General features: G+C 42.1%; 115 protein-coding genes, 1 pseudogene and 1 other annotated feature. Of the genes and pseudogenes, 71 read left to right on the top strand and 45 right to left on the bottom strand.

All coding sequences use genetic code 11. From position 1 onward, the window contains the following. Positions 1–150 precede the first annotated feature (150 nt). The 3 genes from JOD21_RS12410 to JOD21_RS12400 form a co-directional block, all read right to left on the bottom strand. Positions 151–1,551, bottom strand: coding sequence for a cryptochrome/photolyase family protein (locus tag JOD21_RS12410; RefSeq protein ID WP_204729916.1), 1,401 nt, complete (start codon positions 1,549–1,551; stop codon positions 151–153). 15 nt (positions 1,552–1,566) lie between these two features. Beyond that, complete coding sequence (locus JOD21_RS12405) at positions 1,567–2,136, bottom strand: TetR/AcrR family transcriptional regulator (RefSeq protein WP_204729915.1); 570 nt, start codon at positions 2,134–2,136, stop codon at positions 1,567–1,569. Between the two features lie 244 nt (positions 2,137–2,380). Then, positions 2,381–2,530 carry a hypothetical protein gene (locus JOD21_RS12400; RefSeq protein ID WP_173425079.1) on the bottom strand — a complete coding sequence of 50 codons (150 nt, stop codon included), beginning with the start codon at positions 2,528–2,530 and terminating at the stop codon, positions 2,381–2,383. Positions 2,531–3,232: 702 nt separating this feature from the next. Between JOD21_RS12400 and JOD21_RS12395 the strand changes: the two genes are divergently transcribed. Both JOD21_RS12395 and JOD21_RS12390 read left to right on the top strand, forming a co-directional pair. After that, on the top strand, positions 3,233–4,990 hold the full coding sequence (locus tag JOD21_RS12395) for an ABC transporter ATP-binding protein (protein ID WP_204729914.1): 1,758 nt from the start codon (positions 3,233–3,235) through the stop codon (positions 4,988–4,990). After that, positions 4,987–6,990: an ABC transporter ATP-binding protein gene (locus JOD21_RS12390; RefSeq protein WP_204729913.1), complete on the top strand. Its 2,004-nt coding sequence runs from the start codon at positions 4,987–4,989 to the stop codon at positions 6,988–6,990. The genes JOD21_RS12395 and JOD21_RS12390 overlap by 4 nt, the downstream gene beginning before the upstream one ends. Positions 6,991–7,189: 199 nt before the next feature. On the opposite strand, the gene JOD21_RS12385 is transcribed toward JOD21_RS12390, so the two are convergent. Beyond that, a complete protein-coding gene (locus JOD21_RS12385; protein ID WP_204729912.1) occupies positions 7,190–7,807 on the bottom strand; it encodes an NAD(P)-dependent oxidoreductase in 618 nt (205 codons plus the stop codon). A gap of 354 nt (positions 7,808–8,161) precedes the next feature. Here JOD21_RS12385 and fumC point away from each other — a divergent pair, with 354 nt between their 5' ends. Further along, a complete protein-coding gene (gene fumC, locus JOD21_RS12380) occupies positions 8,162–9,550 on the top strand; it encodes a class II fumarate hydratase (RefSeq protein WP_204729911.1) in 1,389 nt (462 codons plus the stop codon). Positions 9,551–9,617: 67 nt separating this feature from the next. Here the strand turns inward: fumC and JOD21_RS12375 are convergent, their stop codons facing one another. The 4 genes from JOD21_RS12375 to JOD21_RS12360 form a co-directional block, all read right to left on the bottom strand. Further along, complete coding sequence (locus tag JOD21_RS12375; RefSeq protein ID WP_204729910.1) at positions 9,618–10,715, bottom strand: ABC transporter ATP-binding protein; 1,098 nt, start codon at positions 10,713–10,715, stop codon at positions 9,618–9,620. A 109-nt stretch (positions 10,716–10,824) separates the two neighbouring features. After that, positions 10,825–11,742, bottom strand: a complete 918-nt coding sequence (locus JOD21_RS12370) for a helix-turn-helix domain-containing protein (protein WP_204729909.1) — start codon at positions 11,740–11,742, stop codon at positions 10,825–10,827. A gap of 97 nt (positions 11,743–11,839) precedes the next feature. Then, a complete protein-coding gene (locus JOD21_RS12365) occupies positions 11,840–12,019 on the bottom strand; it encodes a hypothetical protein (protein ID WP_204729908.1) in 180 nt (59 codons plus the stop codon). 54 nt (positions 12,020–12,073) lie between these two features. After that, a complete protein-coding gene (locus tag JOD21_RS12360; protein ID WP_041122100.1) occupies positions 12,074–12,280 on the bottom strand; it encodes a DUF5342 family protein in 207 nt (68 codons plus the stop codon). 129 nt (positions 12,281–12,409) lie between these two features. Between JOD21_RS12360 and JOD21_RS12355 the strand changes: the two genes are divergently transcribed. Continuing rightward, on the top strand, positions 12,410–13,549 hold the full coding sequence (locus tag JOD21_RS12355; protein ID WP_204729907.1) for a DUF445 domain-containing protein: 1,140 nt from the start codon (positions 12,410–12,412) through the stop codon (positions 13,547–13,549). A gap of 71 nt (positions 13,550–13,620) precedes the next feature. Continuing rightward, positions 13,621–13,986 (top strand): YlbF/YmcA family competence regulator, encoded by a 366-nt coding sequence (locus tag JOD21_RS12350; protein WP_204729906.1) that lies wholly within the window; start codon positions 13,621–13,623, stop codon positions 13,984–13,986. A gap of 36 nt (positions 13,987–14,022) precedes the next feature. On the opposite strand, the gene JOD21_RS19655 is transcribed toward JOD21_RS12350, so the two are convergent. Together JOD21_RS19655 and JOD21_RS19650 are read right to left on the bottom strand one after the other, a co-directional pair. Next, positions 14,023–14,511, bottom strand: a complete 489-nt coding sequence (locus JOD21_RS19655; protein WP_452176705.1) for a methyl-accepting chemotaxis protein — start codon at positions 14,509–14,511, stop codon at positions 14,023–14,025. Positions 14,512–14,778: 267 nt separating this feature from the next. Continuing rightward, positions 14,779–15,198 (bottom strand): annotated as a pseudogene (locus JOD21_RS19650) (protoglobin domain-containing protein); the annotation flags it as partial. Between the two features lie 393 nt (positions 15,199–15,591). Between JOD21_RS19650 and JOD21_RS12340 the strand changes: the two are divergent. After that, positions 15,592–16,380: an enoyl-CoA hydratase gene (locus JOD21_RS12340; RefSeq protein WP_338032902.1), complete on the top strand. Its 789-nt coding sequence runs from the start codon at positions 15,592–15,594 to the stop codon at positions 16,378–16,380. A gap of 30 nt (positions 16,381–16,410) precedes the next feature. Here JOD21_RS12340 and JOD21_RS12335 read toward each other — a convergent pair whose 3' ends face one another. After that, complete coding sequence (locus JOD21_RS12335) at positions 16,411–16,596, bottom strand: YhzD family protein (RefSeq protein ID WP_204729904.1); 186 nt, start codon at positions 16,594–16,596, stop codon at positions 16,411–16,413. A gap of 141 nt (positions 16,597–16,737) precedes the next feature. Here JOD21_RS12335 and JOD21_RS12330 point away from each other — a divergent pair, with 141 nt between their 5' ends. The 4 genes from JOD21_RS12330 to JOD21_RS12315 all read left to right on the top strand — a co-directional run bounded on the left by JOD21_RS12330 (position 16,738) and on the right by JOD21_RS12315 (position 20,212). Then, positions 16,738–17,634, top strand: a complete 897-nt coding sequence (locus JOD21_RS12330; protein WP_204729903.1) for an ABC transporter ATP-binding protein — start codon at positions 16,738–16,740, stop codon at positions 17,632–17,634. Then, positions 17,627–18,898 (top strand): ABC transporter permease, encoded by a 1,272-nt coding sequence (locus JOD21_RS12325; RefSeq protein WP_204729902.1) that lies wholly within the window; start codon positions 17,627–17,629, stop codon positions 18,896–18,898. Before JOD21_RS12330 ends, JOD21_RS12325 begins: the two co-directional genes overlap by 8 nt. A 123-nt stretch (positions 18,899–19,021) precedes the next feature. Then, positions 19,022–19,975: a 3'-5' exoribonuclease YhaM gene (gene yhaM, locus JOD21_RS12320; RefSeq protein WP_041122106.1), complete on the top strand. Its 954-nt coding sequence runs from the start codon at positions 19,022–19,024 to the stop codon at positions 19,973–19,975. A 54-nt stretch (positions 19,976–20,029) separates the two neighbouring features. Continuing rightward, complete coding sequence (locus tag JOD21_RS12315; protein ID WP_204729901.1) at positions 20,030–20,212, top strand: sporulation YhaL family protein; 183 nt, start codon at positions 20,030–20,032, stop codon at positions 20,210–20,212. A gap of 38 nt (positions 20,213–20,250) precedes the next feature. On the opposite strand, the gene JOD21_RS12310 is transcribed toward JOD21_RS12315, so the two are convergent. After that, the gene (locus JOD21_RS12310) at positions 20,251–21,174 is read right to left on the bottom strand and encodes a peptidylprolyl isomerase (RefSeq protein ID WP_204729900.1); all 924 of its coding nucleotides are present in this window, start codon (positions 21,172–21,174) and stop codon (positions 20,251–20,253) included. A gap of 176 nt (positions 21,175–21,350) precedes the next feature. On the opposite strand from JOD21_RS12310, the gene JOD21_RS12305 reads away from it, so the two are divergent. Together JOD21_RS12305 and JOD21_RS12300 are read left to right on the top strand one after the other, a co-directional pair. Then, the gene (locus JOD21_RS12305; protein ID WP_041122109.1) at positions 21,351–21,434 is read left to right on the top strand and encodes a YjcZ family sporulation protein; all 84 of its coding nucleotides are present in this window, start codon (positions 21,351–21,353) and stop codon (positions 21,432–21,434) included. Positions 21,435–21,461: 27 nt separating this feature from the next. Further along, entirely contained in the window at positions 21,462–21,560 is a 99-nt protein-coding gene (locus tag JOD21_RS12300) for a YjcZ family sporulation protein (RefSeq protein WP_041122110.1), read from the top strand. A 354-nt stretch (positions 21,561–21,914) separates the two neighbouring features. Here the strand turns inward: JOD21_RS12300 and JOD21_RS12295 are convergent, their stop codons facing one another. From JOD21_RS12295 to JOD21_RS12280, 4 genes are all read right to left on the bottom strand, one after another. Continuing rightward, positions 21,915–22,103, bottom strand: a complete 189-nt coding sequence (locus JOD21_RS12295; RefSeq protein ID WP_041122111.1) for a hypothetical protein — start codon at positions 22,101–22,103, stop codon at positions 21,915–21,917. A gap of 91 nt (positions 22,104–22,194) precedes the next feature. Next, complete coding sequence (locus JOD21_RS12290) at positions 22,195–22,755, bottom strand: DUF3267 domain-containing protein (RefSeq protein WP_204729899.1); 561 nt, start codon at positions 22,753–22,755, stop codon at positions 22,195–22,197. 178 nt (positions 22,756–22,933) lie between these two features. Continuing rightward, positions 22,934–23,521, bottom strand: coding sequence for an HTH-type transcriptional regulator Hpr (locus JOD21_RS12285; protein WP_041122113.1), 588 nt, complete (start codon positions 23,519–23,521; stop codon positions 22,934–22,936). Between the two features lie 180 nt (positions 23,522–23,701). After that, on the bottom strand, positions 23,702–24,082 hold the full coding sequence (locus JOD21_RS12280) for a YtxH domain-containing protein (protein ID WP_041122114.1): 381 nt from the start codon (positions 24,080–24,082) through the stop codon (positions 23,702–23,704). Here JOD21_RS12280 and yhzF point away from each other — a divergent pair. Beyond that, positions 24,015–24,359: a membrane protein YhzF gene (gene yhzF, locus JOD21_RS19645; protein WP_476733797.1), complete on the top strand. Its 345-nt coding sequence runs from the start codon at positions 24,015–24,017 to the stop codon at positions 24,357–24,359. The genes JOD21_RS12280 and yhzF overlap by 68 nt on opposite strands. A gap of 81 nt (positions 24,360–24,440) precedes the next feature. Here the strand turns inward: yhzF and JOD21_RS12275 are convergent, their stop codons facing one another. Together JOD21_RS12275 and JOD21_RS12270 are read right to left on the bottom strand one after the other, a co-directional pair. Then, entirely contained in the window at positions 24,441–24,959 is a 519-nt protein-coding gene (locus JOD21_RS12275; RefSeq protein WP_041122116.1) for a tryptophan transporter, read from the bottom strand. A 101-nt stretch (positions 24,960–25,060) separates the two neighbouring features. Beyond that, the gene (locus JOD21_RS12270) at positions 25,061–25,483 is read right to left on the bottom strand and encodes an HIT family protein (protein ID WP_204729898.1); all 423 of its coding nucleotides are present in this window, start codon (positions 25,481–25,483) and stop codon (positions 25,061–25,063) included. Between the two features lie 102 nt (positions 25,484–25,585). On the opposite strand from JOD21_RS12270, the gene JOD21_RS12265 reads away from it, so the two are divergent. Continuing rightward, complete coding sequence (locus JOD21_RS12265; protein WP_204729897.1) at positions 25,586–26,335, top strand: ABC transporter ATP-binding protein; 750 nt, start codon at positions 25,586–25,588, stop codon at positions 26,333–26,335. Continuing rightward, on the top strand, positions 26,319–27,542 hold the full coding sequence (locus tag JOD21_RS12260) for an ABC transporter permease (RefSeq protein WP_204729896.1): 1,224 nt from the start codon (positions 26,319–26,321) through the stop codon (positions 27,540–27,542). Before JOD21_RS12265 ends, JOD21_RS12260 begins: the two co-directional genes overlap by 17 nt. A gap of 54 nt (positions 27,543–27,596) precedes the next feature. Here the strand turns inward: JOD21_RS12260 and JOD21_RS12255 are convergent, their stop codons facing one another. After that, complete coding sequence (locus JOD21_RS12255; protein ID WP_204729895.1) at positions 27,597–28,769, bottom strand: amidohydrolase; 1,173 nt, start codon at positions 28,767–28,769, stop codon at positions 27,597–27,599. 130 nt (positions 28,770–28,899) lie between these two features. On the opposite strand from JOD21_RS12255, the gene JOD21_RS12250 reads away from it, so the two are divergent. From JOD21_RS12250 to JOD21_RS12235, 4 genes are all read left to right on the top strand, one after another. Next, entirely contained in the window at positions 28,900–29,499 is a 600-nt protein-coding gene (locus JOD21_RS12250) for a phosphatase PAP2 family protein (RefSeq protein ID WP_041122121.1), read from the top strand. 92 nt (positions 29,500–29,591) lie between these two features. Then, a complete protein-coding gene (gene liaF, locus JOD21_RS12245) occupies positions 29,592–30,386 on the top strand; it encodes a cell wall-active antibiotics response protein LiaF (RefSeq protein ID WP_204729894.1) in 795 nt (264 codons plus the stop codon). Positions 30,387–30,395: 9 nt separating this feature from the next. Next, a complete protein-coding gene (locus tag JOD21_RS12240; protein WP_204729893.1) occupies positions 30,396–31,439 on the top strand; it encodes a sensor histidine kinase in 1,044 nt (347 codons plus the stop codon). 1 nt (position 31,440) lies between these two features. Beyond that, the gene (locus tag JOD21_RS12235; RefSeq protein ID WP_275579598.1) at positions 31,441–32,082 is read left to right on the top strand and encodes a response regulator; all 642 of its coding nucleotides are present in this window, start codon (positions 31,441–31,443) and stop codon (positions 32,080–32,082) included. A 28-nt stretch (positions 32,083–32,110) separates the two neighbouring features. Here the strand turns inward: JOD21_RS12235 and JOD21_RS12230 are convergent, their stop codons facing one another. Next, positions 32,111–32,623, bottom strand: coding sequence for an antibiotic biosynthesis monooxygenase family protein (locus tag JOD21_RS12230; protein WP_204729921.1), 513 nt, complete (start codon positions 32,621–32,623; stop codon positions 32,111–32,113). 259 nt (positions 32,624–32,882) lie between these two features. On the opposite strand from JOD21_RS12230, the gene hemE reads away from it, so the two are divergent. From hemE to hemY, 3 genes are all read left to right on the top strand, one after another. After that, complete coding sequence (gene hemE / locus JOD21_RS12225; RefSeq protein ID WP_204729892.1) at positions 32,883–33,914, top strand: uroporphyrinogen decarboxylase; 1,032 nt, start codon at positions 32,883–32,885, stop codon at positions 33,912–33,914. A gap of 90 nt (positions 33,915–34,004) precedes the next feature. Further along, on the top strand, positions 34,005–34,934 hold the full coding sequence (hemH, locus tag JOD21_RS12220; protein ID WP_204729891.1) for a ferrochelatase: 930 nt from the start codon (positions 34,005–34,007) through the stop codon (positions 34,932–34,934). A gap of 264 nt (positions 34,935–35,198) precedes the next feature. Continuing rightward, positions 35,199–36,605 carry a protoporphyrinogen oxidase gene (hemY, locus tag JOD21_RS12215; protein ID WP_204729890.1) on the top strand — a complete coding sequence of 469 codons (1,407 nt, stop codon included), beginning with the start codon at positions 35,199–35,201 and terminating at the stop codon, positions 36,603–36,605. A 24-nt stretch (positions 36,606–36,629) separates the two neighbouring features. On the opposite strand, the gene yhfH is transcribed toward hemY, so the two are convergent. Continuing rightward, the gene (gene yhfH / locus JOD21_RS12210; protein WP_084218653.1) at positions 36,630–36,758 is read right to left on the bottom strand and encodes a protein YhfH; all 129 of its coding nucleotides are present in this window, start codon (positions 36,756–36,758) and stop codon (positions 36,630–36,632) included. 175 nt (positions 36,759–36,933) lie between these two features. Here yhfH and JOD21_RS12205 point away from each other — a divergent pair, with 175 nt between their 5' ends. The 3 genes from JOD21_RS12205 to JOD21_RS12195 all read left to right on the top strand — a co-directional run bounded on the left by JOD21_RS12205 (position 36,934) and on the right by JOD21_RS12195 (position 40,419). Beyond that, a complete protein-coding gene (locus JOD21_RS12205) occupies positions 36,934–37,698 on the top strand; it encodes an MBL fold metallo-hydrolase (RefSeq protein WP_204729889.1) in 765 nt (254 codons plus the stop codon). Further along, positions 37,682–38,674: a lipoate--protein ligase gene (locus JOD21_RS12200; RefSeq protein WP_204729888.1), complete on the top strand. Its 993-nt coding sequence runs from the start codon at positions 37,682–37,684 to the stop codon at positions 38,672–38,674. The genes JOD21_RS12205 and JOD21_RS12200 overlap by 17 nt, the downstream gene beginning before the upstream one ends. A 191-nt stretch (positions 38,675–38,865) precedes the next feature. Then, positions 38,866–40,419, top strand: a complete 1,554-nt coding sequence (locus JOD21_RS12195; RefSeq protein ID WP_239581569.1) for a fatty acid--CoA ligase family protein — start codon at positions 38,866–38,868, stop codon at positions 40,417–40,419. Between the two features lie 317 nt (positions 40,420–40,736). On the opposite strand, the gene JOD21_RS12190 is transcribed toward JOD21_RS12195, so the two are convergent. From JOD21_RS12190 to JOD21_RS19490, 3 genes are read right to left on the bottom strand one after another with little or no spacing between them, the layout of a single operon-like run. Continuing rightward, positions 40,737–40,988: a hypothetical protein gene (locus JOD21_RS12190; protein ID WP_204729886.1), complete on the bottom strand. Its 252-nt coding sequence runs from the start codon at positions 40,986–40,988 to the stop codon at positions 40,737–40,739. 5 nt (positions 40,989–40,993) lie between these two features. Then, entirely contained in the window at positions 40,994–41,755 is a 762-nt protein-coding gene (locus JOD21_RS19495) for an AarF/ABC1/UbiB kinase family protein (RefSeq protein ID WP_204729885.1), read from the bottom strand. Then, positions 41,694–42,620, bottom strand: coding sequence for an ABC1 kinase family protein (locus JOD21_RS19490; RefSeq protein ID WP_204729884.1), 927 nt, complete (start codon positions 42,618–42,620; stop codon positions 41,694–41,696). Before JOD21_RS19490 ends, JOD21_RS19495 begins: the two co-directional genes overlap by 62 nt. Before the next feature lie 148 nt (positions 42,621–42,768). Here JOD21_RS19490 and JOD21_RS12175 point away from each other — a divergent pair, with 148 nt between their 5' ends. After that, entirely contained in the window at positions 42,769–43,545 is a 777-nt protein-coding gene (locus JOD21_RS12175) for an enoyl-CoA hydratase-related protein (RefSeq protein ID WP_204729883.1), read from the top strand. Positions 43,546–43,603: 58 nt separating this feature from the next. On the opposite strand, the gene JOD21_RS12170 is transcribed toward JOD21_RS12175, so the two are convergent. Then, a complete protein-coding gene (locus tag JOD21_RS12170) occupies positions 43,604–44,170 on the bottom strand; it encodes a helix-turn-helix domain-containing protein (protein WP_380269165.1) in 567 nt (188 codons plus the stop codon). Between the two features lie 103 nt (positions 44,171–44,273). Between JOD21_RS12170 and JOD21_RS12165 the strand changes: the two genes are divergently transcribed. The 4 genes from JOD21_RS12165 to JOD21_RS12150 all read left to right on the top strand — a co-directional run bounded on the left by JOD21_RS12165 (position 44,274) and on the right by JOD21_RS12150 (position 46,576). Beyond that, positions 44,274–44,993 (top strand): AzlC family ABC transporter permease, encoded by a 720-nt coding sequence (locus tag JOD21_RS12165; protein ID WP_204729881.1) that lies wholly within the window; start codon positions 44,274–44,276, stop codon positions 44,991–44,993. Beyond that, positions 44,990–45,295: an AzlD domain-containing protein gene (locus JOD21_RS12160; RefSeq protein WP_041122134.1), complete on the top strand. Its 306-nt coding sequence runs from the start codon at positions 44,990–44,992 to the stop codon at positions 45,293–45,295. Before JOD21_RS12165 ends, JOD21_RS12160 begins: the two co-directional genes overlap by 4 nt. Positions 45,296–45,365: 70 nt before the next feature. Further along, positions 45,366–46,184 (top strand): YihY/virulence factor BrkB family protein, encoded by an 819-nt coding sequence (locus tag JOD21_RS12155; protein WP_052474031.1) that lies wholly within the window; start codon positions 45,366–45,368, stop codon positions 46,182–46,184. Then, positions 46,184–46,576 (top strand): thiol-disulfide oxidoreductase DCC family protein, encoded by a 393-nt coding sequence (locus tag JOD21_RS12150; protein WP_041122135.1) that lies wholly within the window; start codon positions 46,184–46,186, stop codon positions 46,574–46,576. Before JOD21_RS12155 ends, JOD21_RS12150 begins: the two co-directional genes overlap by 1 nt. Here JOD21_RS12150 and JOD21_RS12145 read toward each other — a convergent pair. The 3 genes from JOD21_RS12145 to JOD21_RS12135 form a co-directional block, all read right to left on the bottom strand. After that, positions 46,573–47,073, bottom strand: a complete 501-nt coding sequence (locus JOD21_RS12145; protein WP_204729880.1) for a hypothetical protein — start codon at positions 47,071–47,073, stop codon at positions 46,573–46,575. The two genes, JOD21_RS12150 and JOD21_RS12145, sit on opposite strands and share 4 nt — an antisense overlap. Positions 47,074–47,147: 74 nt before the next feature. Continuing rightward, positions 47,148–47,522, bottom strand: a complete 375-nt coding sequence (locus JOD21_RS12140) for a hypothetical protein (protein WP_204729879.1) — start codon at positions 47,520–47,522, stop codon at positions 47,148–47,150. Positions 47,523–47,672: 150 nt separating this feature from the next. Continuing rightward, on the bottom strand, positions 47,673–47,912 hold the full coding sequence (locus JOD21_RS12135; protein WP_039808385.1) for an IDEAL domain-containing protein: 240 nt from the start codon (positions 47,910–47,912) through the stop codon (positions 47,673–47,675). A gap of 208 nt (positions 47,913–48,120) precedes the next feature. On the opposite strand from JOD21_RS12135, the gene JOD21_RS12130 reads away from it, so the two are divergent. After that, the gene (locus JOD21_RS12130; protein ID WP_204729878.1) at positions 48,121–48,762 is read left to right on the top strand and encodes a competence protein ComK; all 642 of its coding nucleotides are present in this window, start codon (positions 48,121–48,123) and stop codon (positions 48,760–48,762) included. Here JOD21_RS12130 and JOD21_RS12125 read toward each other — a convergent pair. Then, positions 48,702–49,097: a YhjD family protein gene (locus JOD21_RS12125; protein WP_204729877.1), complete on the bottom strand. Its 396-nt coding sequence runs from the start codon at positions 49,095–49,097 to the stop codon at positions 48,702–48,704. The genes JOD21_RS12130 and JOD21_RS12125 overlap by 61 nt on opposite strands. A 162-nt stretch (positions 49,098–49,259) precedes the next feature. Between JOD21_RS12125 and JOD21_RS12120 the strand changes: the two genes are divergently transcribed. The 11 genes from JOD21_RS12120 to JOD21_RS12070 all read left to right on the top strand — a co-directional run bounded on the left by JOD21_RS12120 (position 49,260) and on the right by JOD21_RS12070 (position 67,022). Next, a complete protein-coding gene (locus tag JOD21_RS12120) occupies positions 49,260–51,242 on the top strand; it encodes a S9 family peptidase (protein ID WP_204729876.1) in 1,983 nt (660 codons plus the stop codon). Between the two features lie 358 nt (positions 51,243–51,600). Further along, positions 51,601–52,305, top strand: coding sequence for a TVP38/TMEM64 family protein (locus tag JOD21_RS12115; RefSeq protein ID WP_204729875.1), 705 nt, complete (start codon positions 51,601–51,603; stop codon positions 52,303–52,305). Further along, entirely contained in the window at positions 52,260–52,811 is a 552-nt protein-coding gene (gene lepB, locus JOD21_RS12110) for a signal peptidase I (protein WP_204729874.1), read from the top strand. The genes JOD21_RS12115 and lepB overlap by 46 nt, the downstream gene beginning before the upstream one ends. A gap of 235 nt (positions 52,812–53,046) precedes the next feature. Next, positions 53,047–56,493, top strand: coding sequence for a helicase-exonuclease AddAB subunit AddB (addB, locus tag JOD21_RS12105; protein WP_204729873.1), 3,447 nt, complete (start codon positions 53,047–53,049; stop codon positions 56,491–56,493). Beyond that, a complete protein-coding gene (gene addA, locus JOD21_RS12100; RefSeq protein WP_204729872.1) occupies positions 56,490–60,155 on the top strand; it encodes a helicase-exonuclease AddAB subunit AddA in 3,666 nt (1,221 codons plus the stop codon). The genes addB and addA overlap by 4 nt, the downstream gene beginning before the upstream one ends. 33 nt (positions 60,156–60,188) lie before the next feature. Continuing rightward, positions 60,189–61,349: a DUF418 domain-containing protein gene (locus tag JOD21_RS12095; RefSeq protein WP_204729871.1), complete on the top strand. Its 1,161-nt coding sequence runs from the start codon at positions 60,189–60,191 to the stop codon at positions 61,347–61,349. Between the two features lie 67 nt (positions 61,350–61,416). Further along, on the top strand, positions 61,417–62,325 hold the full coding sequence (locus JOD21_RS12090; RefSeq protein ID WP_204729870.1) for a fumarylacetoacetate hydrolase family protein: 909 nt from the start codon (positions 61,417–61,419) through the stop codon (positions 62,323–62,325). 376 nt (positions 62,326–62,701) lie between these two features. After that, positions 62,702–63,073 (top strand): YisL family protein, encoded by a 372-nt coding sequence (locus JOD21_RS12085; RefSeq protein ID WP_041122147.1) that lies wholly within the window; start codon positions 62,702–62,704, stop codon positions 63,071–63,073. A 157-nt stretch (positions 63,074–63,230) separates the two neighbouring features. Further along, positions 63,231–64,739, top strand: a complete 1,509-nt coding sequence (locus JOD21_RS12080; protein WP_204729869.1) for a phytoene desaturase family protein — start codon at positions 63,231–63,233, stop codon at positions 64,737–64,739. Then, complete coding sequence (locus tag JOD21_RS12075; RefSeq protein ID WP_204729868.1) at positions 64,736–66,214, top strand: phytoene desaturase family protein; 1,479 nt, start codon at positions 64,736–64,738, stop codon at positions 66,212–66,214. Before JOD21_RS12080 ends, JOD21_RS12075 begins: the two co-directional genes overlap by 4 nt. Beyond that, the gene (locus JOD21_RS12070; protein ID WP_204729867.1) at positions 66,192–67,022 is read left to right on the top strand and encodes a phytoene/squalene synthase family protein; all 831 of its coding nucleotides are present in this window, start codon (positions 66,192–66,194) and stop codon (positions 67,020–67,022) included. The genes JOD21_RS12075 and JOD21_RS12070 overlap by 23 nt, the downstream gene beginning before the upstream one ends. Before the next feature lie 50 nt (positions 67,023–67,072). On the opposite strand, the gene JOD21_RS12065 is transcribed toward JOD21_RS12070, so the two are convergent. From JOD21_RS12065 to JOD21_RS12050, 4 genes are all read right to left on the bottom strand, one after another. Further along, the gene (locus tag JOD21_RS12065; protein WP_204729866.1) at positions 67,073–68,455 is read right to left on the bottom strand and encodes an ammonium transporter; all 1,383 of its coding nucleotides are present in this window, start codon (positions 68,453–68,455) and stop codon (positions 67,073–67,075) included. Between the two features lie 22 nt (positions 68,456–68,477). Next, positions 68,478–68,819 (bottom strand): P-II family nitrogen regulator, encoded by a 342-nt coding sequence (locus tag JOD21_RS12060; protein ID WP_041122152.1) that lies wholly within the window; start codon positions 68,817–68,819, stop codon positions 68,478–68,480. A 200-nt stretch (positions 68,820–69,019) separates the two neighbouring features. After that, positions 69,020–70,360, bottom strand: coding sequence for an MATE family efflux transporter (locus JOD21_RS12055; RefSeq protein WP_204729865.1), 1,341 nt, complete (start codon positions 70,358–70,360; stop codon positions 69,020–69,022). A gap of 71 nt (positions 70,361–70,431) precedes the next feature. Next, positions 70,432–72,180: a glycoside hydrolase family 13 protein gene (locus tag JOD21_RS12050; RefSeq protein ID WP_204729864.1), complete on the bottom strand. Its 1,749-nt coding sequence runs from the start codon at positions 72,178–72,180 to the stop codon at positions 70,432–70,434. Positions 72,181–72,444: 264 nt separating this feature from the next. Here JOD21_RS12050 and JOD21_RS12045 point away from each other — a divergent pair, with 264 nt between their 5' ends. The 5 genes from JOD21_RS12045 (at position 72,445) to JOD21_RS12025 (ending at position 78,683) form a co-directional block, all read left to right on the top strand. Next, positions 72,445–73,722 carry a sugar ABC transporter substrate-binding protein gene (locus JOD21_RS12045; RefSeq protein ID WP_204729863.1) on the top strand — a complete coding sequence of 426 codons (1,278 nt, stop codon included), beginning with the start codon at positions 72,445–72,447 and terminating at the stop codon, positions 73,720–73,722. A gap of 97 nt (positions 73,723–73,819) precedes the next feature. After that, positions 73,820–75,130, top strand: a complete 1,311-nt coding sequence (locus tag JOD21_RS12040) for a carbohydrate ABC transporter permease (protein ID WP_204729862.1) — start codon at positions 73,820–73,822, stop codon at positions 75,128–75,130. Then, positions 75,130–75,972, top strand: coding sequence for a sugar ABC transporter permease (locus JOD21_RS12035; protein WP_204729861.1), 843 nt, complete (start codon positions 75,130–75,132; stop codon positions 75,970–75,972). Before JOD21_RS12040 ends, JOD21_RS12035 begins: the two co-directional genes overlap by 1 nt. An 80-nt stretch (positions 75,973–76,052) precedes the next feature. Then, positions 76,053–77,597 carry an alpha-amylase family glycosyl hydrolase gene (locus JOD21_RS12030; RefSeq protein WP_204729860.1) on the top strand — a complete coding sequence of 515 codons (1,545 nt, stop codon included), beginning with the start codon at positions 76,053–76,055 and terminating at the stop codon, positions 77,595–77,597. A 54-nt stretch (positions 77,598–77,651) separates the two neighbouring features. Further along, positions 77,652–78,683 carry a LacI family DNA-binding transcriptional regulator gene (locus tag JOD21_RS12025; RefSeq protein WP_204729859.1) on the top strand — a complete coding sequence of 344 codons (1,032 nt, stop codon included), beginning with the start codon at positions 77,652–77,654 and terminating at the stop codon, positions 78,681–78,683. A 25-nt stretch (positions 78,684–78,708) separates the two neighbouring features. Here JOD21_RS12025 and JOD21_RS12020 read toward each other — a convergent pair whose 3' ends face one another. Beyond that, positions 78,709–80,049, bottom strand: coding sequence for a CoA-disulfide reductase (locus JOD21_RS12020; protein WP_204729858.1), 1,341 nt, complete (start codon positions 80,047–80,049; stop codon positions 78,709–78,711). A 16-nt stretch (positions 80,050–80,065) separates the two neighbouring features. Continuing rightward, entirely contained in the window at positions 80,066–80,929 is an 864-nt protein-coding gene (locus JOD21_RS12015; protein WP_204729857.1) for a DegV family protein, read from the bottom strand. 187 nt (positions 80,930–81,116) lie between these two features. Between JOD21_RS12015 and JOD21_RS12010 the strand changes: the two genes are divergently transcribed. Next, on the top strand, positions 81,117–81,959 hold the full coding sequence (locus JOD21_RS12010; protein WP_204729920.1) for a YitT family protein: 843 nt from the start codon (positions 81,117–81,119) through the stop codon (positions 81,957–81,959). A 526-nt stretch (positions 81,960–82,485) separates the two neighbouring features. Here the strand turns inward: JOD21_RS12010 and JOD21_RS12005 are convergent. Further along, positions 82,486–83,298: a Cof-type HAD-IIB family hydrolase gene (locus JOD21_RS12005; RefSeq protein WP_204729856.1), complete on the bottom strand. Its 813-nt coding sequence runs from the start codon at positions 83,296–83,298 to the stop codon at positions 82,486–82,488. Positions 83,299–83,429: 131 nt separating this feature from the next. Between JOD21_RS12005 and yjfP the strand changes: the two genes are divergently transcribed. Next, on the top strand, positions 83,430–84,194 hold the full coding sequence (gene yjfP / locus JOD21_RS12000; RefSeq protein ID WP_204729855.1) for an esterase: 765 nt from the start codon (positions 83,430–83,432) through the stop codon (positions 84,192–84,194). A gap of 60 nt (positions 84,195–84,254) precedes the next feature. Continuing rightward, a complete protein-coding gene (locus tag JOD21_RS11995) occupies positions 84,255–84,563 on the top strand; it encodes a metal-sulfur cluster assembly factor (protein WP_041122163.1) in 309 nt (102 codons plus the stop codon). Between the two features lie 365 nt (positions 84,564–84,928). On the opposite strand, the gene JOD21_RS11990 is transcribed toward JOD21_RS11995, so the two are convergent. Further along, entirely contained in the window at positions 84,929–85,759 is an 831-nt protein-coding gene (locus JOD21_RS11990; protein ID WP_204729854.1) for an undecaprenyl-diphosphate phosphatase, read from the bottom strand. 141 nt (positions 85,760–85,900) lie between these two features. Here JOD21_RS11990 and clpB point away from each other — a divergent pair, with 141 nt between their 5' ends. Further along, complete coding sequence (gene clpB / locus JOD21_RS11985) at positions 85,901–88,477, top strand: ATP-dependent chaperone ClpB (protein WP_204729853.1); 2,577 nt, start codon at positions 85,901–85,903, stop codon at positions 88,475–88,477. Between the two features lie 36 nt (positions 88,478–88,513). Here clpB and JOD21_RS11980 read toward each other — a convergent pair whose 3' ends face one another. Continuing rightward, on the bottom strand, positions 88,514–88,708 hold the full coding sequence (locus tag JOD21_RS11980) for a YjzD family protein (protein WP_380269153.1): 195 nt from the start codon (positions 88,706–88,708) through the stop codon (positions 88,514–88,516). 132 nt (positions 88,709–88,840) lie between these two features. Between JOD21_RS11980 and JOD21_RS11975 the strand changes: the two genes are divergently transcribed. The 9 genes from JOD21_RS11975 to JOD21_RS19640 all read left to right on the top strand — a co-directional run bounded on the left by JOD21_RS11975 (position 88,841) and on the right by JOD21_RS19640 (position 97,969). Beyond that, positions 88,841–89,023: a ComZ family protein gene (locus tag JOD21_RS11975; RefSeq protein WP_041122167.1), complete on the top strand. Its 183-nt coding sequence runs from the start codon at positions 88,841–88,843 to the stop codon at positions 89,021–89,023. Positions 89,024–89,273: 250 nt separating this feature from the next. Further along, positions 89,274–90,209, top strand: a complete 936-nt coding sequence (locus tag JOD21_RS11970; RefSeq protein ID WP_204729852.1) for a beta-ketoacyl-ACP synthase III — start codon at positions 89,274–89,276, stop codon at positions 90,207–90,209. Positions 90,210–90,339: 130 nt separating this feature from the next. After that, positions 90,340–91,575: a beta-ketoacyl-ACP synthase II gene (gene fabF, locus JOD21_RS11965; RefSeq protein ID WP_204729851.1), complete on the top strand. Its 1,236-nt coding sequence runs from the start codon at positions 90,340–90,342 to the stop codon at positions 91,573–91,575. Positions 91,576–91,915: 340 nt separating this feature from the next. After that, on the top strand, positions 91,916–92,944 hold the full coding sequence (locus JOD21_RS11960; RefSeq protein WP_204729850.1) for an ABC transporter ATP-binding protein: 1,029 nt from the start codon (positions 91,916–91,918) through the stop codon (positions 92,942–92,944). Positions 92,945–92,946: 2 nt separating this feature from the next. After that, positions 92,947–93,954: an ABC transporter ATP-binding protein gene (locus JOD21_RS11955; RefSeq protein ID WP_204729919.1), complete on the top strand. Its 1,008-nt coding sequence runs from the start codon at positions 92,947–92,949 to the stop codon at positions 93,952–93,954. A 27-nt stretch (positions 93,955–93,981) separates the two neighbouring features. After that, a complete protein-coding gene (opp4A, locus tag JOD21_RS11950; protein WP_204729849.1) occupies positions 93,982–95,736 on the top strand; it encodes an oligopeptide ABC transporter substrate-binding protein in 1,755 nt (584 codons plus the stop codon). Positions 95,737–95,770: 34 nt separating this feature from the next. After that, positions 95,771–96,736 carry an oligopeptide ABC transporter permease gene (gene opp4B / locus JOD21_RS11945; RefSeq protein ID WP_204729848.1) on the top strand — a complete coding sequence of 322 codons (966 nt, stop codon included), beginning with the start codon at positions 95,771–95,773 and terminating at the stop codon, positions 96,734–96,736. A gap of 18 nt (positions 96,737–96,754) precedes the next feature. Continuing rightward, positions 96,755–97,660: an oligopeptide ABC transporter permease gene (opp4C, locus tag JOD21_RS11940; protein WP_204729847.1), complete on the top strand. Its 906-nt coding sequence runs from the start codon at positions 96,755–96,757 to the stop codon at positions 97,658–97,660. 87 nt (positions 97,661–97,747) lie between these two features. Beyond that, on the top strand, positions 97,748–97,969 hold the full coding sequence (locus JOD21_RS19640; protein ID WP_476733796.1) for a YuzI family membrane protein: 222 nt from the start codon (positions 97,748–97,750) through the stop codon (positions 97,967–97,969). 25 nt (positions 97,970–97,994) lie between these two features. Here JOD21_RS19640 and trpS read toward each other — a convergent pair whose 3' ends face one another. Continuing rightward, the gene (gene trpS / locus JOD21_RS11935; RefSeq protein WP_204729846.1) at positions 97,995–98,990 is read right to left on the bottom strand and encodes a tryptophan--tRNA ligase; all 996 of its coding nucleotides are present in this window, start codon (positions 98,988–98,990) and stop codon (positions 97,995–97,997) included. A gap of 62 nt (positions 98,991–99,052) precedes the next feature. Beyond that, positions 99,053–99,258 (bottom strand) — a binding site (T-box leader). A 210-nt stretch (positions 99,259–99,468) separates the two neighbouring features. Between trpS and JOD21_RS11930 the strand changes: the two genes are divergently transcribed. From JOD21_RS11930 to pepF, 6 genes are all read left to right on the top strand, one after another. Then, a complete protein-coding gene (locus tag JOD21_RS11930; protein WP_239581572.1) occupies positions 99,469–100,653 on the top strand; it encodes a putative glycoside hydrolase in 1,185 nt (394 codons plus the stop codon). 165 nt (positions 100,654–100,818) lie between these two features. Further along, complete coding sequence (locus JOD21_RS11925) at positions 100,819–101,391, top strand: GNAT family N-acetyltransferase (RefSeq protein WP_204729845.1); 573 nt, start codon at positions 100,819–100,821, stop codon at positions 101,389–101,391. 271 nt (positions 101,392–101,662) lie between these two features. Next, positions 101,663–102,058 (top strand): transcriptional regulator SpxA, encoded by a 396-nt coding sequence (gene spxA / locus JOD21_RS11920; protein WP_039808451.1) that lies wholly within the window; start codon positions 101,663–101,665, stop codon positions 102,056–102,058. A gap of 311 nt (positions 102,059–102,369) precedes the next feature. Then, positions 102,370–103,026 (top strand): adaptor protein MecA, encoded by a 657-nt coding sequence (gene mecA / locus JOD21_RS11915; protein ID WP_204729844.1) that lies wholly within the window; start codon positions 102,370–102,372, stop codon positions 103,024–103,026. Positions 103,027–103,092: 66 nt separating this feature from the next. Then, entirely contained in the window at positions 103,093–104,286 is a 1,194-nt protein-coding gene (locus tag JOD21_RS11910; RefSeq protein ID WP_204729843.1) for a competence protein CoiA, read from the top strand. 62 nt (positions 104,287–104,348) lie between these two features. Beyond that, positions 104,349–106,166 (top strand): oligoendopeptidase F, encoded by a 1,818-nt coding sequence (pepF, locus tag JOD21_RS11905; protein ID WP_204729842.1) that lies wholly within the window; start codon positions 104,349–104,351, stop codon positions 106,164–106,166. A gap of 47 nt (positions 106,167–106,213) precedes the next feature. Here the strand turns inward: pepF and JOD21_RS11900 are convergent, their stop codons facing one another. From JOD21_RS11900 to JOD21_RS11880, 5 genes are all read right to left on the bottom strand, one after another. After that, entirely contained in the window at positions 106,214–106,387 is a 174-nt protein-coding gene (locus tag JOD21_RS11900) for a hypothetical protein (protein ID WP_204729841.1), read from the bottom strand. Positions 106,388–106,599: 212 nt separating this feature from the next. Continuing rightward, positions 106,600–107,460: a ClpXP adapter SpxH family protein gene (locus JOD21_RS11895; RefSeq protein ID WP_204729840.1), complete on the bottom strand. Its 861-nt coding sequence runs from the start codon at positions 107,458–107,460 to the stop codon at positions 106,600–106,602. After that, a complete protein-coding gene (locus JOD21_RS11890) occupies positions 107,457–107,855 on the bottom strand; it encodes a globin domain-containing protein (RefSeq protein ID WP_204729839.1) in 399 nt (132 codons plus the stop codon). The genes JOD21_RS11895 and JOD21_RS11890 overlap by 4 nt, the downstream gene beginning before the upstream one ends. A 122-nt stretch (positions 107,856–107,977) precedes the next feature. Beyond that, complete coding sequence (locus JOD21_RS19485; RefSeq protein WP_204729838.1) at positions 107,978–108,610, bottom strand: lytic transglycosylase domain-containing protein; 633 nt, start codon at positions 108,608–108,610, stop codon at positions 107,978–107,980. Next, on the bottom strand, positions 108,607–109,200 hold the full coding sequence (locus JOD21_RS11880; protein WP_204729837.1) for a CYTH domain-containing protein: 594 nt from the start codon (positions 109,198–109,200) through the stop codon (positions 108,607–108,609). Before JOD21_RS11880 ends, JOD21_RS19485 begins: the two co-directional genes overlap by 4 nt. Before the next feature lie 152 nt (positions 109,201–109,352). On the opposite strand from JOD21_RS11880, the gene yjbM reads away from it, so the two are divergent. The 3 genes from yjbM to JOD21_RS11865 are packed head-to-tail and all read left to right on the top strand — an operon-like array spanning position 109,353 to position 111,719. Then, the gene (gene yjbM / locus JOD21_RS11875; RefSeq protein WP_380269144.1) at positions 109,353–110,012 is read left to right on the top strand and encodes a GTP diphosphokinase; all 660 of its coding nucleotides are present in this window, start codon (positions 109,353–109,355) and stop codon (positions 110,010–110,012) included. An 11-nt stretch (positions 110,013–110,023) separates the two neighbouring features. Beyond that, entirely contained in the window at positions 110,024–110,818 is a 795-nt protein-coding gene (locus JOD21_RS11870) for an NAD kinase (RefSeq protein WP_039808459.1), read from the top strand. Next, the gene (locus tag JOD21_RS11865) at positions 110,796–111,719 is read left to right on the top strand and encodes an RluA family pseudouridine synthase (RefSeq protein ID WP_239581567.1); all 924 of its coding nucleotides are present in this window, start codon (positions 110,796–110,798) and stop codon (positions 111,717–111,719) included. Before JOD21_RS11870 ends, JOD21_RS11865 begins: the two co-directional genes overlap by 23 nt. Positions 111,720–111,722: 3 nt before the next feature. Here JOD21_RS11865 and prpE read toward each other — a convergent pair whose 3' ends face one another. Further along, positions 111,723–112,466, bottom strand: a complete 744-nt coding sequence (gene prpE, locus JOD21_RS11860; RefSeq protein ID WP_204729835.1) for a bis(5'-nucleosyl)-tetraphosphatase PrpE — start codon at positions 112,464–112,466, stop codon at positions 111,723–111,725. 172 nt (positions 112,467–112,638) lie between these two features. Here prpE and mgtE point away from each other — a divergent pair, with 172 nt between their 5' ends. Together mgtE and fabI are read left to right on the top strand one after the other, a co-directional pair. Then, positions 112,639–114,012 (top strand): magnesium transporter, encoded by a 1,374-nt coding sequence (gene mgtE, locus JOD21_RS11855; RefSeq protein ID WP_204729834.1) that lies wholly within the window; start codon positions 112,639–112,641, stop codon positions 114,010–114,012. Between the two features lie 141 nt (positions 114,013–114,153). Next, on the top strand, positions 114,154–114,927 hold the full coding sequence (gene fabI / locus JOD21_RS11850; protein ID WP_204729833.1) for an enoyl-ACP reductase FabI: 774 nt from the start codon (positions 114,154–114,156) through the stop codon (positions 114,925–114,927). The last annotated feature ends 116 nt before the right edge of the window (positions 114,928–115,043 follow it).

The following is a 115,043-nucleotide window of genomic DNA, read 5'->3' as shown; positions in this document are numbered from 1 at the left end:
AACGATTAAACGGCCTCAGCCCTATAGAATATAGAGCGAAAGCCGCTTAAATCACTTTTATTATTTCCACTGTCTACTTGACGGGGGGCAGTTCATAATGTCCCGGACGGTTTTTTTGTAAAAAAAGCTTTTTTTGTGTCCTTTTTAAAGTTATTTCTTCTTCACTTTATCGTAATGATCAAGTGCCCGTTTTCGTGCAGTTTTGTGGTCAACAACTGGTTCAGGGTAGTCCCTGCCGATCTGAACGTTCGCTTTCTCAAGAACATCATCAGGAGCAGAGGAAGGGTCATGAATATATTTTGCAGGCAGTTTTCTCAGTTCAGGTACCCACTGACTAATATATTCACCATCAGGGTCGAATTTCTCAGATTGTGTAGTCGGGTTAAAAATCCTGAAGAAAGGTGAAGCGTCAGCGCCGGAACCGGCTACCCACTGCCAGCCCATCACGTTATTGGCGACGTCAGCATCGACAAGCGTATCATCAAACCAGTCAGCGCCTTCTCTCCAATGGATCAGCAAATCCTTTGTCAGAAAAGATCCTACTATCATTCTGACGCGATTGTGCATATAACCTGTGCTCCACAGCTCTCTCATCCCTGCATCCACAATTGGAAAGCCGGTCTTTCCATCTTTCCAGGCATTCAGCTGATCTTTTTCATTCATCCATTTAAAGGACTTAAACTGCTCGTTCATCGGGTCTGTTTCCGTTTCAGGAAAATGTGTAATCAGTGAATATGCGAAATCCCGCCAGACAAGCTGCCTGATAAACGGTTCTCCGGCTGCTTCAGCTGATTTTTTTATTGAATGATAGACACTTCTGACAGATAAAAGACCAAGCGCAAAATAGGGGGAAAGAGCAGAACTCGCTTCTTCTGCAGGAAAATCACGTTTGCCCTTGTAGACCTTAAGCTTCTTATCCAAAAAGGCATTGAAACGTCTGACAGCCGCTTCCTCTGAAGGTGTCCAGCGCTTTTCCATACCTGATGTCCAGTTAACCTTGGGCAGCAGGTTAAGATCTTCTAAAGATAAGGAATCCCGTTTGTTGAATGAAGCAGGATCAATTTTCTTAACAGCTGGGAGCGCCTGAGGAATGTCGTGTTTTTGCATGGCCTTATAAAAGGGTGTAAAAACTTTATACGGATCTCCGTTATTTTTCTTCACGTCCCATGGTGGAAGCAACAATCTTCCTTCATAGGTATTCACGTTAATTCCATTATTGTGAAGTGATTCCCCGATTTCACGGTCCCTGTTAAAAACAGCAGGCTCATATTGCCTGTTCCAGTGAATGGACTCAGCTTCATATTTTTCCGCAATTTCAGGCAGGATCACTGAAGGTTTTCCGCTTAAAATAAGAAGTTTACTGCCTGCAGATTCAAGCCTTTTTTGAAATGATTCAAGCGCATGGTGAAGAAACCACTTTTGAGCGGAACCGATTTTATCATCTTTGTCATAAATATAGACCGGCAATACTTTGCCGGTCTCTGCAGCGTGATAAAGTGCCGGGTTGTCGTGGAGTCTCAGATCTTTTCTAATCCATACAATTGCAGTCATCGTAACGCTCCTTTATCAGGGAGTGATCCCGTTTTCAATCATATCAAAGAGCATTTCTGCCCATTCTTCCTTAGGTATTCCCTCTGTATTCTGGATTAAAACGGATTGGAAAAACACGCCGGCAATCAGTGTAGAAGGAAGATTATTTCTGATTGAACCTTCTTTTTTTGCTTTTTCTATCAGCATCATCAGCAGCTGAAACAGTCTGCCTGATTGTGCATCAAGTTTTTCTAATTGCTCTTTTACAATAGAAGAAGAGCTTTTATCAAGTGAAGGTCTCATCTTAATCATGTCATACACCTGGGAATATTCCATGAATAAATAAAGCAGATCCTTTAGCGTTAAAAACGCATCAGTCTGCTGACTGAGCTGATCGATTTTTTTCATGACCTGATCCATCAGCATCGTCATATAATCTGCTATGAGCTCGTCTTTATTTTTGTAGTATTCATAAATTGTGCTTCTGGCAACTTCAAGCCGTTCGGAAAGTGCTTTGAAGTGAAAACCTTCATACCCTTTTTCTAAAAGGAGGCTTTCAGTTGCTTCCATCAATTCAGGAATATTCATTTTTCTTTGTCGCGCCATATGCACTCATCCTTTTAATGATCGTCCTGTACTCAGTATATCTGAAAGCAGGGGGAATGTGGGAAATGAAGCGGTTGTATAGCAATCAATAAAAAAAGACCGGACAAATTTGTCTCAGTCTTTGTAACCGGCTTACTCCGCTGCAGGCGGTTAGCCTAGCCGTGCTGGAGTCTCCGTCTGCAGCTCAGTTCACCTTAGAATGTAATCAAAAGCTGATCATTCTTTTAAGTTTGTGACATGCTACTTAAAACATCGGAAGGATATAATTAATTAGGAACCATAAGATACCGATAAAAATAATGATGTAAGCAGCGTATTTAATAAATGTTGCACCGACAAGACCTCTGTCGGTTTTTTGTTCTTTTTGTACTTCAACTCTGCGTTCGTCTGCCATATTAATAACCTCCTGATTATCCAATCAGATTAATTAAGAAGAAAATAACAACGATTGCACCAATGATCATTAAAATTGTACGTAACATGATAACGCCTCCTAATCATTATATGAATTTATTGCTGATCCCTGCAGTAAGCTCCACTGCGGGTCAACAGATATTACTTTGCATTTATTAGTAAGATACCCATAGGGGGAGAGTGCAAACCAAGTTTATGGTTTTTGCAAATAAAAAATTTTCTAAATGTGCTGCTGAACAAACTTTCAATGATTTCTGAAAAATATATTGACATCGGGTAAGTGGTAGTTTATTCTAATGATGTTCAAATAATGGACAAAAATTCGTACAGAAAGGAGCTGTGTGTCATGATCATCATCAAAGGTAAATCACATTCTGCAAAACTGAATATCACGCAGCGGACTTTTTTCTGACGATCTGAATTTTTCCATGTCTGATAAAGGTGCTGTCTGCGTATGCAGTCAGCGCCTTTTTTGAAGCATACCGTGCTTTTACAGGGCCGGTATGCTTTTTTGTTGCCAATTTTTAGTTGATTACAGCTCTGCTGTTTTTCATAAAAATAATTTTTCAGGAGGACTGATGAAGATGAAAGGGTTCTACACAGAAGTTTTAAAGGCAGGTTTCGGGGCGGCTCTGGATAGTGGGTAGCCTGAACCAAAACGGACTAAAGGAGGTTATCACGGATGTTTGATATTTTTATAAAGCTCGGATGGTTTTTTAAAGAACACTGGAAACGTTATACAGTCGCAATTGGTCTTTTATTAATTGCTAATCTGTTTGAGGTTGTGCCTCCATTTCTTGTAGGAATGGCCATTGATGATATTTTTATGGGTGAATTAACAGAGAATATGCTGATTCAATATTTATTGATTTTAGCTGGTATAGGTGTGATTACTTATATCATCAATTATGTCTGGCAGTATCTGCTGTTTGGCGGAGCACATCAGATTGAACGACGCCTGAGATCGATGTTTATGGGGAAGCTTCTTCAGATGACGCCTGGCTTTTATGAAAGAAACCGCACAGGTGATCTGATGGCCCGTGCAACGAATGACCTGAAAGCAGTCTCTGTTACCGCTGGATTCGGTGTGCTGACGCTGATTGATTCAACGGCGTATATGCTCACTATTTTGCTTACAATGGGCTTTTTAATTTCATGGGAGCTGACGCTTGCTGCGGTTTTACCGTTGCCGGTGCTGGCAATTGTGATGAAAATTCTTGGTAAGAGAATTCATGAAAGGTATATGACAGCGCAGGATGCATTCGGTGATTTGAATGACCGCGTACTTGAATCAATTGCGGGTGTCCGCGTGATCAGGGCGTATGTGCAGGAGAGACGGGATGAACAGTTATTTTATGAGAATACTGAGGATGTTTATCAGAAAAATATCCGCGTATCATTTATTGACTCACTGTTTAACCCGCTGACAAAAATCCTGACAGGGATCAGTTATATGATAGGTCTCGGGTACGGGGCGTACCTGGTATTTAACCAGGCCATTACATTAGGTCAGCTTGTTTCATTTAACGTTTACCTTGGAATGCTGATCTGGCCGATGTTTGCGATCGGGGAATTAATAAATATTATGCAGCGCGGAAATGCTTCAATGGATCGTGTGAATGAAACATTAAGCAGCACGCCTGATGTGGCAGAGCCCGCCTATGCAGCTGCTGTGTCATCTATGAAGGAAATTAAGTTTACAGACACTGAGTTCCAATATCCCTCTTCTAATGTGAAAAACCTGAGCAAGTTGAATGTAAAGCTGCAGCAGGGTGAAACGCTTGGTATCGTGGGAAGAACAGGAAGCGGGAAGACAACAATCGTCAGACAGCTGCTGAAGGAATATCCTGCAGGTGAAGGCGAAGTGTCAGTCAGTGAAACAGGTATACGTGATCTGTCAAAAGAACAGCTGCTTAGCTGGATTGGTTATGTACCGCAACAGCACGTGCTGTTTTCAAAATCAGTCCGTGACAACATCTTGTTCGGTGCAGAAGATGCTTCAGAAGATGAACTGATGAAAGCCATTAAGATGGCTCATTTTGAAAAGGATCTCCAGATGCTGCCTGAGGGCCTTGAGACAATGGTGGGTGAAAAAGGTGTCGCTTTATCCGGCGGTCAAAAGCAGCGGATTTCAATCGCACGTGCGTTGATTAAAGATCCTTCACTGCTTATTCTTGATGATTCACTGTCAGCAGTTGATGCGAAAACAGAAGCGGCGATTCTTGAAAATATTAAGAATGAAAGAAATGGAAAGACAACAATTATTACAACCCACAGGTTATCGGCAGTAGAACATGCTGACTGGATTATTGTGATGGATAAAGGTGAAATGATTGAAGAAGGTGTTCATGCAGACCTTCTGAAGAAAAAAGGCTGGTATTTCGAGCAGTATGAACGCCAGCAGGTTGAAGAGTCACTGTTAGAGGAGGTGCAGTCATGAGTGTAGGAAAACGCCTCTTTCAATATGGCCTGATGTATAAAAAGACGATTATCATCGCGCTTGTGATGCTGACAATTTCAGTAGCAGCAGAGCTCGCAGGCCCGTTTATTGCAAAGAAGATGATTGATGATCATATTTTGGGTATTGAAGAGACCTGGGTAGAAACAGCCAACACGGAAGATGCTGTTTCATATAATGGAACCTTTTATAAAAGGGAAGCTTATCTGAATGAAGGTGAGCAGGCTGGCAGTGTGGCTCACATTTACCAGATTGGACTGGATTTTTATTTTGTAAGCGGGGCTGTTGAAGCAGAAGGGGAGCGCAGTTATGAAAACGGTCAGCTCTCATTCGGTTCCGGCGGCACGTATCCCGCTGAGGAATTAACCCGTGCTGAAGTCTTTGATTTTTATACACCTGAGATCCCGAGAATTCTTGGACTTGTTGCATTGTATTTCGGATTGACGGTTGTGGCTGCGATCTTCCATTTTGGACAGGAATTTCAGCTTCAGCGGTCAGCCAACAGAATCATTCAGAAAATGCGCACGCAGGTGTTCAGTCATATTCAGCGGTTGCCGATCAACTATTTTGATGATCTGCCGGCCGGGAAAGTAGTAGCAAGAATTACAAATGACACAGAAGCAATCAGGGAACTGTATGTCCAGGTACTCGGTCAGTTCTTTCACAGCGGTGTCTATATTGCAGGTATCTATATTGCGCTGTTTATTCTGGACCCAAACCTTGCTGCGATCTGTCTTGTGCTGCTGCCTATTCTGTATGTATGGATGCTGCTCTACAGAAAGTATGCATCTGTCTACAATCAGACAGTCAGATCAAAGGTCAGTGAAATTAATGCTTCTATCAATGAAGCCATACAGGGAATGAGTATTATTCAGGCATTCAGAAGAGAAAGCCGTATTCAGGAGGAATTTGAGGAGAAAAATACAACTCATTTTCAATTCCAGAATAAATTGCTGAATCTGAATGCACTGATGTCACATAACCTGGTGAACATTTTGCGGAACCTGACATTTGTCGCTTTCATCTGGTATTTCGGCGGTGCATCACTAACAGCTGAATCAGTCGTGACAGTCGGAGTGCTGTATGCATTTGTTGATTATCTGACAAGACTGTTCCAGCCGGTTACAGGCATTGTTAATCAGCTTGCAAATCTTGAACTTGCACTTGTAGCAGGAAAAAGAGTGTTTGAACTGATGGATGAAGACGGGGAAGAAGTCAGAGATGAAAGAATTGAGCGTATAAAAGGACACGTAGTATTTCATGATGTGTCATTTGCGTATAAAAATGAAGACTACGTATTAAAAAATCTGTCATTTGAAGCGAAGCCGGGTCAGACAATCGGGCTGGTCGGACATACAGGATCAGGGAAATCATCGATTATGAATCTGCTGTTCCGCTTCTATGACTGTCAAAAAGGGGAGATTCTCATTGATGGACAGAACATCAAGGAATTACCTCGGCAAACCATTCGCGATCACATGGGGATTGTACTCCAGGATCCGTATCTCTTTACAGGTACAATTGCATCCAATGTCAGCCTCAATGATCCTCGAATTTCAAGAGAGAAAATAGAGGATGCACTGAGAGCTGTCGGAGCCGATCAGGTACTGACCGGACTAAAGGATGGTATTGATGAACCTGTGATTGAAAAAGGAAGTACGTTATCGTCTGGACAAAGACAGCTGATCTCTTTTGCAAGAGCACTTGCCTTTGATCCCGCGGTACTTGTACTTGATGAAGCAACATCAAGTGTGGACACTGAAACAGAATCTGTCATTCAGCAGGCAATGGATACGCTGAAAACAGGCAGGACGACATTTATTATCGCTCATCGTCTGTCAACGATCAGGAATGCTGATCAGATTCTCGTTCTAGACAGAGGTCAAATCGCAGAACGCGGCACACATGACGAGCTGATGGCCGCTCGGGGTAAGTATTATCAAATGTATGAACTGCAGCAGGGGAAGCAGCAGGTGGGGTAATGCTTGCTACTGCTGTTCAAAAAAAGCCTGAGACACTTTTATAGAGTGTTTCAGGCTTTTTAAATCGTTCCGCTGCGCTTCAGGCGGATGCTGGACGGAGGTTGCTGAGCCTCCCACGAAAAAGGCTTGAGCGTTCGTCCGCGGAAAGCGTCCCCCCCTGGAGCGGAAATCAACAGCCCTCTTTAACAGAGCCTTAATCTTAATAAGTAATCCCAACCCGCTCCCGCACATGCTCACCATTTAATAGAAGTGAATAAGCAAAATCACCCGTATCATACATCGATATACTCGACGGATCATCCGGCAGCGTGTTTACTTCAGTACGGTAGATTCCAACTCGCTCACCGTCAGGCAGATAAGTCGGACAGACGATCGTCCAGTCAAGGTCTGCTTCCTTCAGCATCAGGTAGGCTCTGCAGTGATCTTCAGCAGCTGTACTTAAGCGTCTGTTGGATTCAGATGAATGGAAGCGGAATTTACCAGGCTCTCTTTTTGAATCAAGTATACCTGCAGTTCCAATGGTAATAATACGTCTGATCCCATGCTTTCTCATCGCAGGGAGAATGTGAATCATGGATTTAGTCAGTGCATCATTTTTATCTGTTCCAAGTGCACTGATTACCGCATCGGCACCTGCGATCGTCTGTTCCACTTCACTTTTAAAGGATGCGTCGCCCTGTATGTAAGTGAGATTTGGATCATTGCTTATAAGTGTCTGGTCTCTGACCAGTGCGTGAATATGGTGGCCATCCTGTAAAGCACGTTCAAGAATCACGCTGCCAACTCTTCCGGTAGCCCCGAATAATGCGATCTTCATCCTTAAAAACCCCCTCTTACTTTCATTATATTAGTTATATAAAGCCTAATGGTGTTTTAGCACAGCTGGTGATTGCAGCGGAAGGGGGACGACTCCAGCAGGAGCAGTGTGACAGGTGAGACCCCGCAGAAGCGTAGCTTCGAGGAGGTCCGATTGAATCGGAGCCAAAAAAAGGCTCATGCGGAAAGCGTTCCCCCTGAAGCGGAAATCAACAGCCAACATTAACAAAGCTATTAAATTAAGTGTAGCTCATCTGGAGACTTTCGCAAAGTTAAATGAATAAGGTGATCTAAGTGAGTAATATTAATGGAAATGTTACAATATTCATACAATCACTTGAAAGGGGATATGAATATGGATTTTCGTACAGAAAGAGATACATTAGGAGAAGTGCAGGTACCGGCAGATAAGTATTGGGGTGCACAAACACAGCGCAGTAAAGAAAACTTTCCAATCGGAATTGAAAAGATGCCACTTGAAGTAACGTATGGCTTTGCTGAACTGAAAAAAGCAGCAGCTGTTGCGAACTATGACCTTGAAAAACTTTCATTACATAAAAAAAATGCAATCGTTAAGGCATGTGATGAGATATTGAATGGGGATCTTGATGATCATTTCCCGCTTTCAGTGTGGCAGACAGGAAGCGGCACGCAATCCAATATGAATGTAAATGAAGTCGTTGCTTACAGAGCGAATCAGCTTTTAAGCGATGAGGGGTCAGATGAAAAAGTTCATCCAAATGATGATGTGAATATGTCTCAAAGTTCAAATGATACCTTCCCGACTGCAATGCATATTGCTGCTTACCGTGCGATCTGCAGTAAGTTGATCCCTGCCCTGAACAATTTTACAGATACACTCTATCAGAAGGAAAAAGAATTTTATGAAGTGATCAAAATTGGCAGAACACACCTTCAGGATGCTACGCCTCTAACACTTGGTCAGGAGATTAGCGGGTGGCGTGCAATGCTTGAACGTTCAAACACCATGGTTCAGGAAGCGAATAAACATATTCTGTCACTTGCGATTGGCGGTACGGCTGTAGGAACCGGTATTAATGCACACGAAGAATTTGGTGAGCGTGTAGCAAAACAGCTTGTACTCCAGACAGGTTTTCCGTTTTATTCATCCGATAACAAGTTCCATGCGTTGACAAGTCATGATGAGATCGTCTATCTGCATGGTGCGCTTAAAGGGTTGTCAGCTGATCTGATGAAGATTGCCAATGATATCAGATGGCTCTCAAGCGGCCCGAGAAGCGGAATTGGTGAAATTACGATTCCTGCGAACGAACCGGGAAGCTCTATTATGCCTGGTAAGGTTAATCCGACACAGAGTGAAGCGCTGACAATGATTACAACGCAGGTGATGGGCAATGATGCAACGATCGGTTTTGCAGCCAGTCAGGGTAACTTTGAACTGAATGTCTTTAAGCCGGTGATTATTTATAACTTCCTGCAATCTGTTCAGCTTCTTGCTGACGGAATGAATACATTTAATGATAAATGTGCAGTGGGGATTGAAGCGAACCTTGATGTGATTGAAAAGCATGTGAAGAATTCGCTTATGCTTGTAACAGCGCTGAATCCTCATATCGGCTATGAAAAAGCAGCTGAAATTGCCAAGCTTGCTTTTAAAGATGAATCAACATTAAAAGAAGCAGCAGTGAAAACAGGATATCTGACAGAAGAACAATACGATGAATGGATCCAGCCGATCAATATGGTGAATATTGACCGCTGATTGCTAGAAAAGGCCCGCTCGGCGAATGAGCGGGCCTTTTACTATATGGTTAAAGGGGGTAACCAACTTATTTAATGCGCTGCTCAGTTTCCACGTCAAAGAAGTGGCACTTGTTCAGGTTGAATGCAAGCTCAACTTTCTGTCCTGCTTTAATATCTGAACGTGAATCAACGCGGGCAACAAAATCCTGATCACCAAGCTTAGAATAAAGCATCAGCTCGGCACCTGTAAGTTCAGAAACTTCAATATCAGCAAGGAATTTAGATCCTGCAGCTGATTCGATGAATACAGGCTCATCGTGAATATCTTCAGGGCGTACACCCAGGATAATTTCTTTACCAACATAATTCTGGTTGCGTAATACTTTCATTTTTCCTTCAGGTACCTGAAGCGTCTGGCCTTTTACTTCAAAGCCTGCATCAGTCAGTTTACCGCTGAAGAAGTTCATTGCAGGAGAACCAATGAATCCGCCAACAAAGACGTTTTCAGGGTTGTCATACACTTCTTTAGGAGAACCAACCTGTTGAATGACCCCATCTTTCATAACAACGATACGTGTTGCCATTGTCATTGCTTCAGTCTGATCGTGTGTTACATAGATTGTAGTTGTCTGAAGACGCTGGTGAAGTTTTGCGATTTCAGCACGCATCTGAACACGCAGTTTTGCATCAAGATTTGAAAGCGGCTCATCCATTAAGAATACTTTTGCGTCACGTACAATCGCACGGCCAAGTGCAACACGCTGGCGCTGACCACCTGAAAGTGCTTTTGGTTTACGGTCAAGAAGTGCTTCAAGGCCAAGAATATTGGCTGCATTCTTTACACGCTTGTCAATTTCAGCTTTATCAAATTTACGGAGCTTTAGTCCGAAAGCCATATTATCATATACGCTCATGTGCGGATATAGAGCGTAGTTCTGGAATACCATCGCGATATCACGGTCTTTAGGTGCTTTATCATTTACGCGCTCTTCGTCAATGTAGAAGTCGCCTTTTGATATTTCTTCAAGCCCTGCTACCATTCTTAGCGTAGTTGATTTACCACAGCCTGATGGACCAACGAATACGATAAATTCTTTATCCTGAATGTGAAGGTTGAAGTCAGATACTGCTGTTACGTCTTTATCATAAACTTTGTAGATATTCTGCATTTTTAATTCTGCCATGCTGATTCCTCCAGTGTGTACATGCTGTACGTTTGATGTAAGCCTATTGTATCTTTCTATGTAAGCCTTTCCAATAGGCACGTTGCACAAAAAGAAGACTGATCATTCGTCACAATGACCAGTCCTCTTTTTCACTTATCCGCTGATTCCACTCAAGACACGCAAAGTAGGCGATTAATCCACCGTTAAATGTTTTAATATCAATGCCTGCTTTTTCACTGAATTTATCAAGTCTGTACTGAAGGCTGTTACGGTGCATATATAAAAGCTTTGCTGTACTGCTGACATTTGACAGGTTTTCAACAAAACGCTGAATGATCTTCGGCAGATCACGTTCAGTATCAAACAGCTCAAAAATCGCAGCAAACAGCGTATCTTTTTCAAATGTTGAAAATCGGTTCATCAGATTTACCGGCAACACGTCAAACAGTGAAAGAACGGTCCGCCTTGATTCAAACGGAATATGATGGTCAAACCAGGTCCGTTCCATTTCAAGCATTGTTTTAGTCATCTCACCCGTACTGTGAAAAGATCCTGCAAAAAATGTGATCTTCATCTCCAGGTCATTCTCAATTGCCTGTGAAGCGGAAGCAAGTTCATCAAGTGACAGCGTATCTTCAGAGTGAGGCTCTATTACAAAACCGCTGTATTCATCGGTATGTGCGATCACTGCCTGGTCTGAAAAGACAAAATGAAGTGCCTGTTCTCCATCAGTTTGAAAAGGGGAATCACTGATATACTGTACCATTCTGAAGATCTTGCCCTCATCATAAGGACATTTTGCCCCATCTTCTGTCATAAATCTTATCCATTCACCTGCAGGCCCTGCAGGTGGAGGGGAAGAAGGGGTTAATATAATAGATATTAAATCTTTTTCCCTGTCAGACAAAGCTGATTTTGAAAAACCGACTAACTGGTCTGTTTTTGTATCACGGAACCATATGTAATAAGGATGCTCTGCCTGCGGGAGCTGATCAGGAAGTCTGGCTTCAGGAAATGATTGAAGAATTGAATCGATTGCTGTCATAAGATCACCCTGCTTTAATCGTAGAATGAATTTAAAGTATCACGATTTGTTTCTTTTCACAACAAAGCGGCCGGGAAACCGGCCGCTTTGCCGCCTGCTAGTCAGCAGGCGGGGATTCAGGTTCTAACTCTCTTGCTTCTTCGATGTTTGTCCTTAGACCATAGCGGAACACACTGCCGCCCGCCATTCCTTCATTAATAAAACGGTCCACATCCATTGCACACTCATCCCGGCCTTCATAAGAAGTATCCGGAAGGAAAGACAAACGACGCTTCATCGAAAGCACCCCCTGATTCATAATATATGTGAATCAGGCATAAGATATACGGTGTCAGTCACCGTATACGTGAAAAAGCATCAGATCGTGAATCTGCTGAATCACTTTATCCTGATCTTTTTCAGGTGCATCAGACAGCCACTCAATTTTGCCGTTTTTATGATAGATGCCTTTCACCTGTTCTCCCATATATGTAAATGAAAAACTCCACCCCGGTAAATCCTTAGCATATAATTTCTGATACTGAAAATGCTGAATCATGCGCTACCTCCACTATAAAATGTTTCACTCAGTATATCATGAAGAAATTGAGTATGGCATGTCTCATTCTGACGATCCGTACAGTCTTCTGATATACTGAATAGGATCAGTATAGTGGAAGGTGAGATTATGGAGATTGCATTATTATTACTTGTTATGATGACAGTTGGAGCAGTGATCGGGGGATTTACGAATTCCCTTGCAATTAAGATGCTCTTCAGACCATATAAAGCAGTATACATCGGTAAATGGAGAGTTCCTTTTACACCGGGCCTGATCCCGAAAAGGCGTGATGAACTTGCCCGCCAGCTCGGGTTAATGGTCGTGAATCACCTGCTGACTGCAGAAAGTCTGAAAGCGAAATTTCTGAACACAGAAAAAGAAAAAGCGCTGACAGCGTGGCTGCAGAAAGAGGGTAAAAAAGTATTTGAAATTGACGATTCAGTAGAAACAGTGCTGAACCGTTTTGATCTAGAATCACCTGTACCGTATCTTGAGCATACGATGGACAATTGGATTGAAGATCAATACGACCAGCTGAAGGAAAAATACATGTTTCTTACGCTTCGCGAAACCCTTCCTGAACAGTGGCAGCAGAGACTGGACCAGAAAGTAACATCTGTCAGTACGTATATCCTTGAAAAAGGGGAGGACTACTTTTCATCTGATGAAGGAAAAGAAAAAGTCCAGACGATGATTGATGATTTCCTCAAAACAAGAGGAACACTTGGCAGCATGGTTCAGATGGTTATGGGTAATACATCACTCGCTGATAAGGTGCAACCTGAAATCATTAAATTTTTGAAACATCCAGGCACACATGATATACTCGAACAGGTTTTGCACAAAGAGTGGGAAAAAGTGAAGGATTGGCAGTGGGAACGGGCATTCTCGATTGTCACTGACCGTGATCTCATTATCCGGCTTAAAGGAATATTAAAAGAACGTATGAACCTGAATGAATGGATGAACAAACCATTCGGCAGTGTCATTCAGCCGCTTGAAAACAGGCTGATTGAAGATTTGATTCCAAAAGCCTCATCAAAAGCAAAAGATATTCTCATTGAACGCATCGAAGATATTCTATCGAAGATGAGACTGCAGGAAATTGTCAGGGAGCAGGTAGACTCTTTTGAGGTTTCACGCCTTGAAGAACTTGTGCTTGGCATTTCGAAAAGGGAATTCAAAATGATCACCTATCTTGGTGCGCTGCTTGGTGGATTAATTGGAATTGTTCAAGGGGTTTTTGTGTTATTAACCGGCCTTTGAGTCAGTTGATGTTTATGACTGATATAAGAGGGCAAACATGGAAGAGTGATATTTTTAAGGAGGTTTTACGATTGTCAGTAAATCTGTTTGATCAGGCAAATGAATTAGAGAGTGCAATTCGTCAAAGCGAGGAATTCACTAATTTAAAAGAAATGTATGACGCTGTGAACAGCGATGAGTCAGCGAAAGGGATCTTTGAGAACTTCCGCAACATTCAGCTTTCTCTTCAGCAAAAGCAAATGAATGGCGAAGAAATTTCCCAGGAAGAAATCGAGCAGGCTCAAAAAACAGCTCAGCTTGTACAGCAGCACGAATTAATCGCAAAGCTGATGGAAGCTGAACAGCGTATGAGCATGACAGTTCAGGAACTGAACAAAGTGATCATGAAGCCGCTTGAAGAGCTTTACGGATCAATGGAAAATAATAACGAGCAATAATAAATAAGCCGCTCAGGGAAACCTGAGCGGTTATTTTTATGCTTTCTCTTCAAGAGATGCAGCAGCTTCAGCTACACCGGCAGCTTTTTCCGAAATTTCATTCAGTGTAATCACAAGACCGCTAACATCTGAATCAATTTGTGAGTTCTGGCTCTTCAGCTCTTTCATTGAAGACATAATTCCTTCAAACGATTCACTTGTTGAAATGATGCTGTCCCGTTCAAACTTAAATAGTTCTTTCAGTTCAAAGATCGAGCCTTCAATTGTTTTTGTTTTAACATTTGTATCTTTCAGTAAATCATACACCTGTGAAACAGATTCCTTCGTATTTTCTGCAAGCTTTCTTACCTCATCTGCTACGACGGCGAAGCCCTTACCATGCTCACCTGCACGTGCAGCTTCAATAGACGCATTCAGTGCAAGAAGATTCGTCTGATCAGCAATCGACGTTACCATATTGGCTACTTCAGAGATCTGGCTGTTCAGGTTATTCAGTTCCTTAATATTTTGCTCGGTCGACGCCATTTTATTTGAAATCTGTTCGCTTTCTTTCTTTGTTTTATCGAGACGGGATTGTTCTTCACCTGTTTTATTTTCAAGCTCAGTTGCGACATGAGAACCGTTTTGCGCACGGTTTGATAATTGCTCCAGCGCTTTTTTCATCTGGCTGACGTTTTCACTCGTTGAACTGCTGTTATCTGAAAGAGCAGCAGCACTTGTTCTCAGCGTATCAAGCAAATCTTCAAGCTGATTTTGTTCAGCCATCAGCTTTGCCTGGAACTGATTCTCATAAGCTTCAAGGACAATCTGCATTTCAAGGTTCAGAATTTTAGAGACCGCACGCATGAGATTGAATTTATCTTTTTCGTTAAATGAAGTCTTTTCAACCATGTCCATAAATGAATTCAAAAGGTCCTGAAAAGCAGCAATATACCACTTAGGATCAAGTCCGATATGAAGGTGTACTTCTGCAATACGGTTCCTTTTCTGAATAAACTGCTGATCAATTTTACCGCTGAACATCTCCTGAATATGTACAGTTAACGTTTTTTTCAGTCTTTCAATAGAGCTGTGCTCATTAATAATCGATAAAAGTTGCGGCTCGTGGCCAATGGTTTTATAAAAGTGAGAAACAACCATCTCTATATCTTTAGTGACATAAGGCTGGAAAGCCATTAAAACCTGTAAATCATATTTAGAAAGCGAGATCATACTCAACTGTTTAGGTGTAGTAATTTCTTTTGGCAGGTCGATTTTCACCTGGCTTTTAAACTCTTCAGCAACTGCTGATAAATCTGACTTCTTTTCACGCGTTTTTGCAAACATCATCATCAATAAATCTCCCTTCAGATACTCTCTTTAAATAATATCGTACCGATTTGTTCAAAAATGAATCGTTTTAAAAAATAATTTAATAAAATTGCAGGATATTATACATCAATTATACTATAAAAATGATTTTATTAGGTATTTTTTCATAAATATTTTCTTTTGCTTATGTAATAGTAGGGAATTCAAATCATTTTGGAGATTTTAAAGGATATTTCAGGATGTATAGGGAATAAGTGAATGAAGATTCATTTTTAAGGGGATGGAGTGATGATGATGGAAAAGCAATTCGACACACTGAAGGTAGAGATATCCGGTAATGCAGCATGGGTTACATTTAACAGGCCTGAAAGTCTAAATGCATTAAATCTTCAAATGATGACAGAACTGCAGGAAGTACTGAATGAATTGAAAAGAGATGCGGATCTTCAGGTGCTTGTGCTAAAAGGGGAAGGCAAAGGCTTCTGTTCCGGCGGAGACATTAAAGCGATGCTTAAAATGAATGGAGAGGAAGATTTCCAGCATTTTATGAAAGTGATTAATGACCTGTCTATTACACTCTATACGATGCCAAAGATTACAGTGAGTGCGATACACGGAGCAGCGGCAGGACTTGGTCTGAGTCTTGCATTGGCTACGGATGTTGTCATTGCAGAAGAACAGAGCAAGCTCGCGATGAACTTTATCGGGATCGGTCTTGTACCGGATGGGGGCGGACACTTTTTCATGCAGGAAAGGCTTGGATCTCAAAAAGCACTGCATACAATCTGGCGCGGTGAGATTATGAATGGACAAGAAGCTTATTCACTTGGTCTGATCGATAAAGTAACTGCAGAAGGACGTGTGTCAGAGGACACTGAAGCTTTCGTTAATATGATTAACAGCAGTCCGGTTAAAGCGATGATGGAATCGAAATCGATTTTAAGAGCGAGCAGAAGAAGCCAGCTTGAACAAACGCTTGAGCTTGAGAAAGATGCCCAGTGGAGAATGAGACAGACAGAGGACCATATTGAAGGCATTCAGGCTTTTACTGAGAAAAGAAAGCCGGTATTTAAAGGGCAGTAAAAAAAGACGGGGTTTCCCGTCTTTTTTCTATTAAGTATGAAATACAACGAGTTTGCCTCTTGGTGAGACTACACGGTGTGTGTGGTCAATCATTCCTTCTTCTTCCAGGCGTTTTTCCCCGATTGTTTTCGCCTCTTTGTCATTTTCAGCTTCGAATGAGTCTTCAAAAAGCAATTCCCCTTTTTTATCGAATGCCGTGATTTTGTAGATATCCACTCTCATCATCTCCTTTTTGTCCGTAACTTTATTATGTCACAGCGCGATTGTTACGTGAAGTATAGAATTTCTGAAAAAATTTGAACCTTTTTTCCTTGTGTTCCGTATAAAATAGAAAGGAAGGTAAAAGGAGGAAACGACATGTTGAAGATCGATAATGTCACAAAAAGGTTTGGCAGTCATACAGCTGTTGACAATCTGTCACTGACTATTCCAAAAGGTGAAATGTTTGGTTTTCTCGGGGCAAATGGAGCAGGTAAGACAACTACCTTCCGTATGATTCTGGGGTTAATTGATCTGACAGAAGGAAACATCAGCTGGAATGATGAACCGATTGGCTATGACACCAGCAGTCTGATCGGCTATCTTCCGGAAGAGCGCGGGCTTTATCCTAAAATGAAGGTAAAAGAGCAAATTGTCTACCTCGCAAGGCTCAGAGGAATGGATAAGAAGGAAGCTGAAAAAGAATTAATTGAATGGCTACGGAAATTCAATGTGCCTGAATATGAAAATAAGCGGGTGGAAGAACTTTCAAAAGGGAATCAGCAAAAAATTCAGTTTATCGCATCCGTCATACATAAACCACAGCTTCTCATTCTTGATGAGCCATTCAGCGGTCTCGATCCGGTGAATGTAGAATTATTGAAAAAAGCAGTGTATGAACTGAAAGAGCAGGGAACCACAATCGTTTTTTCAAGTCACAGAATGGAACACGTTGAAGAATTGTGTGAAAGCTTGTGTATTATTCATAAAGGCTCACCAATTGTTCAGGGAAGACTGAATGAAATTAAAAGAGATTTTGGCAAAAAGAATCTGATGATCAAAGCAGATTTTGAATTGAAGGAACTCGAGATGCTGCCTGGAGTCATTAAGATGAAGAAATTAATCGGCGGAGCGATTCTTCAGATTGAAAATGAAAACGTCTCTCAGGACATCCTGGACTTCCTTAAGCCAAAAGGATTTATACGCCAGTTTTCACTTGAAGAACCGTCTCTCAATGACATCTTTATTGAAAAGGCAGGTGCTTCTTATGAGTAGATTTGGATTAATTCTTGCAAAATCATACATGAACAAGATTAAGTCAAAATCATTTTTAATTACTACACTTATCTTTACGCTCGTTATTATCGGAGCAACTAACTTTCAATCGATTACTTCACTATTCGAAGGATCAGGAGATGGTGATGAGGAGAAGTGGCAGGTTGTTGTTTATGAGGAAGATACAGAGATAGCAGGCAGTCTCTCAGATCAGGTTGCAATATTAAATTCCTCTATTGAAGTAAGCGGTGGAGAAGCTGGCAGGGTGGATCTCGAAGAACAACTTGAAAACGGAGAGTTTGACGCACTTCTTTCGATCAGTATGACTGAAGCGGGAAGAATTGATGCTGAATACTTATCAGCCTCTCTTACAGCAAACTCTTATTCAGTGGATTTACAGGCGGCCCTTCAGACGATTCAATCAAATATGGCAGCAAATCGCCTGTCTCTCAGTGCAGATGAACTGGCGACTTTGAATATGCCTGTTGCCTTTTCACAGGCTGCATACGTCGATTCCGCTAAGTCAGCAGAGGAACTTGATCAGGCGAGAGGATTAGTCTATGTGCTGATATTTGTCATCTATATGTCTGTGTTAATATACTCAATGATGATTGCAACTGAAGTGGCAACTGAAAAATCATCAAGAGTGATGGAGATCCTGATATCAAGTGTACCTCCAATTCAGCAGATCTTTGCGAAGATACTAGGAATCGGTCTGGTTGGACTTACCCAGATCTTTATCTGGGCGATTGTTGGAATCCTCTCAGTTAACTTGAGCAGCGATACACTTGAAGGTGGCATTTATTCTTTATTTGATTTCTCTTCAGGTTCTATCAGTACAATTGTATATGGAATTGTATTCTTTTTACTTGGCTATTTTCTTTATGCTACACTTGCAGCTTTCCTTGGGTCTTTAGTCAGCAGGTCAGAGGATCTTCAACAGGTCCTGATGCCGGTGAATATTCTGATTGTAGGAGGGGCGATGCTTGCGTTCTTTGGACTGGCAGAACCTGAATCCGGCTATATCACTGTCACATCCTATATTCCATTTTTTACGCCGCTTGTGATGTTTACAAGGGTTGGGATGCTGAATATTCCTTTTTGGGAGCCTGCGATTGCCATATCACTAACGGTTCTGACGATTTTAGTGTTAGGATGGTTTGGAGCAAAGGTTTACCGGGGAGGCGTACTGATGTATGGAAACTCCTCATCTTTAAAAGATATCAAACAGGCAGTACAACTTTCAAAAAAAGAAAAATCATAAAAATCAGAGATAGCCGGTGCTTCTGCCGGTTATTTCTATTTATGAATGCTGAATATCTGATATAATAAAAGAACAGGTGTTCTTATTGGGACGATCATTGAGAATGTAAAGGAGAGATTGCTGATGAATGGTATTACTTATATGAATCCGGGAGATCCGGTTGATCAGTATTTATTGATCAAACAGATGACAAAAGGGGTCACGACTGCAGGGAAACCATTTCTGACACTGATTTTTCAGGATAGAAGCGGCGATATTGAGGCAAAGCTCTGGGATGCCGGAGAAGAGGAGGAACGGAAGTATCAGCCTCAGACGATCGTGAAAGTAGCTGGAGAGATCCATAATTACCGGGGAAAGAATCAGCTGAGACTGAGACAGATCAGGCCTGCATCCGCTCAGGATAATGTAAAGATGGGAGACTTCCTGGAAACAGCCCCTTTATCTATTGAGGAGATGAGTGAAGAACTGACGCAATACATTTTCGAAATGAAAAATCCGGTGATTCAAAGAATTACGCGTCACTTGCTTAAAAAGTATCAAAAACCATTTCTTGAGTATCCTGCAGCAACGAAAAATCATCATGAATTCGTGTCTGGTCTGGCCTTTCATGTGGTCTCAATGCTGAGGCTTGCAAAGTTTCTGACTGAGCAGTATCCATCATTGAATAAAGACTTATTATATGCAGGTATCATCCTGCATGATATGGGGAAAGTGAAAGAGCTGTCAGGTGCGGTGTCTGCTACTTATACGCTTGAAGGAAACCTGCTCGGACATATTTCAATCATGGTCAATGAAATTGCTGAAGCAGCAAAAGAGCTAGAGATCGAAGCGGAAGAAGTACTGCTGTTGCAGCATATGATTCTTTCACATCACGGGAAAGCAGAGTGGGGCTCTCCGAAACCGCCAATGCTGATGGAAGCTGAAATTCTTCATTATATTGATAATATCGATGCTAAAATGGTGATGATGGACAGAGTCATCAGCCGTACGACTTCAGGCGAATACACAGAACGGGTATTTGCACTCGAAAACAGGTCATTTTACCGTCCGCATATGTATGATCAGGACAAGGCATAAGCTTGTACCCGCCTGCATAGGATAGCCTAAGAATATGAAGCAGGAGGCGAATCCATGTTTCCAATCTGGGTTGACCTGGTAATTGGTGGAGCAGTACTCAGTCTGGTGATGTTTGTCAGAACATCGTATGTCGACCGAAAGCAGGAAAAAGATTTTATTGAAGAGCATGGGAAAACGTATATTCAGCGGATGGCAAGAGAAAAGAAAAAACGCTTATCATCTGAACTGAAGGATTAAAAAAAGCGGGAGGCATATGCCTTCCGCTTTTTAAACATTTATGATTCTGTATCTTCGCCTTCTTCTTCAGCAGGCTCTTCAGCAGGTGTTTCCGGCTGAGAAAGGAAAGCATCAAAAGTTGCAGCAAGATCTTCATCTTTAATATCAATATCTGCTTCTCTCATCATATCCTGAATCATTGAGCTTGCCTGAGTACGGTCTGCTTTAGCCAGTTTCAGGTCATGCTCAATTTCATCCTTCATCTCTTCAAAGCTGTCAACTTCAGCTTCGCGTGTTTCAAGCACCTCAATGATATGCCAGCCAAAGCTTGTTTCAACAGGCTCACTGATTACATTAGGCTCAAGGCTGAAAGCAGCTTCTTCAAATGCCGGATCCATGTCACCGGCGCTGAAAAATCCGAGTTCTCCACCAGTTTCCTGTGCAGCAGGTTCAGTTGACATTTCTTTTGCAAGTTCAGTAAAATCAGCGCCATCTTCTAGCTGTTGTTTTACTTCAAGAGCAGTTTCTTCATCCTGTACAAGAATGTGACGTGCATTTACTTCTTTTTGCATTTGTTCATATTTCTGCTGAACCTCTTCTTCAGTTACTTCCACGTCTTCAATTAATGCTTTTTCCTGAAGTTTGTTCAGTCTCAGTGTGTCACGGAAAGTATCTTCTGTATAACCCTGCTGCTGAAGGAACATATCAAACTGTTCCTGACCGCCGTATTGTTCTTTCATTGATTCAATTTCAGCGTCAACTTCTTCTTCTGACACTTCGTACTTGTCCTCAAGAATCTGTTCAAGTACCATCACCTGAAGCGCCTGTTCGCCAACAGTTGACTTCATTTCTTCGTAAAGTTGTTCTTTGGTGATCTCCCCTGCATTCGAAGAAACCACTACTTCGCTTGCTTCTTCATCACTGCATGCTGCCAGCGCAGTTACACTGAGTGTAAGAGAAGCCGCTGCGATCCACTTTTTCATATCATTCATCTCCTAACGTTCTCTAAGCTGTAAAAATCTCCAAAGCATACTATAACATACTTCCCAAACTCATTGTATTGTTTTCACAATCATTCCATTTTTATTAAAGATAAGCGTTGAGCCCATCCATTATGAGACTGCAATGAATAACATACTTAAGAAAGGAGGGAGTCTTTATGTCATGCGGAAAAGGCGGAGGATTTGCGTTAATCGTAGTCCTGTTCATCCTCCTGATCATTGTCGGGGCAGCCTGGTTATAAAATCTGAAAAGGAAGGGGGCAACACATATGTCTCACGGACATGATAAAGGCTACTACAACGGAGGCTTCGCACTACTCGTCGTACTATTCATCCTCCTCATCATCATCGGAAGCGCCTGGTTCTAAGAAAAGCGTAGGTGAGCGTTTAGGGGCGTATGTGCTGGACTGAAGCGGATTAAGATAAAGGAAACACGATGAACGTAGTGAATCGATGTTGACTTATCTTAAGGAGCTGAGGGAAGCACACTAGCCCCTGCGAGCCGTAGCTGGACAATGAGAAATGTGGAAGCAGGCGTTCAGCCCCGACAGGCATAAGATGCGGAGCGGAAAACAGGTGACCTTTCCCGTTTACCGATTCGCGACTTATGACCCGAGGAGCTAGCGCCCGTAGCTGGACAAAAAAGAGGGACCATCCCTCTTTTTTGTCATGAAAAAAAGATGCCAAAACGGCACCTTCAGTCGGCTTACATATTTTAGTCGTTACGTATACAAAATCTCCACGTAGGAAGACAGAAGTAAAATCAGAATCAGGATATTAATTGTGCGGAAAACCTTTGGCTGCCGCTCATTCGGGATTTCCTTCTGCACACAAAGTCTATTAGTCATTCGATTAATGGCGTAAATAATAAAAACTGTAAATGCGATAAATAGTCCAATTACGGAAACCATGTTCCCCCTCCTCATCTCTAAGTAATAGAATAACAAAAAACAGACACAATGAACAGAGTGAGCTGTTCATTGTGTCTGAATGAATACCCGTTTAAATGCTGGGATACTGGGTTTCCTTAACTGGAACCAGGATTTCATAGCCATCATCATCTTCTTCAATAAATGCACCTTTAGGTGATTTAAACAATGAGCGGGCATAAATGAAATCAACGAGACAGATCCCTGTATGGTAAGCAATTAAAATTGTAAAATAATGTGCATACCCCTGAAAAAGCGATGCCCCGTATAGCAGCATTCCATTTAAAAACAGGAATGGCGAAACCAGTGCCAGAATAAAAAAGAATTTTGGAATCGGCTTATTAACTCTGACTGACATAATCGGCACACAGAAAAATTGAAATCTTGTTTTCAGACGAATTAAGCTGTAAAAGCCTGCCAGTGGCAGTGTGTGCAAGACCTTATGAAGCGGATATATTAATAGAAATCCGATAGCAAACCATAAAAAATGCTGATCATACATTGGTTGGTCGGAAAGTAATTGTATCGTTACATGTAAAAAAGAAAATACAGCAAGAACTATAATCGCAGATAGAAAGAAGATGCGATAGAATCCGTATTGTTTCTTTACATTGATAGATTTCCAGCAATGCAATATGATCGCCTCCGTTCATGACGATTTTTAATTAAAAACTAACATGAGAGATACTTTACTCCGATCTGATGAAAGTTGCAATAGGTAATGAAGAAATTTTACAATTAAAATAAATGACAAAAATCCTGCAGTAAAAAGGACGTATATCCTTTTTACTGCAGGATTTTTAATAGTAGGTTTATGGAGACGCAATTTGCTTGACTGGATTGGCAGTTCTGCTCTTTTTAACCTGTCCATCAACCTCTGAAAATTCATTTTCTATGTTGTGAAAAGAAGTTTCAAAGATTTTCATAAAGTCGTCACCGTAAATATTTTTTACAATGGCCATTACATCCATCATTTCGGGGAACTTTCCGTATATTTCACGGAGAGGAGATGCACCCTGAAAAACTGAATGTGTTTCAGGAGAGTAATTCTCCATCAGTTCAAGTAAAAGCTCGTCACCTTTCTCAGTCAGTTTGATATACGTATTACGCTTATCATTTTCCCGTTTCGAGAATTCAAGAAAGCCGCGTTCTTCAAGCTTCTTAGAAAAGTTAAATGCAGTTGACACGTGCATAACGCCGAATTTGGCGACATCGGAAATGGAAGCGCCTTTCAGGTGGTAAGCAATCCATAGGATATGATGCTCGTTAATATTAAGGTCATAAGGCTTAATCCAGTTCTGCCAGTCTTTTTCAATTGCTTTCCACAGAGCTTTGCTCAGCTGGGCCATTCGCTGGCTGAATATCATCGCCTCTTTCATAGAATATAATTTCTCATCCATGTGTCACACCTACTTTCTTAAAAGATTTTAGAGTAATAGGAATATTAGTTCAGTTTCAAACATTATAGCAATAAAGTAAAAAGAAAAAAAGACAAGAATAGATTAAATTTTCGCACAAATGGTATTTATTTTATAGAATTCCGTTTTCAGAATATAAAAAAACAGCCGCGCGGGCTGTTTTTAAGATGATGTTTGAGGTTCTTTGCTGTCCTGGTTAATTGTTTTCTCGAGTTCTTCCATTGTGGACTGGATTGCAGCAAGCTCTTCCTGCAGGTTGTTAATGGCAGGATCTGCTTCTCGTTTCCATGCCTGAATGGATTCTTTCAGTTCAGCTGCTACTACACGCAGCGAATCTTTACTTTCTTTTGAAGCGTCTGCAATAGATTCTTTTACAATTTGCAGATTCATTTGTAATTCAAGCATATGTTCACGCCAGTTGTCTTTCGTGTTTTTAATTGTTCCTCTGAGCTCTTCACCTGACTGAGGAGCTGACATGAGTGATGTTGCTGCACCGGCAACTAATCCGATTGCCAGTCCAAGTGAAAATTGTTTGAAATTCATCCCAACCACATCCCTTTTTGTTTTTATATTCTTATTGTATATAGTAATTCATAAACTGTCCAAAGTATTCCCGGACAGGAGGCTTCAATTAATGAAGACTGTAGTCGTAGTGCTAGTAGTATGTACTGTGTTATCGCTGCTCTTATTTGTGAAATGCCTACTCGACCTGATGTCTAAAGCGATTTACCCCCCGGTCAGGATTAAACGGAAACGGGTTATGTTCACCGGAATTGCTTCATTACTATTACTTATTTTAACCTATTTGATTTGGATATAAACCTGATTCTGCGCTTCCTTCAAGGATTCTGTATCAAATAAAAAACCGCCCCCTGATTATATAGGGGACGGTGCAGGGAGTTCAGGCAGCAGATTCGACCAGATTTGATCTTTTCATGATTGCCTGTGCTACAGGATACATCACAGCCATTAATAAACCATTGACTACAATTGCCGGAACTACTGCAGAAAGTGCAAGTGCCATAATTGGACCAGGAAGTCCAACAAGCAGGGCGGCAGATCCAAGGAAGATTGTTCCTGAGATCAGTGTACCGACAGCTGCCAGTACTGCCGCGCCTGCAGGTTTGCGTGCAAGTTTTCCTGCAAGAAGAATGATTCCGTAAAATGCAAATGCTGTAATAGGCTTATCGATCACATTCGGCAGGAATCCCCCTGGGAATGTTGTTGTTAGACCGGATAAAATACCTGTTGCAAGGCCGATCACTAACACGTTTTTAACGCCCGGGAATAACAGAATACCCAGAAACATCATCAGTAATGACATATCGGGCTTCATTGTCAGGGCCCCGGGAATTAAAAGGTGTAATGCTGTACCCATCCCTGCAAATAGTGCGAGTGCTACAAGTGTTCTTGTGTTCATAACTCATCTCTCCTAAGCTAAACTGATTTTTTTCCTGACATGTCCTCGTGACTGCCAGCGAAAATTAGCATAATTATAACATGCCTGAATCGTATTTCCTACTAATTAATTTTTGCAGCAATCTCTGCTGCCATCTCACTGCGCTCGTCATTTGAATAGTCATCCGTATGTACTTCCCATACAGGTTTAAAGCCATCTTCTTCACCGTGGCGCGGAAGAATATGAAGGTGATAGTGAAAAACACTCTGTCCTGCAAATTCGCCATTATTATTAAGAAGATTTACACCTTTCAGGTCATATGTCTCTTTCATAGCGTTTGCGATCTTAGGGACAACTGAAAACAGGTTTGCAGCAATCTCCGGTGTCAGTTCATGAAGGTCTTTTATATGCGTCTTTGGAATGACCAGTGTATGACCTTTAGTTACCTGACTGATATCGAGAAATGCATACACATGCTCATCCTCATATACCTTTGCTGACGGGATCTCTCCGTCAATAATCTTACAGAAAATACAGTCACTCATGATCCTCATCCTTTCTCATGTTAAATTAAGTTTATTCTACCATAATGAGTCGTGTTGTATGCTACAATGCTGTCATCAGATAAGAGGAAAGGGAGTACGGTTATGTCATTACTTGAAATTAATCAGTTAACAGGAGGCTATACGAGGCGTCCTGTGTTAAAAGACATCAGTCTGGCGATGGAGCCCGGCAAAATCGTCGGGCTGATCGGGTTAAATGGAGCTGGTAAAAGTACCACGATCAAACATATCATCGGACTGATGGAGCCTCATAAGGGAACAGTGTCGATTAACAAGCTGCAGCTGAAGCAGAACCCGGATGAATACAGAAAGCAGTTTTCCTATATTCCTGAGGCACCGATTCTGTATGATGAGCTGACACTTGAAGAACATTTAAGACTGACAGCAATGGCTTACGGAATTAAAGAACAGGAATATGAGGCGCGTGTTCCTGATCTGTTAAAGAAGTTCCGTATGGAAGGAAAGATGAAATGGTTTCCCGCACACTTTTCTAAAGGAATGAAACAGAAAGTGATGATCATGTGTGCATTTTTGATTAATCCCAGCCTTTATATTATTGATGAACCTTTTGTGGGGCTTGATCCGCTCGCGATCCAGTCGCTTCTTGATCTGATGGAAGAGATGAAGTCTGACGGGGCAGGTATTTTAATGTCTACACATATTTTGGCTACTGCTGAACGTTATTGTGATTCCTTTATTATTTTGCATGAAGGGCAGATTCGTGCGCAGGGATCTCTTGAAACACTAAGAAATGAATTCAGCATGCCTGGAGCAACGCTTGACGATATCTATATTCAACTGACAAAGGAAGAGTCACATGAAGCAAGTAAATGATTTGTGGGTATCAAGACTGTCAGATTATCAAAAAGAACTTCAGAAATATATGCGCTATATTTTCAATGGACATCTGATGTTTGTGCTGATTTTTGCTGTGGGTGGAGGCGGCTATGTCTACAGCAACTGGATTCAGACACTGGATGAAACCTTTCCGTCCGCTATTTTAATTGCAGCTGTAATTGGGATAGCGCTGACAATGAGCCCTGTGTATACATATTTACAGGAGCCGGACAAAGTGTATTTGACACCTCTTGAAGGTCAGATGAAGCGCTATTTTATCAATGCGCTTGTTTCAAGCTTTTTCTTTCAGTCCTACGTGATCCTGCTGCTTCTGGCTGCCGCAATGCCGTTATATGTACAGACCACAGGTGCGCAGTTTACCGATTTTTTCTGGTTCTTAGCGATCGTACTTGCGGTTAAAATATGGAATCTGATCATGAGATGGACAGTGTTACGTTATCAGGAGCCGGCAAACCATTATATGGACCTCGGGATCAGACTCGTATTAAATATCGTATTTTTATGGACAGTTTTTGCTGACACGCAGCTATGGCTTCCAATCGCTGTCGGACTCCTCATGGCAGGTTATATGGCTGCATTCAGACAACTGACAAAAGAGAAATCATTAAAGTGGGAACTGTTGATTGACCTTGAAAATGCAAGGCTGCACCGCTTTTACCGCTTTGCAAATCTGTTTACAGATGTGCCTCACCTCAAAGGCCAGGCAAAGCGCAGAAAATGGATGGATCCTTTCCTGAAGACGCCTGATCTGAATCCTGTGCATACATACAGTTATCTGTATACAAGAACGTTCCTGCGTTCAGACGAATATTTCGGGTTGTGGGTCAGACTGACGATTATCGCTGGTGTGATTATCAGCGGTGCTGATAATCTCTGGCTGAAAGTGATCACAGCAGTCCTGTTTTTATATCTGACAGGTTTTCAGCTGATTCCTCTTCTGAAAAAGCATGAGCTTAAAATCTGGCCGGATCTGTATCCGGTGAACCCCGGTTTGCGTCACGATTCATTTAAGAAATTACTGATGAAGATTCTGGTTGTTCAGGCTGTTGTGTTTGCTTTGATCAGCCTGGTTCAGCTTGATTTTTACGGGGCAGCAATGATTGCTGCTGTATCTATTGTGTTTGTCATTGTTTTCAGTTCAATGTACGTTCCTGCACAGATCAAAAAGCATCATATAAAATAAAAAAAGAGCTGTCCCTGTGTGTGAAATCAGGATGACAGCTCTTTTTTCGTGTTATTACTGTTTGTGATACTCGATCGCGGCTTTGCCGAGTGTTTTTGCAGCGATCAGCATTGCTTTTTCATTAAAATCGAATTTTGGATGATGGTGCGGGTAAGGTACATCGACTCCTTCAGGTTTAGCACCTGTGAAGAAGAATGTACCCGGACGGTGTTCTAGATAATAGGCAAAGTCTTCCCCACCCATTTGCATCTCGCTTTCCTGTGCAGTCACACCCGGGATGCTGTTTGCTATATCTACAATATAGTCTGTTTCTTTTTCATGATTTACAACCGCAGGATATCCTCTGAAGTAGTTGTAATCATATGTGCAGTCTGTTGCGATCGCAGTTCCTTCTGTGATTCTGCCAATCTCTTTTTCAACAAGGTCACGTACTGCAGGCTCAAACGTTCTGGCTGTTCCAATCAGCTTTGCAGAATCAGCGATTACATTGAATGCATTTTCTGCTACAAATGAGCCGACTGAGACAACTGCAGATTCAACAGGGTTCACGCGTCTTGAAGCAATTTGCTGAAGGGATGTAACAAGCTGGGCACCTGCAACAACCGCATCTTTTGTTTTATGTGGCTGGGCACCATGTCCACCTGCACCCTGAATCTTAATTTCAAAACGGTCTGCAGCTGCCATGATCGGCCCGGTGCGGTATTCCACTTTATCCAGGTCAGCTGTGACCCATAGGTGCGTGCCAAAGACAACATCAACGCCATCAAGACAGCCGTCTTTAATCATACTGATTGCCCCGCCCGGCGCATATTCTTCAGCGTGCTGATGAATCATGACATATGTTCCATGCAATTCATCTTTTAAAAGGTGTAGTGCTTTTGCAAGATGAAGTAATGCAGCGGTATGGCCATCGTGTCCGCAGGCATGCATTTTATCTGCGATTAGTGATTTGTATGGTACATCTTTTTCGTCCTGGATTGGAAGGGCATCAAAGTCTGCCCGCAGTGCAACTGTTTTACCGGGATGAGCCCCTTTGATGACAGCTGTTACACCATTTCCGCCAACACCGGTTTTTACTTCAACGCCAAGGTCTTTGTAAAAAGCCTCAATAAGTGCAGGCGTTTCTTTTTCTTCAAATGAAAGCTCAGGATGCTGGTGAAGGTGACGGCGAAGTGAAACCATATCGTCAAAATAAGAATCTAATAGCGAAAAAAGTTTTTCAGTCATATGTATGCTCCTTTCATAGTTAAAAGCATTTGCCAATGAGTCAGTATAGCACGGGAAACGAATTTTTTCACTCTTTTGACGATTTGATTCTTGCTATATAATGTAAGTAGGCAGGGAGGAGGGAATGAGCATGAAAAAATGGTTTTATCCACTGGCAGCTGTCACTTTTGCAGCGGCAGTTTTACTGGTGATTAACTTAGATAATGGTCTGGGTGATATCGATCAATTCGGCTCAGAATTTTTTAGTGGACTGGACTTCTTACTGTTTTTCAGCTTCTTGGGTGGAGAGTGGTTTTTAGCACTGATCAGTATTGGTGCAGTGCTTTACTTATGGTTCAGACGGAATCATTATCTTGGGATGATGATCGTTTTACTTGCTGTCGGGGGAGGCAATTATATAAACAGGTTAATTAAAAGCCTTACTGAGCGGCCGCGGCCGGATCAGCTGTTAGGAGAAAGCTACAGTTTTCCAAGCGGCCATGCCATGGTCAGTATGATCGCAGCCATTGTGATCATTTACCTCATTACTGAAAGGTCTGGAGATGCAGCCGGCCAGGCATTAATGTTTGCTGTCGGCATTTTAATCTCTATCCTTGCAGGTCTCAGCAGAATGCCTGAACAAGCACATTATTTCACAGATGTCATCGGAGGATGGCTGCTCGGCTATACCTACGCAATTGTCTGCCTGCTCGTCTACGAGTACCTCATGAAACGACGCGCCTCCGTCTGAAGACGGAGGCAGCGTCCTGCCCATGATGCTTATCAACAAACTGCAGACACCTTACAATGAAGAAAAGTGTCTGAAGAAAGGCAGGGGACAGAATGGATGGAACAAATAAAAAACAGTGGGGATGTGCGAGTTTTCTTCTTGTATTCGGCTTACTGCTGTTACTGATTAACCTGGGCATTCTGCAGTTCAACGGTGGGCTGGTTACAAGCCTGATCATTCCTGTGCTGTTCCTGACGATAGGAATCGTTAATCTGATCAAGTTTATAACAAGACGGAAAGGCATATTCCTTGGATTGATCTTCACTGTATACGGCGGTCTGCTGACTGTATCCTATTTGTCAGAAGAAATGTCCTTTGGCTATAACGGGATCTGGAAGCTGTGGCCATTACTGCTGGTGGCATTTGCATTGTCAATGCTGTCGAAGAAGAGTTCAATTGAAGTGCGCTATGGAAATAACAGATTCGGTGGTGATCATGCTTCTTTTAAAACTGCAGCTGAATCTATTACAAGAACAAGTATGAAGCATGCAATGAGTATCGGTAATGAAGCGTTCACATCGGAGAACTGGGCACTTGAGAATATGAAGCTGAATAAATCAGTCGGCAATTATGTATTTGATTTGAAGAAAGCCTATATATCCGAGGGAGAGACGCTTTTGGATGTGACAGTCAGAATCGGCAATATTAAAATGCTTGTACCGGAAGAACTCAGCGTAGACATTACTTCTAAGGTTGCGGTTGGGGAAAATACTATGTTTGAAAGACGTACAGAAGGAACAAATGAGCGTCCTCTGGCGTATCAGTCAGCTGATTTTAATGAGGCGCCAAAAAGAGTGAAGATCATTCTTGATGTGAATGTCGGATCTGTACGGATCGACAGGATCTGAGGAGGGCGTATGATTAAAGTAGCGAGTTTGAATCACTGGTTTATCCTTCAATATATCAGGTTTACGTTATATGGCGCCATTTTACTTTTCACTGTATTGCAGCTCTATATTTTTTTATCTGAAGAACCGGTTCTGGATACTGCTGCATCACTGGTCGTTGTTGCTGTCACAGCTATCATTTTTTTGATGATGTCACTCTATACCGGGATCCGGTCAGGTACGATCATGCGCCAGCGTCTTGATGAGATGAACGCCTTTGTGGCGAGGCTTTCATCAGGAAAAACTGGAGAGGTGCTTCATATCAAAGATGCGGATGATCTCTCAGTTCTCGAAAGATCATTAAATGAACTCTCCGTTAATATGAGTGAGCAGGCAAGGTCTCTTCAGCGAATTTCAAGTGAACGCTTAACACTTGAGAAGCAGGCTCAACAGGCTGCTGTCATCGAGGAGCGTCAGAGGCTGGCAAGGGATCTGCATGATTCAGTCAGTCAGCAGCTTTTTGCCATGACGATGATGTCTTCGGCTTCAGTGAGAATGCTCGACACAGATCACAGCCAGGCGAAGCAGCTGATTCACCAGGCAGCAGAGATCGCTGAAAAAGCGCAGGGGGAAATGAGAGCGCTCCTGCTGCATTTGAGACCGGTAGACCTTAAGGGTGAGTCACTCTCCACAGGGCTTGAAAAGCTTGCGAACGAACTTGAACAAAAAACGCCGATTACATTTTCAATGAACCTTCAGCATATGAATAAGATTCCGGAAAGTTCGGATGAGCATTTATTCAGAGTCGTTCAGGAAGCTGTATCAAATATTCTCAGACATGCGAACGCTACAGTGATTACGATCAGATCTGAGCTGAAAGGGACGTTTTTTCAGCTTTTTATTGGAGATAATGGAACAGGGTTTGATGTCAATGAGAAGAAGTGGACCTCATACGGCCTGCAGACAATGAAAGAGCGCTGTGAAGAAATTGGCGGACAGTTTGAGCTGCGATCAAAAGAGGGTGAAGGTACATATATTACAATCAGGTTTGCTATAACGGAAGGGGGCGAGTAGGTTGGAGAAAGTAAAAGTGATGATAGTGGATGATCATGAAATGGTCAGACTCGGTATTAAATCCTACCTGCTGACAGAGACGGATATTGAATTTCTTGGTGAGGCGACGAACGGAAAAGAAGCTGCCGTACTCGCTGAAAAGACGAATCCTGATGTCATTTTGATGGATCTGCTGATGGAGGGAGGAACAGGAATCGAAGCGACTGAAAAAATTCTCTCATTTCTTCCTGATACAAAAATCATTATTCTAACCAGTTATTATGATGATGAGCAGGTCTTTCCTGCGCTTGAAGCAGGCGCACACAGTTATATCTTAAAAACGTCTTCAGCACCGCAGATCCTAGATGCTATATATAAGGCAGCGAGGGGAGAATCTGTGATTGAGCCGCAGGTTGCAAATAAATTAATGACACGCTTCAGAAGTAAGGAAAGGGTCCTTCATGAGGATTTGACTGAGCGGGAAATGGACGTATTGAAATGTCTGGGCGACGGGTTGACGAATCAGGAAATTGCAGAGGAATTATACATAGGCATTAAAACGGTTAAGACGCATGTCAGTAATGTGTTAAGTAAGCTTGAACTCAGTGACAGAACGCAGGCTGCGATTTATGCGAACCGGAAAGGGTTGCTGAGAAATAAATAAAAAAATCGGTGGAAGCCCACCGATTTTTTTACTGTTCTGTCTGTCCGACGTATTTTGTAACGAATGATGCTCTTGGGAACATGGTTTTCTGATGGTCGATGCCTTCAGGTGTGCCGCGCTTTTCGTGTGCTTTATTATAGGACTGTGAGTTTTGCCAGTCCTTAAAGGAAGCTTCATCTTCCCACTGAGTCAGAACAACATAAATGTCTGAATCCAATGGTCTCAGGACGCGGATTGCAATAAATCCAGGCTCTTCTTCAATCATTCCGGCACGGTTTTTGAAGCGGTGCTCAAATAACGGTCTGCCTTCATCAGAAACAGGGATATTATTGAATACGAAAAAGCCGTTTTCAGTCAGCTGTCCCGACTCACTAAAAGCCTCGTATTTTCTCGGCTCGTTAAAGAGCGTTTCACCCTCAGTTTCATGGACTAAAAGAGCTGTATCGTCTCCTAATAGCTGAATCAGAGTTTCATCAGGATTTTCCTCCTGGAATTTATGTAAAAATTCCGGTGTTCCAAACGTCATATAAATCTTTTTCATCATCATTCATCCTCCTTCATTTTTATCTTCCGTAAAAAAGGAAGCCACTGATTTATTTATACCCTTTTTTACTCACCTAAACCAAAGGAAATGCTTTTCTATCAATGTAAAAGAGGAGATTTTATGACATTTGACAGTGTCTTGTGTACACTGAAATAGAAAAGGTCTATAGTTAAAAACGGATATAATGACCGAAAAAAGAAGTAGTCTTTTAGAGAAGTTGCATTCAGTATATTTTGAAAGGTGGATCCCACTCATTATGAGTTCATTTAACGATACATTTTTACGCGCAGCAAGAGGGCAGGAAGTGTCACACACACCTGTCTGGTATATGAGGCAGGCGGGCCGTTCCCAGCCTGAGTACCGCGCTATAAAAGAAAAATACTCGCTATTCGAAATAACACATCAGCCTGAGCTGTGTGCGTATGTAACCAGGCTCCCGGTTGAGAATTATGGTGTAGATGCGGCAGTTTTATACAAAGATATTATGACACCGCTTCCTGCAATAGGAGTAGATGTTGAAATTAAATCAGGTATCGGTCCTGTAATTGATAATCCAATCCGCTCAGCAGCTGACATTGAAAAGCTTGGCATGATCGAGCCGGAAGAGGATGTTCCTTATGTGCTTGAGACCATAAAATTACTGACAACTGAACAGCTGAATGTGCCGCTGATCGGTTTTGGCGGTGCCCCGTTTACACTTGCAAGTTACATGATCGAAGGCGGGCCTTCAAAAAATTATCATAAAACAAAAGCATTTATGTACCAGGAACCAGCAGCATGGCATGCATTAATGGACAAGCTTGCAGAGATGACCATCCGTTATACAACGGCTCAGGTTCATGCAGGCGCAGGTACCATTCAGCTGTTTGATTCGTGGGTAGGTACATTAAATGTACAGGATTACCGCATATTTATTAAGCCGCATATGGAGAAGATCTTTGCTGCACTGAAAGAATTAAATATTCCTCTGATTATGCATGGGGTAGGTGCTGCACATCTTGCTAAAGACTGGAATGACCTTCCGCTTGATGTAGTCGGTCTTGACTGGAGACTGTCGATTGAAGAAGCACGTGAAAAAGGTGTAAACAAAACCGTTCAGGGGAACCTCGATCCTTCACTGCTGTTATGCGATTGGGATATTATCGAGAAAAATGTAAAGCCGATTCTTGATGCAGGAATGAAGCACCCGGGGCATATTTTCAATCTCGGACACGGTGTATTTCCTGAAGTACAGCCAGAGACACTGAAAAAGCTGACAGCATTTGTACAGGAATATACTGCCCGTTAACACATTAATAAAGCAGAAAAATGGAAGCTTAGTAAACAGTTTGCTACAACAATAGAGAAGCATAAATCTAGCTAATGAGGTGGAATTGAAATGTCAAAGAAAAAAATGGGTCTACTTGTCATGGCATATGGAACACCATATTCAGAAGATGATCTGGAACGTTACTATACACATATCCGTCGCGGCAGAAAACCTTCGGAAGAATTGCTTGAAGATTTGAGAGACCGCTATCGCGCAATCGGCGGTATTTCTCCGCTTGCACGAATCACAGAAGAGCAGGCAAATGCACTGACTGCAAGACTGAATGAAGTGCAGGACGAGATTGAATTTGTCATGTATCTTGGCTTAAAACATATTGAACCGTTCGTTGAAGATGCAGTAGATGAAATGAAAAAAGACGGTATTGAAGAGGCAGTGTCGATTGTACTTGCGCCTCACTTCTCATCTTACAGCGTGAAATCATATAACAAACGGGCAAAAGACCGCGCAGATGAAATCGGCGGACCTTCAATCGTATCTATTGAAAGCTGGTATGATGAGCCGAAATTTATTCAGTACTGGTCTGAGAAAGTGCAGGCTACATTTAGCAGCATGACAGATGAGCAACGTGAAAAAGCGGTTCTGATCGTATCTGCTCACAGTCTGCCTGAAAAAATTCTTGCAGGTGGCGACCCTTATCCGGACCAGCTGAAAGAAACAGCTGATATGATCGCAGAGCAGGCAGGCGTTAAAAATTACGAAATCGGCTGGCAGAGTGAAGGGAATACGCCTGATCCATGGATCGGCCCTGACGTTCAGGATCTGACAAAAGATCTGCATGAACAGCACGGCTATACTGCATTTGTCTACACACCGGTTGGATTCGTATCTGATCATTTAGAAGTCCTTTATGACAATGATTACGAGTGCAAAGTTGTAACAGACGAAATCGGAGCAGATTACTTCCGTCCGGAAATGCCAAACACACAGCCATTATTCATCGATGCAATGACAGATAAAGTTTTGAAGACATTAGGATAATTAGTTTTTCTATCAATATAGCTTAAGAAAGTTAGCCTATGTTCTAGCACAGCTGATGATTGGAGCTGCAGGTGGCGACTCCAGCAGGAGAAGCCGGACAGGCGAGATCCCGCAGTGCGAAGCACGAGGAGGCTTGATTGAACCGGAGCCAAAAACCGGCTCATGCGGAAAAGCGTCCCCCTGCAGCGTAAATCATCAGCCAACTTACCGCATGATCTAACAGACAACAAGTGAAAATCCAGTTTACAGAAAGTGATGATTACTGTGACACAGTCAAAGCGCAAAATCGTGATCGTAGGCGGCGGGATAACAGGCCTGGCCGCTGCATATCGGGCACAGGAAAAAATAAATACTGAGCAGCTGGACGCAGAAATTACAATCGTAGAAGCGAATCACAGGCTTGGCGGGAAAATTCAAACTGTCGTACAGGACGGCTTTGTGATCGAACGGGGCCCCGACTCTTTTCTTGAACGCAAAAAGAGTATGGGGCGTCTGATCACAGATGTCGGAATGGCTGACAAGCTTGTACCTAATGCGACAGGTCAGGCTTTTATCCTCGTTAATGATAAATTGCATCCCATGCCTGGCGGCGCAATCATGGGGATCCCGACACAAATCAGACCGTTTATGCTAACAGATCTGATCTCACTCACTGGCAAGCTGAGAGCGGCAGGGGACTTTGTGCTGCCAAAATCTAACCGTCAGGATGATCAATCGCTGGGTACTTTCTTCAGAAGAAGACTTGGAAACGAAGTCGTTGAAAATCTGATTGAACCACTGTTATCAGGAATTTATGCAGGTGATATCGATCAGATCAGCCTTCAATCTACGTTTCCACAGTACGGTAAGCTTGAACAGGAACACCGCAGTCTGATTGCAGGAATGAAAAAAACATCTCCGGCAGCTAACAGAAAGCCTGGTGAAAAAAAGAAAAGTATGTTCTTAACGCTATCTACGGGACTGGAGTCACTCGTTGAAACACTGGAAACCAGACTGTCTGATTGTGACATTTTAAAAGGTACCCGAGTAGAATCAATCAGCCGTGGTGACCGCTACCAGCTGTCATTAAACAGCGGAGCCGTCATCGAAGCAGACAGTGTGATTTTTACTGTGCCTCATTTTACAGCAGGATCTGTCTTTTCAGATTCCGGTCTGCTTGAACAGATTGAACATATTCCCGCAACTTCAGTTGCAACGGTTGCAATGGCATTTGATCAAGAAGAGGTAGAGAATATTCTTGATGGAACAGGCTTTGTGGTATCAAGAAACAGTGATTATACGATTACTGCGTGTACATGGACTGATAGAAAATGGCCTCATACAACGCCTGAAGGAAAAGTACTGCTCAGATGTTACGTGGGTAGAGCGGGCGATGAAACTGTCGTTGATCTTTCAGATGACCAGATCGAGAAAATTGTGCTCGATGATCTGAATAAAATCATTAAAGTGAAAAGTAAGCCTGACTTTACAATCGTCACACGCTGGAAGAAAGCAATGCCGCAGTATACAGTCGGCCACAGAGAAAGAATGGCTGCTGTCAGAACGGAGCTTGAAAAAAACTATCCGGGTGTTTATCTGGCCGGTGCTTCTTACGATGGGATCGGCCTGCCTGACTGTATTGATCAGGGAGAAGCCGCTGCATATAAAGCACTGAACTATATTACCCAATAAAAAAAGCGCCCATGGGCGCTTTTTTTATTGAGTTCCTGCACACTTGCTGCATACAGTTGTGTAAGCTTCAGCCTGTTCTTCCATTTGTTCTCCGCAGGATGCACATTTCTTAGGTGGCAGGTTTCTGAAAAATTCCATTACGTTTTCTAGCATGTTCATCAGCCTCTCTTTTATGTTTTGTTATAGTACTAATTAGTTGTTAAATGTATTGTATTATAACAGAGCGTGTAAAGTCAAGGAATATTCTGAAAAAAAGAAGATAAGTGTAAAGATTGATTTTTTCAAGTATAGTAAAAGGTATAGAATGCTTAATACAGGAGGCTTTGTCATGCAAATCACAGTAGTCGGGTTTTGGGGCGGTTATCCGAATAAAGGAGAAGCCAGCACAGGTTACCTGATCGAAGAGGACAATTTTAAGCTGTTACTTGATTGCGGCAGTGGTGTACTAGCACAGCTTCAAAAATATATTGCGCCAGAAGAACTTGACGCCATGCTCATTACTCATTATCATGCTGACCATACTGCAGATATCGGTGTACTGCATCATGCACTGCTGATTCAGCATTTCCTGCAGAACAAAGATTTTCATGTGACAGCCTATGGTCATCGTGAAGACCAGCAGGGATTTGATTCACTTCATTATAAAGACCTTGTGAAAAGTGAAGCTTATCATCCGGATCAGACCTTACAGGCGGGTCCATTTTCTATTACATTCTTAAAAACGGTGCACCCGGTACCGTGTTATGCTGTCCGTATTGAAAGTAAATCAGGTTCAATGGTCTTCACTGCAGATTCAGCTTATCAGGAGGAGTTTATCCCGTTTGCCAAAAATGCTGATCTGCTCATTGCAGAGTCCAATTTCTACAAAGGAATGGATGCATCATCTGCAGGACATATGACAAGTACTGAAGCCGCTGAGATTGCTGAGAGAGCAGGTGTACGTACACTTGTGTTAAGTCATTTGCCGCATTTTGGGGAGTTGGAGCAGCTTCTTAAAGAAGCAAAAGAAGTCTATCAGGGTGAGACAATGCTCGCATCATCCGGACTGACCATTACATATCAGGGAGGAAAATCAGATGTTATTTATCGATAATAAAGGTATTACAGATCCAAAAATCAATCTTGCCATTGAGGAGTATGCACTAAAAAACCTTAACGTAGAAGAGGAGTCTTATCTTCTTTTTTATATCAATAAGCCATCTATCATTATTGGTAAAAACCAGAATACGATAGAAGAGATCAACACTGATTATGTTGAAAAAAATAATATTCAGGTCGTACGCCGTCTTTCAGGCGGTGGTGCAGTCTATCATGACCTTGGTAACCTTAACTTCAGCTTTATTACAAAGGACGATGGGGAGAGCTTTCATAACTTCCAGAAGTTTACTGAGCCGGTAGTAGATGCATTGAAACAAATTGGTGTGCCGGCAGAGCTGAAAGGCAGAAACGATCTTTTAGTCGGGGAAAGAAAAATTTCCGGAAACGCACAGTTTTCCACGAAAGGAAGAATGTTCAGCCACGGCACGCTGATGTTTGATTCTGAAATTGATAATGTGGTTTCTTCATTAAAAGTAAGAAAAGATAAGATTGAATCCAAAGGAATTAAGTCAATCAGAAGCCGCGTGGCAAATATTTCTGAGTTCCTTGAAGAGAAAGTAACGATTGAAGAATTCAAGCAGCTGATTCTGCGACACATTTTCGGAAGTGAAGAAGAAATTAAAGAGTATGTGCTGACTGAAGAAGATTGGAAGAAGATCCATGAACTGTCTGAAGAACGTTACCAGCAATGGGAGTGGAACTTCGGGAAATCACCAAAATTCAATCTTCAGCATTCACACCGCTTTCCGGCAGGCAGCATCGACGTGCGTCTTGATGTTGAAAAAGGCAGCATTGAAAACTGCAAGATCTATGGTGACTTTTTCGGTGTAGGTGATGTCAGTGATGTTGAACAGAAGCTGATCGGTACACGCTATGAGCGTGCAGAGATTGAAAAAGCGATTGAAGATGTTGATCTGAAACACTACTTCGGTAATGTAGATCGCGAAGAGTTTATTGATTTGCTGTATTAAGGGTTCCTAAGACTGAGACGATTTGTCTCAGTCTTATATTTATATTCAGGTAAATGAAAGCGTTATCTTGATAACGATCCAACTCTCCGTTATAATTAGTGTGAATATTCGCTTCTTTATGAACATTAATGAATGACTGTTCATTCACACAGAAGGCGGACATATAACCAAATACAAAGGGGATGGATTGGTTGAATTTATCAGATCGTTTGCAGGAAACTGCCGGACAGCACGCCGGTAAGACTGCCTATCATTTTATGGGCCAGTCAGCTACATATGCTGAACTGAATGGTGCCGTGAACAAAATGGCTAACTACTTTGACAGTATCGGGATTAAAAAAGGAGATCATGTCGGACTGCTGCTTGGGAACTCACCGCATTTTGTGATTGCCATGTACGCTGCACTCAGAACGGGCGCAACAGTGATCCCGATCAATCCGATCTATACGCCGGATGAGATTGCCTACATTATTCGTGATGGCGATGTCAAGGCAATCGTAGCGCTTGATCTGTTACTGCCTCTCATTGAAAAAGCGCATGCAGCATTACCTTCAGTTAACCATTATGTGGTATGTGAAACTGAAGAGGGGACTGCTGAAAAGCTCGCAGCACTTCCGGAAGAAGTAAAGGGGAAAGTGACAGCTTTTACTCAGGCAATTAGTGAGCAGCAGCCTATGTATCAGGGGCCGGAACTTCATGAAGATGATACAGCTATTATCCTTTATACATCAGGAACGACAGGCAAGCCAAAGGGTGCGATGCTTAGCCATAAAAATGTATATTCAAATGCAAAGGATACAGCGGAGTATCTGAATATTACTGGTGAAGACCGTGTTGTTACAACACTGCCGATGTTCCATGTATTTGCATTAACCGTTGTACTTAATGCACCGCTGATTAACGGTGGGACGATGCTGATCGTACCTAGATTCAGTCCGAAAGATGTTTTTGACGTTGTTGAGAAATACAAAGCAACTGTATTTGCAGGGGTTCCGACAATGTATAATTTCCTGCTTCAATATCCTGAAGCAGACAGCTCAAGCTTTGAAAGTGTGCGTCTATGTATTTCAGGAGGGGCTTCTATGCCCGTTGCACTGCTTGAAAACTTTGAAAACAAATTTAATGTGAAAGTTTCAGAGGGGTATGGACTCTCAGAAGCATCACCTGTAACATGCTTCAATCCATTGGACCGTGAACGAAAAGCAGGATCAATCGGAACTTCCATTACGAATGTTGAAAACAAAATCGTGAACGAGCTTGGCGATGAACTTCCTGCAGGTGAAGTTGGGGAACTGATCGTAAGAGGTCCTAACGTGATGAAGGGTTATTATAAAATGCCAGAAGAAACGTCAGCAGCCATTCGTGACGGCTGGCTGTATACCGGGGACCTGGCAAAACAGGATGAAGAAGGATACTTCTATATTGTAGACCGCAAAAAAGATATGGTGATCGTCGGCGGATATAATGTATATCCTCGTGAGGTGGAAGAAGTGCTTTATACACATGAGTCTGTTGTTGAAGCAGCTGTAGTAGGCGTGCCGGATCCAAACTTCGGTGAAGCCGTTCATGCTTATGTCGTCCTGAAAGATGAATCTGTTTCAAAAGAAGATCTTCAAGGCTTCTGCTCACAGAAACTAGCAAAATATAAAGTACCGACAGTGATCGAATTCATCGAAGAATTGCCGAAGAACACAACAGGTAAGATTCTGAGACGTGCACTGCGCGATCAGGTAAAACAGTCATAGTTTATATGAGTGAGAGGAGACAGGAGAGCCTGTCTCTTTTTTAATGGGAGGAAAACCTGCGCGTTAGAATAAATGGAAAGGTGATTGAATAAACTTGAATGGTGATTGAATAATCTAAAAGATGAATGAATTCCTGCACTGGAAAATAGCGCAGAATGAATAAATCCAAAAGGTGATAGAATTATCCGGATTGCTGAACGAAATACTCAAAAGGTGATGCAATAATGCCACTACGTCAGCCGCCCGACCATCCACGGCCCAATCACTGCAATAAAAAACACTCCATCCATCCGGACGGAGTGTTTCAGTATATAGCTTTACATATTCGGTTTCTTATACCCTGAAAAGAATCTCAATAGCAGATTAAACGGGAATAAGATAGGGTAGCCTGCTACATCAGCTTTTCTTAAAAATTCAATAAATGAGAGCTTTACCTGGCGCTGCTGCTGTATTTTTTCTTTATTTCCACGGACAGTTACCCTGTAACCATCCTCAAGTCCTTCAAGCTTTGCTTCAAAAGGTCCTTTTGATCCTTTACGCTCGCGTTCCACTTTCGGTTCTTCTATCATCTCATTCACTCCTCATAATCAGTCTGAATTTTTTTAGATAAAGCTCTGATTAGCAGCAGTCCAAAAAGCGTAAGGAATCCCGCTCCTCCTGCGATGATCCACTCTTCAAGAAAGACAGCTCCGTGAAGGGCAGTTAAGGGAATCAATGTAAAATATACTGTCTCCCGGCGTCTTCCTGATAAATCATTCATCCGGCTTTCTTTTTTCCGGTATGATTCCATCGACCTTCTGTAACGCTTCGGCTCCTCAAGTGCATCGAGGATTTTAGAAGGTGCGGAAAGGTAAGGCTGAATTGTCCGCAGCACCGTCTGCCAGGTATTGCTTTCACCACCGCGGTCAGCTGCCCATCTGACAATTGTCGGACGGGCCATTTCAATAAAGTCCGCTTCAGGATAAATCGTATAAATGACGCCTGTAAAAGTTGACAGTGCCCGGCCGAAAAATGCGAATTCAGTCGGAAGCTGAATCGGCTGTGTTCTGACAATGTCCTGGACATCTTCCAAAACCTTCTCCATCATCAGACTCTCGCCATCCTGCCAGTCACCGCTTTTATAGACAGCGACGACTCTTTCAACAATTTCCTGCAGAAGATCACGATCTGCAGCAGGAAGCAGAAATTTCATATCTTCAAGTGCCCCTACGACTTCACTGTAACGCTCAAAGATAACACCTTCTACTGCCCGCTGAACAGCTTCAGCATCGTTTTTACTTATAACGCCTACCATACCGAAGTCGATCAGCACAATTGTGCCATCGGATTTGATCAAGATATTGCCGCCATGGGGGGTCTGCGTGGAACATTCCTTCATTTAAAAGCTGATCCACAAAAAGTAGCAGCAGTCTTTCTGCAAGATCTTCACGATTAAGACTGTGCTTATCAAGGAAGGAAAGGTCAGTGATTTTAGACCCTTCAATCCATTCCATCACAAGTACGCGGCGTGTTGTATATTCCTCATAATACCTCGGAACAATGACACCTTCAGTATCCTTAAAGCGTTCCCCGAATGCAACGCCGTTTTGAAGCTCTTTTTTAAAGTTAAGCTCATCACCGATGACAGAAACCATTTCATCATATAGCGCATCGAGGTCAGCCTGTTTGCCGAAATTCGTAAACTTCTTAGCAAGCCAGATCACAATTTTCAACGCTTTAAAGTCTGTCCTGATAATAAAGTCGATCCCTGGACGCTGGACCTTAATGGCAACTGAATCACCATTATGAAGCCAGGCGTGATAGACGTCACCAATAGAAGCAGAGGCAACAGGCTTTTCTGAGATTTTATGAACCATGCTGCCGTAATCTGTATTCCATTCACTTTCAATGACTTCTTTTGCTTTTTCCCAGGGAACCGGGGGTACTCTGTCCGTTAAGCCCTCAAGCTCTAAGATGAAGGATCGCGGCATAATATCGGCCCGGGTAGATAAAAATTGTCCAACTTTTATCATTAAACCCTCAAGTTTTAATGAAGTCTGTTTATATTCCCTGGCCTGTTTACCTGCAAGGTCAGACCATTTCTTTTCAACAGAAGGGTCCCACCTGCCACGGTATCTGCGGTTGAAAAAATAGACCTGTAGAAAAAACTTCACGGCCATCGTTACAATCTTATAAATGCGGTATCCAGCTATTTTTTTCATCACAAACACCTTCTTCCCTGCCTGCAATCAGCTAATTACAGTTTACCACGCGGAACGTTTCTTAAACGGATATGAATGTGCATGAAACGGCAGTGAATGCTACAATAAGTGAATGAAAGGGCTTACATATATTAAGGAGGAAACAGTCATGGAGACGATTCAATTAGAACAGAAAGAGGGACTTGCAATCATTACGCTCAACCGGCCGGAGTCAATGAATGCTTTCAATTATCAAATGTTATCAGAGCTTGGTCAGACTGCAGAAGCGCTGCGGATTAATCCGGATGTAAGAGTTGTGATTATACGGGGAGCGGGAGACAGGGCATTCAGTGTCGGTGCAGATCTGAAAGAAAGAAAAACCCTTACTGAACAGCAGGTGAAACGAAACATATATAAAATCGGGGAAGTGTTCAGTACCATTGAAGCACTTCCGCAGCCGGTTATTGCTGAGATCAACGGCCATGCCTTTGGAGGCGGAATGGAGCTTGCTTTAGCATGTGATTTCAGGCTGGCAGACAGGGAAGCTAAAATGGGGCTGACAGAAACAAGTCTGGCCATTATTCCAGGGGCAGGAGGCACACAGAGGCTTCCGAGAGTGATTGGTGAAGCGAAAGCGATGGAATTGATTCTGACAGCGAAGAGGTTTACTGGAGAAGAAGCCCTGAGTTACGGTCTGCTGACAAAAGCAGTTGAAAAAGAAGCGTTACATGAAGAAGTGCTTTCATTGGCTAATGCGATGCTTGCAAACGGACCGATTGCACTGCAGCAGGCAAAGTATGCCATTAAGGCCGGGATGAATGCTGATCTTCAGACAGGATTGAAGATTGAAAGAAAAGCTTATGAAATCACGATCCCGACAGAAGACAGAGTAGAAGCACTGATTGCTTTTTCTGAAAAAAGGAAGCCGGAGTTTAAAGGGAAATAAATGCATGAATAGGAAAAGCTCATTGTCCCCGGGACAATGAGCTTTTCCTATGAAGCAGTCAGCCTTCAGTATAATGAATCACCATCTGGCAAACTGTGCGGATTTCACCTTTATTATGATAATCGTGAGGCTGATCGGCCTTGAATCGGATTGAATCACCGCTTTTTAGCGTATAATCAGTCCCTGACACGGTGATCATGAGCTCTCCTTCAATGACTGTCATATACTCTTCAACACCGCTGCCATGACTATCACTGTTGTAGTGGCATCCAGGATCCAGTTCTATTCTGTAGCCTTCCCATTGCCTGACAGGGTCAAATGTAAAAATAGGATACACGCGATATTTGCCGTTATCCTCTTCAAGCATCTCGACCGTTTCAGCACGGATCACGGTAACATCACTGACTGGAGAGGCAAGCAGTGATGAGAACGAAATTTTTAACCCATTGGCAATTTTCCAGATCGTTCCGACCGATGGGTTTGCATCACCACGTTCGATTTGACCGAGCATCGCTTTACTTACCCCAGTCAATTGTGCAAGCCTGTCGAGAGACAAGTCTCTGTTTTTTCTAAGCAGCTTCAGGTTACCGCCGAGCTGTTTTTTTATTTCATCCAAAAAGTTCACCTCTTCAGGTTGTTTATTATATTATACGAATGTACAATATAGTAAAACTATCTCGTTGCATCTATTGTAAATGATATATATAGAAAGAGGAAGGGGTTTATTTATGCAAATGGCTGCAGTCAGCGAACAGAAATCAGGTTTCAAAGCAGGAATTAAGGCAGGTATAAGCATTGCAGTCGGATATCTGCCCGTTGCACTTACATTTGGCCTGCTTGCTAAAACAACAGGGTTAACACTATTTGAATCAGTGCTGATGAGCCTGCTGGTTTTTGCAGGAGCGGCACAATACATCTCACTCTCTCTTATTGCAGCAGGAGCAGGGGCTGCGGTCATCATTTTTAATACATTCATTGTAAATATCCGCCACTTTCTCATGTCTGCTTCTTTAAATGAAAAAATGGAGCCTGAAACACGGGCGAAAAAATCCCTGTATGCGTTTGGACTCACGGATGAAACTTTTACGGTTATTGCCACCAGGGAAGGGAAAACGACTACAGGATTTGCGCTTGGGGTTATGCTGATTGCTTATGGAAGCTGGGTTGTGAATACAGGTATCGGACATATCATTGGTGCCAGTCTGCCTGAATTCCTTCAGCAGGCGATGTCAATTGCACTTTATGCCATGTTTGTTGGTCTTCTCGTTCCTTCACTCAAAAAAGAAATGAAAGTAGCTTATCTGGCGGGGCTTGCTGCTGTGTTAAACAGTATGTTTACCTTAACAGGCCTGCTTGATACAGGATGGGCAATTGCTGCATCCACGCTGATTTCAGCGATGGCAGTAGAGGTGTTAACAGGATTGAGGAAGGGGGCAGCGTTGAAATGAATATGGTGCTGATTATTATTGGTATGGCAATTGTGACTTATATTCCAAGGGTATTGCCCCTGACTGTACTTGAAGGAAAGGAGCTTCCGCCATTTTTTCAGGGTGTTCTGAAAAATATTCCTTATGCAGTACTCGGCGCACTGATCTTCCCGGGAATATTGTTCATTCAGCCGGATGATATCTGGTTTGGAATTGCAGGCGCGGCGGCTGCTTTTATACTTGCTTTTCTCGGAGCGGATGTGATGATCGTGGTACTTGGAGCCATCGCATTCTTATCTGTCTACATGCTGATGGGCGGCTGACGGATTACTTTTTCTTAATTGAGGGAAAACAGGTATAACGCACACCTTAACGTTTCCGGAGGAGAAAGATATGTTCATAGAGAGAATGAAATATGCGGGCAGCCGTTTTTTTAAAGAAGGGTACTATGATCATGCAGCACAGACAGCCTATTATTTCATGCTGTCGCTGTTTCCATTTTTAATCATGGTCGTTTCAAGTACGAGTTTTTTACCTTTTACTTCATCTGATCTGATTACAGTGATCAGACCCTATGCACCACCTGAGACATACGGTTTGATTGAAACCAATCTGACCGCTATTCTTGATTCCGGACAGGGAACAGTGATTTCAATCAGTTTTCTGTCTACGATCTGGCTTGCTTCTATGGCGATACAGTCGCTGGTGCGTTCACTGACAGACATTTATAAAATTAATAGACGCGAGAGTTATATTAAAGGGCTGTTCAACGACTTTTTTCTGACAATCGGATTTGCATTGATTCTGCCGCTGACCATATTGATTCCACTGCTTGAAAATATTGTTCAGCGTATTGCAGAGGAAACTTTTCTATTTGAAGCAAACTGGCTTGTGATCTGGACACCGCTTCGCTGGGGGATCAGTACAGTCATTTTATTTGTGTTCTTCTGGGTACTGTACAGACATTTGCCAAAGCATGGCTTAAGCTGGAAGGATGTACTTCCGGGTGCTATATTTGCGGTAATTGCATGGCAGTTGATTTCTGAAGGCTTTTCATTATTTGTCGGCTACGGTAATTACAGCCAGCTGTACGGTCAGCTCGCTTCTGTTGTTGTCATGATGATCTGGTTTTACCTGACAGCTGCAGTGCTGCTGTTTGGCGCATTATTGAACGTATTTGAAAATGAAGGGAAAGAAAGGGGAAGTGAATAATGCCTGCTGTTGTCTTATTTGATGGAGACTGTAATGTATGTGACTGGAGCGTTCAATTTATCATGAAACATGACCGCGCCGGTTACTTTCACTTTGCGTCTCTGCAGGGGGAAATCGGACAAAAAATGAGAAAGACATTCGATGTACCACCGATGGTTGATTCAGTTTTGCTGATTGAGGATGACAAGCTCCATATGAAATCCGATGCTGCACTCAGAATCTGCCGCTCGCTTGATGGTCCGGTAAAATTGCTTTCACTGCTGCTGATTGTGCCGCGCCCGGTCCGTAACCTTGCATATGACGCTTTTGCAAGAAACAGATTTCACTGGTTTGGAAAAAAGCAGGCGTGTAAGCTGCCGACGCCTGAAGAAAGACGCAGACTGCTTGATTAGTCTGCGTCTTTTTTGTATGTGCCATCAATGATTTTATAATCTCTGGATTTTTTGTAAGGGACCTTATGGATCTTGCAGAATTGTTCCAGCTGCCAGAAAAGATACTTAGGATGGAAATTAAAAAGTCTGATTGGAAGCCCGTTCGCTGTTTTGATCAGCGCAAGCTTTGCAGCCCAGTTCGCACGTTTGAATTTTATTTCTTTAATGTCAGATGGAGAGATGTTTCTTTTGTAAATACGCCATTTCATAAAAAACGTATTGAAAGTCAGTTTCCCACCAGTGATGCAAAACGTGAAATGGATGAATAATGTGAGGAGACAGTACAATAGTGTCGCGGTAAAAAAGTAGCGGAACGGTGAAAGGGTCATCCACGACCAAATGAATGGGCTCAATGAGATAGCCACTGAAAATAATATAAAGGAACGTGGAGTAGTAGCCTGATAGATCATGGATCCATTTAGTGTTTCTTTCACTTTCGGTATTTCTATATTCTGCATAGCATCCTCCCAAAATCAAAGATACTTCCATTTTAACACAACTGGAAACTGATGGAATAAAAAAAGAAGGCATCTCAGCCTTCATTTTTATCATTCTGTATAGGTGTGTAATTTTTAGTGCGGAACTGATCTTTTAATAACTGGATGCTAAGAATCAGACAAAGCATACCCATCAGCCAGATAAGTCCTGCAACACCAAGCAGAAAATGGATCTGATCAGATACACTTTCAACAGTAGGATCGTTAAAACCGCCTCCAAGGCCCATCCAGAATACAATATAAGCAATGACCGTCAGGCCAAGGTGGGCAGCCAGCCATAGAAATGCAGTTTTCATACGCGGAGCGCGTCGGATTGAATAAAGTATAAAGATAATTGCGGCAATCATGGCTGCAACGAATCCCCATTCAATGATCAGTAAAAATGTACTATTTAATTCTTCAGTCAGCATGGGCGGGCTCCTTATCATGAATTGTTATAGATAGTTCTATTATTCATGATTACAGCTCGAAATGCCACTGTGGAGGGGTTACGATTTTATGAAATGATGAAAAGTTGAACCCCCTGCATATTTGTTGCCTGTTTGCAGGGGGCTCAAGTACTACACACCGTGTGTGTCCTCTAATGTATTTAATTCTGCTGAATACTTCATAAAAGCGTCTTGATCTTTGTTGTCTAACGCTTCATTAATAGCTGTTACAAGCTGTTCTTTGCGATGACGGACCAGAATTTCATTCAGGACCATATCCACGTAAATCTCCATCATCGTCATTTCACTGGATTGTTTCTGAGGGACGGTTGACTCATTCATGAATTCTGCGAACGATTTGTTGTTTTCCATCTTCATCACCTCTGCTACTTTTTTTCATTATAGAGAATATTCGTGAGAATATCAACAGAAAGTTTTAAATTTTTAGACAATATTACTTTTGATACCGAAAGGCTGCTGTATTAGCGCTATTCCAAGGACATATTTGAAAAAAATTATGTATACAACTGGATAATCATTAGGATATGATTGTCCCATAATAAGAAAAAGGAGTGATAATATGGAATTTACAACAGCGATGTCAACTTACACAATTAATACAAATACAATGCTTTTAGAGCCCTTGTTAGAAGGAGGCCGGTTAAGGGGAACCATTATTTACGAAAAAGACAGGCGGCCATTTCAAATTGAATCAAAGCCAATGGAAATTATGGAGCATTCCTGCTTATACTACTTTTCATCCTACGAAGGACGCAAAACCTCATCGAGATTCCTCACCAGCTTCAGTCATAAGCCTCCAATCGTAATTGATCCTATATCAAATATTTATTTTTTCTCCACCCATTCAGACTCTAACAAACGGAACTACTGGATTGCGCTGCACCATGTTGTCAGTATGGAAAAAAACGACGACCTCAGTAATGAAACAACGATCACGCTCTCAGGCGATCTGACACTTACACTGCCAATCTCCAGAAGAGCAACACATCTGCAGTATCTGAAAGCTTCAGTCTTATCTCTGAAACTGCATCAGAATATTAACGGTATACGTGAAAAATCCGAGGATACTTATAAAACAAAACTGCAGCACAAACGCTTTGGGTTTGCAGAGTATCTCGAAAGGATTGAAAATGCAGACCCTCAGGACCGTATCAAGCCTGATGACGGCGGAGACATCGACTTTAACCGGCCGATCAGATAATACCTTAAAAGGTTCTCGACGTGATTTCTGAGCCGCGGATTGAAATAGTTGTGCTGCTCCTCATAGCCTTTATAGACAAACAGATATAGTGTAAAAGCTTCATCAGATTTCAGTTTGACGACCTTCATGCCGTGATCTTTCATATACTTCTTCACAACAGCGAGTTCCCGCTGGACGGCAATCATGGTTTCTTCAATCAGTTCAATATAAGGTCTCGGGAGTTTTACACCACTCTTTTCAATCACAATCTGATCACGTTCAAGAACCTTCAGCACCATCGGCAGATAAAAAGCATTCTCAAGACGGTCCCGATCCTCAGGCGGAATCTTTGTCATTGAAATCTCCTCCTCTAAAACGAACGTGTGTTCTATATTATTGTACACAGATTTTCAAAAGTTACAACTGAATTATATTTGCATTATTCACAAATTAATCTGATAATAGAACAAGCGGTTTATCTCGATAACCGAAATATTTGATACACCGGAGGAGATTTCATGACACAAAAGCGCCATCTGACAGCAGAAGATCTGTATAAAATCGAATCACTGACCGACCCACGCTGGTCCCCGGACGGAGAGAACGTGCTATTCGTCAAAACCCATATCAGTGAAGAACATACATATGCATCAAACCTGTTTTTATACAATCAGGAAAGTGAAGAATTACAGCAGTGGACATATGGAGATCATAGAGTATCTTCCCCGAGGTGGTCACCGGACGGCAAAAAGGTTGCGTTTGTGTCCAACCGTTCAGGAAAAAATCAGATCTATGTGCTGCCTGTAAAAGGCGGGGAAGCGAAGCAGGTAACAGATACAGAAAACGGAGCAGGTAACCCGGTCTGGTCACCGTGCAGCGGCAAGCTTGCTTTTCATGCCTCTCTTGAGCCGGCTGATTCACTTACAGAAAAGAATGAAGACAAGAAAGAAGAAAAAGAAAAGCTGAAGCCTTTTGTGACAGATACTATGAAATACAAAGCAGATGGGGCAGGTCTGCTTGATGATAAAAAACAGCAGATTGCAATCATTGATCTGAAAACGGAGGAACTGAATCAACTGACAAAAGGTGACGACAGCTACTCACTGCTTGCGTGGTCACCTGATGGCAGTCAGCTTGCTTTTACAACAGATGCGGATGCGGAGGATAAGGATTTTTCATTTAACAATGAACTGTATCTCTACACTCTTGGAGACGGGAGCAAAGAGCATATTCAAACTGCTGAAGGGTATGTCGGATTTGCCGCATGGTCACCAAAAGGCGATCAGCTTGCCTTTACAGCTTCAGGCAGAACATATGAAAATGCGACACACAGTGAACTCTGGATCAGGAACCAGACATCAGGTGCTGCAGAATGCCTGACTGAAGGCATCGATGCGCCGGTCGGGGATTATGCCATTGGTGATATTCAGCAGGGTGCCGGTGTTCAGGGAGCTGTATGGGCTGATAATCAGAGCCTATACTTCGTCATCACTGACCAGGGAAATGTAAACCTGTATTATGCTTCAACTGAAGGTGAGGTGTACCCGGCATATGAAGGGAACCATCACGTGTATGGTTTTGATGTTCACGGAGACGCCCAAAAAGTTGCAGCTGCGATCAGTACAACTGAAAACCCGGGAGATCTGCACATTATTCATGTGCCAACAGGTAAAGCAGAGCAGGTAACACATGTGAACAGCCGTCTGCTTGAAGAAGTTGAAATCGTTGCACCTGAACCTGTCTCATATGAAAGCACGGACGGCTATACTGTGCACGGCTGGTTTATGAAGCCTGCCGGATATACAGAAGGTGAAAAAGTGCCAATGATCTTAAATATCCATGGTGGACCTCATGCTATGTATGCCAATACTTTCTTCCATGAAATGCAGCTGCTTGCAGCAGAGGGATATGCAGTTCTTTATACAAACCCGCGCGGCAGCCACGGCTACGGACAGGAATTTGTGAATGCTGTAAGAGGCGATTATGGCGGCGGAGACTACCGAGACCTGATGGCAGCAGTAGATGGGGCGCTTGAGCAGTTTGACTTCATCGACCGTGACCGTCTTGGTGTGACCGGCGGCAGCTACGGCGGATTCATGACCAACTGGATCACAGGACATACAGACCGCTTTAAAGCAGCCGTCACACAGCGCTGCATCAGTAACTGGATCAGCTTCTACGGTGTCAGTGATATCGGTTACTACTTCAGTGAATGGCAGATTCAGGCGGACCTAGGTGATATTGATACGCTATGGAAGCATTCACCGCTTGCTTATGCTGACCAGATTAAAACGCCGCTGTTAATCCTGCACAGTGAAAATGACTACCGTTGTCCGATCGAACAGGCAGAGCAGCTCTATATCGCCCTCAAGCGAAAAGAGAAAACGACACGCTTTGTCAGATTCCCGGAATCCGATCACAACCTGTCAAGAACAGGAAAACCTGAACTCAGACTCGAAAGACTGAACCACCTGACAGGCTGGATGAATGAATATATCTAAGTAAAGAACAGTTGATACTATATAGTAGCATGGTCAGATATTTTTATAAGATTTATGATTGGAATCTTAGTGCAGCGAAGCGTAAGGCGGTGACTCCGGAGCGATAAGTGGGACAGCTGAGACCCCGCAGGCGAAGCCGAGGAGGCTCAGCGACCACCGCTCGGAAAGCATCCGCCTGAAGCGTAGCGAAACGATTCAAAAGCCTGGGACAAAAGTGTCTCAGGTTTTTAATTTTCTATCGCCATAGTTTGTTCAAAGTGAATTCAGGGAAAAATGTAGCCATCATAGGCGGTATTTTCCGGATTATGCTATACTGATAAAAAATAGCCGCCAGTCTATAGATCAGAGGAGCGTTTGAATGACGTTGGAAACTCTAGAAGCATGGTTTACACTTGAAAATCTTCGCGAATTAATAGCAGAGTACCGTGCATTCGGACCACTGCTCGGATTCCTGTTGCCGGTTTTTGAAGCTTTTCTGCCTTTTCTGCCGCTCGTCGCTTTCGTTGTAGCGAATGCGAATGCTTATGGTGTTCTTTTTGGCATACTGCTTTCATGGGCGGGGGCTTCAATAGGTGCGCTGATGGTCTTCTGGCTGATCAGACGCTTTGGACATTTGCGACTGTTTTATTTTCTGAGTAATCAAAAACAGGTCAGAAGGCTGACAACATGGGTGGAGCGCCACGGATTCGGTCCGCTGTTTCTGCTGCTGTGTTTCCCATTTACACCATCAGCCCTAGTCAACGTTGTAGCAGGGCTGTCACGAATCAGCGTCATACAATATATGCTTGCTGTAGTAACGGGTAAACTTGTGATGATCTCAACGATCTCATTTATCGGTGCGGATATCGTCTCACTTATCCGGGAGCCTGTAAAAACAGCCATCGTACTTGGGGTAATCGTTGTACTGTGGATTGTTGGTAAGAGAGTGGAAAAAATGATTAATAAAAAAATGGAACGTGACATATTGATGCACGAGCGTCATAGAAAGTCTGCCGGGAATGAAAGGTTGGAGAATAGATGGAATCGTGGAAAAAAGAAGGCTTCGAATGGCTCAAAGCATTAGCAGTAGGCGTTGTGATCGTACTGGTAGTCCGCATTTTCCTTTTTTCTAATTATGTAGTGGAAGGTGTATCGATGCAGCCGACACTGCAGGATGGAAATAAGCTTGTGATTAACAAAATCGGCTATCAGATTGGAGACTTTGACCGGTTTGATGTCATCGTCTTTCATGCAAACGAATCAGAAGACTACGTGAAAAGAGTCATCGGCCTTCCGGGTGATGAAGTCGCTTATGAAGACGACAAGCTTTATATCAACGGAGAGTATTATGAAGAACCTTATCTTGAGGAATTTAAAGAAGAGGGTAAGCGTCTGACAGGTGACTTTACGCTTGAAGAGCTCACTGGAGAAACAGAAGTTCCTGAAGGGCAACTGTTTGTACTTGGAGACAACCGCGAGCAAAGCCTCGATAGCCGGATTTTCGGCTTTATTGACCAGGACTCAGTTGTTGGTAAAGTCAACCTGAGATACTGGCCGTTAGATGAACTTGATATCAGGTTTTATGAATAAAAGATCACAAACTAGAGTTTGATACAATATTGAGCTGACCCTCGGAGAACAGGGCGGAGACTCCCACCCAGGGGAGAAAAGCGCAGTCCCGTTCGGAGAGGGGCTGCGGTTACAAAATCCTTAATAAGTTAAAGAGCTGTCCACCAGGATGGCTCTTTTCATTTCCCCGTCACTTTCCATTGATAGAGAATTGTAAGATAATAGCTATATGCAGATGACAAAGGAGGCTGAAGTAATGCCGCTTATCATTAAAACAGGACGTTCAGGGACTGGGAAAACAGATGATATCATGCAGGAAATTACTGCTAAAGTAAAAAATAATCCGTCAGGTGATCCCATTCTGTTAATCGTGCCGGAACAGATGACCTTTCAGTCGGAATATCGCCTTGCCCTTGAAACCGGCGGAATGGTACGGGTGCAGGTGCTGAGCTTTACACGACTTGCCTGGAGAATTCTTCAGGAAACAGGAGGCGCCACGCGCATACATATTAATCATACAGGTGCGAGTATGCTAGTCAGAAAACTGATCAGTGAACAAAAAGATCAGATGGTGATGTTTGGCCGGGCAGCAGGCAAGCATGGGTTTGTCAGTCACGTAGAAAAAATGCTCACAGAGTTCAGAAGATATTGTGTGAACCCTGAAGACCTGCTTGAAAAAACAGCAGAAATCAGCGGTACAGCGCCAAAAGCTCTGGTTGATAAACTAAAAGACATTGAACGGATCTATTCAGGGTTTGATGAGCGCTTGAAAGATAAATACATAGATTCAGAAGATTACCTGAGACTGCTGGCTGAAAAGATAAGTGACTCAGATCTGATCAGTCAGGCAGACATTTATCTCGACGGTTTTCACAGCTTTACCCCTCAGGAATATCTCGTCATTGAAAAGCTGCTGAAGTCTGCAAAACAGGTCACCGCTGCAGTGACGGCAGATCTGTCTTCAACGGACCCTTTACTTTTCCGTCAGACTTCAGATACTGTCAGCCAGCTGAAAGACATCTCTGCAGATACTGGTGAAAAGGCAGAAGTCATCACATATGGAGAAAATAAAAAATATAAAGGCAGAGGTTTGTCATTTTTAGAGCGTTCGTTTGAAACTTACGGAGCAGTATACAGTGAACCGGCTGATCTGACTGTGATTGAAGCAGCGGGTAGAAGAGCAGAAGCTGAAGCAATCGCACGGGAGATCAGAAAGCTGGCCAGAAATGAAGGATACCGCTATAAAGACATTGCCGTACTGAGCAGGAACGGGGAAGCGTATCATGAAATCATTGAGCCGGTTTTCAAAGATTACGACATTCCATATTTTATAGATAAGAAGAGAACCATGCTTAATCACCCGTTGATTGAATTTATCCGGTCATCACTTGAAGTAGTGACGAAAAACTGGCGTTATGAGGCAGTTTTCAGAGCGGTTAAAACGGAACTGTTTTTCCCTGCAGAATCGGACCATGAACTGCTCAGATCGAAAATGGACAGGCTTGAAAATTATGTGCTCGCACAGGGAATTCATAGTTATCGCTGGCAACACGAGTTTTATTACAAACAATTCAAAGGGCTCGATTTTGTTCATCAGCCTCAGAATGAAGAAGAAAAAATGATTCAGGATGATCTGAATGAATCACGCCTCATGATTACAGCACCAATGAACAACTTTGAAGAGAGGCTGAAAAAAGCAGATACTGTTCATGCATATTGTGAAGCTGTATTTCTGCTCCTTGAAGAGCTTGATATTCCGATGAAGCTCGAACAGATCTCACATGCAGCTGAAGAAAAAGGTGATGTGGAGGCTGCAAGAGAGCATGATCAGGCTTGGGACGCAGTAGTGGAACTGCTCGATCAGTTTGTTGAAATTACAGGTGAAGACCGTATGCCACTGCAGGAGTTCAGTGAAATTCTTGATGCCGGTATGGAGACGCTGGAGTTCTCTCTTGTTCCTCCTGCCATTGACCAGGTGATTATTGCAGACCTGGAACTTTCAAGGCTTCCGGCAGTCTGTGCGTCATTTGTGATCGGGGTCAATGATGGTGTCATGCCGGCCCGTATGCAGGATGACGGTATTTTAGCCGAAGACGACAGAATCTTTATGGAGCGTGCGGGACTAAAGCTTGCACCAGGGTCGCGCGAAAAGCTTCAGGATGAGGATTTTATCGCTTATAGAGCATTTACCTCGCCTTCAGAAAAACTTTATATTTCTTACCCTCTGGCAGATGAAGAAGGTAAGTCGCTGATTGTATCGCCTTTTATCAAAAAAGTGTCCGGAATGCTGCCTGATCATAAAACAATGCTCGCAGTAAATGACCCTGTGGAAGCGCCGGGAGAACAGCAGCTTGATTATATCTGCCATCCGCTTCCAACAGCATCTTTCATGACTTCTCAGCTTCAGCAGCTGAGAAAAGATTATCCGGTTGAAGATATCTGGCGTGATGTCTATAACTTTTACGTGACAGATCCATTATGGAAGCAGGAAAGTAAACGGATTCTGTCCGGTTTATTTTATGGCAATATAGCGGCGCCACTATCAAGAGAGACTGCTGAAGATCTGTATGGCAGTTCAATGATGGCCAGTGTGTCAAGAATTGAAAGAATGAACAGCTGTGCGTTTCAGCATTTTTCAAGCCACGGGTTGCGCCTGAAAGAAAGAAGTATTTTCAGGCTGGATGCGCCGAATATCGGGGAGCTTTTCCATGCTGCGCTTAAATGGATATCCGAAGAACTGCTGCAAAAAGGCATCAGCTGGAAAAGCCTGTCCCAGCGCCAGTGTGCGGAGCTTGCAAATCAGGCAGTCAGTCATATCGGACCGCAGCTGCAGTATGATATTTTGAACAGTTCGAATAAATACCGCTATATTGCAAAAAAACTGCAAACGGTCATCAGCCGGGCATCATTCATTCTAAGCGAGCATGCCAGAGCAGGAAATTTTGAACCGCTCAGAGTGGAGCTCGGATTTGGTCCTGGTCAGGAACTTCCGCCGCACAGTATTCAGTTAAGTGACGGTGACACGATGTCACTGCAGGGAAGAATTGACCGTGTAGACCATGCCAGAAGCGAAGGGAAAGTATATTTAAGAGTTATAGATTACAAGTCAAGTGTAAGAGACCTTGATTTTACAGAGATGTATTACGGGCTTTCACTGCAGATGATGACATACCTTGATGTTGCGCTGACGAATGCAGCAAGACTCGTACACACTGAGGCTGAACCGGCAGGCGTACTCTATTTCCATCTTCACAATCCGGTTGTGAAAACAAAGAAAACAATGAGTATGCAGGAGATGCAGGATGAATATCTGAAAAAGTATAAAATGAAAGGTCTTGTGCTTGGTGATGAAGAGGTAGTGAGACTGATGGATATGACGCTTGAAGAAGGGAATTCATCCATTATTTCAGCAGGCCTCAAAAAAGACGGTACGCTCAGGTCGAACTCAAAAACAGCCAGCAGAGACCAGTTTAATGATATGAGATCACATACCCGATCTATGTTCAAAACTGCAGGAGACAGAATCAAGGCAGGGGACGTATCAATTGATCCTTATGAATATAAGAAACGGACGCCTTGTCAGTTCTGTTCGTACCGGTCAGTCTGTCAGTTTGATCCTGCACTTGAGCAGAATCAATATCGTTCACTCAGACCAAAAAAAGCTGAAGATTTGTTTCAGGGAATGAAGGGGGATCACCAATGATTCCGGTAAAACCTCAAAACGTCACTTGGACCGATGAACAGTGGCGTGCCATATTTGAAAAAGGCAGTGATATTCTCGTTGCAGCAGCAGCGGGTTCAGGAAAAACAGCTGTTTTAGTAGAGAGGCTGATTCAAAAAGTGCTTGATACTGATCAGCCGACTGATATAGATGAATTACTTGTTGTGACATTTACCAATGCTTCTGCTGCAGAGATGAAGCATCGTGTGGGAGAGGCACTTGAAAAGGCGCTGATTGAGAATCCTGAGTCCAGACATTTAAGAAAACAGCTGACCCTTATTAATAAAGCATCCATCTCAACGCTGCATTCATTCTGTCTTGAAGTCATCAGGCAGTATTATTATCTGATTGATATCGACCCGGGCTTTAGAATCGCAGATGATACTGAAGCAGAACTTCTGAAGGATGAGGTCATTGAAGAGATCCTTGAGCAGGAGTATGGCATTCCGGAAAATGATTCATTTACAGAACTTGTAGAGGCCGTTACAAATGACAGAAGTGATGATGCACTTCATCAGATGATCAGAAAGCTTCATACGTTTTCGCGCTCACATGCATATCCCGATAGCTGGCTGGATGGAATCATCACATTGCATGAGACGGAAGGCATTCAAATTGATGACCATCCACTTGCTGGATATGTGCTGTTCCATGTTCAGCTTGAAGCAGAAGGCGCAATTGAACTGATCAATCTTGCTCTTGAGGCAGCAAAAAAGCCGGGCGGCCCGCATCCGAGAGCAGTTAACTTTGAGGATGATATCAGGCAGTTGAACGAAATCCGTGATGCTGCAGGATGGGAAGAAACAGAAGCAGCGGTATCAGCTTTTTCAATGGGAAGACTCAAACCTTGCAAAGGCGATGACTTTGATGAAGCATTAGTCGAACAGGCGAAAAAATGGCGTGATCAGGCAAAGAAAATGATCAATGATCTGAAGGACAACTTTTTTGTCAAGAAGCCTGAGGAGCTGCTGAAGGATATGAACCGGATGACCGGCAGACTATCCACACTTGCAGAACTGGTCAGAGCGTTTGAAAAAGCATTCAAAGCGGCGAAAGAGGAAAGAGGACTCGTTGACTTCAACGACCTTGAACACTTCTGCCTCGAGATCCTTCGAGACCCTGATACCGGTGAACCCTCACAGGCAGCCTATCATTACAAAAATAAGTTCAAAGAAGTACTGGTAGATGAATATCAGGATACAAATATGGTTCAGGAAACCATTTTACAGCTGGTGAAGTCCGGCAGTGAAAAAGACGGGAATCTGTTCATGGTTGGGGATGTGAAACAATCCATTTACCGTTTCAGACTTGCTGAACCAAATCTGTTTCTCGGAAAGTACAGGACATTCCAGCAGCCGGGAAGCGGTCAGAAGATTGATCTGGCAAAAAATTTCAGAAGCCGGCCTGAAGTTCTTGACGGTGTAAACTTTATTTTCCGCCAGATCATGGGCGAAATGGTTGGGGAAATTGATTATGACCAGGACGCTGAATTAATACCAGGTGCTCCTTATCCAACAGATCTTACAGTGGCGGTCAGATTCACAGTCATTGATCAGGCTGATGAAGGAGCGCCGGTAGAAGAAATGCCGGAAGAAGTAATGGATGAAAGGGAGCTTGAGCGCTCAACGCTTGAAGCGCGTTATATGATCCGTGAAATCCGCAGTATGATTGACGGCGGAAGACAGATCTATGATGTGAAGAAGAAACTTTACAGACCGCTTGAATACAGGGATATCGTCATTCTCACGAGATCTATGACGTGGACGCCTGACATTATGGATGAATTCAGACAGGCGGGAATCCCACTTTATGCAGATCTTTCAAGCGGTTACTTTGATGCAACTGAAGTAGCGATTATGGTGTCGCTTTTGAAAGTAATTGATAATCCGATTCAGGATATTCCGCTTGCTTCAGTGCTGAGGTCTCCGATTGTCAGATGTACAGAAGAAGAACTTGCCACGATCAGAAAAGCTGACCCGAAAGGTACTTTCTATGAAGCACTCCAGACTTATATGTCATCAGGAGAGCCGGACACTGCATTAAAAGAAAAATGTTCATGGTTTTTAATTTCTCTCAGAAACTGGCGGGCACAGGCGCGTACAGGTGCTGTATCAGAGCTGGTCTGGCAGCTGTTCCGGGATACACAGTTTTATGATTTTGTTGGAGGGCTCCCTGGCGGTAAGCAGCGTCAGGCGAACCTGCGGGCGCTGTATGACCGGGCACGGCAATACGAGTCCACTTCTTTCAGAGGTCTCTTCAGATTTTTAAGATTTGTAGAACGGATGAGAGAACGTGGGGATGATCTTGGAGCAGCAAGGGCGCTCAGTGAGCAGGAAGACGTCGTGCGTCTGATGACGATCCATAAGAGTAAAGGGCTTGAGTTTCCGGTTGTCTTTATTTCAGGAATGGCAAGGCAGTTCAATGAAATGGATCTGAGAGGCAGTTATTTACTTGATAAGGATTTCGGTCTTGCCCTATCGTATGTCGATATTGAAAACCGCATCAGCAGTGTAACGCTTCCGCAGATGGCATTTAAAGAAAAGAAACGTCTTGAAAATCTGGCTGAAGAAATGCGTGTACTGTATGTAGCGATGACCCGTGCGAAAGAAGAGCTGATTCTGATTGCAACTGTACCTGATGCAGAAAAATCCAAAGAAAAATGGTCACTTTCAGGCGCTGAGAAAACGTGGCTGCTCCCCGATTACACAAGAAAAGGTGCGAAGTCGTATGCTGATTGGATAGGACCTTCACTCAGCCGTCACAAAGACGGCATTCATGCTGTTCCTTCAGCTGTGCTGAAAGATCCGTCTGTATGGCATATGCAGATGGTTCATAAGCAGCTATTCAATCAGGAACAGAAAAAAGAAGAAGTGGCAGCGGAGTGGCTGGATCATGTTCGAAACCTTGAAGCTGTTCCGGGACAAAGTGATCATTATGAAGATATTATGACGCGGCTGAAATGGCAGTACCCCTATGAACAATCAGCAATGATTAAATCAAAACAGTCTGTTTCTTCTATTAAAAGGCAGCACGAAACATTTGATGAAACTGGTGCGGATTCCATTGTTAAGCCTGCAAAAAAACTGTATGAACGTCCTTCATTTCTGAAGCAGGAGAAAATGACAGCGGCAGAGAGAGGGACGATCATGCACACCGTTATGCAGCAGATGCCGCTTAAAAAAGTACCGGATGAACAGGACATTCAGTCGTTAATAGCTGAGCTGGAAATAAAAGAAATACTGACTGCAGAGCAGGCTGAAACCGTCAGAATTAATCATGTAACTGCGTTTTTCCAGTCAGATCTCGGCAGACGTATGATTGAATCAGACCAGGTAAGCAGGGAAGTGCCGTTCACCTATGCTGCGTCCCCTCAGGAAGCAGGGATTCAGTTGAATGTGGACGATCCTGTGCTGATTCAGGGGATTGCAGACTGTCTGTTTGAAGATGAAGACGGTCTGGTTTTACTCGATTACAAGACAGACTATGTGGACCGTGCAGATCCACAGATGAAAGAAAAATTGTCAGAACGCTACAGGCTGCAGCTGTCCCTTTATAAGAAAGCACTGGAGAAAAGTCTGAATAGAAATATCGATGAGGTTTATTTGTATTTCTTTAATGCAGACATGACTATAAAAATACAATAAACTGGCCCGGGCGGCCAGCCGGAGGGATATGTATTGAGTTTACAGCCAATTGATTCACAGCAGAGAATTCAAAACCTTGATGTCATTCGCGGGTTTTCTCTGCTTGGCATTTTTATTGTTAATATGATTGCATTTCACTCACCTCTGTATTACTACGATCCGTATGCGTGGTGGGGGGATTCGCTGAATAGACAGGCTTACTGGTGGATTGATGTGTTTGTTCAGGCAAGTTTTTATCCGATCTTTGCAATGATGTTTGGGGCAGGGCTTGCATTACAGTTTGTCAGGGCGCAGCAGAAGGATACGCGCTTTTCAGCGTTTGCTATGCGCAGACTTGGTGTGCTGCTTGTAATTGGAATGGTACATGCATTTTTAATCTGGTCAGGAGACATTCTGATTACATATGCAGTTACCGGCTTTATTCTGATCTGGATGCTGAAAATGAGTGGGAAAATGCTGTTAACACTAGGGTTTATCATTTATTTCCTGCCCCAGGCATTGCTTGCGGGTATTATGTTCTTTGCGGCAATGGTTGATCCTACAACTGTAACTTATTTCAGCTCAGTACAGGATATCGAGTCGTCCGTTGCGAATTATGGCAGCGGCTCTTTTGGACAGATCTTCAGTCAGCGTCTTGAGGACTGGCAGTATGCCAATGATCCCGAAGCATTTGTCTCCATTGTCATCGCGATTCTTCCGTTAATGATGATTGGAGCAGGGGCAGCGAAATTACAGCTGTTCCAAAAAGCGAAAGAGAAAAAAATGCTGCTTAGTGTGTTAACCGTACTGTTCCTGGGGGCAGGTCTTGCGGTGAAAACATCTCCTTACTGGGGAGAACAGAATCTTGCTTTTGTCTTAACCCAGGATTATGTTGGAGGCCCGCTTGTTGCAATGGGCTATATGACATTGCTGTTGCTCATCATGACGGCACCTGTTACAGCGAAGCTGCTTCAACCGCTGGCGAAAACAGGAAGAATGGCATTGACAAACTATCTCTTACAATCTGTTATAGGCACGATTATTTTTTACAATTACGGATTTGGTCTCTACGGGGAGGTCACACTCGCAACAGGTACACTGATTGCACTTGGCATATTTATTATGCAGGTGATCTTCTCAGAACTCTGGTTATCTAAATTCAGCCAGGGCCCAATGGAGAAATTATGGAGAAAACTGTCGTATTCCAGAAAATAAAACTGTCAGATTAGCAGAAAAAATGTATAATAGAAGGACAATTCAGATTTTAAGGAGTGTACATTCAATGAAATTTCTATCTTTCCGTTTTGAAGACAAACTACTTTACGGTGTCAAAGTAAAGCGAGAGGAAGCAGCATGGAATATTGTCCGGATCCACAAAGAGCTGATTCCAAATGAAGAAGTACCTGCAACACTGCTTGAAGGTATTCAAAGCGGAATGGAATTACAGGAGACAGTCAGAAAGTGTATTCGTGCAGCTGAAGAGAGTGATCACGTTTCACGATACAAAGTAAAGTTTGATGATCTGGTATGGGAAGCACCTGTACCGCGTACTCCTAAAAATGTAATGTGCATTGGAAAAAACTATCGTGATCACGTCCTTGAGATGGGCTCAGAAAAAGACATGCCTGAAGAGCTGGTTGTCTTTACAAAAGCATCGACCTCAATTACAGGTGATAACGCACTGATTCCATCATATGAAGAACTGACAGATCAGCTGGACTATGAAGGGGAACTCGCAATTGTCATTGGTAAAAGAGGCAAAAACATTCCTGAAAAACAGGCAATTGATTATGTCTTCGGATATACAATCGTTAACGATATCACAGCAAGAGATCTTCAGAGTAAACATAAACAATTTTTCATTGGTAAAAGCCTTGACGAAACATGTCCAATGGGGCCATTCCTGGTAACAAAAGATGAAATTCCACATCCTCATAAACTGAGTATCGTGACAAAAGTAAATGATGAGATCAGACAGGATGGAAATACATCAGACATGATTTTCTCAATTGAAAAGATCATCTCAACACTGTCAAAAGGCATGACACTTGAACCAGGAGACGTTATCGCAACCGGCACACCTGCAGGCGTTGGAAAAGGCTTTAACCCGCCTAAATTCCTTAAAAAAGGCGATCAGATCAAAGTCTCTGTCCAGGGAATCGGAACACTGACGAATGAAATTGGTGAATGATTTAAGTTAATAACAGATCATGTGAAGTGAAGAGAGCGCATATTCAGAGTAGTAACATTATACTTTGAATATGCGCTTTTAATAGAAATTCATAGTTATAAAGTATACTCAGCTGGTCCTTGAAGTGGAGGGCGGAGACTCCCGCCCCAGGAAGGGACAGGTGGGACAGAGCGAAGCTTGAGGAGGCTCACCGCCCGGGGGCAGGAAAGCGCAGCCCTCCACGGAAAGGACCAGCGGTTACAAGCATCCCGTGCTGCTAAGATCAAAAGCTGTTATTCAGGCAAAATTCATGACTCCGTCAATGTTTTCGGGTGATACGATAAGGGAATATGGTAGCATATAGATAGTTCGGTATTTTGGTTCAGGAGGTTAGGGAATGTTAGACAATACACACTTACACATTACAACATGGGTACTTGGAATCGTTCTGTTCTTCATTGCGCTTGCGTTAATGAAAGGAGCAAACGCAAAAGGTGCTAAAATCGTACATATGATTCTGCGCCTGATGTATGTGCTCATCATCTTTACAGGCGGCTGGTTATTTTTCCAGTTCTCTTCAATTGATGCTGCACTTTACGGCGTGAAATTCCTGCTTGGCATACTCGTAATCGGATTTATGGAGATGATCCTTGTCCGCACGAAAAAGCAAAAATCAGTAAAAGTAATGTGGATATTATTTGTAATCGTGCTGCTGGCTACACTGTACTTCGGGTTCAGTTTGCCGATCGGTTTCGATTTCCTACGTTAAAAGTCGCTCATACAGCGGCTTTTTTCTGTACATATGTACACCATATTCAAAATTGAGTTCAAACCGACACCTGTGTATACTTAAAACATCAACTATCTGTATAATATTTGAACAAGTAATGTATAATTCGAAAGCGATAGGGATGGAGGCTGTTTTTATGACCCGTTCAATTGCAATAATTGGCGCAGGACCAGGTGGGCTCGCAGCAGCAATGCTGCTTTCTGCTAAAGGGTTTAAAGTAGATGTATATGAAAAACATTCATTTGTAGGAGGGAGAAACAGTTCCTTTACGATGGATGGTTTTACGTTTGATGTAGGTCCGACTTTTCTGAGTATGCCTGAGATCGCTGAAGAGATTTTTCAGGAAACCGGAAAGAACCTTCACGATTACGTTGAGATGATTGAACTTCCGATGATGTATGAGCTCGTTTTCAGAGATAAACAGGTAAAAATGTATCGTGACCCTGAAAAAATGAAAGCGCAGATACAGCGTTATTTTCCTGGTGATGAAGCAGGGTATGACCGCTTCATGAATGATACGAGAAAGAAAATGGATGCGCTGCGTCCGATTCTGCAAAACAAAATAGACCGTTATACGGATTATCTTTCATTAAGAGTACTGAAAGCACTACCTGAATTGTCACTAGGAAAGAGCCTGTACGATGTGTTAAGCCAGTATTTCACCCATGAAGAACTGAAGCTTGGATTTACTTTTCAGGCTAAATACCTAGGTATGTCTCCATGGGAATGTCCCGGCGCTTTTTCAATCCTTTCTTTTATGGAACATGAATATGGAATTTTCCATCCAAAAGGCGGTGTGAATCAGCTGTCAAAAGCGATGGCAAAAGCAGCGGAAGAACTCGGCGCTGAGATTCATCTGGGTGACGGTGTGAAAAAACTTCATATTAACAATAGGAAAGAAGTAACCGGATTTGAACTGGAGTCAGGCAGACAGATTATAGCGGATGAAGTGGTGATCAACGGTGATGTTTCGCACGTGATGACAAATCTGGTTGAAGGAAATCATCTGAAAAAGTTCAGCGAGAAAAAATTAAGTCAGAAAAAATATTCCTGCTCGACTTTTATGATTTACCTTGGTGTCGATAAAGTATACGACCTGCCACACCATACAATTTCTTTTGCTGAAGATTACAAAAAGAACGTGGAAGAAATTATGCAGACTCAGCTGTTATCTGAGGATCCCTCCATTTATATACAAAACGCATCTGTTACTGATCCAACACTTGCACCTGAGGGGAAATCAGCACTCTATATCCTGGCACCGGTACCGAATAACCTGAGTGGCCTTGACTGGAACAAGCAGGAAGAAACATTCCGAAACCTCGTGTTGGACTCAATCGAAGCAAAGACAGGATTTAAGGATCTGCGCAATCATATTGAAGTGGAGCGTATCATCAGTCCGAAGCACTGGGAGATTGATTTCAATGTATTCAAGGGAGCTACTTTCAGTATGGGGCATCAGTTGAGTCAGATGATGGCACTACGTCCGCATAATAAGTTCGAGGAGCTTGGGAGAACATGGTTAGTTGGAGGAGGCACCCATCCGGGAAGCGGTCTGCCAACCATTCTTGAGTCAGCACGTATCACCTCTAACCTTCTGATGAATGAAAAGCGAAATCGCACAGAAAGCGGTGAAGCAGGATGAGAGTATCGATTATAGGTGGTGGGATCGGCGGCATGATGTCTGCTCTCCTGCTAAGGAAAAAAGGATTTGATGTCACACTTTTTGAAAAGGAAAAAAAGCTTGGCGGCAGATTGGCTTATCATGTGCACGGCGATTACAAGATCGATAAAGGCCCTACAATTGTACTGCTGCCCGAAATGCTTCAGTCCCTGCTCAGTGAGGCGGGCGTTGATAAAGATGAAATTGAACTGATCGCATGCGACCCGCTTTATGATCTTCATTATAAAGATGGCACAGTCTATACAAAATATCGTGATAAGCACGCGCAGATGAATGAGATCAGCAGAGTATTTCCTGGCGAAGAAGCAGGGTTCAGTCAATTTATGAAAGACATGGAGATCAGATTCAACGAAGGGAAGCCGAAGTTTCTTGAACAGTCTTTCTTAAAGCGCTGGGATGCACTTCAGCCATCTGTTATTAATTCACTAAGAAAATTAAAAGCGTTCAGGTCCGTATCGAAACAACTGCATCAATATTTTCAGGATGACAGGCTGAAAACGGCTTATGCGCTGCAGACATTATATATTGGCGGCAATCCTTTCCAGACACCTGGTATATACTCCCTCGTATCTTACAGTGAACATGAGCATGGCATCTACTATCTCAAGGGAGGGTATGCAAAGCTTGCAGAAATTCTTGAGAGACAGATGGACCGGGAAGGTATCCGAATCATCAAGGAAGCAAATGTTGAGAAAATTACAATTACTTCTGGAAGAGCGGAAGGTGTCCTGTATAATAATAAGTACGAACCGGCGGACGCGGTCGTTTTAAATGGTGATTTTCCCATTGCTGAAAGCCTTGTACAAAAGCAGGGCAGACAGTACCAGCCTTCATCCGGCTGTCTGCTCATGTATATCGGACTTAATGGTGTATACAGTGATAAAAAAATGCATCAGTTTTATCTGAGTGAAAATTTTGAGAAAACGATGAATCAGATCTTTAAAGAACAGAAAATTCCTGATGATCCTTCCTATTACGTCTTTAATCCTTCTATTATTGATAAGAGTCTTGCTCCGGAAGGTAAAAGTGTTCTATATGTATTAGTACCTGTCCCGTCTGAGATCGATGAGTCCTGGGATGCAGTGAAACAAAAAATATCAGATGACATTATTGATTCGATGGAAAAGGCAGGCTTTGACTCTCTCAAGAGCCGTATTGAATGGGTGGATATCAGAACCCCTGAAGAAGCAAAGCAGGAGGGACTGTATGCGGGCGGCAGTTTTGGTATTGCGCCGGCACTGTTTCAATCAGGACCTTTCAGGCCGCAATTTCAGCCATATTCTGATCTGGAAAATGTTTTTGCTACAGGTGCTTCTACTCATCCTGGAGGCGGAGTGCCGATTGTTATGCAGGGTGCAAAATTATTAGCAGATGGAATGGACAGAAAGTTTAATAGAAGGGAGAGATCAGCAGATGGAATTGGCAAGAGCTTATAAAGAGTGTGAAAAGGTTATTAAAGTACATTCGAAAACTTTTTACAGAGCTTTTTCAATGCTCCCTTCAAAAGATAGAAATGCAGTCTGGGCGATTTATAACTTCTGCAGAACGGTAGATGATATTGTAGATGAAAGCGATACACCTGAAAAGGAGCTTTGGCAGTTTGAAAGTGAATTCGACCGTTTCCTATCAGGTGAAAAGCTGAATGATGCAAAGTGGATTGCACTCGAAGATGTATTTAATCGTTATGATATGAACGTTCAGGCGTTTAAGGATATGGTGAAAGGTCAGAAGATGGACCTTGCTCACAGAACCTATCACACCACAGATGATGTGCTGGATTATTCTTATCATGTAGCCAGTACAGTAGGCCTCATGCTTCTGCCGGTACTTGCGCCTGAGAATGAGAAGGTATTGAGGGAGAGTGCAGTGAAGCTGGGTTACGCTATGCAGATCACAAATATTTTACGTGATATCGGCGAAGATCTGGAGAGGCAGCGTGTGTATCTTCCTGCTGATGTGATGTCGAGGCATGGCTACAATGAATCTCTGTTGTTTGAAAAGCAGGGGGGACAGGCTTTTATCGATACATGGGAAGAGCTTGCTGTTCTTGCTGAAGGATATTATGATGAAGCAATGAATATGCTGCATTTATACCCTCCTACGAGCAGGGTGCCTGTCAAAGGAGCTGCGGTGTTGTATCGCGCCATTCTTAATCAGGTCAGAAAAAATAATTATAACGTATTTTCAGAAAAAAATTATGTACCAGCTGAAGAGAAAGATAAGTTACTATCGACTTATCAATAAAAAAGCATCCGCCGTCAGCGGATGCTTTTTTAAGTAATGTTTTCTGAACTTCAAACCGTTTTCTTATAAACTTTCTGCTTTTTTGCAGACTTGCCAAGCTGATCCAGACGCTCAACAAGGCTGCCTGATAGTGCTTCATTTCCAGTCGAAGTTGAAGAAACAAGAGATTCCTTCAGTTCATATGCATTAGAACCGTGTTCAGCGTAATCAAGTCCAGTAATTTCTTCTTCACGAGAAACGCGGATTCCCCCGGCAGATTTCAGAATAAATACCACTGCACTTACTGCCAACCCTGTCCACAGTATAACAGCTCCAACACCGATTGCCTGAACGCCTAGCAGTGATGCGCCACCGCCGTAGAATAAACCGTTTGCTGTATCAAAAAGTCCTACTGCAAGTGTTCCCCAGATCCCGCAGATTCCGTGAACAGCAATCGCGCCTACTGGATCATCCTTTTTCGCTACTACATCAATGAAACGGATCCCTTCAACAAGAATCACACCGGCAACAAGTCCGATAATCACAGCTCCAATCAATGATACGTTAGCTGTACCTGCAGTAATACCTACAAGGCCACCGAGTGCACCATTCAGAGTGATAGAAGGGTCAATCTGTTTGAATCTGATCTTTGTATAAAGTGCTGATGCAATGACACCGGCGGATGCAGATAGTAAAGTTGTTGAGATGACAATCGGAACAAGAGTTGGGTCTGCTGCTAAAGAACTTCCTCCATTAAATCCAAACCATCCGAACCATAGAATGAACACACCTAAAGCACCAATCGGGATATTGTGTCCTGGAATCGCATTTACTTTCTTCCCTTCATACTTCCCGATACGTGCACCAAGGAATGCAACTGCTGCAAATGCCCCTACAGCACCCGTTAAGTGGACAACAGTAGAACCTGCAAAATCTACGAATCCAAGCTCTGAAATCCAGCCGCCTCCCCAGACCCAGTGGCCAACGACAGGATAGATCGCACCAGTCATTAATACTGTCAGGATTAAATAGCTGCTGAGCTTCATCCGTTCAGCAACTGCACCGGAGATAATTGTCGCACAAGTTGCGGCAAACACAGCCTGGAATAAGAAGAAACCTATATCCTCAACGCCTGAGAGAGCGAAGCCGGTTGTGCCGAAAAATCCATTTGAGCTTCCAAACATAATCCCGTATCCAACAAGAAAGTACAGAACAGAACCGATAGAGATCGTCAGGATATTCTTTAATAGAATATTGAGTGTGTTTTTAGCTCTTGTAAATCCTGATTCGACCATCGCGAACCCTGCATGCATAAAAAATACTAAGATAGCTGCAATCATGACCCACATTGTATCCAATGAAAATTGTACACTTTCAGCTGTCACTGGTGCTGCATAAGCACTTGTTGTTACCAGACTGCCTAATGCTGTAATAGATAAGATCTTTTTCTTCATGAATCATACACCTCCGGATTTTTTAAAGAACTGCCTGTCTTCCGCGTTCACCGCTTCTGATTCTGATAATTTCTTCAATAGGTGAAATAAATATCTTACCGTCTCCAACCTCACCGGTACCACACGCTTCGATAATTGCGTCTACAATTTCTTCTGTCCGGTGTTCTTCAGTTACCATTTCAACTTTGATTCTTGACACAAGAGGCAGTTCATAAGACGTTCCTCTGAAAGCACCTTTTTTGCCCTTTTGATTTCCGCATCCGGCAGCTTCGAAAACTGTCAAACCATTAATACCAAGATCAACCAGCTTTTCCCGTAAAGTCTGAAATACTTCAGGACGGACAATCGCCTCGATTTTTTTCATATTTATCCTCCTTGTTTATGATGTTACATCACCTAACACGAATTATATGTCAGGAAATATAACATGAAAGTTGTTATGTTTATAATAATATTCAGAATATTAGTTAAATGCAAGTGTTTTTTAATAAAAATCTTTTTTCGTGTTAGGTTTTATAACATGAAAAAAGCTCTCACATGAGTGAGAGCTTGAATGAAAACGTTTTACGGCTGAGCAAACTTTTTTTCAATCCATCCTTTAGAGCGCCATCTCCGGAGCATCAAAATGCCTCTGAGCCATTCATCGAGGATAAAGGCGATCCATATACCGATGAGTCCTAGTCCGAATACAATTCCTAACAGGTAAGCAAATAAAACGGCAACTCCCCACATTGATAAGATCCCGATATAAACAGGGAACTTCACATCTCCGGCTGCACGCAGAGAGTTGATCACAACCAGATTAAAGCTTCTGCCGGGTTCTAAAATGATTGTCAGATAAATCAGGATGGATCCGAGAAACAGGATATCCTCATTAGCTGTAAAGATCCCAAGCAGTGTTTCAGAGAAAACAGAGAACAGAAGGGCCATTCCAAAGGAAATCATAATGGCAATCCTTAAACTCTTAATCCCTCTTTGATAAGCCTCTTCATATTTTCCTGCACCAACCATATGGCCGATCAGGATCTGGGTGCCCTGACCGATTGAGATCGCAAACAAGAAGATGAACATCATGATATTTAATGTGTATACTCTTGTCGTAATTGCCTCTGTACCGAGTGATGCAATAAAAGCTGTGATCACGAGCTGTGAAGCATTGTATGATAATTGTTCTCCTGCAGAAGGGATGCCGATTTTCAGCAGGTTCTTCAAATGAGAGACAGGCAGCTTGAATAATGAGACAAAAGGAAGCCCGCCATCAATCCGTTTGATCAAAAGAATAAATAAAACGATTAAGCCTATAAATCTGCTGATGACAGTGGAATAGGCAACTCCCTCAACGCCGAGTACAGGGAACCCGAATGCGCCAAAGATCACAATATAATTCCCTGCCACATTGAGGATATTCATGCCAAGCGTTACATACATGGCGTCTTTAGTGAAACTGTAACTTCTGAGCACGGCGCCAAGCGTCATAATAACTGCCTGTATAAATGATAATCCCCCGACAATTTGGAGATATACAGTCGCCTCAGGCAGCAGTTCAGGCGGCAGATCCATCAGTAACAGAATTTTATCGTCGAAAATGAATAGCAGCAGGCTGAGAATCAGACTGAATACGAGATTGGCAGCAATTGATACAACCGCAATTTCAGCAGCACTTTTATTTTTTTCTGCGCCGAGATATTGAGCGACGAGGATTGAAGTACCGGTTGCAACAAATCCGAACATCACAATAATCAATGCGAGAATCTGATTGGAAATACCAACTGCTGCAACGCTGTCATCAGAATACTGGCTGAGCATTAAAGTATCAGCATTCCCCATGAGCATATGGAGAGAAATTTCTATGAAAATGGGCCATGTCAAAGCGAACAGCGTTAATCTCTTTTTGGAGCTTTTCAATGCAGAACCTTCTTTCAAAACGGTTTTTCACATAATAAATGACTGAGGCAGATGCGCCTCAGTCTAAATAGTCAATAAACCTTTATCAATTTTATTTCCTGTGGACGTAATTTAATTTTTCCCTTTTTCCATTTATGCGCTTCTTCAGTCATTAAGTCAATGGTTTTCCGGTTATTTAATGAATAAGGTATTTTTACAGTGTCTTTTTTATCAGACAGGTTGATCAGAATAATAACTGCTGAATCATGATTCTCTCTTTTTAATATCAGCGTCTGTTCACTCAAATCATAAAATGACAGATCACCTTCATTTGCAAGAAGGGGCTCGTCTTTCCGCAGCTGGATCAGCTTTTTTGTAAAAGATAGTAATTCCTGATTCTGTTTTTCTTCATCCCACTCCATACACTTTCTGCAGCCCGGGTCGCCTCCGCCGGTTAAGCCGACTTCATCACCGTAATAAATACATGGTGTACCATAATAAGTTAATAGCAGAGTAAAGACCTGTTTAACTCTTTCAAGTTCATGATCGCACTCTGTCAGAATTCGCGGCGTATCATGACTGCCGACAAGGTTGAAAGCTGCTTTATTGACCGGTGATGGATACATGAATTTCACTTTAGTCATATTTTCTATAAATGTCTTAATACTTATATCGCGTTTTGCAATCAGCTGAAGGGCGTTATTAGTAAATGGATAATTCATGACTGCATCGAACTGATCACCCTGCAGCCACGGAATTGAATCGTGCCAGACCTCACCAAGAATGTACAGGTCAGGATTAATATTCTTCACTTCCTGTCTGAACTCCCGCCAGAACGCCTGATCCACTTCATTTGCCACATCGAGACGCCAGCCGTCAATCTCAAATTCTCTTGCCCAGTAACGTGCAGCTTCAAGCAGATAATTCTTTACCTCAGGGTGTTCTGTGTTCAGCTTAGGCATCATATAAGTAAAAGCAAAAGTATCATAATTCGGTTCAGGTTTTGTTTGAACAGGAAAATCCCAGATATGGAACCAGTCCTTATATCGTGAAGATTCGCCTTTTTCAAGCACATCCTGAAAAGGGAAGAAGAAGAAACCGCTGTGATTAAATACGGCATCCAGCATGACTCTGATATTCCGCTTTTTGCACTCCTGAATCAGTTCTTTTAATTTATCCTTATCGCCAAAATGCTGATCAATTTCAAAGTAATCAATTGTGTCGTATTTATGGTTTGTTGAAGCTTCAAACACCGGCGTGAAATAGATGCCGGTAATACCGAGATCCTGAAGGTAATCCAGGTGATCGATTACGCCCTGAAGGTCCCCTCCAAAAAATGAATCTCTCTTTGGATCCTCGCTCGCCCAGGCAATTGTACCAGGTGGATTAAGGGAGGCGTCGCCGTTAGCGAACCGCTCGGGGAAAATCTGGTACCATACTGTGTTATGTACCCATTCAGGTGATTTGAAAATATCCGCTTCATTCATATAAGGAAGACAGAAGTATTCTCCGATATCCTCAGGCGGGGCGGGATGGAAGCTTTTTTCTCCATAGAATACGGTTTTCTTCTTATCTGATAGAAGGAAACCGTATCTCAGGCGGTGGAAAGGGGGAGTAAGGTTCATTTCCCAATAATCATGCAGTTCATCAGAGCCTCGGTAAAACATAGATTCTTCAGTGTAATTCCATTTACCTTCAGACCAATCATATGGATCTCCATGGATTAACCTGACTTTCAGTACGTCATTTTTTGCAGTTTTTAACCTGATTTGCATCTGATCTTTTGATGCAGCATAGGCCATAGACCTGTCTGCTCGGTGATAGACAGCAGCTTTATTCATCTGTATTCCCTCCTGGTTTACTAAATTGATTACAACATTAGGTGAAAGGGTTCATCTTGTCAACGCAGTGTGCTTGAAATCTTTTTGTCATATTTCTATAAAAAATTTGAAAAATGTATTGTAATCTCAGAATTTGTGATTATAATAAAAGTAGGTTGTGCAATCGTTTTCACAAAAAATGAAAGCGTTTAAGTTTTATTTTTTTATTTAACTGTGCAAACGGTTGTACATACAAATGATAAACACCTTTAGGAGGGGTCAATGTTGAAAAAGTATCTTTCGTTTTTTGCAATGGTACTACTATTAATCGGTGTTCTTGCAGCTTGTGCACCAGATCGTGAAGAAGAGTCTGGCGGTTCAACTGATGAGAGCGGGGGCGGAGATTCAGAAGAAGCAACTGATCAGCCGGAATCACTAAGTGTATGGGTCAATGACAGTGAAGAACAAAAAGCTGTACTTGATACACTTTTTGCAAAGTACACTGAAGAAACTGGAATTGAAATTGAAGTAACACCAATGAATATGCTTGATCAGGTAGAAGCATTAAATCTTGATGGTCCTGCAGGTAACGGTCCTGACTTGTTCTTCCAGCCACATGACCGTATTGGTAATATTGTCCTTCAGGGACTTGCAGCACCAATCGATCTTGGTGAAGCAGAAGGCACATACTCAGAAACAGCAATTGAAGCTGTAACGTACGATGGTGAAATCTACGGAGCTCCACTTGTTGTTGAAACATATGGAACTTTCTACAATAAAGACCTTGTTGAAGAAGCACCTGCAACAATGGACGAATTAATGGCAATTGCTGAAGAGCAGACAGATGCTTCAGCAGATCAATATGGTTTCCTGATGGAAGCTGCTAACTTCTACTTCTCATATCCATTCTTCGGTGCAAATGGCGCTTATGTATTTGCAAATGAAAACGGAGCTTATGATGTAGAAGATATCGGCCTTAACAATGAAGGCGCTGTAGCTGGTGGACAGCTGATCCAGTCATGGTATGAAAATGGTTATATCCCTGTTGAAATCAACCCTGACATCATGAACGGTCTGTTCACAGACGGTAAAGTCGGCGTTGCAATTACAGGTCCTTGGAATATCCCTGCTTATGAAGAAGCACTTGGTGACAGTCTTGGAACTGCAATTCTTCCAACAGTTGACGGCACAAATGCAACATCATTCGTAGGTGTTAAATCATGGATGATCTCTGAATACTCTGAAAACAAGGATGCAGCAACTGATCTTGCGCTATTCCTGACAAATGAAGAAAATTCTACTGAATACTTTGAAGGTGCCGGCGAGCTTCCTGCTAACCAGGCAGCACTTGAAAGTGAAGCAGTAACATCAAACGAACTTATTGCACCATTCGCTGAGCAGATTCAGTATGGTACGCCAATGCCATCTGCTCCTGAAATGCAGCAGGTTTGGGATCCAATCAACAATGCACTTCTATTCATCGCTCAAGGTGAAGAAGTACAACCGGTACTTGATGAAGCAGTACAGCAAATCAAAGACAATATTGCAGCAGCACAGCAATAATATTCATGACGATGGTGGATAGAAGGATTCCCTCCTTCTATCCACTCACTTTATAGAGAGAAATTCTCTCTGGAACGCTCATTCGGGAGGCGATGACATGTCAACTGCTAATCCGGCAGCTAAAAAGAACCACAACCCCAAGTTAGCTGTCATTCTATCAATACTTCTTGCAGGTTTAGGTCAGTTGTACAACCGCAGATATGTTAAGGGCGCTTTATTTATCATTCTTGAAGTTTCCTTCATCCTGACGCTTGGACAGTTCATTAACTATGGTATCTGGGGCATTATGACACTGGGTACACTTGCAGGTACAGACCATTCGGTATTTCTATTAATCTATGGCTTTGTTTCTTTAATACTTATTGCTTTTGCGGTTACTCTTTACATAGCGAATGTGAAAGATGCTAAAAGAGATGCAATCCGTCTGAGAGATGGAGAAAAGACACCAACGTTCAAGCAGGCAGCAAAAAATGTGTGGGACACAGGATTTCCTTATTTCTTTGTTACACCTGGACTTGTCATGCTTGTGTTTATCGTTGTATTACCACTTTTATTTACAGTGGCACTTGCGTTTACAGATTATACTCAGTACAACCAGCCGCCAAGAAATCTGCTGAGCTGGATTGGTTTTGAAAACTTCGGACGACTGTTCTTTGGCAGTGGTTCAGGAGATAGTAATATCTGGCAGGACACATTTATCAGCGTATTTACTTGGACTGTTGTGTGGACAGTTGTCGCAACAACGCTTCAAATTGCGCTTGGTTTATTCCTTGCACTACTTGTTAACGATCCGCGTATTAAATTTAAGCGTTTGATCCGGACAATTCTAATTTTACCGTGGGCAGTACCGGCTTTCGTTACGATCCTTGTTTTTGCAGCAATGTTTAATGATCGTTTCGGAGCGATAAATACGGACGTTCTTGCAATGTTTGACCTGGCGATTCCGTGGTTACAGGATCCATTCTGGACACGCATTGCGTTAATTATGATACAGACATGGCTTGGCTTCCCATTCGTTTTTGCTTTATTCACCGGGATTTTACAAAGTATCTCTAAAGACTGGTATGAAGCGGCAGACGTTGATGGTGCAAGCCGTATGCAGAAATTCAGAAATATTACACTTCCTCACGTACTGTATGCAACAGCACCGCTATTGATTATGCAGTATGCAGGAAACTTTAATAACTTTAATATCATTTACCTGTTCAATGAAGGGGGTCCTCCTGTCCGCGGTCAGAATGCGGGCGGTACAGACATTCTGATTTCATGGGTATTTGACCTGACGTTTGAATTGAACCAGTACAGCATGGCTGCTGCCATTACATTGATCCTTGGATTAATTGTTACCGGTTTCGCCTTCTTCCAGTTCAGAAGAACAAGATCCTTTAAAGAGGAGGGGAATATTTAATGAGCAAGAAAATGAAATCCAATGCAGAAGTAGCACTGATTTATCTATTCCTGGCCTTTATGGCGGTTGTCATAGGCTATCCTCTTTTATGGACAGTCGGTATGTCACTGAATCCGGGAACAAGTCTTTATTCAGCACAGCTGATCCCGGACAACTGGTCACTCATTCACTACAAATGGCTGTTCACTGACCCGAGCAGTGATTATCTGCTATGGTATAAAAACAGTGTGATCGTTGCGATTGCGAATGCTTTCTTCTCAGTCGTACTGACATCATTTGTAGCATATGCTTTCTCACGCTATAAGTTCACCGGCCGTAAATACGGTCTGTATGCATTCTTACTGCTTCAGATGTTCCCGGTTATTATGGGAATGGTCGCGATTTATGTCATGCTGAACATGGTGGGTCTGCTTGATTCACTAGTTGGACTTACTTTAATCTATATCGGGGGTCAAATCCCATTCAATGCATGGCTTGTAAAAGGATATTTTGATACAATACCTAAGGAGCTTGATGAAGCTGCAAGAATTGATGGTGCCGGTCACTTAGGCGTATTTTTCAAAATTATGCTGCCGCTCGCAAAGCCGATTCTCGGTGTTGTAGCCTTATTTAATTTCATGGCACCATTTGTTGACTTCCTGCTGCCGCGTATTATTCTCAGAAACCCTGATAACTTTACGCTCGCACTTGGACTGTTCAACTTTATCAGTAATCAGTTTGACAATAACTTCACGCGATTTGCTGCAGGATCTATTTTGATCGCTGTTCCGATTGCTCTTGTTTACCTCTTATCACAGCGTTACCTGATCTCAGGATTGACGGCCGGTGGTACAAAAGGTTAATCGCTGATACTGATTGATTCTTACAGACACATAGCTTACGTAACTTCGGAAAATTTTCCGTTAAAGGAGGAGGGGCAGAGGTGAGAAGAGTCAGCGCTCTTTTACTCATCACTATCCTCCTTTTTAATAGCGCTTTTTTAAGTTCAGCAGGCGCTGTTGAAAAGGAAGAGAGAAAGTGGCAGGATGAATCAATTTATTTTCTGATGGTGGACCGTTTTTCCAATGGTGATACATCTAATGATTTAACAGTGGATACGCAGGATCCTTTGGCCTATCACGGTGGGGATTTTCAGGGGATTATTAATGAACTCGACCACATAGAAGAAATGGGCTTTACAGCAATCTGGCTGACCCCGGTTTTTTCTAATGAAGAAAAAGGGTATCATGGCTACTGGATTGATGATTTTTATGAAACTGAAGATCACTTTGGTACGATCGAGGAGTTCAAAACACTTGTTGATGAGGCCCATGACAGAGATATTAAAGTCATTCTTGATTTTGTTGTCAATCATACAGCACCAACACATCCATGGGTATCAGATCCTGAAAAAGAAGACTGGTATCATGAGGAACAGCCTATCAGGGATAATAATGATCCTGAACAGCTGGAAAATGGCTGGATTTATGGGCTGCCGGATCTGAATACTGAGAACCTGGAAGTGCGTGAATACTTATTTGATGCTGCAAAATGGTGGATTGAAGAAACGGATATTGACGGCTACCGTCTCGATACAGTTAAACACGTACCGACTGAATTCTGGACAGACTTTTCATCTGAAGTAAAGTCTGTAAAAGATGACTTCTATTTACTTGGTGAAGTATATGATACGGATATACGTAAGATAGCTGAATATGCTGATACGGGTATAGACGGATTCGTCGATTTCCCGCTTGCAGAGCAAATGAGAAATGCTTTTCAGACAGTGGACCAGTCTACAGCAAGGCTTTTCAATTACTGGGATTATAATCAGCAGTTTTTCGAGGACCCTTATCTTATGGGGAACTTTATTGACAACCATGATATGAGCCGGTTTACACGGCTTGCATCAGAACAGAATATGTTTCCCGGTACAAGATGGGAACTTGCCACTGTCTTTATGTTTACAGTGCCTGGCATTCCGATTATGTATTACGGATCTGAAATTGCGTTAGACGGCGGGGAAGACCCTGATAACCGGAGGCTGATGGACTTCAATGTAGATGAAGAGCTGAAAGAATATATAGGTGATGTGGGAGAACTCCGTCAGGACCTTCCTTCACTGACTAGAGGAACGTTGAATGTTCTTTACAATGAGCAGGGAATGCTTGTATATGAACGGGAATATGAAGATGAGACAACGGTCATTGCGATTAACAATACCAGTGAAACGCAAACAGTAGACCTTCCTGTAAGTGATTACACAGATAACAGTGAATTACGCGGTCTTCTTGGAGGCGACCTGGTCAGAGCAGAAGATGATCAGTTCAGAATCATTCTGGACAGAGAAGTGGCTGAAATTTATGTGGTTGCTGATGAAACCGGGATAAACTACGGCTTTTTAGCAATAATCGCTGCTGTCTGGATCTTCTTTATCGGTTTATTCATATTTATGAGAAAAAAAGGGAAAAGAAAATCAGAGGCTTAGGCCTTTGATCTGAACATTTTGTAAGCGTAAACAAAATTGCAGGAGGTGACCATGATGTCTGTCACAATCAAAGATGTAGCAAAAGTGGCAAATGTAGCCCCGTCCACTGTTTCACGCGTGATTGCGAATAACCCGAGAATCAGTGAACAGACAAAAGTTAAAGTAAGAGAAGCGATGGAGCAGCTTGGCTACCACCCGAATTTTATTGCCAGAAGTCTTGCAAATCAATCAACACAGGTGATCGGACTAGTCACCCCGGGGTCCTCTGATGTGTTTTTTCAGAATCCGTTCTTTCCAACAGTATTAAGAGGGCTGAACGAAGGGGCTCATGAACATCAGTATGCGCTGCAGCTCGTCACCGGAAAAAGTGAGGACGACATTTATAACGGAGTCGTTCAGATGGTACAGGGCGGACGGGTAGATGGTGTGGTACTCCTTTATTCAAAAGTGGAAGACAGAATTGTCACATACCTGCAGGATAGAGACTTTCCATTTGTGATGATTGGAAAGCCGTATAAACTGGCAGAAAGCATTACGCATGTGGATAATGATAACGTACAGGCAGGATTTGATGCAACAGAGTTTCTGATTGGTATGGGACATGAGAGGATTGCTTATATCGGTGGAGATAAGCAGCTGGTTGTGACAGTTGAAAGACTTCAGGGCTATAAAAATGCACTCGAGAAAGCAGGCATACCTTACAGGGATTCTTATACAGTTCATGAAAGCTTTTTACTCGAAGGCGGTAAAGATGCGATATGCGCATTAATGGATCTCCCGGTAAGTGACAGACCGACGGCGCTTCTGGTCACTGATGATCTGATGTCACTAGGTGTTTTAAATACGCTCAGTGAGCTCGATATGACGGTACCTGAGGATATTTCGATGATCAGCTTTAACAACGTGTTATTCTCAGAAATGTCGAGACCTCCGCTGACTTCTGTAGATATTAATATTTTTCAGCTTGGATTCGAAGCATCTGCGCAGCTGATTAAAAGGGTGGAGCATAAAAGCGAACCGCATCGCCGGATCACTGTTCCGCATCATATTGTTAAAAGATTTTCTACTGAATATGTGAAGAAATAAAAAAGAACCTGCAGCGGGTTCTTTTTTATTTCTTTATTTTTTTAACGGCTTTATATCCGAGCATATTCACAGGGTCCTTTGGTGCGCTGTATGGAGGTGCATAAGCGATTTCGAGTGTCTGCAGATCAAGTACTGTCAGATTGCCTGTGATCGCTGTGCTGATGACATCAATCCGTTTGTCAGCTCCTTCTCCAACGGCCTGGGCACCGAGGATCTTACCGTCATCAGGAGAGAAATGAATAACCAGTGAAAGCTTTGCGGCACCTGGAAAATATCCGGCATGCTGTCTGGCGGTGAGTTCAGCAGTTTCAAATGGTATGTTCATTTCTGTTAATGATGATGCGCTGTGACCGACAACTGCAGCTGTCTGATCGAAGACTTTACAGATTGCAGTTCCCAGGATCCCTTTGAAGGGCACACTGTCTCCTGTGATATGCCTGGCTGCGATATAAGCTTCTCTATGTGCAACCCATGCCAGAGGAACGCGTTTCGGCTGTGATGTGATAAAATCAACAGACTCAATTACATCTCCTATTGCGTAGATATCCTCATCATTTGTCTGCATATACTCATTGACACAAACCCCGCCTGTTTCCCCAACTTTCAGGCCGGCTGTTTCAGCCAGGTGCTTATTCGGCTTAATACCAACAGCCAGCAGCAGAAAGTCAGCTTCGATCTCTGAACCGTCAGACAACATCAGGGATTTATCTTCATTTATACGCTTTACTGTTGCGTTCAAATGTAGATCAACGCCTTTTTGAAGAAGCTCTTTTTCAAGAATTTGCGAAAAAGATGGTTCGAGCAGGTTCAGTACATGATCTGAACGCTGAACAAGATGAACGTCAAGGCCTCTCTCTTTCAAGTTTTCAGCCATTTCAAGCCCGATAAATCCACCGCCAACGAGACAGACTGACTGATAATTTCTGCGGGAAATATGCTCGTCTAATTTCAGCATGTCTTTAAAAGATCTCAGGCTGTAACAGTTTCCGCGGTCAAGATGTTCGATATCAGGCACAATCGGAACTGCTCCCGGGGAATAGACAAGCTTGTCATATGTCTCTTCGTATGTTTCGTTTTGGATGTGGTCATTAATCGTAATGGTTTTTTTACTGCGATTGATGCTGATCACTTCGTGGCGGATCCGTACTTCAATGCTTTTATCCTTTTGGAAAGACTCAGGAGTTGCAGCAATCAATTGTTCTTTCTTTTCAACAAAACCTCCGAGGTAGTAGGGCATTCCGCAATTTGCAAAAGACATTGTTCCGTCTTTTTCAAATACGATAATTTCAGCCTTATCATCAAGCATCCTCAGCTGGGAGGCGAAGGTTGCTCCGCCTGCAACGCCTCCGATAACGAGTACCTTCATATTTATATCATTCCAATCATCGTGCAGATTTTTTATTCAGGAAGAATATAGCGAGCGTGCCGGGCCCTGCATGAGCACCGACTGCAGAACCGATCATACCTGTAAAGAATGAAGATGTGCCGAATTCATTTTCAATCATTGTTTTCATTTCTTCAGCGAGTTCAGCATCATCCCCGTGGCTGATACCGATCATCTGCTGATCAAGCTGATCCCCACGGTCATTCATGACTTCAATAATCCTTTTTAAGAGCTTTTTCTTTCCGCGCAGCTTTTCAAGCGGGACGAGTTTGCCATCTTCAACATGAAGCAAAGGCTTGATGTTTAAAAGTCCCCCGATAAAGGCGGAAGCTTTAGACACGCGACCGCCTTTAGCAAGATAGTCAAGGTCTTCGACAGTGAATAAGTGCTCCATGTGCTCGAGCTGAAATTGAACTTCATCTGTAATTTCTTCAAATGAAGCACCTTCTGAAAGCATTGTCGCCGCTTTTACCACAACGAGCCCGTACCCGAGTGAAGCACACTTTGTATCAACAATGGTCAAATCAAGCTCCGGGTATTCTTCTTTTACCTGATCTCTGATCATCACCCCGGTCTGATAAGTGCCTGAGAGTTCAGATGAAAAGGCAATATAAAGTCCTTTTTTACCAGACTTGGCAAGTGCAGTGAATTCTTCTTCCATCTTTTGCGGGCTTGCCTGTGATGTTTTCGGGTGTCCGCCATTTCTGATCGAATCAAAAACATCCTTAGATTTTATTGTAACCAGATCCTCGTATTCTTCTTCACCTATATGTACATGTAGAGGGAGGAGTGTTATATTATGTTCTGTGAAAAATTCAGCAGGCAAATCACACGCGCTGTCTGCAATCAGTTGGATATTCATATGAATCGCTCCTTTGTCGTTAGTCCTAATTCTCAGTTTATCTATTTATTTGATAATTTACAACGACATTAGTGTACAGGGCGTTAAAACAGGTAAAGAAAGAATAGAATGGATTTTTAGAAAGGAAGGGTGAAAGGTGGCAGAAACAAGAGATGTTTTCAGCTTATCTAATGTATCAAAGGAAACAATGTGGCTTGAAACACAGAAAATAGTAGTTGTCATTATCGGGGCAATCCTGAATGCTGTAGCACTGAATTTATTTCTGATACCTGCAAATGTCTTCGCAAGCGGATTTACGGGTGCTGCACAGCTTTTATCTAATATTTTTTATGAATTTACACCCATTAATCTGTCAACTGGTATCTTACTGCTGATCCTCAATATTCCGGCAATTATTCTCGGCTGGCTTAGGGTGGGAAAAATGTTTACGATTTACAGCCTGGTATCAGTCGGTTTTACAACCATTGCTCTTGAGATCATTCCAATTGTTGAGGTATCACCTGATATTTTACTGAATGCTGTTTTTGGTGGTGTTATTGCAGGTGTGGGTGTCGGGATGACACTCAAGTGGGGTGCTTCTACTGGCGGTATGGATATTATCGCAATGATTTTATCAAGATTGAATGATAAGCCGGTAGGGATTTATTTCTTCATGATGAATGCGGGGATCATTTTACTCGCAAGTGCTATTTTTGGCTGGGAAAAAGGTTTGTATACGCTCGTTACACTATATGCATCTACGCGAATGATCGATGCGCTGCATACAAGACACGAGAAACTCACTGCGATGATCGTAACGGAAAAATCTTCACTGCTTAAAAAGGCGATTCACGATAAAATGGTCAGAGGGATCACCATTGTACCTGCAAGAGGTGCTTTTGCAGATGATCCAAAAGAAATGCTGATCATCGTCATTACAAGATATGAACTGTTTGAACTTGAGAGAATTATTCATAAAGCGGATCCCCATGCTTTTACAAATATCATTCAGACGACAGGGATCTTCGGGTTCTTTAGAAAAGATGATTAAAAGAAAAGCGGAGGTGAGCGTTTAGGGGCGTATGTGCTGGACTGAAGCGGATGAAGATAAAGGAAACACAGTGAACGAAGTGAACTGATGTTGACTTATCTTAAGGAGCTGAGGGAAGCACACTAGCCCCTGCGAACCGTAGCTGGACATAGTAGAAAAGCGGAGGGCGCTTGTTCAGCTCCGACAGGCATAAGACGCGGAGCGGCAAACGGGTGCACTTTCCCGTTTGCCGATGCGTGTCTTATGACCCGAGGAGCTAGCGCCTGGAGCTGGACAAAAGAAAAGCGGAAGGCGCTTGTTCAGCTCCACCCGCTGATTAATAGCAAAACGGCTGTCTCTATTTTGAGACAGCCGTTTTGCTTTATATAGCCGTTCCGCTGAGCTTCAGGCGGATGCTTTCCGGACGGAGGTTGCTGAGCCTCCTCAGGCTTCGAGTTGTGGGGTCTCAGCTTCCCTCTAATCGTCCCGGAGTCACCGCCTTCCGCTCCGCTGCACTATGGTGACTTAATTAGTGTATTTCAAAAGGTTAGTATTTAATATTCAAACGATCCTCTAGAAATAATGAAATACCATCTTCATTATTGGTTCCTGTAATGTGTTTGGCTGTGGATCTGACACTGTCAATTCCGTTGCCCATTGCAACGCCAACTCCGGCGTAATCAAGCATTTCAAGGTCGTTATCTTCATCACCAAAGGCAATCACTTTGTCTTTGGAAATGCCATAATGATCTGCGACTTTTTTCAGGCCGACAGCTTTATTCAATCCGGACTTTACGATTTCAATGACGTGCCACGGTGCACCCCATCGTCTGTGGTCGATCACTTCAGCATGCACTTCGCTTAAATGATTCCTGATACTCTCCACGTGTGCCTCATCTGCATGTATGAGTAAGCTCGTCGGGTTAGCTGGTAAGTAAGTTCTGAGATCTCCTGCAGTAATGTTAGGATTTCCGAAACTGAAAATATCCAGCAGCTTTTCATCGTGATAATGCAGATATACATCATCCAGTATCTCTGCGACCATATTATGAAACTCATAATCATGAACGGCTTCTACAATGTCTTTTACCACACTCAGGTTCATAGGTTCGTGATGAAGTCCCCATTTCTGGTCGAGTGGGTGGTGGACATATGCACCGTTAAAATTGACAATCGGCGTATGAAGGCCGAGTTCTTTATAATAAGCTTCACTCGCCCTGAAAGGTCTCCCGGTTGCAATCATGACTTCATGACCGGCTTCCTTTGCTTTTAAGAGCGTCTTTTTTGTTCTTTCAGAGATTACTTTCTCATCTGTCAGTAATGTGCCATCAAGGTCTAATGCGATTAAATGTTTATCCATCTGAATACGCTCCTTCACTTCTAACGTCAACACCATTGTAACATTATTCAGACGGTATAAGGTGAATGAGTATGCCACATTTTGGTTATGTGATAATATATGAGCGAAAAGGTTGGAGAGGAGCAGCACAATTGATCGAAATACATAATAGAAAGATTGCGGGTATTCCATGCCTGCATATAGTTAGTCAGCAATCAGATCAATCATCTGTCATTTTTTTCTTTCACGGTTTCATGAGTGCGAAAGAGCACAACCTGCATTACGCTTACCTTTTAGCTGAAAAAGGCTTTGATGTGGTACTCCCTGATGCAGCTTACCATGGAGAAAGATCAGACGGGTCAGATGAAACGGTCATGAGTACGCGCTTTTGGCAAATCGTTGTCAGATCAATAGAAGAGTTTGGTGCGATGAAAGAGGCGTTGTCAGATGAAGGTTACGCTGAACATACGCTGATTGGTGCAGCCGGAACGTCGATGGGAGGCATCACTACCCTTGGTGCTTTGAAAAGATATGAATGGATTCATACTGCAGCCAGCCTGATGGGTTCCCCTGCTTATGTAGCTTTTGCCAAAGCGCAGATTCAGCACTTTGAAAAGAACGGCTTCAAGCTTCCAATGAGTGAGGAAGAGGTTAACGACCAGTTGAAAGTCCTTGAAGCATATGATTTAAGTCTTCATCCTGAAAAGCTGAACAATCGTCCACTTATGTTCTGGCACGGGAAAGCGGACACAGTTGTCCCTTACGAACCGACATATGCATTTTTTAAAGCCATTCATCAGCTATATGATAAAAAAGATCATCTGCGATTTATTTCAGAAGAAACTGAAGGGCATAAAGTAACGCGTAAGGGGCTTTTGGAAACGGTAAAATGGTTTGATCATCACATGAAATCGTGACAGTTTCAGTCAGGCGTAATTTTTGGTATGATGAACACAAAGAGTTAAAGGAGTGATTTGATGGACCAGGATGTAAAAGACAGCATTATGGGTGCGCTTGAGCAGGTAATCGACCCTGAACTGGGTATTGATATCGTAAATCTTGGCCTTGTCTATGATGTATTTATGGATGACGCTGGAAACACAGAAGTGAAAATGACATTAACTTCTATGGGATGTCCGCTGGCACCTGTCATTGTAGATCAGGTAAAAGCAGCACTTGCTGATGTACCTGAAGTAAAAGAAGTAGATGTAAATATCGTATGGAGTCCGCCGTGGAGCAAGGACAACATGTCACGCTATGCTAAGATTGCATTAGGCATCACGTGATCAACACACAAAAACCGCTGGTCCCTTAGATGGGTTCAGCGGTTTTTTCTATGTCTGAGGGGATAGGGCTGTTGGCTGATTCCGTTATGGCCGAATGATTGATAAGGTGATGGTATTCATGTGTTAGCTGTAGGAATTATCAGCAAAGGTGATGGATAAAACCTACCGTATAGAAAAGAGTACCGAATTACAGTCAAAGGTGTCGAAATCATTTCAATTGCTGATAGATATACAGGAAAAGGTGAGTAAATCACCACACCATCACAAACCCATCCATCACTACACAAAAAAGAGGCTCAGCCGTAACGGCCAAACCTCTCAACAATTAAAGTGAAACAATTTCTGCATTCATCTCGTACATAAGATTAAGAAATCCAAAGGACAAGCAGTACAATCGGTCCTACTGTCAGACAGTAAATAGCAAAGTAAATCAGATTGCCTTTTGCCATGATGTTCATAAACCACTTAAGTGAGAAGTATGAAGCAATTAGTGAAGCGATAAAAGCCAGCAGATACGGTATCCACAGGTCTGCAAGATTATCATCCGACAGAAGGTCCGAGAAGCTAAGAATCATTCCGCCAAGACTGACCGGTACAAAAAGTAAAAATGAATAGCGCAGTGCAGTTTCCTGATGAATGCCGCGTGCCATCGCAGCAACAATAGTAGCACCACTGCGGCTGATACCGGGAATTAACGCAACGGCCTGCGCAAAACCGATGATCACGGCGTCCTTCATCGACATGCCGCTTTCACCGCGTTTTCCTCTCATGTTTCTGATCAGAAATAGTGCCACGCCTGTAATCATTAATGTAATGGCGACTGTCTGCGGTCCTGATAAACGTGAAATATCTTCTTCGAATAACACGCCGATTACCCCAGCTGGAATGGTTCCGATAATCAGGTAAACAATAAAGTTGAATTCAGTCTTGTCTTCAGGATTACGGGTCTTTATGTAACCGAGTCCTCTTTGGATCAGGCGCATAATATCTTCTCGGAAAACGAGCAGTACAGCAATCAGCGAAGCAGAGTTTACCATCAATTCAAATGTAAAGTTATTACCTTCAATCTCAATTCCGAGAAAATGCTGCGCTAACAGAAGATGTCCGCTTGAAGAAATCGGAATAGGCTCTGTAAAACCCTGAAACAAACCGAGAAATGTAAATTTTAAAATAATCCATAATTGTTCAATATCCATAAAAATCCTCCATCTTTGTTGCATCACATGTTCTTAATTTAACCACCGAAAAGAAAGGATGTAAAGCAGTTCTTCTTTACAATTTCATGAAATGAATGATAAAATATTACAAAGGTCAAAGAAGGTCAAAGGAGTGGTCAGATGAAACTCGATCAAATGACATACAGTGTTCAGAATGCTTTTGCAGAAGGAAAAGAGCTTGCCACGAGCAGCAGGCATTCCACAATCGAAGTGGAGCACGTGTTTGAAGCACTGACGAGAAATGAATTTGCCGGGCGGCTGTTGACAGGCATTCATGTAGATATGGCTGATCTGGAGGCATATACAGCACAGAGACTCACATCTTTCCCACAGATACAGTCTGACGGGTACGACCCGGTTTTTACAGGCGATACGGGAAGCTGGCTGAAAAAATCTGAAGAGATCATGAAAGAATATGAAGATGAGTTCTTGTCAATTGAACACCTGCTGCTTGGACTAATGAATATGAGCCATCTGCCTGTTGCGAAATACTTGATCAGTCACAGTGATGGTCCTGAGGCGTTAAAAAAAGTAACAGATGAAATCAGAGGAGGAAAAAGGGTGACGAGTCAAAATCCTGAAGTTGCATACGAAGCGCTTTCTAAATACGGGCGTGACTTAGTCGAAGAAGTAAAAAAAGGAAAGATGGACCCTGTCATTGGGCGTGATGCGGAGATCAGACACGTCATCCGGATTCTTTCGAGAAAAACAAAAAATAATCCAGTATTAATTGGAGAGCCGGGCGTTGGTAAGACGGCGATTGTAGAAGGGCTTGCCCAGCGGATCGTCAGAAAAGACGTGCCTGAAGGCTTGAAAGATAAAATTGTATTCGAGCTTGATATGAGTGCGCTTGTAGCTGGTGCTAAATTCAGAGGAGAATTTGAAGAAAGATTAAAAGCTGTATTGGCAGAAGTGAAAAACAGTAATGGACAGATCATCCTGTTCATTGATGAGCTTCACACAATTGTAGGTGCAGGTAAAACTGAAGGTGCAATGGATGCTGGAAATATGCTGAAGCCTATGCTTGCCAGAGGTGAAATCCACTGTATCGGTGCCACAACACTGAATGAACATAGACAGTATATTGAAAAAGATCCCGCATTAGAACGGAGATTCCAGCAGGTGATGGTACACGAACCGGATGAAGATGATACGGTTTCCATTTTAAGAGGGCTGAAAGAGCGCTTTGAACTCCATCACGGTGTGCGCATTCATGACAGTGCAATTGTAGCATCAGCCAAATTATCAGAGCGCTATATAACTGACCGCTTTTTGCCTGATAAAGCGATTGATTTAATTGATGAGGCATGTGCCATGATCAGAACGGAAATTGATTCTATGCCGCAGGAACTTGATGAATCATTCAGAAGAGTGATGCAGCTTGAAATCGAAGAAGAAGCACTCGCGAAAGAGAAAGATCCGGCGAGCATTGAGCGCCTAAGAAAACTCCGTCTGGAGCTTGCGGAACTGAAAGAACAGGCAGAAGTAATGAAATCAAAATGGGAGAATGAAAAGCAGTCACTTGTCGGGATCCAGGAGAAAAAAGAAGAACTTGATAAATTAAGAAGAGAGCTTGAGGAGGCAGAAAATAACTATGATCTGTCAAAAGCCGCTGAATTAAAACACGGACATATTCCAAAGCTTGAAAAGGAAATTACAGCACTTGAAAATGAACATGAGATGGGTCGGGATGACAACAGACTGTTAAGGGAAGAAGTATCTGAAGAGGAGATCGCATCGATTGTTGCAAGATGGACCGGTATCCCTGTGAACAGATTAATAGAAGAAGAACGTCAAAAACTGCTGCGCCTTGAAGATACGCTGCATGAAAGAGTGATCGGTCAGCAGGAAGCTGTGACAGCTGTCAGTGAGGCTGTTATGCGTGCACGTGCAGGGATTAAAGATCCTGACCGGCCGATTGGATCATTTATCTTCCTTGGACCAACAGGCGTCGGTAAAACTGAGCTTGCTAAGTCTCTTGCTTACACTCTCTTTGACAGTGAAGAGCAGATGATCAGAATTGATATGTCCGAGTATATGGAAAAACACGCGGTCTCAAGACTGATTGGTGCACCTCCGGGGTATATCGGATATGAAGAAGGCGGTCAGCTGACTGAAGCGGTCAGAAGAAAGCCTTACTCAGTCATTCTTTTAGACGAAATTGAAAAAGCACATCCTGAAGTATTCAATATTCTTCTTCAAATGCTCGATGAGGGAAGAATTACAGATTCAAAAGGTAGAACAGTGGATTTTAAAAATACGATTATTATTATGACATCGAACATCGGGTCCGGTTACCTGCTTGAGCATCAGGGTGAGCCTGAGCAGGCAAGGGAACTTGTAATGGGCGAACTGCACCGTCACTTCAGGCCGGAGCTGCTGAACCGGATGGATGATATTGTATTGTTCAATCCTTTAACAGAAGATCATATGAAGGGGATCGTCTATAAGATGATTGAAGAACTGCAGGAGAGATTAAATGAACAGCACATAACACTCGAACTCTCGGACAAAACAGTCGCCTATATAGCAAAAACGGCCTATAACCCTTCATTTGGGGCAAGACCATTAAAAAGATATATTCAAAAAGAGATTGAAACACTGCTTGCAAAAGAATTGCTGAAAGGAAACTTAGCGCCTCACAGTGATATCATGATCGCACGTGATCAGGAGCAGTATAACATCATTCATAAATAATAAAATCATGATCCCTGTATCGGGGATCATGATTTTTTAGTGGTGCTCTGCAGGTTCAGGTTTTGGGATAACTGTGCCGATTACGAATAATAGTACAGTCACAACCACAGCAATAATATTAGCTGTCATAAATTCATATGGTACGCCATTCATTGAGCTTACTACGTAAGCCATCATGTGTGTTAATAAGAATGTCCAGAACAAAGTCATAAAATATGCCAAGGGATTCACCTCATTTCAGAAAAATACATCGCTTTCATTTTAGCACAATTTTTTCGAAAAGAAATGTACAATCAATGAAATCATTCAACATTTGAGTTAAGATAATGAAGCACTTAAACAGAATGCAAAGGAGAGATTCATATGGCAGATGATAAAACAATGGAATTTATGCAAATCGCAATGAAGTACTTACCTGAAGCGAAAGCAAAAATGGATGAAGCAGGTATCGAGGTGTCGGTTGAATCACTGCAGCCTTTTATGTCAATCTTTGCGAAGGCAATGAATGATGCTTATGAACTGGGTAAAGCAGACGCAGAGAAATAAGTAAATGATCACAGGAATGTGGGATGGGACCGTGACTAATTTGTCACGGTTTTTTTATTGGAGTACACCGGATATGGAGCGTGGTGTGCTTTTTTTAGCGTTATTCTAAATCCGGCAAAGCGAGCTCCGTCCCTCCTGTGCCCCCGAAAAATATTCATAAGTTGAAAAGAACTTCATTATCATATAATATTAGTACCAACTCATAATATTTGATCATACAGATAAAAAATATCAGAAAGAAGGAAGATATATGCGTGCAGGTGCTTTAGGGGTAGGGCGGTATTTACCTGAAAGAGTTGTAACGAATCATGATCTTGAAAAACAAATGGATACTTCAGATGAATGGATCCGGACTCGTACAGGTATAGAAGAACGCCGATTGGCTGATGATGAAACGAATACGTCCGATATGGCATACGAAGCTGCGCTCAGTGCGCTCGAAAATGCAGGGACGAACGCTGAAGACCTTGATATGATACTAGTAGCAACAGTAACACCGGATAAGCCATTCCCATCAGTAGCAACGATGCTGCAGGAAAAGCTTGGGGCAAAAAAAGCGGCTGCCATGGATCTGTCAGCTGCCTGTGCAGGGTTCATGTATGGAATGGTAACAGCAAAACAATTTATTGAAAATGCCGGATATCAGCAGGTCCTTGTAGTAGGTGTGGAAAAACTCAGCAAGGTTACGAACTGGGATGACCGTAACACAGCTGTCCTTTTTGGAGACGGTGCCGGTGCAATGGTCCTCGGTCCAGTAGATGATGATAAGGGTATACTTTCATTTGAGCTTGGTGCTGACGGCTCAGGCGGAAATCATTTGTACCAGGGTGAAGAAGGCATCTATATGAACGGACGCGAAGTATTTAAATTCGCTGTAAGACAAATGGGGGAATCAAGCATCAATGTCCTTGAAAAAGCAGGACTGACAAAAGAGGATGTAGATTATCTGATTCCACATCAGGCGAATATCCGAATTATGGAAGCTTCAAGACAAAGGCTTGATCTGCCTGTTGAGAAAATGTCTATGACAGTGAATAAATACGGGAACACATCAGCAGCGTCCATTCCGATCTCACTAATAGAAGATCTCGAAGCAGGACGAATTAAAGATGGCGATCTGCTTGTAATGGTAGGCTTTGGTGGAGGCCTTACATGGGGCGCCATTGCTATGCGCTGGGGAAGATAAACCGGCTTTCTTTGTATAGGAGGGTCAGGTCCTTCTCTACATGTACACTCTATTCGGGAGGTAGACCCGGGTCAGACCCGCTTCTACTCTCCCAATAACCGATCAATTATATAAGTAGGAGATGACAATCATGACAAATAGACGTGTTGTAGTGACTGGTCTTGGTATGGTATCACCAGTAGGAAATGATGTGCATACATCATGGGACAGTATTATCAATGGAAAGTCAGGTATCGGGGAACTGACAAGACTGAATCAGGAAGAATTTCCTGCAAGAGCAGTTGCTGAGTTAAAAGACTTTAATATAGAAGATCACCTAGAGAGAAAAGAAGCACGTAAAATGGACCGTTTTACTCATTACGCGATCGTTGCATCACGTGAAGCGGTCAAGGATTCTGCACTGGATATATCATCTAATGCTGACCGGATTGGGGTATGGATCGGTAGCGGAATTGGCGGAATGGAAACTTTTGAAAAGCAGTTTGAGACGTTCCAAAAGAGAGGCTATAAGCGCGTCAGCCCGTTTTTCGTACCAATGATGATTCCTGATATGGCTGCGGGACAGGTTTCTATTGATCTCGGTGCTAAAGGAATGAATTCATGTACAGTGACTGCATGTGCAAGCGGGACAAACTCAATTGGCGATGCATTTAAAGTGATTCAGCGTGGAGATGCAGACGCAATGATCACGGGTGGAGCTGAAGCACCAATTTCACAAATGGCTATGGCTGGTTTTACAGCTAACACAGCACTGACGTTAAATGAAGACGTGACAAAAGCAAGCCGTCCTTTTGATAAAAACAGAGATGGTTTTGTAATGGGGGAAGGTGCAGGGGTTTTAGTATTAGAAGAACTTGAGCATGCCCTGGCAAGAAATGCAAAGATCTATGCAGAGATTACCGGTTATGGTTCTACAGGAGACGCTTACCATATTACAGCGCCTTCTCCTGGAGGCGAAGGCGGTGTGCGTGCAATGAAACAGTCTCTTGAAGATGCAGGACTCAGCCCTGAAGATATCGGCTATATCAATGCGCACGGTACAAGCACACCATATAATGACAAATACGAGACGATGGCAATTAAAGAAGTATTCGGAGAACATGCATATAAGCTCGCTGTCAGTTCAACGAAGTCTATGACGGGACATCTGCTCGGAGCTGCCGGTGGAGTTGAAGCGATATTCACTGTGCTTGCAATTAAGAACAGTATACTTCCTCCAACTATGAACTTAGAAGAAGCTGATCCTGAATGTGACCTGGACTATGTACCGAATGCAGCCAGAGAACAGAAAATAAAGGCCGCAGTTAGTAATTCCCTTGGTTTTGGTGGTCATAATGCAACAATCATATTTAAATCATATGAATAAAATCGATATACGGGAGTGGGGTTTGCTAAATGCAGCCCCGCTTTTTTATATGAATATGAATGAATATTCATGCATCCTATTGTAATATAATTCACTTTACCTATTAAAGTTATATATGTAATAGCGTATGATGTTTATTACAACAATATTTTGAGTGTGAAAATATTTTTAAAATTTTTTTAATTCGACAAAACCCTTTAAAATCAACGTTTTAAGTATAGTAGAGGGGGGTAATTGCAAAGATTTAGAAAAAACAAGTTGAAATTGTAATCTATCTGTAATAGTATTTTATACAAATAATATAAATTGATTGAAAATAAGAAATATTAGAGGTGTTCAGATGGTTAGAAAAACGGCAGGACAGAACGAGACACCACTTTTAGAGATCAAGGAGCTCCAGACAGGGTTTAAGATTGGCAAGAATTATTACAACGCTGTTGAAAAAGTATCCTTGAAAGTCGACAGGAGAAAAATTGTCGGAATAGTCGGAGAATCCGGCTGCGGTAAAAGTGTTATGTCACTGTCCGTAATGCAGCTCCTTCCACAGGGAATCGGAAAGGTCCGTGGAGGAGAAATCAAATTCGAAGGAAGAAATCTTGAAAAATTATCAGAACGTGAAATGAACAAGATCCGCGGTAAAGACATCTCGATGATTTTCCAGGAACCTATGACTGCTCTTAATCCGGTTTTTACAATCGGTTATCAGATAGAAGAAGTGCTTCTCAATCATGAAAAAATTGATAAAAAAGAAGCGAGAAAGAAAAGTGTTGCTTTACTTAAGAGTGTTGGAATTCCAAGACCTGAGAGTATTGTTGAAGAATATCCTCACCAGTTATCAGGCGGTATGAGACAACGTGTAATGATCGCAATGGCAATCGCCTGTCAGCCAAAGCTCCTGATAGCGGATGAGCCGACAACTGCACTAGATGTAACAGTACAGGCGCAGATTCTGGAACTGCTAAAAGATATCCAGGAAGTGAACGACATGGCCATCATCATGATTACGCATGACCTGGGCGTCGTCTCAGAAATCTGTGACGAGGTCATTGTTATGTACGCAGGAAAAATTGTTGAAAGAACAGATGTGATGGAATTGTTTGATAATCCAAAACATCCATACACACAATTGCTGATGAATGCCATTCCAAAAATGGATGAAGAAGTAGAATCACTTGCTACGATCGAAGGGCTTGTACCTTCTATTCAGAAAATGCCGCAGGTGGGCTGCCGCTTCGCAAACAGATGCCCTAAGGCAATGCCAGAGTGCACGCAGATCACACCTGTACTAGCAGAAGATGAACCGGGCCATGAAGTTGCCTGTATTCTATATGAAAATAGTAAACAGCCTGAAAGGGTGGGTGACAGATGAACATGACGGAAACGCGCGAGACAACCGCTCAGCCGCCTGAAACTGAAAAAGAAGTACTACTCGATATTCAAAACCTGAAAACATACTATCCAATCAAAGGCGGTTTCCTCAAGAGAACGATTGGTAACGTAAAAGCAGTAGATGATATTAATATCCAGATCAAAAAAGGCGAAACACTTGGCCTTGTTGGTGAATCAGGGTGTGGAAAGTCAACAACAGGCAGAACCATTCTCAGATTATTAACACCAACTGAAGGAAAAATTCTTTTTGACGGTAAAGATATCACAAACATCAAAGGCAATGAGCTGAGAAAAGCAAGACAGGATTTCCAGATGGTGTTCCAGGATCCTTATGCATCACTGAACCCTACTCAAAGTGTAGGAGATATCGTATCAGAACCGATCCGGAATTATCGTAAAGTAAGTAAAAAATCATTGAAACCGGAAATTCTTGAACTGCTAAGACGTGTTGGTCTCCCGCCTGAAGCGTATGACAAATATGCGCATGAGTTCTCAGGTGGTCAGCGTCAGCGTATCGGAATTGCAAGAGCACTTGCTTTGAAGCCGAAGCTGATCGTAGCAGATGAGCCTGTATCAGCACTTGATGTATCCGTACAATCACAGGTATTGAACCTGCTTAAAGAACTGCAGGGTGAATTTGACCTTACATTCTTATTTATTGCCCATGACCTTAGTGTTGTGAAACATATGAGTGACAGAATCGGGGTTATGTATCTCGGCAATATGGTGGAGGTAGCGACGAATAAGAGTCTTTATGCTGAGCCGCTTCACCCTTATACCCAGGCGTTAATTTCAGCAATTCCTGAAACTGATCCTAAAAAGCGTAAAGAACGTATTGTGCTTCAGGGGGATGTTCCATCACCTGCAAACCCGCCTTCAGGTTGCCCGTTCCACACGCGCTGCCCTATGGCAAAAGCAGAATGTGCTGAAATCAAACCTGCTTTAAAGGAGGTGAAACCTGGTCATCACGTAGCTTGTATTCTTTACTAAACTTTAAACCAATTTGGGGGGAACAAAATGAAAAAGAAATCGCTATTGCTGATGCTTACTCTGCTTCTTGTACTATCTGCATTCCTTGCAGCATGTAGTTCTGGAGACAGCGCAGATGAGCCGGCAGACACAGACACAGAACCAACTGAAGAAAACACTGGTGATGAAGGCGGCGACGCTGAAGGTGACACTGGTGAAGCACAAACTGGGGGAACTCTTACATACGGTATAGATGCTCCGCCTGAAGGCCTTTTCAACTGGGCATTCTATGGTATCCAAACTGATGCTTACATTTTGGAACTGATGGATGAAGGGTTGATTCAATATGATGAAAACCTTGAACCTCAGCCGAACCTTGCAAGCTGGGAAACAGAAGATAATAAAACATACACATTCACATTCGAACAGGGTGTAATGTGGCACGACGGTGTTGAACTTACAGTTCATGACTGGGTATTCGCGCTAGAAACAATTGCAGATCCGGACTATGATGGTCCTCGTTATGCTAACGTACAGACAATCGAAGGTGCTCCGGCTTACAATGCAGGCGAAGCAGACAGCATCTCTGGTCTTAACGTAATTGATGATTACACAATCGAAGTAACATTTGACGAAGCACGTATTAATAACCTTGTTAACGTTTGGTCTTACCCAATGAGCCGTGCGCAATTCGAAGGTATTCCTGTAGCTGAAATGTCAGCTTCAGAGCAGGTACGTACGAAGCCGGTAGGTCTTGGACCATTCAAAGTTGACAGCATCACACCTGGTGAGGCTGTAATCATGACGAAATTCGAAGACTACTGGAAAGGTGAACCTAACCTTGATGGTATTAATGTCCAGGTAATCGATAATACAACAACTGTTGGTGCGCTTGGAAATGGCGACATCGATATGATTGCGCTTCAGCCTGTTAATGGTCCTGAAGTAGAAGAATTAGAAAATGTTGAAATTGTTACGTACCCAGGTCTTTCTTATTATTATGTTGGTTTCAAGCTTGGAACTTTCAATGCTGAAACAAATGAAATCGTTGAAGACAAAGAAAAGTATGCTGATGTAAATCTTCGTAAAGCAATGGCTCATGCGATTGACCGTCAATCTTGGATTGATGCATTCTTCTTCGGATATGGTTCACCTGTAAACGGTCCGGTTCCATCAAACCACTGGATCGCTGCAGACCCTGAAGAACTGCCAACTTATGAGTATGATCCTGAAAAAGCAAAAGAACTTCTTGCTGAAGCTGGTTATGAAGATGTAAATGGCGATGGATTTGTTGAAGATCCAAATGGTGAAGAATTTGTTGCTAAGTTCTCTCACTACGCTACTGGTAACCCGACTTTTGAAACGCGTGCACAGGCAATCGTTCAGTTCTGGCAGGAAGTCGGAATTAACGCTGAGCTTGAAATGGCGGAAGTTAACCTTTATTACGATATGATTGAAAAAGATGATCCATCTATCGAAACATTCTTCGGCGGCTGGGGAACTGGTGCTGACCCTGATCCAACTGCACTTTGGGGATCTGATCAGCTTTGGAACTACCCACGTTACAAGAACGAAGAGTCTGACCAGCTTCTTGCTGATGCACTTGACCTTGAAGTTGTTGGTGATGATCGGGACGCACGTAAAGACATTTATGTAGAATGGCAAAAGATGATAGCTGAAGATGTACCAATGATCTTCATCGCAGAACTTGAGGAAATCATGGCTCTTAATGAGCGCGTACAAAACGTTGAATATGATGTTTCAGGTTCTAACAGCCCACACGAGTGGTCTATCGCTCAATAATAGTATGCAGTAAAGCTTGATAAGGAGAGTATCTATGTTAAAGTATACAATTCGCCGTATCATCGGTATGATTCCAATGCTTCTCCTTATCTCCTTGGTAGTGTTTCTCCTGGCGAAAGCGATGCCGGGAGATTCGCTCAGTGGGGAGATTGATCCGAATAATACTGACCCACAATACATAGAAGAAATGCGTGAAAGATTAGGATACAATGATCCAATTCCGGTACAGTATTTCAGATGGGTTAGCGGATTTTTACAAGGTGATTTTGGAACATCAACACGATATAAAGTACCTGTAGCAGATTTAGTATTAGAGAGGCTTCCCAACACGATATTCTTAGGTGTCACATCACTTGTAATTACGTATATTTTAGCCTTTGCAATGGGGATATATGCAGGAAGAAAACCATATACAGTAGGAGATAACCTGATTGGCGGTCTGAATTATCTGGGACTTGCTATACCATCCTTTATTGCTGCTGTATTTGCGATTTATTTCTTCTCCTTTAACCTTGGCTGGATTCCTTATTCAGGCTCAGTTGATCCAACCCTGCAGCCCGGCACTTTTGATTACTGGCTGAGTCGTATTCATCATGTGTTAATGCCGGCTATCGTTTTAGGAGCACTTGCTACAGCAAGTTACACGCAGTTTTTACGAAATGACATTATTGAAAACAGCAGAAAAGACTTTGTACGGACAGCGCGTGCAAAAGGGACACCAACATCTAAGATTTATAATGTTCATATCATGCGTAACTCGATTATCCCGCTTGTAACTTTTCTTGGCTTTGATATTGCAACACTAATCAGTGGCGCGATCATTACTGAAACAATTTTCACTTACCCGGGAATTGGACAACTATTCCTTGACTCAGTGACAAATCGTGATTACCCGACACTGATGGTTATTACAATGATGCTTTCAGCTTTAACATTAGTAGGAAACCTGATTGCTGATATTTTGTATGGTGTTGTTGATCCAAGAATCCGTCTGGATTGATAAAGGAGGAATTATTCAATGGTCAATGTAACAGCCGATTCAAACAAGTCACAGGAAAAAACCATTAATATGTCTCCTTGGGCAATTGCCAGACGTAAGTTTTTGAGGAACAAACTTGCTATGATCAGCAGTTTTTTCCTGTTGACAGTGATTATCGTATCGTTTTTAGCACCTTATGTTACAACTGCTGATATTTCAAAAGTAAATATTATGCAAATGTCTTTAGAGCCAAGTAACGAACATTGGCTTGGAACTGATAAATCTGGACGTGATGTATTTACACGATTATTATATGGTGGACGTGTATCACTGCTGGTAGGGATGGCCTGTACAACGCTCGTTGTTCTGTTTGGTACAATTGTCGGTTCAATTGCAGGGTTTTATGGCGGAGTTGTTGATTCAGTTCTAATGAGATTCACTGATTTCGTGCTTAACTTCCCATTCCTTGTATTCGTTATCGTACTTAGTACAATCTTCTATGGTTTAGTAGATGGATTAACGATCTTAATTGTCGTAATCAGTTTACTCAGCTGGGGCGGTGTAGCCCGGATTGTAAGAAGTAAAATTCTGGCTGAAAAAGAGAATGAATATATTTTAGCAGCAGTATCAATAGGGTGTAAGCCGTCTAAAGTAATTATTAAACACTTACTTCCAAACGTATTGTCCACAATTATCGTTCAGTCTACTATTTTATTCGCAGGATTGATTGTCGCTGAATCCGGACTAAGTTACCTTGGTTTCGGTGTACCACAGACGATCCCAAGCTGGGGGAATATGCTATCTGCTTCTCAGGAATCAGATGTATTATCCAATAAACCATGGATCTGGATGCCACCTGCGATTATTCTGACAGTAACAATTCTTTCAATTAACTTTATTGGTGAAGGTTTAAAGGATGCATTTAATCCTAAATCTCAACGATAACAAAAAAGCGTCTCTCAATTGAGACGCTTTTTTCATTTCCCGGGAAATTTCATCTATACTCTGCATACAATAATACGGGGTGTACTAATGACAAGGTTTTTCTTGTACATAATTGGTTTTCTACTGCTTTCATCGGGTATGATTCACAGTTTAATTTTTATAAACCTCATTCCATCGGGGAACACGACAGCAGAATACATCAAATACTTATTCAGTCATACAGAAACTTATGGCATTCCAATAGGGGCATTATTCATTCATTTATCTACAGTAAAATACCCGTGGAGGGAGAGAAATATAAAAAGCTGAGACAAAATGTCTCAGCTTTTTACCACTATTTTTTCTTGCGCTTTCTTCCAAGACCCATAGCAGTCTCCATTTTCTTCACCATTTTTCCGGCAGCAAAGTTTGCTTTTTCAGCACCAAGATCAAGAATATTATCGAGTTCTTCAGAATCCATCAGTTCATAGTAACGGTCCTGAATCGGTTTAATATGACCGGCAACAATGTCAGCCAGTTCACCTTTGAAATCACCGTAACCTTTGCCTTCATAAGTTTCTTCAATCTCAGCCACCGTCTTGCCGGTTAAAATTGAATAAATTGACATGAGGTTTGAGATCCCAGGCTTATTTTCTTTATCATACTTAACAATACCTTCTGAATCAGTTACAGCACTCTTAATTTTCTTCACGATCTGTGATGGCTCATCAAGCATTGAAATGAAACTTTTTCTGTTAGCGTCAGATTTACTCATTTTTTTAAGCGGATCCTGAAGTGACATGATTCTTGCGCCGGTTTTTGGAATTCTTACTTCCGGAATTGTAAAGATATCGTTATACTTTCTGTTAAATCGTTCTGCCAAGTCTCTCGTCAGCTCAAGGTGCTGCTTTTGATCTTCTCCTACAGGAACAATGTCAGTCTGATAAAGCAGAATATCAGCTGCCATTAGCGGCGGGTATGTCAAAAGTCCGGCAGAAACACCGTCTTTACCGGATGATTTATCTTTGAATTGAGTCATACGTTCAAGTTCCCCGATATATGATACACATTGCAGCATCCATCCTGCCTGAGCATGTGCAGGAACTTCTGACTGAATGAATAAAGTAACTTTCTCAGGATCAAGACCTACTGCGATATACATTGCTGCAAGACTTTTAATGTTCTTTCTTAGCTCCAGACGGTCCTGAGGCATCGTAATCGCATGCTGATCCACGACACAGAAGTAGCAGTTGTAATCATTTTGAAGATCCACAAACTGCCTCATAGCGCCAATATAATTTCCAAGTGTAATGGTTCCACTCGGCTGAATACCCGAAAAGATTGTTTTCATTAATATTTCCTCCTTAAAAATAATACAAAAAATCCGTCCCTATCTATTAACAATCGTTAATAGATAGGGACGGATTTTCCGCGGTACCACCCTAATTGCAGTCAAACTGCCTCTCAAAGCTCATAACGCAGAGCGAGGCGCCTTTAACTACTTCATTCATTAAAGGGGCTCCAAAGTCCATTCGCTGCCACTGAATATCTGCTCTCACCACCCGCAGACTCTCTGATCATTCAGATCAGCAGTTACTAATCTTTATCCGTGCCTTTATATTATATAAAGTTATTATAAATGAACTTTTGAAAGATAAGCAAATCATTTTCAAATTCAAAAATAATATTTTTATGGCGATTTTTAAAATAAAATTGGAATTTCAGAAATTATTAACAAAATAATTCAATATAACGTTTCATTTACTATTATTACTTGTTAGAATTAAAAAGTACATAAAAACGAGTTGGTAGGAGAGGTAAACGTGTCATTGAAATACATCGCAACTTCTGCAAGCGCTGCAATTCTTGCTTTAGCAGTATTTAATACTGATGTTCTTGCAGAATCACATGAACAACATCAAATTAGAGAAGTATCACAACAACAAAAAGGTTTCCCGGAATCAATGCCCCGTTTTGTCTATGACTCAGGTTTAACTTTTGAATATCCGGATGCTGTCAGAGGAATTTATGTAACAGGACACTCTGCAGGCGGAGCACGTTTTGAAACACTGCTTGACCTGATGGATAACACTGACTTGAATGCAATGGTAATTGATATTAAAGAAGATCACGGTTATTTAACATATGTACCTGAAGAGGATTCACCTTTTTATGATATTGGACAACCTTACATAAAAGAGCCCCGTGCGATGCTTGAGACGCTTGAAGAACATGAAGTTTATCCAATTGCACGTATTGTAGTATTTAAAGATACTGTATTGGCTGAAAAGAGACCTGACTTGTCATTTCAGGAAAATGGACAGGTATGGGCAAATGGCCGTGAAGAATCCTTTGTCAATCCATTCTTAAAAGAAGTGTGGGACTACAATGTAGAGATTGCAATTGAAGCTGCAAAAATGGGATTCAAGGAAATTCAGTTTGATTATGTAAGATTCCCTGAAGGGTTTGAAACAAGGGATGATGTTCTTACATACGGTACAGGAGAGTATACTGACGACGGTAATGACGAAACCAACGAAAGAGTTGATGCAGTAACGGATTTCGTTGCATATGCTTCTGAACAGCTTGAGCCTTATGATGTAGATGTGTCTGTCGATATTTTCGGTTATTCGGCTACATTACCTGAAGCACCAGGTATTGGACAGAATTTCAATCGTATTTCTGAAAACGTGGATGTGATTTCATCTATGATCTATCCAAGTCACTGGACGTCTTATTTTGGCATTGCCAAACCGGACTTAGAGCCTTACAACCTGATCTCTGAATATGCAAAAGTTGAAAATGCAAAACTTGCTGAACTTGAAGATCCACCAGTTTCAAGACCATGGATTCAGGATTTCACCGCTTCCTATCTCGGAGCAGGCAACTACCTGGTCTATGGAGCTGATGAAGTAAAAGCACAAATTGATGCGTTATATGATAACGGCATTAATGAATTCCTTCTTTGGAATGCAGGAAACACATACACAGATGGGGTAGATTATCTGCCTTAAGCAAAACACACCATGAGCCGGCACACGAATTTGTGCCGGCCTTTTATTTTTTCGCTGTCTATGTTTATAAAAATTTAAATAGGGTATAGTAAAAAGGTTAACTACCCTCAAATAAACCTCACTAATTTAACCTTAAAATCTCACATTTTGAAAGGGGATCAGAATATGCACTGGTATGAAAAGCTGCGTGATTATTTTCCTGTAGAAGAAATGAAATCACGCGAACATATGGAAACGCTTTTAAAAGAAAGAAGTGATATTTATCACAAGGATGAAGGACCAAAACATGTACTTATGTACGTTGAAACAGGTGATTTTATCTTTATAGATTATTTATTCGTCTCAGGCAGCGCAAGGGGAGAAGGCCTGGGGGGAAAACTGATTCAAAAGATGAAGGACAAAAATAAACCTATCATCCTTGAGGTTGAACCGGTTGATTATGAAGATACTGATACTGAAAAGCGTCTCCGCTTTTACAAAAGAGCTGGTTTTCAGCATGCAACTTCCATCGGTTATAACAGGCGCTCATTGGCTACTAATGAAGTGAATTCTATGGAAATCCTTTACTGGGCACCGGATGATGAAAGTGAAGAAGTTATTTATCAGGCAATGAAAAAAACATATCAGGATATCCATACTTATAAAGATAAAACTTTTTACGGGGATGAATACGAACCGGTGGAAAAGGTACTTAAAAACGATCGTGAAGATGCGGAAGATGTATTGAAAGAAATATAACTTTTTCAATTACAGCAGGTTAAATGAGAATGCCTAAAACAAATTGCTTAAGTTATGTTTAACTATTACGGATTCGGGAATAACTACATTAAGACAACATTATAAATGTGTTTATCACATTTATATGACAATTTCGTTAAGCTACTATTCAAAACATTGTTGATTGTGTATAATGAATTCAAGATATCTTTTTAAAACGATTTTAATCTAGAAATCATTTGTTAAAGATATTGAAGGATAAATTTTTAAATTGAGGGAGTGTGAATGGTTCATGGTAACTTTGTTCACTTCACCTAGCTGTACATCATGCAGGAAAGCAAAAGCCTGGTTGGAAGAACACGAGATTCCATATACAGAAAGAAATATCTTCTCTGAACCGTTAAGTATTGAGGAAATCAAAGAAGTACTTCGTATGACTGAAGATGGAACAGATGAGATCATTTCTACAAGATCTAAAATCTTTCAAAAACTGAACGTTGATTTAGAATCTCTGCCATTGCAGGACCTATTTGAACTGATTCAGGAAAACCCGGGATTGTTAAGACGTCCAATTATTATGGATGAGAAGCGTCTTCAGGTAGGTTATAATGAAGATGAAATTCGCAGATTCCTGCCAAGAAAAGTACGTACATTCCAGCTTCTTGAAGCACAAAAAATGGTTAATTAAGTTTAGATTAAATAGTAAGACTTGTCCGTTTTTTAGTAACAGGACAAGTCTTTTTGTATAATTGGGGATAATTATATAAGATTCTCCCAAGACATTTCAATAAGCTTCACTGCTTGAAATAATTGAGGGAATAGTCTACACTCAAATGACAATCTGTTAAATAATTAGACGCCATATAATTTCCCTTTATGGCAGAATTATCATACAATATAAGAGTAGAAAGATCACCCTATTCTTTGAGTTCGATTGTACTACCTATGACTAGGGGGGAGATTCCCTTCATCCAACACATAGGAAGGGAGAGTTGAAAGATGGAAATAGAACGCATTAACGATCATACCGTAAAATTTTATATTTCCTATGGGGATATAGAAGACAGAGGATTTGACAGAGAAGAAATCTGGTATAACCGGGATAAAAGTGAAGAACTCTTCTGGGAAATGATGGATGAAGTTCATCAGGAAGAAGATTTCACTGTTGAAGGTCCACTTTGGATTCAGGTTCAGGCACTGGAAAAAGGTCTTGAGATACTTGTGACAAAAGCACAGGTAACGAAAGACGGACAGAAGTTCGATCTGCCGATGCAGGATGACAAAAATGGACCGGGGTTATCTAACCAGATTGAAGATTATCTCGATCAGCATTTTGACATGGAAGATGAACAACAGGATGAAATGGAAATGAAACTAGTCCTTCGTTTTCAGGATTTTGAAGATGTTATTGCTCTTTCAAAAAGATTGATTCAGGAAGATCGCCTGATGACTAAGCTGTTTTCTTATGAAAATCAATATTACCTATATAGTGATTTCCCTGAGAACCAGTTTGAAGAAGACGACTACGAAAACATTTCAAGCCTGCTGTTTGAGTATGGTAAGGCAACAAGTGTTACAGTCCACCGTCTTGAAGAGTATGGTAAAGTCATTATGAATGATCAGGTTTTTAAACAGGTGAACGAATACTTCAATTAATTTATTACAGCTGTACTGCTGTTTCTCTTGAGAAACAGCAGTACAGTTTTTTAAGAGGAGGAACAAATGTTAATTGCCGAAACTTTTGATGGTGAAGTTAAATCACTGTACTCAAGAATACATAACAGTTCTTATGTGCAGTCACTGCGTCATCTGCCTCTCAGATGTCCCGCCTGTAAATCTCCTGTCCTGGTTAAATCAGGACCCAAAGTTATTCCACATTTTGCACACAAATCTAAAGTACATTGCTCAGGTTTTTCAGAATCTGAATCAAGTCTCCACCTGCTGGCCAAGACAAGGCTGAACGACTGGCTATCATCGCAGTCGTGTACAACTGAGCTTGAGAAAACTTACACCCGTATTAACAGACGCACTGATATCAGTGTAAGGTTTAATTCAGTCGAGTATGCTTTTGAATTTCAGTGTTCTCCTGTTTCAAGTGAAACAGTGCAGCAACGATCTATGGATTACAGAAAAATCGGAGTCATCCCATTTTGGCTTGTGCCTACTGTAATAGCTGAGCATTCAAAGTTAATCAAACTAACATCTTTTCAGCAGCAATTTATCAGGTATTCACAGGTGAAAAATCAATACTATCTCATCACTTACTCCCCGGAAAAAAGATTATTTACCATCCTTCATCACCTTATTCCTCTAAGTAGATCACTCTTTTATACTGACCAGACAAGCTTCCCGCAGCACATACTATCTTTTCCGCACTTTCCTTTGGAGACATTTGAAGCAGCGCATCGTCATTATCACTTGCACCTGAAAATGAATGAGAAATGGATGTTGAACGTATTTAAGTACCGCAAAAGTTTCAAAGATCCGCTCCTCAAAAGAATATATACTGCAAAATCCTCTTTATTTTCACTGCCTCCCTGGGTTGGACTATTTCTAAAATCCAATATTTTTTATTCAGTTCCCCCTATGGAATGGCAGGCCTATTTATATCTGTATATGAAACAAACAGGCACCTTTACTTCCTTACAATTAGTTGCAGAACTGAAGAGCCTGATCCGTCATCAGTGTATTCATTTAAGAATCCTGCATGAAAATTTCCCATCAGACTTTGTCAGGTCATCTGTTGAGGAGCTGCTTCATCTATTAACAATATGTTCGATCATTAATACAAATGGAGAGTTTTATAAATTGGCGGAACCTGAATCTGAAATATCCGTACAAAACAGAGATGAAAAATTAAAACACTTTCATCGCTTATATAAGGAAATAATCATACAGGAATATAATAGAAGATAGTTGCAACTTATTTAAAAAAGAGAGAAAATAAAGAAAGTTCGAGTAATGATAGGAGGAACAAAATGTCTAGTCAAACTGTAAAGAAGTTAAAAGAAAGAAATGAAGTCCCTGAGGAACTCACGTGGAATTTAGAAGCGATCTTCTCTGATGATGAATCATGGCACAGTGAATATAAAGAAATATTAGCTGAATCAAAAAAAGCTGCAGATTTCAAAGGTACACTTGGTAATAGCGCAGATACTTTTTATCAGGCTTTAAAGTTCCAGGATTCAGTAATGGAACGTCTTGAAAGGCTATATACATATTCACATATGCGTCACGATCAGGATACAGGTAATGCTACTTATCAGGGAATGGATGACCGCGCTAAAAGCCTGGTGTCACAGGTGAGCAGTGCTTTTGCATTCATGATGCCCGAAATATTAGCGATTGAAGAAGAAAAAATCCACCAGTTTCTTCAGGAAAAACCTGAATTAAAAACGTATGAGCATTCACTCGAAGTATTGAATGCCCAGCGCCCGCACGTACTGACAGCAGAAATGGAAGCACTGCTTGCAGAAGCGTCAGAAGTTCTGAACGGTTCTGCCAATACGTTTGGTACATTAAATAATGCTGACCTGACTTTTCCGACAGTAAAAGATGAGAACGGGGAAGAGGTGGAAGTCACGCACGGAAGATTTATTAACTTTCTTGAAAGCGGTGACCAGCGCGTTAGACGTGATGCGTTCAAAGCTGTTTATGAAACGTATGGACAGTTTCGTAATACGTTTGCATCTACATTAGGTGGACAGATTAAGAAAGATAACTTCTCTGCAAAAGTTAGAAATTACCGTTCTGCCCGTCATGCAGCACTTTCAAATAACAGTATTCCTGAAGATGTATATGAAAATCTTGTAGGAACAGTTAACAAGAACCTGCACCTTCTTCACCGCTATGTCAAACTGCGTAAAAAGGTGCTTGGCCTTGAAGAACTGCACATGTATGACCTATATACGCCATTAGTAAAAGATGCTGCGATGAAGGTCAGTTATGATGAAGCAAAACAGATGATGACAGACGGATTGCAGCCACTTGGTGATGAATATCTGAAAGTTGTCAATGAAGGTTTATCAAACAGATGGGTTGATGTTGAGGAAAATAAGGGGAAGAGAAGCGGTGCATATTCTTCGGGTGCATTTGGTACAAATCCTTATATTCTCATGAACTGGCAGGATAATGTAAATAACCTTTTCACACTCGCGCATGAATTTGGCCACAGTGTACACAGCTATTACTCAAGAGGCAATCAGCCTTATCATGACAGCGGATACTCAATTTTTGTAGCTGAGGTAGCTTCAACATGTAATGAAGCGCTCTTAAATGATCATCTGCTGAAAACAATCGATGATGAAAAGAAGAGGCTCTATATTCTGAATCATTTCCTTGAAGGCTTCAGAGGGACTGTTTTCAGACAGACAATGTTTGCTGAATTTGAACATAAAATTCACCAGATGGCACAGGATGGTGAAGCGCTGACAGCAGATTCACTGACAAAAGAGTACTATGCGCTGAATAAAAAGTACTTCGGTGATGAATTAATTGTAGATGAAGAAATTGGACTTGAGTGGGCAAGAATTCCTCACTTCTATTATAATTACTATGTATATCAGTATGCGACAGGCTACAGTGCAGCTACGGCACTCAGCAAGAAGATTCTTGATGAGGGAGAGCCTGCAGTTGAAAAATACATTAATGAATTCCTCAAAGCAGGGAGCTCTGATTATCCAATCGAAGTGCTGAAAAAAGCTGGCGTTGATATGACAAGTGCAGAGCCAATTGAAGAGGCATGTAAGGTATTTGAAGAAAAGCTCAATGAAATGGAAGCATTGCTGGATAAATAAACGAAGTTGCAAAAGACCAGGCTGGAGCAGCATGCTCCAGCCTGACTTTATTTTCCTTTAAATCTTCTTGGCTGATAAAATGTCCATAAAAATGCAGTAATCGCTGCAAATAGCATGATTGAAGATAACGTAACCGGATAAATTTCCATTAAAGCAAACAGGTGATAAATAAAGGCAGAAGGAATTAATACGATCAGCAAAACCAGCCGGATATATTTCATCTCATGTGCCTCCTGATGCTTCAGTATATGAAGTTCACTGAAATTTAAAACCTTGCAGCTTGTCACACTTGTAAATACATGATAAGATAGGGGTGTGAAATTGATCACATACAAACATATACCCCTTTGTTTGACCGTGAAAAATTTCTCCCATCCCCTTTGTTCGTAAGAAAAGGCCCTCACTTTGTGAGGGCCTTTTCGTTATGAAAAAATTAGAATATATAACGCCAAAACGTACCGTTACCGGCTTCAATCTTTTCGATTTTTTTATTAAACATTAATTTCTTTAAACGTTTTTCTGCTTCTTTCATTGAAATGTCATAAACTTCTGCCACTTCAACGGTTGCGGCAATTTTAAAACGCATCAAAAATTCTTCGATAGCAGGAAGTTCTTTTTTAGGAGGTTTTTCTTCTAACATCTGTTCAACAATCTGAGAATAAATTTCATAGGGATAAAGACCATCCACTTTGATTCCTTCATCTTCAATATTTTCATTAAAGAAAACAAGTGTTGGTGTACTGTGTACATCCATTTCACTAGCGATTTTAACATCACACTGAAATGCTTTAGAAGCCGTGGCCGAGTGCATATCATGTGTGAATTCATCGATATCAAGTCTGGATTTTTCAGCACATGTTAATAATACATCAAAATCCGAAATGTTTTTCTGCTCAACAAACAACTGCTCCTGGATCGATCTTAAGAATCGGCTGCCAGCTTTCTTACCCTGCATTTCAGCTGCTTTTACAGCGACTGAAGCAAGAAAGGGTGATTCAACAGGGTTTTTAATCCATTGGCTGCCATCGCACGGCATACCTGACTTTATCGCTGTTTCATTCCAGCTTTTAGCAAGCTCCTTACGTTGTTTCTCAGTATGACAGTTAAGTGTATCAAGGCTGCTGCTGAGGATATGCTTAATTCGGAGATAAGGTTCATATTCCAGCAGAAGCTTTTTGATCTTCGGCTCCAGCGCCCAGCAATCTGAGCTTAGTGGATCGATAAATAAATAGATTTCAAGTGGCCTTTGTTCCTGGCTGTACCAGCTTGCATCTGTCCATTTTTTTGCGCTCAATCTGAATCACCTTCACGATCAGGTGTGTTCACCATATGCTTTGCTGTCAGAGAAAGACGATAATAAAGCGCATCTCTGAATTCTCCTTCTAATCCGGTTTCATCCATTGCAGCATCCATGCAGCTGAGCCATGCTTTAGCACGACTCGGTGTAATTTCATGAGGGAGGTGTCTCGCTCTCATCATCGGGTGCCCATGCTCTTCAGTATATAGCTGAGGCCCTCCCAGGTATTGTGTAAGAAACTGCTTTTGTTTTCGTGCAGTTTCAGTCAGGTCATCAGGAAAGATTGGTTTCAGTTCGGGGTGGTTACCGACTTTGGTATAAAAAGCGTGTATGAGTTCAGTCAATTTATCCTCACCAATGAAATCGTATGGTGTTCTAGTCTGTTCAGTCATAATAAAACCCCTTTACGCTCGTAGTTCGAATGTATAACTATTGTAGCAACAGGGGTTTTATTTCTCAAATACTTCGCTTAAGGGCATATAAAAAAGGCTGGACGTCCCAGCCTTCGTTCTGTTTACCCCAGATAAGTATCCATTACTTTCCGTACATAGTTCGTTGTTTCTTTAAATGGCGGAATACCATTATATTTGTCTACATTGCCCGGACCCGCATTATAGGCAGCAAGGGCCAGCTTTGGATCCTGGTTGTATTTGTTCAGCATATCACGAAGATATTTAACGCCGCCCTGCACATTTTCTGCAGGGTCAAAAATATTTTTGACACCAAGCCACTTTGCTGTGCCTGGCATTAGCTGCATCAGCCCTGAAGCACCTGCGTGGCTCACTGCTTCGGGATTAAAATTAGATTCGTGCTGAATCACTGATCTTACCAGTTTCTCAGGAACATTGTATTTCTCGGCAGCATCCTTAATGATCTGATCAATTGGCTGTGAGGCACTGTTTTTTGGCTGAAGTGTCTGTGCAGTTGTTTCAATAGGTGATTGCACAGCAGAAGGCATCATGGAAAGCGTATTCTGGAGCTTATGCTGTTCTACAAGTCCTGCTACAGAACCCAGTTGATTAGGATTTACTTCCATGCTTTGCTGCATCATCTGAAAGAAATTCTGACTGCTTGGTTCAGGGTTTTGAGCGCCGAGTGTCCGCATGGCCTGGAGTTGCATTAATTTATTAATTGAATCAATATTCATGAGTTTCCTCCTTCACGATTTTGCATGAGGCGGGCTTTATAGAACCGTTTAATCTTATTATCGGTTTCTCTTACCGGAATTTTGTAGGCCGTTAGTAGGGAGAGAAAGTTTTCTTTCCCTTCATCATGTGAAGTTACCTCGTACTCAAGCTCATAATCTTCAACTCCAAGATAAGAACTGTGATCAAGCACAAGCAATCCGTTCTTATAGGGTGTTTCAGATCTGTTTGTCTGAAGGGAACCAAAGTGAACGATCTCCTTTGGGGAAATATTCATCAGTTCAAGCATCCCGGCAATTTCTCCGCCAATAAGCCCCCCGCCCGAGAGCATATCTTCAAGGTCGATTGAAGACACAGGCTGATGTGTTTCAAGGAGGCCTTCTTCAACAGGCTGTTTTAATGTGAGTGTCAGCTTACCATCTTTTTCGCGAACACGCAGTGCTGAACGTGCTTCTTTCAGCTGAAAAAGCGGGGTATCAAAGTAATGATTGGTCTGACTTACCGGCGAATCCATATCAAATGCTGTATAGAGATCGTGATACTCTTTTTTAGTCAGCATATTTTTAAATTCGATTTCAAGCTCCTGAGGCATGGTCACCGCTCCTTTAATTTCATACTCATATTATGGATGCTTTAAGCTGAAACTTCAATGGAAAGGTGAAAGCAGAGGGTCTCTGTGATAAAATGTAAAGGCAACTGGCGAACTGAAAAACCTGAGTTAGACAAACTGACGGGGTGATGCTGATGAAATGGGAAACATTTCTTGAGCCTTATAAACAGGCTGTAGACGAACTGAAAATAAAATTAAAAGGTATGAGAACACAGTTTCAACTCGAACAGACTCATTCTCCAATTGAATTTGTAACCGGTCGGGTTAAACCGATTGCAAGCATTGTTGATAAAGCCAGAGAGAAGAACATCTCAGAGGATCAATTCACCCAGCTGGCTTATCAGATACAGGACATTGCGGGTGTAAGAATGATGTGTCAGTTTGTAGACGATATTGAGAAAGTGGTTAAACTGCTGAGAAAGCGGAAAGACTTTATGATTGTTGAGGAAAAGGATTATATTTCCCATAAAAAATCAAGCGGTTACCGGTCTTACCATGTCGTAATTGAATACCCTGTTCAGACAATTAATGGGGAAAGAAAAATTCTCGCTGAAATTCAGATCAGGACACTTGCGATGAATTTCTGGGCAACAATCGAGCATTCATTGAATTATAAGTATCAGGGGCAGTTTCCTGAAGATATTCAAAACAGATTGCAGCGCGCTGCAGAAGCAGCTTTCCGTCTTGATGAGGAAATGTCTGAGATCAGAGAAGAGATACAGGAAGCACAGGCGTTTTTCCAGAAGAAAAAAGAAACAGGGAACAGAGAGAAAGATAACAGGAAGAACACTTAAGGAGGGATCATATGAAATTTGCGATCACATCAAAAGGGGATGCCAAATCTAACGCCCTGATGCATAAAATGCGCACATACTTAAAGGACTTTAATCTCGAATATGATGAAAAAGAGCCTGAAATTGTGATTTCAGTTGGTGGAGACGGTACGCTGCTGTATGCATTTCACCGCTACAGTTCACGTCTTTCCAAAACCGCATTTGTTGGTGTACATACCGGCCACCTCGGCTTCTACGCTGACTGGGTGCCTGATGAAATAGAAAAGCTTGTTATCGCAATCGCAAAAACCCCTTATCAGATTATTGAATATCCCTTAATGGAAGCAATCATCCGTTATAAAAATGGTGGGAGGGAAACACGTTACCTTGCACTGAATGAATCTACAGTTAAAAGTGTAGACGGAACACTGGTCATGGATGTCGAGATCAGGGGTCAGCACTTTGAAGTATTCAGAGGAGACGGGCTGTGTCTGTCAACGCCATCAGGATCCACCGCTTATAATAAGGCACTTGGCGGGGCGATTATCCACCCTTCACTGCCATCCATTCAGCTTGCAGAGATGGCCTCCATTAATAACAGAGTGTTCAGAACGGTAGGATCTCCACTGATTATGCCCGCTCACCACACTTGTATGTTGAAGCCAGTTAACCGGTCAGACTTTATGATTACAATTGATCATCTGACGCTCGTCCATAAAGACGTAAAGTCTATTCAGTACCGTGTTGCGGATGAAAAAATCAGGTTTGCAAGGTTCAGACCGTTCCCATTCTGGAAAAGGGTACATGACTCATTTATTGATGGATAAGCGTTTAATGATGGAGTGGACTGTTGAATCAGATCATCATGGGCTGCTGTTGCGGGATTTTATTGGATTAAAAGGTATTTCCAAAAGGGGTCTGACAGCTATTAAATATGATGGCGGAGGAATTTTTCTGAATGGGGAAGAGGTGACCGTCAGAAGAAAAGTGCAGAGTGGTGATGTGATCAGCATTTACTTTCCCCCAGAAACAAGAAGCAGTTCACTGATCTCTGAAAATACCGGTCTTCAGGTGCTTTACGAAGATAAGTGGCTGATTGCTGTGAATAAGCCTGCCGGAATGAATACCATCCCATCAAGAGGTGCACCAAAAGGATCGCTCGCAAACGCTTTGGCAGGATATTACGATCATCATCAGATTGAAGCAGGTATCCATATTGCCACAAGACTTGATAAAGATACATCTGGTGTCGTTCTTGCAGCAAAGTATGCACATATTCATCATCTGCTTAGTGAGATGCAGAAGAAAAATGGGATCAACCGGGAATATCATGCAATTGCTGAAGGTCAAATCATAGAGAATGAAGGTACAATTGACCAGCCGATCTCACGTGATCCATCAAGTATCATTACAAGACTTGTAGACACGGAAGGGCGGAGGGCAGTTACACATTATAAAAAAATCGGGACTGGATGTAACCATACAATGCTTTCCCTCACACTTGAAACCGGGAGGACTCACCAGATCAGGGTGCATACTTCATGGCTTGGTCATCCGCTGGCGGGAGATGATTTGTATGGCGGCAGCTGTACATTTATTAGCAGGCAGGCGCTTCACTGTCACAGACTGACTTTCACGCACCCGGTAACAAATCAGAACCTGGATATTATGTCTGAGGTGCCTGAGGATATCTATCATTTGATTAAAAAAACTGGCATGAATGGTTAGCATTCATGCCAGTTCATTGTCTCTGAACTTTTCAGGATTATACGTCATTGAAGATGGGACGGAAACAGTCTCCATTTCAGGGTATCTGAGGGCAGTCAGCTTATTGCCGAAAACTGCACCTGTATCAATGTTAACAGTTCTGTGTTTGAATCTTGCTTCGTGTACAGGGGTATGGCCATATACGATCCATGGCTTCCCGCTGTAGTGCTGGGCCCAGTCTTTTCTGACCGGCATTCCTTTTTCGTTTTTTTCTCCGGTAATGTCACCGTACAGAACAAATACGGTCACACGTTTGTTAAAACGACCTATATCTTCTTCCCTGATCCCGGCATGTGCAATGACAAGGCGCTTATGGTCAAGTACGTGATAGAGTGGTGCTGATTCGTAAAGGGATATAAACTGATTTGTCACTTCTTTTCTTTCTTTATCTGATAACAAATCAAGCTCAGCGGCAGTGGTTTCAAGTCCATGAACCAGTTTAACCTGATTGCCTTTTAAATAACGGTAGAGCTTATTACAGTGATTACCGGGTACATAAAAGGCATGATGCTTATTTACTAATTGATAAACATCTTTTATGACTTGTATTGAATCCGGACCTCTGTCGGTCAGATCCCCTACAAATCCAAGCTTTCGTCCTTCAGGGTGAACGGGTAATCCGGTTTCCCAGGAATAACCGAGCTTCTTAGTTAACATAACCCATTCATGATGACACCCGTGAATATCTCCAATTATGTCGATTTTCATATCGGCCTCCCAATAAGAATAAAGTATGATTGATTTTTAGAAGAAAAAACGCTATCAATAATAAAGTGAAATTAAAGTGCTTCATCATCTCTTATTATTTCACAGTTTACCACCAATGCCGTTAAAATATCACTTAGAGATATTATGTTGAAATGAAAGGAGTGTAGATTAAATGGCTGAACAGGAACTCGAAAAAGAAACTGTAATCGATGAGGAATTTTTAATCAGGTCACTTGAAAAAAATGAATTTGATGTATTCAGAGATGAATATTTTAATCTGCACCCCTATGATCGTGCACAATTTTATTTCCGGCTTGAACCAGAACTCCGTGTGAAAATATATGAATATTTATCTCCTGAAGAAATGGGAGAAATTATTGAAAATATTGAAGCAGATGATGAGGATTACGAACCGCTATTTGCAGAAATGAATGCGCAATATGCAGCTGATACATTATCCAATATGTATACAGATGATGCAGTCGATGTTTTAAATGAGTTAAATAAAGACCAGGCTGCAAGCTACTTAACAATAATGGATCAGGAATCGGCAGAAGAAATTAAAAACCTCCTTCATTACGAGGAATATACAGCCGGTTCCATTATGACAACAGAATTTATTTCAATCCCTGAACACTCAACTGTACGTTCAGCGATGGCCATTTTAAGAAACAAAGCACCTGATGCTGAAACGATCTATTACACATTTGTGATTAATGAGGATAGAAAACTTGTCGGCGTTGTTTCATTAAGGGATCTGATTACTTCTGAAGAGGACAGGCTCATAAAGGAAATCATGTCTGACAGGGTCGTATCGGTTTCTGTCAGTGAAGACCAGGAGAATGTTGCAAGAATGATGAAAGACTATGATTTCCTTGCACTGCCGGTAGTGGATTTCCAGCAGCATTTGCTTGGGATCATCACAGTCGATGATATTATTGATGTCCTTGATGAAGAAGCATCTGATGATTACTCTAAGCTTGCCGGGGTCTCAGACATGGATTCCCGTGACCGGACACCGCTCAGAGCAGCGAGAAAAAGGCTGCCATGGCTGATCGCACTGCTGTTTTTAGGAATGATGACAGCGAACTTAATCGGCAGTTTTGAAGATACACTTGAGCAGGTAGCAATACTTGCTGTATTTATTCCGCTTATTGCAGGAATGGCTGGTAACACTGGCACCCAGGCGCTTGCAGTTGCTGTCAGAAGTATTGCGACAGGCGATATTAATGACGAAAGTAAAACAAAGCTGATTTTAAGAGAAGCAGGAACCGGCCTGATTACAGGAACGATCTGCGGCATTCTCGTGGTCGGCATTGTATATGTATGGTATGATTCATTTTTCCTTGGGCTGCTTGTCGGTTTCTCAATCTTTGCTTCACTGATCGTTGCTACACTTGCAGGCTCTCTTGTGCCGCTTATTATGCACAAGTTCAATATTGACCCGGCTGTAGCATCAGGTCCGTTCATTACCACAATTAATGACATCATCAGTATACTGATTTACTTTGGAATCGCTACAACATTTATGAGTTATCTGACTTAAATTCGCTGTAACTGCCACTAGTTTTAAGAATCGGAGATGGACGTGTTTCCGGTTCTTTATTTAATCATATTGCTTATATAGAATAATATGTGTTAAGTTAGTATCAGGTACTAATAACTTGTTCTAAACAAGGAGGACAAAATGAGCTTATCACTAAAAGGAAAAACAATTGTTGTAATGGGTGTTGCGAATAAAAGAAGTATTGCATGGGGAATTGCAAAATCGCTTGATGAAGCGGGAGCTAATCTGATTTTTACATATGCAGGAGAGCGCTTTGAAAAGCCTGTCCGTGATCTTGTCAGTACATTAAATGGTCAGCACGAACTGATCCTTCCATGTGATATCACGAATGATGAAGAAATAAAATCATGCTTTGAAACCATTAAAGAACATGCCGGTACAATTCATGGCTTTGCACACTGTATCGCATTTGCTGCTAAAGAAGATCTACAGGGTGATTATATGAATACAAACCGTGATAATTTCCTGCTTGCGCACAACATCAGCGCATATTCACTGACAGCTGTTGCAAAAGAAGCGCGTCCATTGATGACAGAAGGCGGAAGCATTGTCACACTCACTTATCTTGGAGGTGAGCGCATCCTGCCTAACTACAACGTAATGGGTGTAGCTAAAGCTTCACTTGAAGCCAGTGTCCGTTACCTTGCCGGAGACCTTGGAAAAGATAATATCCGTGTGAATTCAATCTCTGCAGGTCCGATCAGAACCCTTTCAGCAAAAGGAATTAATGACTTTAACTCAATCTTGAAAGAAATTGAAGAAAAAGCGCCGCTCAAAAGAAATACAACACCTGAAGAAGTAGGAGACACAGCCGCGTTCCTTTTCAGCGACTATTCAAGAGGAATGACAGGAGAAAACCTCCACGTCGACTCAGGTTACCATATCACGGGATAAGAAAAAGATCGGTCAGCTCATTGATATGCTCCCTCCATAGTAGACAGAGAAATAATAAAAATTCTCTACTACTATGAAGGGGGCATTTTTGTGTCTAAAAGGACGACTGGCCATAC

This window comes from Jeotgalibacillus terrae (genome assembly GCF_016908195.1).
In the GTDB taxonomy this organism is placed as follows: domain Bacteria; phylum Bacillota; class Bacilli; order Bacillales; family Jeotgalibacillaceae; genus Jeotgalibacillus; species Jeotgalibacillus terrae.
The sequence above is the reverse complement of the archived record's forward strand: the minus strand, read 5'-3'. Positions and strand labels throughout refer to the sequence as shown.

What these genes read in the sequence shown, in the direction of transcription:
- opp4C (WP_204729847.1), top strand. Translation starts at nt 96,755, where the DNA reads ATGGTCAATGTAACAGCCGATTCAAACAAGTCACAGGAAAAAACCATT.
- addA (WP_204729872.1), top strand. Translation starts at nt 56,490, where the DNA reads ATGATTCCGGTAAAACCTCAAAACGTCACTTGGACCGATGAACAGTGG.
- fabF (WP_204729851.1), top strand. Translation starts at nt 90,340, where the DNA reads ATGACAAATAGACGTGTTGTAGTGACTGGTCTTGGTATGGTATCACCA.
- JOD21_RS12160 (WP_041122134.1), top strand. Translation starts at nt 44,990, where the DNA reads ATGAATATGGTGCTGATTATTATTGGTATGGCAATTGTGACTTATATT.
- JOD21_RS12310 (WP_204729900.1), bottom strand. Translation starts at nt 21,174, where the DNA reads ATGAAAAAGTGGATCGCAGCGGCTTCTCTTACACTCAGTGTAACTGCG.
- fabI (WP_204729833.1), top strand. Translation starts at nt 114,154, where the DNA reads ATGAGCTTATCACTAAAAGGAAAAACAATTGTTGTAATGGGTGTTGCG.
- JOD21_RS11960 (WP_204729850.1), top strand. Translation starts at nt 91,916, where the DNA reads ATGGTTAGAAAAACGGCAGGACAGAACGAGACACCACTTTTAGAGATC.
- mgtE (WP_204729834.1), top strand. Translation starts at nt 112,639, where the DNA reads ATGGCTGAACAGGAACTCGAAAAAGAAACTGTAATCGATGAGGAATTT.
- mecA (WP_204729844.1), top strand. Translation starts at nt 102,370, where the DNA reads ATGGAAATAGAACGCATTAACGATCATACCGTAAAATTTTATATTTCC.
- JOD21_RS12275 (WP_041122116.1), bottom strand. Translation starts at nt 24,959, where the DNA reads ATGAACACAAGAACACTTGTAGCACTCGCACTATTTGCAGGGATGGGT.
- prpE (WP_204729835.1), bottom strand. Translation starts at nt 112,466, where the DNA reads ATGAAAATCGACATAATTGGAGATATTCACGGGTGTCATCATGAATGG.
- JOD21_RS19655 (WP_452176705.1), bottom strand. Translation starts at nt 14,511, where the DNA reads ATGGCGTCGACCGAGCAAAATATTAAGGAACTGAATAACCTGAACAGC.
- JOD21_RS12075 (WP_204729868.1), top strand. Translation starts at nt 64,736, where the DNA reads ATGAGAGTATCGATTATAGGTGGTGGGATCGGCGGCATGATGTCTGCT.
- JOD21_RS11900 (WP_204729841.1), bottom strand. Translation starts at nt 106,387, where the DNA reads ATGAAATATATCCGGCTGGTTTTGCTGATCGTATTAATTCCTTCTGCC.
- JOD21_RS12270 (WP_204729898.1), bottom strand. Translation starts at nt 25,483, where the DNA reads ATGAGTGACTGTATTTTCTGTAAGATTATTGACGGAGAGATCCCGTCA.
- pepF (WP_204729842.1), top strand. Translation starts at nt 104,349, where the DNA reads ATGTCTAGTCAAACTGTAAAGAAGTTAAAAGAAAGAAATGAAGTCCCT.
- JOD21_RS12315 (WP_204729901.1), top strand. Translation starts at nt 20,030, where the DNA reads ATGTTTCCAATCTGGGTTGACCTGGTAATTGGTGGAGCAGTACTCAGT.
- JOD21_RS11890 (WP_204729839.1), bottom strand. Translation starts at nt 107,855, where the DNA reads ATGACTGAACAGACTAGAACACCATACGATTTCATTGGTGAGGATAAA.
- JOD21_RS12020 (WP_204729858.1), bottom strand. Translation starts at nt 80,049, where the DNA reads ATGAAGGTACTCGTTATCGGAGGCGTTGCAGGCGGAGCAACCTTCGCC.
- JOD21_RS12240 (WP_204729893.1), top strand. Translation starts at nt 30,396, where the DNA reads ATGATTAAAGTAGCGAGTTTGAATCACTGGTTTATCCTTCAATATATC.
- JOD21_RS12395 (WP_204729914.1), top strand. Translation starts at nt 3,233, where the DNA reads ATGTTTGATATTTTTATAAAGCTCGGATGGTTTTTTAAAGAACACTGG.
- JOD21_RS11995 (WP_041122163.1), top strand. Translation starts at nt 84,255, where the DNA reads ATGGACCAGGATGTAAAAGACAGCATTATGGGTGCGCTTGAGCAGGTA.
- JOD21_RS12150 (WP_041122135.1), top strand. Translation starts at nt 46,184, where the DNA reads ATGCCTGCTGTTGTCTTATTTGATGGAGACTGTAATGTATGTGACTGG.
- JOD21_RS12005 (WP_204729856.1), bottom strand. Translation starts at nt 83,298, where the DNA reads ATGGATAAACATTTAATCGCATTAGACCTTGATGGCACATTACTGACA.
- JOD21_RS12040 (WP_204729862.1), top strand. Translation starts at nt 73,820, where the DNA reads ATGTCAACTGCTAATCCGGCAGCTAAAAAGAACCACAACCCCAAGTTA.
- JOD21_RS11910 (WP_204729843.1), top strand. Translation starts at nt 103,093, where the DNA reads ATGTTAATTGCCGAAACTTTTGATGGTGAAGTTAAATCACTGTACTCA.
- JOD21_RS12155 (WP_052474031.1), top strand. Translation starts at nt 45,366, where the DNA reads ATGTTCATAGAGAGAATGAAATATGCGGGCAGCCGTTTTTTTAAAGAA.
- JOD21_RS11925 (WP_204729845.1), top strand. Translation starts at nt 100,819, where the DNA reads ATGCACTGGTATGAAAAGCTGCGTGATTATTTTCCTGTAGAAGAAATG.
- JOD21_RS12330 (WP_204729903.1), top strand. Translation starts at nt 16,738, where the DNA reads ATGTTGAAGATCGATAATGTCACAAAAAGGTTTGGCAGTCATACAGCT.
- JOD21_RS12080 (WP_204729869.1), top strand. Translation starts at nt 63,231, where the DNA reads ATGACCCGTTCAATTGCAATAATTGGCGCAGGACCAGGTGGGCTCGCA.
- JOD21_RS12370 (WP_204729909.1), bottom strand. Translation starts at nt 11,742, where the DNA reads ATGACAGCAATCGATTCAATTCTTCAATCATTTCCTGAAGCCAGACTT.
- JOD21_RS12250 (WP_041122121.1), top strand. Translation starts at nt 28,900, where the DNA reads ATGAAAAAATGGTTTTATCCACTGGCAGCTGTCACTTTTGCAGCGGCA.
- JOD21_RS12360 (WP_041122100.1), bottom strand. Translation starts at nt 12,280, where the DNA reads ATGATTCAGCATTTTCAGTATCAGAAATTATATGCTAAGGATTTACCG.
- JOD21_RS12255 (WP_204729895.1), bottom strand. Translation starts at nt 28,769, where the DNA reads ATGACTGAAAAACTTTTTTCGCTATTAGATTCTTATTTTGACGATATG.
- JOD21_RS19640 (WP_476733796.1), top strand. Translation starts at nt 97,748, where the DNA reads ATGACAAGGTTTTTCTTGTACATAATTGGTTTTCTACTGCTTTCATCG.
- JOD21_RS12175 (WP_204729883.1), top strand. Translation starts at nt 42,769, where the DNA reads ATGGAGACGATTCAATTAGAACAGAAAGAGGGACTTGCAATCATTACG.
- yhaM (WP_041122106.1), top strand. Translation starts at nt 19,022, where the DNA reads ATGAATGGTATTACTTATATGAATCCGGGAGATCCGGTTGATCAGTAT.
- JOD21_RS12145 (WP_204729880.1), bottom strand. Translation starts at nt 47,073, where the DNA reads ATGCAGAATATAGAAATACCGAAAGTGAAAGAAACACTAAATGGATCC.
- JOD21_RS11880 (WP_204729837.1), bottom strand. Translation starts at nt 109,200, where the DNA reads ATGCCTCAGGAGCTTGAAATCGAATTTAAAAATATGCTGACTAAAAAA.
- JOD21_RS12300 (WP_041122110.1), top strand. Translation starts at nt 21,462, where the DNA reads ATGTCTCACGGACATGATAAAGGCTACTACAACGGAGGCTTCGCACTA.
- yhzF (WP_476733797.1), top strand. Translation starts at nt 24,015, where the DNA reads ATGAGTGATGTTGCTGCACCGGCAACTAATCCGATTGCCAGTCCAAGT.
- JOD21_RS12205 (WP_204729889.1), top strand. Translation starts at nt 36,934, where the DNA reads ATGCAAATCACAGTAGTCGGGTTTTGGGGCGGTTATCCGAATAAAGGA.
- JOD21_RS12070 (WP_204729867.1), top strand. Translation starts at nt 66,192, where the DNA reads ATGGAATTGGCAAGAGCTTATAAAGAGTGTGAAAAGGTTATTAAAGTA.
- yjbM (WP_380269144.1), top strand. Translation starts at nt 109,353, where the DNA reads ATGAAATGGGAAACATTTCTTGAGCCTTATAAACAGGCTGTAGACGAA.
- JOD21_RS12365 (WP_204729908.1), bottom strand. Translation starts at nt 12,019, where the DNA reads ATGAAGCGTCGTTTGTCTTTCCTTCCGGATACTTCTTATGAAGGCCGG.
- JOD21_RS12390 (WP_204729913.1), top strand. Translation starts at nt 4,987, where the DNA reads ATGAGTGTAGGAAAACGCCTCTTTCAATATGGCCTGATGTATAAAAAG.
- JOD21_RS12130 (WP_204729878.1), top strand. Translation starts at nt 48,121, where the DNA reads ATGGAATTTACAACAGCGATGTCAACTTACACAATTAATACAAATACA.
- JOD21_RS12405 (WP_204729915.1), bottom strand. Translation starts at nt 2,136, where the DNA reads ATGGCGCGACAAAGAAAAATGAATATTCCTGAATTGATGGAAGCAACT.
- JOD21_RS11955 (WP_204729919.1), top strand. Translation starts at nt 92,947, where the DNA reads ATGACGGAAACGCGCGAGACAACCGCTCAGCCGCCTGAAACTGAAAAA.
- clpB (WP_204729853.1), top strand. Translation starts at nt 85,901, where the DNA reads ATGAAACTCGATCAAATGACATACAGTGTTCAGAATGCTTTTGCAGAA.
- JOD21_RS12165 (WP_204729881.1), top strand. Translation starts at nt 44,274, where the DNA reads ATGCAAATGGCTGCAGTCAGCGAACAGAAATCAGGTTTCAAAGCAGGA.
- JOD21_RS12355 (WP_204729907.1), top strand. Translation starts at nt 12,410, where the DNA reads ATGGAGATTGCATTATTATTACTTGTTATGATGACAGTTGGAGCAGTG.
- JOD21_RS12010 (WP_204729920.1), top strand. Translation starts at nt 81,117, where the DNA reads ATGTGGCTTGAAACACAGAAAATAGTAGTTGTCATTATCGGGGCAATC.
- JOD21_RS12385 (WP_204729912.1), bottom strand. Translation starts at nt 7,807, where the DNA reads ATGAAGATCGCATTATTCGGGGCTACCGGAAGAGTTGGCAGCGTGATT.
- JOD21_RS12065 (WP_204729866.1), bottom strand. Translation starts at nt 68,455, where the DNA reads ATGAAGAAAAAGATCTTATCTATTACAGCATTAGGCAGTCTGGTAACA.
- JOD21_RS12200 (WP_204729888.1), top strand. Translation starts at nt 37,682, where the DNA reads ATGTTATTTATCGATAATAAAGGTATTACAGATCCAAAAATCAATCTT.
- JOD21_RS19490 (WP_204729884.1), bottom strand. Translation starts at nt 42,620, where the DNA reads ATGAAAAAAATAGCTGGATACCGCATTTATAAGATTGTAACGATGGCC.
- JOD21_RS12060 (WP_041122152.1), bottom strand. Translation starts at nt 68,819, where the DNA reads ATGAAAAAAATCGAGGCGATTGTCCGTCCTGAAGTATTTCAGACTTTA.
- JOD21_RS12035 (WP_204729861.1), top strand. Translation starts at nt 75,130, where the DNA reads ATGAGCAAGAAAATGAAATCCAATGCAGAAGTAGCACTGATTTATCTA.
- fumC (WP_204729911.1), top strand. Translation starts at nt 8,162, where the DNA reads ATGGATTTTCGTACAGAAAGAGATACATTAGGAGAAGTGCAGGTACCG.
- JOD21_RS12410 (WP_204729916.1), bottom strand. Translation starts at nt 1,551, where the DNA reads ATGACTGCAATTGTATGGATTAGAAAAGATCTGAGACTCCACGACAAC.
- JOD21_RS12115 (WP_204729875.1), top strand. Translation starts at nt 51,601, where the DNA reads ATGACGTTGGAAACTCTAGAAGCATGGTTTACACTTGAAAATCTTCGC.
- JOD21_RS12090 (WP_204729870.1), top strand. Translation starts at nt 61,417, where the DNA reads ATGAAATTTCTATCTTTCCGTTTTGAAGACAAACTACTTTACGGTGTC.
- lepB (WP_204729874.1), top strand. Translation starts at nt 52,260, where the DNA reads ATGGAATCGTGGAAAAAAGAAGGCTTCGAATGGCTCAAAGCATTAGCA.
- JOD21_RS12280 (WP_041122114.1), bottom strand. Translation starts at nt 24,082, where the DNA reads ATGAATTTCAAACAATTTTCACTTGGACTGGCAATCGGATTAGTTGCC.
- JOD21_RS12125 (WP_204729877.1), bottom strand. Translation starts at nt 49,097, where the DNA reads ATGACAAAGATTCCGCCTGAGGATCGGGACCGTCTTGAGAATGCTTTT.
- spxA (WP_039808451.1), top strand. Translation starts at nt 101,663, where the DNA reads ATGGTAACTTTGTTCACTTCACCTAGCTGTACATCATGCAGGAAAGCA.
- JOD21_RS12295 (WP_041122111.1), bottom strand. Translation starts at nt 22,103, where the DNA reads ATGGTTTCCGTAATTGGACTATTTATCGCATTTACAGTTTTTATTATT.
- JOD21_RS12085 (WP_041122147.1), top strand. Translation starts at nt 62,702, where the DNA reads ATGTTAGACAATACACACTTACACATTACAACATGGGTACTTGGAATC.
- JOD21_RS12400 (WP_173425079.1), bottom strand. Translation starts at nt 2,530, where the DNA reads ATGGCAGACGAACGCAGAGTTGAAGTACAAAAAGAACAAAAAACCGAC.
- JOD21_RS12375 (WP_204729910.1), bottom strand. Translation starts at nt 10,715, where the DNA reads ATGGCAGAATTAAAAATGCAGAATATCTACAAAGTTTATGATAAAGAC.
- JOD21_RS12260 (WP_204729896.1), top strand. Translation starts at nt 26,319, where the DNA reads ATGAAGCAAGTAAATGATTTGTGGGTATCAAGACTGTCAGATTATCAA.
- JOD21_RS11975 (WP_041122167.1), top strand. Translation starts at nt 88,841, where the DNA reads ATGGCAGATGATAAAACAATGGAATTTATGCAAATCGCAATGAAGTAC.
- JOD21_RS19485 (WP_204729838.1), bottom strand. Translation starts at nt 108,610, where the DNA reads ATGAATATTGATTCAATTAATAAATTAATGCAACTCCAGGCCATGCGG.
- JOD21_RS12140 (WP_204729879.1), bottom strand. Translation starts at nt 47,522, where the DNA reads ATGCTGACTGAAGAATTAAATAGTACATTTTTACTGATCATTGAATGG.
- addB (WP_204729873.1), top strand. Translation starts at nt 53,047, where the DNA reads ATGCCGCTTATCATTAAAACAGGACGTTCAGGGACTGGGAAAACAGAT.
- JOD21_RS11865 (WP_239581567.1), top strand. Translation starts at nt 110,796, where the DNA reads ATGACTCATTTATTGATGGATAAGCGTTTAATGATGGAGTGGACTGTT.
- yhfH (WP_084218653.1), bottom strand. Translation starts at nt 36,758, where the DNA reads ATGCTAGAAAACGTAATGGAATTTTTCAGAAACCTGCCACCTAAGAAA.
- JOD21_RS12325 (WP_204729902.1), top strand. Translation starts at nt 17,627, where the DNA reads ATGAGTAGATTTGGATTAATTCTTGCAAAATCATACATGAACAAGATT.
- hemH (WP_204729891.1), top strand. Translation starts at nt 34,005, where the DNA reads ATGTCAAAGAAAAAAATGGGTCTACTTGTCATGGCATATGGAACACCA.
- JOD21_RS12015 (WP_204729857.1), bottom strand. Translation starts at nt 80,929, where the DNA reads ATGAATATCCAACTGATTGCAGACAGCGCGTGTGATTTGCCTGCTGAA.
- JOD21_RS12190 (WP_204729886.1), bottom strand. Translation starts at nt 40,988, where the DNA reads ATGATAGAAGAACCGAAAGTGGAACGCGAGCGTAAAGGATCAAAAGGA.
- JOD21_RS12340 (WP_338032902.1), top strand. Translation starts at nt 15,592, where the DNA reads ATGGAAAAGCAATTCGACACACTGAAGGTAGAGATATCCGGTAATGCA.
- trpS (WP_204729846.1), bottom strand. Translation starts at nt 98,990, where the DNA reads ATGAAAACAATCTTTTCGGGTATTCAGCCGAGTGGAACCATTACACTT.
- opp4B (WP_204729848.1), top strand. Translation starts at nt 95,771, where the DNA reads ATGTTAAAGTATACAATTCGCCGTATCATCGGTATGATTCCAATGCTT.
- liaF (WP_204729894.1), top strand. Translation starts at nt 29,592, where the DNA reads ATGGATGGAACAAATAAAAAACAGTGGGGATGTGCGAGTTTTCTTCTT.
- JOD21_RS12120 (WP_204729876.1), top strand. Translation starts at nt 49,260, where the DNA reads ATGACACAAAAGCGCCATCTGACAGCAGAAGATCTGTATAAAATCGAA.
- JOD21_RS12305 (WP_041122109.1), top strand. Translation starts at nt 21,351, where the DNA reads ATGTCATGCGGAAAAGGCGGAGGATTTGCGTTAATCGTAGTCCTGTTC.
- JOD21_RS12265 (WP_204729897.1), top strand. Translation starts at nt 25,586, where the DNA reads ATGTCATTACTTGAAATTAATCAGTTAACAGGAGGCTATACGAGGCGT.
- JOD21_RS12050 (WP_204729864.1), bottom strand. Translation starts at nt 72,180, where the DNA reads ATGAATAAAGCTGCTGTCTATCACCGAGCAGACAGGTCTATGGCCTAT.
- JOD21_RS12025 (WP_204729859.1), top strand. Translation starts at nt 77,652, where the DNA reads ATGTCTGTCACAATCAAAGATGTAGCAAAAGTGGCAAATGTAGCCCCG.
- opp4A (WP_204729849.1), top strand. Translation starts at nt 93,982, where the DNA reads ATGAAAAAGAAATCGCTATTGCTGATGCTTACTCTGCTTCTTGTACTA.
- JOD21_RS11990 (WP_204729854.1), bottom strand. Translation starts at nt 85,759, where the DNA reads ATGGATATTGAACAATTATGGATTATTTTAAAATTTACATTTCTCGGT.
- JOD21_RS11970 (WP_204729852.1), top strand. Translation starts at nt 89,274, where the DNA reads ATGCGTGCAGGTGCTTTAGGGGTAGGGCGGTATTTACCTGAAAGAGTT.
- JOD21_RS12230 (WP_204729921.1), bottom strand. Translation starts at nt 32,623, where the DNA reads ATGAAAAAGATTTATATGACGTTTGGAACACCGGAATTTTTACATAAA.
- JOD21_RS12135 (WP_039808385.1), bottom strand. Translation starts at nt 47,912, where the DNA reads ATGGAAAACAACAAATCGTTCGCAGAATTCATGAATGAGTCAACCGTC.
- JOD21_RS11870 (WP_039808459.1), top strand. Translation starts at nt 110,024, where the DNA reads ATGAAATTTGCGATCACATCAAAAGGGGATGCCAAATCTAACGCCCTG.
- JOD21_RS12285 (WP_041122113.1), bottom strand. Translation starts at nt 23,521, where the DNA reads ATGGATGAGAAATTATATTCTATGAAAGAGGCGATGATATTCAGCCAG.
- hemE (WP_204729892.1), top strand. Translation starts at nt 32,883, where the DNA reads ATGAGTTCATTTAACGATACATTTTTACGCGCAGCAAGAGGGCAGGAA.